This window comes from Thermocrinis albus DSM 14484, from assembly GCF_000025605.1.
Classification (GTDB): domain Bacteria; phylum Aquificota; class Aquificia; order Aquificales; family Aquificaceae; genus Thermocrinis; species Thermocrinis albus.
Genome location: NC_013894.1, coordinates 1,005,021 through 1,116,795, shown reverse-complemented (window position 1 = coordinate 1,116,795; position 111,775 = coordinate 1,005,021). Strand labels below are relative to the sequence as shown.

The window sequence follows — 111,775 nt, the reverse complement described above, 5'->3', positions numbered from 1 at the left end:
CCTTAAAGCCGTTGAACTCTCCTACCCAGGAGAGCGATGGGGTATTAGCTATACATTAAATTAATTCAGTAATGTTTTTGTGTCAACCCTTTCGGGGCGGGCTGTATCCCCGCATCACAGATACTGGGTTTTAGCCCGCAAGTTTTTCTATAACTCATCAGCGTTTTCTGTAAAATCTCAGGAGCTTTCCATCCCGTGCGTCCACCACCGCACTACCCTCCGTTCCTCTGACTCTGTAATAACACTCACCGTGTCTGTTTTTGGAAAGGTGGACACTTTTAACTTCTCCTACATACTGTCTGGCATACCTGATGGCATCTTCTGCAGATATAACACCCGTGCACGTATCAGATGCTAAAGCGTAACCAACTATCAACATCCCCAACATCCAGCTCATCATATTACACCCTCCTTGGAAATTTATAAAAAATTTTACACACCCTTCACAAAATTAAGAACATAAACTCAGAGAAGGAGGTGGTAAAAGGGATGATTTCCAGAAGAGAACTTTTGCTTATGGGACTTTTATCTCCTTTCGTAAGTTATACAGGATGGTCTTACCAAGGTGCGAGAGGCCTTTATGTGGCAGATGTGGTGCAAAAGGGAGACAAACTGGTTTACCAGTTGGTGGTAAGAAAAGGTAAAGTACGTGTAGGAGACCAATGGGGTGAGTTCTTCCTACCAGGTGGAACTGTACCCGGCCCCTTACTGCGCCTCAAGGAGGGTATGTGGGCTCACATAGTGATTTACAACGAAACTGACGAACCCATCAGTGTTCACTGGCACGGTATCATCCTACCTAACTCCATGGACGGTGTACCCTACCTTACAGCACCCCCCATACCACCAGGTGGTAGTTTTAAGGTAGAGTTTCCAGTCCAACAGTATGGGACATACTTCTACCACAGCCACGTAGGTTTGCAAGAACAGGCGGGATTCTACGGACCTCTCATCATTGACCCTGCGGAGAGAGAACCCTTTAGTTACAAAAGAGAGTACGTGGTGGTACTTTCCGACTGGACACCCCTTAGTCCCCACAAGGTGATGGCGCTTCTTAAAAAGCAGTCCAACTACTTCCAGAATAACAGACTCACCCTTATGGATCTCTTGAAGGACGCCCAACAGAGGGGACTGTGGGAAGCTCTTGCCTTCCGTCTCATGTGGGCCCGTATGAGAATGTCCCCCACCGACATACTGGACGTTACTGGAAGTACATACACCTATCTCATGAACGGACATACACCTCAGGAGAACTGGACAGCCATCTTTAAACCCGGTGAACGCATCAGGTTACGTTTCATAAATGCTTCCGCCATGACCTACTTTGACGTGAGAATTCCCGGTCTCAGTATGAAGGTGGTGGCAGCAGACGGACTTTATGTGGAACCTGTAGAGGTGGACGAGATAAGGATAGGGGTAGCGGAGCGTTACGATGTCATCGTAGAACCCAAAGAAGAGAAGGCCTACACCATAATAGCTGAAGCTATGGACAGGAGTGGCTATGCGAGGGGAACCTTGGCACCCAGACCTGGTATGACGGGACCCCTACCCCCTACCAGGACACCTCCTGTCCGAACATCCCATTCTCACGAGCATCATCACCACCACCATCACATGGACCCTTGTCAGGACTGTCCAGTCCACAAAGGCCCGTACCCCTTCGGTCCTACTGCCGATATGGTGGTGCAAAACCCAGTCTGTATGCTGGATCAGGTAGGTGTGGGGTTGGAGGACGCTGAGCATCGTGTTTTAACCTACCAACAGCTCCGTAGCCTTCAACGGAAGGATTTTCTCACTAAGGATCCGGACCGTGTGCTGGAAGTACACCTTACAGGCAACATGGAGAAGTTCATCTGGAGAATGTGGGTGTACGATGGGAAAAGCTGGAGTTGGGACCCGACCCATTTCATAAAGGTGCGTCGTGGGGAGTTGGTAAGGATAGTGTTTGTTAATCACACCATGATGGACCATCCTGTACACCTCCACGGCATGTTCATGTATCTGCGTAACGGTTACGATGAATACGCACCAGCCAAAGACACCATCAACATAAAATCCGGTGAAAAGGTGTGTGTGGATGTCCTCGCCGACGCTCCAGGATACTGGGCATTCCACTGTCATCTTCTGTATCACATGCACACCGGCATGATGAGAGTTTTGGAGGTAGTAGGATGAGAAACATCTTCTTAGGTGTGGCGATAGGTTCTACGGTGATGGCTCAGGAGGTAAGCGAAGAACTGCGCCAAGCCCTCATGCCCTCCCATCTTTACGGAAAACTTCTCCTGGACAGACTGGAGTACCTTCCTTCCAAGAAAACTTTCCGGTACGATGCTGAGTTCTGGTACGGAGGAGATTTCCACAGAGTATACATAGAGACTGAGGGAAACCACTCCCTCAAGAGAGGGGATGGTGAGATAAAGAGAGCGGACATCTACATAGGCAAACTGGTAACACCTTTCTGGACCATGAGGCTGGGAGCGGGCGCGGAGGGAGAGTACCGTCATCCTTTCAGAAAGTATGTGGTGGTGGGGGTGGAAGGTTTGGCTCCTTACTGGTTTGAAGTGGACGCCAACATGAAGGTGGACACAGAAGGAAGAACATCTCTGCACATGAAGACCTACGTAGACCTTCTGATAACTCAAAAGTTGGTTCTTCAACCAAGAGTGGAGGGAGCTTATTATCTCAGAGACATCCCTAAGGTGAGCAGACCAGCGGGATTGAGTAGACTGGAGGCAGGTTTAAGACTTCGCTACGAGTTTAGAAGGGAGTTAGCTCCTTACATAGGTCTTCAGTACAGTATGGAAAAAGGAAAAGAGGGTAAGAAAGAGGGGACCCACTTCCTCTTAGGTCTTAGGATGTGGTTCTGACCTATGCTATAATTTTCTGAGGAGGTAAAGCTATGGCAGGTCTCACTTACGAGGAAGCACTTCAACTTTTGAGGGAGCAGATAAAGGATCTGGAAGAGACTGTAAAGATGGAAGAGGTAGGAGTTGTTTACTACGTAGGTGACGGTGTGGCCAGAGCTTACGGTCTTGACAACGTGATGGCCAACGAGGTGGTGGAATTTGAGGGGGGTACCTTAGGTCTCGCCTTCAACCTGGAAGAAGACAACGTAGGTATCATAGTGTTGGGGAGTGAAAGCGGTATAAGGGAAGGTTCGTTAGTGCGTAGAACGGGTAGGATCCTGGACGCGCCTGTAGGTGAAGGTCTTATAGGTAGGGTTATAGATCCTCTCGGCAACCCTTTGGACGGTAAAGGTCCCATAAAGTACGAGTACAGATCACCTGTTGAAAAGATAGCACCCGGTGTGGTGAAAAGGAAGTCGGTTCACGAGCCTCTTCAAACGGGTATAAAGGCCATAGACGCCATGATACCCATAGGAAGAGGACAGAGGGAGCTCATCATCGGAGACAGGTCAACAGGCAAAACCACCATATGTATAGACACTATCCTGAACCAGAAGGACACGGATGTTTACTGCATTTACGTGGCCATAGGTCAGAAGCGTTCCACAACAGCCCGTATCATAGAGCTTCTGGAAAAGCACGGTGCTATGGAGTATACCTGCGTTGTGGTGGCTTCTGCCACTGATCCCGCCTCACTGCAGTACTTGGCACCTTTCGTAGGATGTACCATAGGTGAGTACTTTAGAGACAACGGTAAGCATGCTCTGGTTATATACGACGACCTATCCAAACACGCCGAAGCATACAGACAGCTGTCTCTTCTCATGAGAAGACCTCCCGGAAGAGAGGCCTATCCGGGTGATGTCTTTTACCTTCACTCTCGCCTCTTGGAAAGAGCAGCAAAACTGAACGACGAACTGGGAGCAGGTTCTCTGACGGCGTTACCTATAATAGAGACAAAGGCCGGGGACGTGGCCGCTTACATTCCCACCAACGTTATATCCATAACAGACGGGCAGATATATCTGGAACCTGACCTCTTCAACAAAGGTATAAGGCCTGCCATCAACGTGGGTCTATCGGTTTCTCGTGTGGGAGGTGCGGCCCAGATAAAGGCCATGAAGCAGGTGGCGGGTACTCTGAGACTGGACCTGGCCCAGTTCAGGGAACTGGAGGCTTTCGTGCAGTTCGCTTCCGAGCTGGATACAGCCACTCAAAAGATCATCAACAGGGGTCTGCGCTTAGTGGAACTCCTTAAACAGGAGCCTTACAGTCCTATACCTGTTGAGAAGCAGATAGTGGCCATATACGCAGGTACCAACGGATACCTGGACGATCTGCCGGTAGAGGCTGTGAGAAAGTTTGAAAGGGAACTTTACGCCTACCTGGATAAAGAGAAACCCGATATCCTTAAAGATATACGTGAAAAGAAGGCCTTAGATGACGATCTTAAGAAGAGAATAGATGACGCCCTCAAAGAGTTTAAGTCCCGTTTCATACCTTGAAAGTATACGTAGGGTGTAGTGGTTACTACTATAAGGACTGGGTGGGTGTTTTTTACCCGCCCCGCCTCAGAAGAGATGAGTGGATCAAGTATTACGCCAAACACTTCGTGGTTCTTGAGTTGAACGCCACCTTCTACGGCTTTCCTGACAGAGGAAGTATAAAGTCCATGCTGTCACGCGTTAAGGATCTCAGGTTTTCGGTGAAGGTAAATCGTCTCTTCACTCACACGAGAAACTACACCCAAGAAGACGTTAAAAAGTTCCTCTATGGTATAGAACCCATCTTGGAAGAAGACAGACTCATAGCCCTCCTCTTTCAGTTTCCCCATACCTTCGGTTACTCCCAGGAAAACCTGGAGTACATAAGAAGATTAGGCAGATACTTCTCCGAGGTGGAGAAGGTTGTAGAGGTAAGAAGCAGGAGTTTCGACAGAAAGGACTTCTTTAACTTCCTGGAAGAGGAAGGTTTCTCTATAGTCAACGCGGATGCTCCCATGTCGGATCGTTATCTGGTAGGTCCGTGGGTCGGTGTGGGAGCCATCAACTACGTAAGACTCCACGGTAGAGATCCTCAACATCCCTACCAGTATCTTTACACCCTTGAGGAGCTAAAGAAGATAAAAAACAAGATAAAAAAGCTGGGAGATAGGGAAACTTACATCTTCTTTAACAACACTGACAGGGCCAAGGCGGTTTTTAACGCCTTCCAAATGAAGATGCTATGGGGTATGGAGGTAAACATACCACAGCATATGGAGAGATTTTACAGAGAAAAAGAGTGGGAAGGAACATAGAGCTTTTATACTCTTATAAAAAACTCTTATAGCTTCTCCCACAAGGGGTGCTATACTATACCTGTAAAACTTAAGGGAGGTGTGACATGAAGAAAGTTCTCACACTGGGGGCTCTCCTCTTTACAGCGGGAGTTTCTTTTGCCACCAACGGAGACAACCTTATAGGCGTGTCTCCTGCCTCTAGAGGTATGGGTGGTATAGGTGTGGGTATGCCTGTAGGACCCACCGACAGCATTTTCAGAAACCCCGCGTGGATGAGCTATTATAAAGGCTTTAATCTCAGCTTCGGTGGAATACTCTTCATGCCTACTGTTAAAGCAAAGAGCAACGTAACACCTTTGGGACCCTGGAATCCACCTGCGGAAGCCACTAGCCAGGCCAAGTTCTTTGTAGTACCAGAGGTAGGTATAGTTCACCAAATTAATGACAGACTCACCTTCGGTATAGGAGCCTTCGGTGTATCTGGTATGGGAACAGATTACAGAAATAAGGATCCACAATTTAGCAACATGCACACCACCTTCCAGTTTATGAGAGTAATACCGGCCCTTGCCTACAAGGTGAACGATGCTGTTGCCATAGCCGCTGGTGTAGATCTGGCTTACGGATCTCTGGACATGGGAGCTAAGATGTGTGACCAAAGTAAACCCCCCAACTGTTGGAATGCAGGAGGTGGGCAGTCACAAACTTACGGTATAGGCTTTCAACTGGGTTTGGCTTATAACATGGGAGACTTTCTCTTTGCAGGTATAACTTACCAAAGCCCTATAAGCATGACCTACAAGAGGGTTTTTGATAGCAACAATGATGGCAGGTTTGAAGACTTTAAGCTAACACAACCGCAGGAGTTGGCTTTTGGTGTAGGTATAAAACCCATGCAAAACCTTAAGGTAGGCATGGACGTACGCTGGATAAACTGGAAGAACGCCGACGGCTACAAACACTTCCAGTGGAAAGACCAGTGGGTTATAGCCATAGGTGGTGAGTACAGGCCCATTCCCAAGCTGGCTCTGAGGGCAGGATACAACTACGGCAAGTCCCCCATAAGAGGTGGAGCCAAGGACAGTAGTAACTTCAAAAATAACATACCTAACTTTGATTCCCCCTTCAGTGATTTCAATATAGCCTACTTTAACCTGGTGGGATTTCCCGCCATCACGGAGCATCACATAACTTTAGGTTTAGGTTATGAGTTTACCAAGACCTTCAGTGTAGACCTCGCTTACAAGCATGCCTTCAACAAGAAGGTGCGTGCCACCGGTGCTAATGGTTTGGTGGTGGAAGGTCAAAACGCTCAGGACGCTATCACAGTAGGTCTTAACTGGAAGTTTTAAAGGGTAAGGCGGGCTTTGCCCGCCTATATTTTTTCTCTGTGAGGTGGATAGAGCTTAGGAGAAGTAAGATAAAAGTTTACGGTCAAAAAAACAGGCTTGCCTTCAAGGGACTGGATGAGGAGCACACTCTGTTTCTGCATGGGCTTTTGACCAACGACGTGAAGGGTATGCCACCCTTCAGTGTGAGTTACCATCTTATGCTGCGTCAAAACGGTGCACCCATCAGGGAGTTCTTCCTATACAAGCTTCAGGATCATTATCTTCTTGATACACCTGATCCTGCTAAGCAGGTCATAGAAGATTTGGAAAAGAGGAAACTTTCTCTGAAAGTGTATCTGGAAGATCTCACACCCAACTACAGGCACATCTTCTTACTGGGTGAGGACAGTAAGGATTTCGTGGAAAAAGTCTGGGGGAACGCACCGCAGGAAGGAAGGCTTATCGTTGAAGGCTCTGTCATAATAGCCCACAACTCTGTGCGCTTCCGTGAGACAGGTTATGACTTGATAGGAGAACTAAGTGATCTTGAACTTCCTGAGTCTCTGATGATGACAACGGAAGAAGCCGAAAACCTTCGCATAAGGCGGTGTATACCTGCCGTAGGTAAGGAGTTGAGGGAAGGTTTCTCTCCTTTGGAAGCCGGTGTCCTCAGATACGCCATAAGTCTTAACAAAGGTTGTTATGTGGGTCAGGAGGCCATAGCCCGTGTGTACTACAGAGGTAGAACACCTAGAACTTTAGTTCTTCTGCAGGCAGAGGGGCTAAGAGAGGGAGAAAAACTCTTCGACGGCGATAAACAGGTAGGAACGGTAACTTCTGTAGGTTCCGAAGGGTACGCTCTTGGTTACGTACTGAGGGTGCATGCCCAAAAGGAAAAGGTCCTTTACACTCCTGAAGGTACAGCTGTAAAATTGATAAAAGTATGCGAGGAGGTGGTTCCATGAGAAACTGGCTGGTTGGTTTAGCCCTTTTAGGGTCTGCCTTTGCCCAACCTAAAGTAGAGGTGAGGGATGCGTGGGTGAGGGCGGTGCCACCCGTATCCAAGGTCAGTGCTGCTTACATGGTGCTTAAAAACAACGGAGACAAACCTGAAAAACTTCTATCCGCCTCCAGCTCCGTGGCACATCACGTAGAGCTTCACGAAACCCAAGACGGTAAAATGAGAAGGGTCAAGTTCATAGAAATCCCTCCGGGTTCCCAGGTGGAGTTAAAACCTGGTGGGTACCACATAATGCTGATAGGTCTTAAAAAACCTCTGAAAGAAGGGGAAAAAGTAAGCATCACCTTACACTTTGAATCGGGGAAACTCACAGTGGAGGCACCCGTAAAGAAGTCGGAGGATACGGAAGAACACCATCACCACTAAGCATTCCAAAATAGTACGTTCTGCAATTGGATGCAAGATGAGATATATCATTCTTTAAGGGTGTATGCATATGGTAAAATACCAATATAACAACATAACGGAGGTAGTAAGATGGCTGTACATAAGCTTCAACCTAAGGATCATCTAAAGCCTTCCGGACTCAAGGGCATATCCAACGAGCAGATAGAACCCCACTTTGAGGCTCACTACAAAGGTTACGTGACTAAGTATAACGAGATACAGGAGAAGTTAGCAGACCTAAACTTCTCCGACCGTTCCAAGGCTAACCAAAACTACTCTGAGTACAGAGAGCTAAAGGTAGAAGAGACCTTCAACTACATGGGAGTTGTCCTACACGAGCTGTACTTTGGACACTTAGGTGCTAAAGGACAGCCATCTGAAGCCCTCAAGAAGAAGGTGGAGGAAGATTTCGGCTCCTGGGATGCCTGTGTTCAGGAAATTAAGGCCGCAGGTACAGCCTTCAGAGGATGGGCCATACTGGGACTGGACATCTTTTCCGGAAGACTGGTGGTCAACGGTCTTGACGCTCACAACGTCTACAATCTCACCGGACTCATACCCCTCATAGTGCTCGATACTTATGAACACGCCTATTATGTAGACTACAAAAACAAAAGACCTCCTTACATAGACGCTTTCCTGGAGAACATAAACTGGGATGTGGTCAACGAGCGCTTTGATAAGGCTATGAAAGCTTACGAGATACTGAAAGGTTTGGTATGACACCAACTGCGGGCCTTCGGCCCGCGTTAAAATTCTCTCAATGAAAGAGACACGAATAGTAAGGTACATAAAGAGTCTCATAAGAAACCATCGTTACATGACAACGGAGGACATAATGCTCCTCTTGGAGAAGTACTACAACCTTCCTATATCTACGCCCTCCGTTTACTATAAATACAAGGCTGTTATAAGGAAGTGCCGACAGGCTGTCTACAGAGAAAGGAGGAGGAAGAGAAGGAATGGAGTTTGATTTAGTGATCGTGGGAGCCGGTAGTGGAGGTTATGAGGCCGGCCTTTACGCCCACAGAAGGGGTATGAAGGTGGCCTTCGTGGAGCTCTCTCCGGAAACGGTGGGTGGCAACTGTCTCAACAGGGGTTGTATTCCCTCCAAGTACATGAGATACGGCGCTTACATGATAGAGAGATTCTCTCACATGTCTCGTTACGGCATACTACCTAAAGGTTTTCACCTCAGTATGCCACATCTGAAAGAAGGTAGGGACAACGTGGTAAGAACCATAAGGGAGAACTTTAAAAAGTTTGCCCAGCATCTTGGCATACCCATCTTCTACGGGAAAGGTTTCCTAAAGGATCCCAACACAGTGGTGGTGGAAGGTGCAGACATAACCCTAAGATCCAGGTTTGTGCTTCTGGCTACAGGATCTTCTACCGTATCGGTAGGGGGTATGGTGGCGGACGGACGGTACATCCACGATACTGACACCATATGGAATCTTGAAGAATTTCCCAAGAGAGTGGTTATAGTAGGTGGAGGTGCGGTTGGCGTAGAGTTCGCCTACATATTCAGAATGTACGGAGCGGATGTTACCCTTACGGAACTTAAGGATAGACTCCTACCCATGGCAGGCATACCGGAAGAGTCTTCGAGATTCCTCGCCAGGAAGCTTAAAAAGCTGGGCATAGATATAAAGCTTAAAACAACTGTAAATCATTATGAGAAGACAGAGGAAGGTTTGAAGGTGAGTTTTACGGACGGTACCCAACTTACCACCGATATAATCCTGCTGGCTGTGGGTAGAAAGCCCAACACGGAGGGTTTTAAGGAGACAGGTATAGAAATGGACGAGAGAGGGTTCGTGGTGGTGGATAAGCACTGTAGAACTAATCTACCCAGTGTGTATGCCTGTGGCGATATCACATCACCTCTCATGTTGGCCCATAAGGCTATGTACGAAGGTAAGGTAGCCGTAAGCCACATGCTGGGTGATGAAGGGTGGGAAAAGAACGACACCCTCATGCCCAAGATCATCTACAGTGCTTACGAGGTAGCTTCTGTGGGTTTAACGGAGGACGAAGCGGAGGACGAAGGTTACCATGTACGGGTGGGTGTTGTGTCCTTCGTTACCAACCCCAAAGCTATGGATGATGGAGAAAACGAAGGCTTTGTGAGAGTGGTGGTGGAAGAGAGAACTAAAAGAATCTTAGGTTGTCATATACTGGGTCCCAACGCTGGAGAGCTTTTACACCAAGTGATACATGCCATGAAGGCAGGATTAGGAGCTGATTTTATGTCCAGATCTGTGTACTCTCACCCGTCCTTGTCGGAAGCCATAGGACAGGCCAGCATGGAGGTTCACTTTGGTCCCATCACGTGGACCAAAAGATCCTAAAAAAGTTCTTTAAGTCTGTCATCTACGTACACTATCCCTTCCTCAAGATTTACATCTCCTACAAGTTCTTTTACAAAAGGTATGTAACCTCTACCTCTGTCTATTTCCAAGAGAAAGTAGGATCTTCCTTCTATTACTCCCGTTACCTTCCCCAGTCTGTGGCCCGATGTAGTTACCACCTGCAGACCTTCCAGTTCAAAGAAGTAGAACTCATCCTTTCCCTTAGGAGGAACCATACCACGAGGTAGGTAGATGTAAGCTCCCACCAACTTCTCCGCCTCTTCCTTTATATCTATGCCTTTGAGTTTCAACACCACGGAACCTCTGTTGTGGGATCTTACTTTTTCCACTTCAAAGGGCACGTAGGGTCCGTTCTTGCGCTTAAAGAAGACCTTCTGTATCTTCTTCCACCGGGAGGCGGGCAGATAAGCATCTACCTTCAACTCACCTTTCAGACCGAAACTGTCCTTCACCCTACCTATGATTACGAACTGATCTACCTCATGCTCCTTCATCATTCTTTAGCATAGAATTTTACATAAGGAGGTGATGAGGATGCCTACAAGAGAGGAGATTGAGGCTGTACTGGATGAGATAAGGCCAGCTTTGAGGTTTGACGGGGGCGATGTAGAGTTGGTGGATGTTTTGGAAGATGGCACCGTTCTAGTACGTATGATAGGTGCCTGCGCGGGGTGTGGTATGTCAGTGCTCACCCTGAAGGCAGGTATAGAGAGGGCCCTCAAGAGCAGGTTTCCCGACATAAAGGAGGTTAAGGACGTTAACTTGGATATTCCCACCACCTTCGGGTTCTAATTGTGATATAATGAAGATCCGTTATGGATAAGGTGAGCTGGACCCACGTTCAGTACGGTGTGTTAAGTATGGCTTTAGTGCTGGGTCTGCTGGCCTTAGCGGGCAGGCCCGGTGTGAGACCTACACCTCTTCAAGCGGTGTGGGAAGGTTACCTGAGGTTCGTCAGGAAAATGGTGATGGAGAACATGGGGCACGAAGGTCTAAGGTACGTGCCTCTGATAGCTTCCATAGGTCTTTTCGTTTTCTTCTCCAATCTTTTAGGTATGGTACCTGGTTTGGAAGCCCCCACCGCCAACGTGAACACTAACCTGGCCCTAGCCCTCATAGTTTTCTTCTTTTACAACTTGGAAGGTTTCAGGTTGCACGGTGTCGGTTACCTCAAGCATTTCATGGGACCTAACGTATACCTCGCACCCATCTTCTTTCTCATAGAGGTGGTGTCTCATCTAGCGAGACCTATAACTCTCACCCTCAGGCTGTTCGCCAACATGAAGGGGGGAGCCATGTTACTCCTTGTTTTGGTGAGTCTCGTTATTAAGAACCCCGTCATAATGGCCCTCTCCCCCATAGCCCTTTTGTTTATAATAGCCATAAAGTTTTTGGCAGTTTTCATACAGGCCTATATCTTCATGATACTCTCCACCGTGTATATGGCGGGTGCGGTGGAGCACGGAGAGCACTGAGAGATGAAATCCCATAGAGGAGGTGTGATATGAGAAAGGCTATGGCTCTACTGAGTGTTCTGATGCCTGTTTTGGCAATGGCGGCTGAACCGGCGCAGGGTGAGACCCTCAAGCAAGGCCTGATGTACCTAGGTGCAGGTCTGGCGATAGGTCTCGCGGCCTTAGGTACCGGTATAGGTATGGGACATGCGGTGAGGGGCACTCAGGAAGGTATAGCAAGAAACCCCACCGTAGGTGGTAGGTTGCAGACGGTTATGTTCATAGGTCTGGCCTTTATCGAAACTCTCGCTCTTTACGCTCTGCTGGTAGCTATAATACTCCTCTTTGTCAAGTGAGGAGTCACGATGGCCACCAAGAGGAACGTCACTCATATATCCAACTTAAAGAGGAAACGTAAGAGTGGTTTTTTGGCTAGAATGTCCTCCAAGAGTGGCAGAAAGATAATAAAGCGTAGAAGGAAGAAGGGAAGACACAGGTTGGCGCCTTGAAGAAGTTTGTAGTGACCTTTCTGAGGGTGTGGCAGAGGTTTGTATCTCCTCTGTACCCTCCCTCCTGCCGTTTTTACCCTACCTGCTCCCAGTATGCTATAATGGCCGTGGAGAAGTATGGTCCCTTCAAGGGTACCATAAAGGCGGTATGGAGGGTGCTCCGTTGTAATCCTTTCTCGCGAGGAGGTGTGGATTACCCCTGATGGATAAAAAGGACATTGATACCAAGAGGCTCTTCATCTTTCTGCTGGTTATAACCTTTGCTCTGTTCGCTTACCAAACTTATCTCCTATTGTTCAGACCATCTACTCCACCCCAGGAGAAACCTAAGCAAGTACAAAAAGATGAATCCGTTCCTCAGCTCATGTTGGGTAGCTTTCGCGAAGCCCAGAAACCCTCTGAAACCCTTTCCTACCGGCTGGGGGACTTCAGTATTAAGATCTCACCTCAGGGTGGTAAGGTGGTAAGCTGGGTGGATGAAAAGTACGGGAAAGATTTGGTGACATCTACCGAAAAGAAACTGGGTGTGTATCCTCTGGAGATCTTTACGGGAGATCCCCAAAAGGACGTAGAGCTTAACTTCTCTCCTTACCAGGTTCAAGGCTCCGACAGAGAGATCAGTATGACGCTGCAGGGCAATGGTTGGTTCGTAAGAAAGAGACTGGTGTACGATGGAGAAAGGATAAAGCTTTACATAGAGGAGCAGGGTCTTGGGCCTATCTGGGTAAACGTAGGAACACCCTTAGAGGAGGACTCTTTCTACACGCACGTAGGTCCTGTTTTGGAGCAAGATGGTAGTGTGAAAAGGATAGATATCAAAGATGTTGAGGGTAGGCAGTCCATAAAGGGAGATATAAAGTTTGCGGGTGTGGAAAGTAGATACTACTTTAAGGGCTTGGTGGGTAACATCCCTCAAGTAGTTATATACAGACTGGAGGGGGATCACTCTCTCGTAGTGGTTCGCTACTCACAACCTCTTATCCTCTATATGGGGGCCAAGGACTACGGCAGGTTGAGGGTGTTAGGTCTCTCGGAAGTTTTAGACTACGGAACTCTCAGGATCATAGTAAAACCACTGTTTGTCTTCATGTACTGGATATACGAACACCTCCATTCGTGGGTTTTCTCCATACTGGTTCTCACTCTTTTGGTAAGACTGATAGTCTTCCCACTCACCTACAAAAGCACTGTTTCCATGATGAGGCTTTCGGAACTGGCTCCTAAGATGCAGGAGCTGAGGGAGAAGTACAAAGATGATCCTGTAAAGTTTCAGGAAGAGCTTATGAAGTTGTACGCGGAGGCTGGGTTTAATCCCATGTCGGGATGCCTTCCCATACTTTTGCAGATACCTATCTTCTTTGCCCTCTACAAAGTGCTCACCATAACGGCAGAGTTACAGCTTGCCTCTTTTCTGTGGATACCCAGCTTAGCTCAAAAGGATCCTTACTATCTCCTACCTATCCTCATGGGTGTCACCATGATAGCTCAGCAATGGGTGAGCCCTGCACCTGACAAAAGTCAGAATTTGATGATGTACGTTACCAGTGTTGTGTTTACCTTCTTGTTTGCCAGTTTTCCATCAGGTCTCGTGCTTTACTGGACTTTCAACAACATCCTTAACATAGTCCAAAGTTACGTAATAAAGAGGTTTCTCCTCAAGGAGGAACCTAAGAGGGGCAAAAGGGGTAAGAAGAGATGAGGGTCTTGGTAACGGGTGGAGCTGGTTTCATAGGCTCCAACGTAGCGAAGGCTGTAGAGAGGGCTTATCCAGAGGCACGGGTTACGGTACTGGACAACTTCTCCTCGGGTCATTTTAAAAACCTGTGGGGATTCGGCGGAGATGTGATAACAGGGGATGTAACAGATCTCTCCCTGTGGGAGTATCTGAAGAAGAACTTTAGGTTTGAAGTGGTCTTTCATAAAGCTGCCATAACGGACACCACCGTTATGGATCAGGCCCTCGTCATGAGAACTAACGCTGACAGTCTTAGGTACATACTGGATGCCTGTTCCTACTGGGGAGCTAAGCTCATCTACGCTTCTTCGGCAGCCGTTTATGGTAAGACCACACCCCCTATGAAGGAGGGAAAAGGGGAGATACCACAGAACGTTTACGGCTTTTCCAAACTCATCATGGACAGAATAGCGCTCAGATACTTGCAGACACAGACAGACATAAAGGTGGTGGGTTTTAGGTACTTTAACGTTTACGGACCAGGAGAGTCCTTTAAGGGAAAGGCAGCCAGCATGGTATACCAGTTATATCTACAGATGAAGGAGGGAAGAAGGCCCAGGCTGTTTAAGTGGGGTGAGCAAAAGAGGGACTTCGTGTACATAGAAGATGTGGTGAAGGCCAACCTCTTGGCCCTCGAAAAGGATGTTTCGGGAGTCTTCAACATAGCCACAGGGAAGGCAAGGAGTTTTAACGATATAGTTGGCATACTCAACGGCCTTCTTGGAACAAATCTTGAGCCTGACTACTTTGACTGTCCTTACGACTTTTATCAGGAGCACACGGAAGCGGATATAAGTCTCGCCAGAGAGATCCTCGGCTATGAGCCTATGTTTAGCCTAGAGGATGGGATAGAGGATTACGTTAAAAGGTTAGAATCGGGTATAATATATTAAGCATCCGGGGTAGCTCAACCGGCAGAGCGGGTGGCTGTTAACCACCTGGTTGGGGGTTCGAGTCCCTCCCCCGGAGTTTTCTCAGCATGATAGAGATAAAAGGTACAACCCTTCCCGTAGTCATTGTCAGAATACAGGAGGGCGCAGATCACAGGGAGGTTTTAGAAAGGTTAAGGGATATAACCAACAGTCGCCTTATGGAGGGTGCTTACTTCCTGGTGGATACATCGGACGGTGATCTTCTTAGGAAGGTGGAGGAGTTTCTCCTGGAAAAAAAGCTCAGGAATGTGCGTAAACTCTCTCAGGAGAACAAACCGGGCACGTGGGGAAGGTTGTTGGTGATAAGAAAGCATCTTCGCTCGGGACAGAGGATAGAACACAACGGTGATGTTCTGGTGCTAGGGGATGTCAACAGGGACGCACAGGTCATAGCAACAGGTAACATAATAGTGATGGGGAAACTGAGAGGCATCGCTTTCGCAGGCGCCTTAGGAGACGAAAGTGCTGTTGTAGTGGCTCAGCAGATGGAACCTCAGCAGATAAGGATAGGAAGAAAACTGGCCATAACCAGCGATGAGGATAGAAGGTCTCCCGGTTATCCTGAGATGGCTAAGGTGGAGGATGGTACAATAGTTCTGGAGAGGGTGTGAGATGACAAAAGTGTTTGTGGTGACTTCCGGTAAAGGAGGTGTGGGTAAGACCACACTGACGGCTAACATTTCCGTAGCTCTTGCCAAGCTAGGTAAAAAAGTGCTGGATATAGACGCTGACATAGGTTTGAGGAACTTAGATATGATACTGGGGCTTGAGAACAGGATCGTGTACGATGTGTTGGATGTTCTGGAAGGAAGGGTTGAGTTCAGCAAGGCTCTTGTTAAGGACAAAAGGGGCCTGAATCTCTGGCTCTTGCCGGCAAACCAGACCAAGAACAAGGATGCTGTAGATCCTGAGAGATGGGTGAAGATGGTAGAGGAGGTTAAAAGCTCCGGACAGTATGACTATATCTTCATAGATTCTCCCGCGGGGATAGAGAGAGGCTTCCAGATAGCTTCGTTACCGGCAGACGCTGCTCTGGTAGTGGTGAACCCTGAGGTTTCTTCCGTGAGAGATGCTGATCGTATCATAGGTATGTTGGAGAACATGGGGAAAAACGAGTACTATTTGGTGGTCAATAGAATAAGGTGGGATGCTGTGAAGAAGGGACAGATGCTTTCCGTGGAGGACGTGGTAGATATACTGAAAGCTCCCCTCATAGGTGTTGTACCGGAAGAGCCCAAACTGGTGGACTTTACCAACAGAGGTGAGCCCATAGTACTGGAGGATTCTTATCCGGCCTCAAAGGCCATACTGGATATAGCGAGGAGGTTGCTGGGTGAGGAAGTGCCCATGGTTTACCATGGTCAAAAGAGGAGCATAATAGAGAGGATATTTGGGGGAGGGGCATGATCTTTGATTTTCTGATAGGAAGGAGAAAGAGTAAGGACGACGCTAAGAGGAGACTCACGATGGTACTGGCTTACGAAAGGAGGGGTCTGCCTCCCAACTTCGCCGATATGTTGAAGGATGACCTCGTAACCGTCTTCTCCAAGTACTCCCTTTTTGACGTTAGTAAAATAGAAGTAGATATAAAGAGGGAAAAGGAGGGTTTTGACGAACTTTGGATAAGCATACCCTTCAAACACTGAGATGAGAAGGAAGATCTTACTTCTTGATATGGACGGAGTTCTGGTGAAGGACAAAGCCCTTAATCCTTTTCCTGACACATTGCCCTTTTTGGACTTCCTGCGTTCCGAAGGCATACCCTTTCGGGTTGTTTCCAACAACTCCACACGGCCACCTTCCACCCTTCTGGAGGACCTCAGTAAGAAGGGGATAAACCTCAAGGAGGACGAACTGATAACACCCCTAAAGATACTGCCTGTATACCTAAGGGAGCTACACTGCAGCAGGCTCTTGGTGATAGGTTCTCCCTTACTGGCAGAGTTTCTTGTAGAGGAAGGTTTTCAAGTAGTGGAGGATCAAAAAGTAGATGCGGTTGTGATAGGGCAAGACAGGAACATTAACTTTACCAAGTTGAAGCTGGCTACCTCGGCGGTCTTCCTAGAATCTGCCAAGATAGTGCCCGTCAATCATAGCAGGATAGTGAGAGACGACGATGGTCTTTATTTTCCGGGTGCAGGTTCGTTGGCTCATATGTTGGCACACGCCTGCGGATACTCACAACCTATACCCAACTTAGGTAAACCTTCCGAAGAGTTCATGAGGCTGGCTCTCAGTGGTATGGAGGGGGATGAGGTGTACTTGGTAAGCGATGACCTTTACACTGATCTGGTAGGTGCGAAGGAACAGGGAATAAAAACCATCTTTATAACCACCGGCAAGTACTCTAAGGAGGAGCTTACAAAGGCCAACTTTGAACCTCACTACGTTGTAGATTCTCTGACAGAACTCATGGAGCTCTTAAAAACTTTATGAGTATGCCCATGAAAGACCACATGTCTCTTGGTACAGTCACTCTGGGTATACGGTACATGTCCGTATCTTCTTTCACATAAGCCTTCTCTGTGGTGAGAGCGGCCTTTAGGTACTTTTTACAAAGAGCTACCAACTGCTGGTTGTACTCACCGAAGGGATAAGCTCCTACAGAGATAACGGTATCCAACCATCCGGATAGGTCCTCAATAGCTTTCTCCACTTCGTGCACCTTTCTCCTTTCGAAACTTTCCTCTTCCTCCCACTCTATGAGACTACTAAAATGGGAATAAAGTTCTCTTCTTAGGAGACTCTCCCAGTCCCTCCTTTGGAAGAACTTCTCAGGAAGGCTTTTTATCATCTCCTTTACTTCTCTCTTCAGTCTTCCTTCTCTGGTGACAAGATTGGAAGAGAGGGGGAAGAGGGGGAAACCCTTTCTCGGCTTCTCTCCATAAGAGAGGGCCAGTGACCAGTGACCTTTACCCGTGAAGAAACCAAGAAGCCTTTCCTCTGAAAAAGTTTTCACATGACTCACCGAGTGCCATCCGAACTCAAAAACATCCCTCATGGCCCTAAGTTCTCCCACCGTAAGGAACTGTTCTTTCTGTCCATCTTCCACAAACTTCTTGTTGGCCATAAACATATTGTCCCCAGAAAAAAGCTCCCTAAAGGATACCCTCCCTTCCCAGTAATCCAGTAAGGTTTTTCTTTTACTTTCCGTGGGTTGTATGCGGGAAGTGGCCACAAAGAGGGTAGCTCTCAGCCCATGTTTCTTAAGAAGGGGATAAGCGTACACATAGTTGTCGGCATACCCATCGTCAAAGGTTATCACCACACATTTTCTGTCGGGCATGACACCTCTGTGAAGGTACTCCAAAGCTTCTTCCAAGCTTAAGACACGGTAAGTTTTCTTTAGTATGCTGAGCTGAAGATCAAAGGTTTTCCACCAGAGATCAGAAGAGGGATACTTCATCAGTTTGTGATACAGGAGAATGAGGATCATGGTAGAGCCTTATATTTTAACTTCATGCAGGCGGTAGTATCGCGGCATGTAGATACTCTACTAACCTTGTTGAGAGAGGAAGACAGAGAGTACGTATCACAGGTGGTAGAGTATATTCAGGAGAAGCACGCCGGTCAAAAAAGAGCGTCGGGAGAACCTTACGTGATTCATCCCCTTCAGGTGGCCATCATTTTAGCTAAACTGGGGCTAGACAGGGACACGGTGGTGGCAGGTCTTCTCCATGACATCCTGGAAGATACATCTACCACCTATCAGGAACTCAAGGAGCGCTTCGGTAAAAGGGTAGCGGACATCGTGGAAGGTGTCACCAAACTAGGTAAGGTACAGTTTAAAGATGTTAAAACGGAGAAAGCGGAGAACTACCGAAAGTTGCTTCTGGCCATGGCCAAAGACATAAGGGTCATACTGGTGAAACTGGCCGACCGACTGCACAATATGAAGACCTTGGGTCACCTACCGCGAGAGAAACAGATTCGTATAGCCAAGGAGACTATGGAGATATACGTACCTATAGCCAACAGGTTGGGCATATGGAGTATAAAGACAGAGCTGGAGGATCTGTGTTTTATGTTTTTATACCCTGCCGAGTACGAGAGGGTGAAGAGTTTTGTAAAGGCCAACAGGGAACAACTTAAGGATTACCTTCGCAAACACTTCATACCGGTCCTCAAAACTCACTTAGAGCATCACGGTCTGCAGGCGGAGATAACTTACAGACCCAAGCATCTGTACGGTATATGGCAGAAAACCATCAGAAAAGGTATTCGTCTGGAGGATGTTCACGACATACTGGGAGTCAGAGTCATCGTCAACACTGTTCCCGAGTGTTATCTGGTTTTAGGGATACTTCATAACATCTTTAAGCCTGTGCCTGGCAAATTTGACGACTACATATCACTACCTAAACCCAACCTGTATCAGTCCCTTCATACCACTGTAATTGGCCCGAAGGGTAAGATGGTGGAGGTACAGATAAGAACGTGGGAGATGCACGAAAGGGCGGAGAAAGGTGTGGCTGCTCACTGGGCTTACAAGGAAGGTAAGACACCCCACGACCAGTCAGTGTATGCTTGGCTCAAAAGTCTGGTGGAGAGCATACAGGGCAGTACAAACCCTTCGGACCTTCTTGAGAACATAAGGTTGGAGCTCTTTTCGGAAGAAGTCTTCGTCTTCACACCTAAAGGGGACCTTCTGGTTCTTCCTAAGGGATCCACACCCGTGGACTTTGCCTATCACATCCACACGGACATAGGGCATCACTGCGCAGGAGCTAAGGTAAACGGCAGAATCGTCTCCCTTGACTACAAACTCCAGAACGGTGACGTAGTGGAAATCATAACCAGTCCCCAGAAGAAACCCAGTCCAGAGTGGTTGAAGTTCGTAGTAACATCACGGGCCAGAAACAAGATAAAGGCTTTTCTAAGAGAGCAGCAGAAGGAAGCTACCTTGGCGGAGGGAAGACAGGTACTGGAAAGTTTGGCTCGCAAGCTGAATATGGGCAAAGATCAGCTGTTGGCACTTTTGAAAGAAAAACTAAAGGTTTCCGAGGAGGATACTCTCCTACTGATGGGTAGTGGTAAGCTCACTCGTGAGAGGATCCTCCATCTTTTGGGTTATAAGAAACAGGAGGAGAAACACAGCGACGCTAGATCTTCTCCTGTTCTCAGTTTAGAGGGTTTGGGAAAGGTGATGTATCAGATAGCTGTGTGTTGTTCTCCTCTGCCGGGGGAGGAGGTGTACGGTGTCATTTCAAAGGGGAAGGGACTGGTGGTACACTCAGCCCAGTGCCCCAATCTTCAGTATATGGCTCTGAAGGCTCCGGAGCGTGTCATGAAACTGGAGTGGCCTTCTTCAGAAGGGAAACATCCCGTGCGCCTACGTCTCAGTGTAAAGGACAGGGTGGGGATACTGGCAGAGGTAACATCCGCCATGGCAAAGGTAGGTGCCAACATAACAGAAGCTCGTACCAGAAGTCTCAGCACTGGTAATGCTCTTATGGAGTTTACGGTAGAACTCAGAGATTATCAGCACCTTCTCACCCTTCAGAAGGCTCTTATGGAAGTAGAAGGTGTAGAGTGGGTACAACGCCTCTTTACCTGACTACCTCCAGAACCCTCATACTTATGTCCAGCCAGCGAGCAGAGTGGGTTATGTAACCACTGGAGATGTAATGGATACCCTCAATGGCGTACAGATCTATGTTTTGGGGGGTTATGTTACCTGAAACCTCCACCGTAAGCCTACCTTTCAGTATCTTCACAGCCTCCTTCACATCTTCAGGTGAGAAGTTATCAAGAAGTACCATGTTAACACCATCACATTCTAGAACCTCTCTGAGCTCTTCCAGATTTTCCACCTCCACCTCCACCACATAGGTTGGGCCTATCTTTTCCCTTACTCTCCTGACCGCCTCCTTCACACCTCCCGCTAAGAGTTTGTGGTTGTCCTTTATAAGGACCATGTGCTGAAGATCCATACGATGGTTCACACCTCCGCCTACTCTTACCGCATACTTCTCCAGATACCTCATGCCAGGTGTGGTTTTTCGCGTATCCAACAACCTTATCCCCTTTTTTTCCAGTCTCTTGGCCATCTCCCTTGTGAGGGTCGCTACACCACTGAGGCGTTGCAGTATGTTGAGGGCTACCCTCTCTCCCGTAAGTATGGTATCTGCCTCACCTTCTATCTCAAGGAGCACATCTCCCTTCTTTATCTCGGTGCCTTCTTCCATCTTTCTCAGGACCCTTACTTCTCCCAAAAGCTGAAACACCCTTATGGCAAAGGGTATACCCGCTACCACGCCTCCCTCCTTGGCCAGCATCACCGCTCTTACCTTCTCTCCCCCAAAGATGGATTGGGTGGTCACATCACCCCACCCTACATCTTCCTCCAGATAAGACAGTAAAAGATCATCCACCTTCTTCCACCACACGACCGTCCCTCAGTCTTACGATTCTATCAAAGTAAGGGATAAGATCCACGTTGTGGGTTGCTACCAGAAGGGTCATGCCCTCTTCCTTGAGATTCACGAGAAGTTCCATAACTTTCCTCCCCTCTTCTATACCCAAATTGCCGGTAGGTTCATCGGCCAAGAGCACGTCAGGCTGAAGTATAAGGGCTCTGGCTATGGCGGTGCGTTGCTGTTCTCCACCAGAGAGCTCAGAAGGTCTGTGATGAAGCCTGTGGGAAAGTCCCAGTCGTTCCAAAAGTTTCTCCGCCTTCCTTACCGGATCCGGAACTCCTGCCAGTTGGCCTATCAGAGCCACGTTCTCCAAGGCGGTAAAGTCCTCAAGAAGATAAAAAAACTGAAAGATAAAGCCCACGTGTCTCTTTCTAAAGTCAGCTCGTTCATCCTCCTTCATAGAAGATACCTCCCTTCCCATAACCCATACCCTTCCTTCCGTGGGAAGATCCAGTCCTGCTATGATGTGTAGCAGCGTGCTTTTACCAGAGCCTGAAGGCCCCATGAGACCCACCATCTCACCCTTTTTTATTTTCAAACTCACACCTCTGAGAGCGTAAGTTCCGTTGGGATACTTCTTGTGAAGGTTCTCTATAAGTATGATCTCACTCACTCCTGAGAACCTCCACTATACTAAGGCGTGAGGCTCTGTAGGAAGGAAGTATACTGGATACTACAGACAGCATTAAACTTCCCAACAAAGTCCAGAGCACATCCCTCACCTCAAAGTAGGCTGGTACGTGGTCCATCATATACACATCCGCAGGTACCCTTATCAGCCGGTACTCGTTGATGAAGTAAGCACCAACCACCGACAGTAAGAGTCCAAGCACAGTACCGGTAGAACCTATCATAAGACCTTGTAGTATAAAGATTGCAAGTACCTGTCTGCTCTTCAGACCGTAGGTCCTTAAAACAGCTATGTCCTTCGTCTTCTCCTTTACCTTCATAAAGAGGAGGCTGGTTATGTTGAAGGAAGCCACCACCACCATAAGGAGGAGTACAAAGAACAAACCCACCTTTTCCAGTTGAAGAGCGTTAAAGAGAGGAGCATTAAGGTCCATCCATGACCTTACTATGGCATCGTCTTGCAGTATGTCTGATATGTTTCTCTTTATTTCGTCAGCTTTGTAAGGATCATAAAGGTACACTTCAAAACCACGCATCTGCCAATCGTCCCCAAAGAAACGCTGGGCCTCCTGTAACGGGAGTATCACAGTAAGATAATCCTGTTCGAAAGTACCTGTTTTAAAGATACCTGCCACCTCAAAGGTGGCCGTTTTAGGAAGAAACCCTAAGGGAGTCCTGATTCCCATAGGAGAAACGAGGACCACTTTATCACCTATCTTTACACCCAACACGTCTGCCACACCCTCACCCAACAACAGTCCCTTCTCCAGTTTTCCCTTTACCAAGAACTTCTCCATACTCCTTATATCCTCAGGTTCCATTCCCTTTACCGTGATAGACTGGATACGACCGTTGTAGGAAAGGAGAGCCTGGTACACCGTCACCAACTTCACACTTCTGACACCTTTCACCTTCTGTATAACTGATCTAACATCTCTCGCATCCTTTTCTGTCATAAGGCTTACCACTACATGGGGCGAACTTGCCAGAATCTTATCCTTAAGGGCGTGCTGAAAACCTGCGAAGACAGCCATGGTGAGGAGAACAGCCGAAACACCCAAGGCTACACCCAAAAGGGCAACACCGGATACCACGAGGGTGGAACCTCTGCTGGAAAGAAGGTATCTCAGAGCTATTACAAAAATGGTCCTCATAGTTTTCTCAAGTCTTCTAAGATCTCCCTCTGCCTTCTGAGGATATACTGTCTTAGTTTCCTTTTATCTTTCTCCTCCATCTCCAACCTAAAACCGAGTCTTACGTAGACACCTTCCTGATGGCTCAGTATGTTTCTGAGCTCACCCAATCCCCTGATGGTATCACTGTGAGGAAGGTAAAGCTCCAGATAAACCTCCTTGTGAAGACTGTGGGGAGGGGTTAAGTCGGTCAGTAACCTCTCCGCTTCTTCTTTAGTGAGCAGAACACCCACACCTACTTCGCTTATGTCCACAACCTTAGCCCTCACGAATTCGGTCTCATGTACCCAGAAATTCACGTAGATGGGTTCCCTATCAGAGGGTTCTACCCTCACGAACTCTCGGAGAACAAAGGGGGGAGGTGGTGCTATACCTAACACCTCAACAACGAGCTCATCCCTTATGTTACTGAAGACAGAAGCCTCTATATACACCTCCTTCAGTTTCATATACACGGAGGGTGAGGAGAATATGTGACGAAACCTGCAGTCTTTCATATCCAGGCTCACAAACCTCTCCTCAGGAGACACCCACTTGATGGTCATCCTGACCCTTACAGGCACACCTTTCCATTGGGATAGCAGTTCTACACTTCCGCCTTCTCTCAGTTCCCCTATAAGATCATAGAGGTTCATGGATAGAATTTTAGCTTAGCTCCAAGAAACTCACACTCTCCACATGATAAGTTTGAGGAAAGTTGTCCACAAGCCTGATAACCTTAAGACTATAGCCACCTTTGGACAGGACCTTCAGATCCCTGGCCAGCGTGGAAGGGTTACAGGAAACGTACACGATGTTCTTAGGTTTGTTGGAGAGTATTAGTTGGGTTTCTCCTTCTGAGAGTCCCTCTCTTGGAGGATCCACCACCAAAAGATCTATCACCTCACCTGCCAAGTTCTTTAGGGTATCTACAGCTCTTTCGTGGACAAACACCACCTTGTCTACACTGTTTATCCTAGCACTGTACTGGGCATCTCTCACCGCCACTTGGTTTACGTCGGAGGCGTAGAGAAACTCGGCTCGCTGAGAGAGGGGTAGACTGAAAAAGCCTATGCCACAGTGTATCTCTACAGCTTTCCTTACTCTCTGCACCTTCTCCAGAACTGCGTTAACAAATTCCTCGTACAGAGTGTAGTTGACCTGAAGGAAGGAATCGGCACTCACTCTGTACCGGTAAGGACCCACCTGTATGAAGGTAAAGTCCCTTCCCAAAAAGTACCTTCTCACTGGTGTGTCCCGTAGCATCGTGTAGTTCCCTACTCCCACCACCTGAGGTGGTATATAAAGCTCCTTCAGTTTTCTCAGACGGTCCTTATCAATGGGTGACACAGTCACCAGTTTGAGAAGAAACTCTTTCTCCCACGGTGAGTAAAGAACATGAATCTCTCTCAAGTCCTTTACTTGTCTGCTGAGTTCCCGCAGGGTCGGTATTATCTGGTTTATGTCTCTGTGCACCAAGAGGCACTCCTCTATGTCCACCAATTGGTGGGTTCCCCATGCGAAGAAACCCACCTTTCCATCCTCCACCTTGAACTGCACCCTTAGCCTGTAGTGAAACTCGCTGCCGGAAACCACAGGAGGACCCAGGTTCACTGACTGAAGTTTTCCTATTCTCTTCAGATTATCCAGAAGAATGTCGTTTTTGGCCTCCAGCTGAGCAGAGTAGTCCATATGCTGTATCTGACACCCACCGCAGTGGGTATAGTACCTACAGGGAGGGTTCCTCCGCGTACCGGAAGGTATGATCACCTTTTCCACAGTAGCTTCTGAGTAATCCCTCTTCTCCCTTATGATCTGAGCCCTCACCACCTCACCGGGAGCAGCGTACCTAACCAGATACACCCTTCCATCCTCTCCCGTAGCAAAACCGTACCCGCCGTAAACCAGTTTTTGAATCTTGAGTTCTTGAACTCCTTTCATGTCATCTTGGTAAGTTTTTCAAAATCCTCCTCTGAATAAACATCTATGCGCCAACCGGTTATCTTACTGGCAAGTCGGACGTTAACCCCACCTTTTCCTATGGCCAAAGACAGTTTCTCCTTCGGTACAGCCACCTCAGCCCTCTTTTCTTCTGGGAACAGTCTAACGGCACTGACAGGTGCCGGTGCCAGACTACGTTTAATGAGCTCCTCTACACTATCACTCTTTTTTATCACGTCTATACGCTCACCGGAGAGCTCCTCCGTTATGGGAGCTATCTTGGAACCTCTTACACCCACCACCACCCCCACAGGGTCCATTCTGGAGTCGGTGGAGCTCACCAACACCTTAGCCCTCTCACCCGGTTCGCGAGCTATAGCCTCCACCTTGATGTATCCCTCCTTTATCTCCGGTACCTCTGCCTCAAGGAGTTTTTTTAAAAAGCGCGGGTGGGTACGTGAAAGGATTATCTCGTACTTTCCTCGCCTTTTTCTCACTTCCAGTAAAAGAGCCCTCAATCTATCTCCCACTTTGTAATGTTCCTTAGGTATCTGTTCCTTCTTGGGAAGAACTCCCATCACCTTTCCAAGATCCACCAAAAGATCCCCATCCTCCTGAACCTTTCTCACTATCCCCACCACTATCTCACCCTCCAACTCCACAAACTCCAAGTAACTACGCTCTTCCTCGGCTCTCTCCAGCTCCTTCAAAAACTCCTCCTTGGCGGCGTAAGCTGCTATCCTGTCCATATCCGCCGGTTCTATATCTATGGGTAACTTAATAGTCTGATCTTTACTCCTACGCACCAGGTAAGCTTTTATGTGATCGTCCTCCAGCTGTACTTCCACATCCTCTCTGATCTTCTGAGACTTCTTGACGGCCAGTGCTATGGAGTTTCTGAGAGCTCTCTCTACGAGCCACTCGGGTAGATTCTTCTCTTTGGCCACCTGTTCTATCAGTCTTCTTAGGTTCTTTACCATTCTTCCATCTCCAGATTGGCCCTAGCTACGTGGCTGAGAGGTACGTGAAGTATGTTCCTCGAATCCTTTTCCTCCAGCTTCAGCACCCCCTCCGTGACACCCCTTATGTACCCCTTTATCTCCCTGCGTCCCTCCACCGGCTGGCGCAGTATAACACGCACGAGTCTTCCTTCAAAGAACTCAAAGTGTTCCGGCTTGGTGAGTTCTCTGTTTAGACCAGGCGATGAGACTTCCAGCATGTAGGAGAAAGGGATTATATCCTCCACGTCCAGAAGTGCGCTCACCTTCCTACTGACCTCCTCACAATCCCCTATGGTGATTCCCCCCTCTTTGTCCAGTATTATCCTCAGTACCCACCCCCTCTCCGGTTTGAATTCCACATCAAACAGTCTGTAACCCATCTTCTTTACCAGAGGCGTTACCAGCTCCTTTACTCTCTCCACTATAGCTTTTTCGTTTATCTGCATGGATAAAATTATACTTCGTGGGATACAGAGAAGGGTGGGTCTTACTGGCCTTTGTGGTAGTCCTTTCTGCGATACTTCTACCTGTACCAGCTTTTCTGTTGGATCTCCTCCTTACGCTGAGTATAAGCTTTTCTCTCACTGTGTTGGTCCTCACTACCTTCATAAAGAACCCTTTGGAACTTTCAACGTTCCCCTCTCTTCTCCTCATGGGAACACTCCTACGGTTATCCCTCAACGTAGCTGCCGCTAGGAGGATACTTTTACATGGTCATGAAGGTACACACGCGGCGGGACATATCATAGAAGGTTTCGGAAGATTCGTAGTAGGTGGAGATGTGGTGGTAGGTATGATCGTATTTTTCATCTTCATAATTATCAACTTTGTAGTGATCACCAGAGGAGCTGAGAGGATATCCGAAGTGGCTGCCAGGTTCACTCTCGACGCCCTACCTGGAAAACAGATGAGCATAGATGCGGATCTCAACGCAGGGATAATAACCGAGGAAGAGGCAAAGAAGAGGAGAGAACAGTTAGAGACAGAATCGGCCTTTTACGGTGCTATGGACGGTGCCAGTAAGTTTATAAGGGGTGATGCCATCGCAGCTCTTATCATACTCTTCCTCAGTATAGTGGGGGGGCTTTTGATAGGTATACTGGGTAAAGGTATGCCCTTCGTGGAGGCTGTATCCACCTACACGCTGTTGACAGTAGGTGAAGGCTTGGCCAGTCAGATACCGGCTCTTCTCCTGTCAACGGCAGCTGGCATAATAGTTACCAAATCCTCTTCTCAAGACCAACTTAGTAGATCTATCGTCAGTGAGTTTTCAAAAGAACCTCGTGTCTTCCTTTTCTCCGCAGGTCTTCTCGCCTTCGTAGGTCTTCTACCGGGTCTTCCCAAGCCCCCATTCCTCTTCATGGTGGTTCTCCTCTTTGGCCTTTACTATGCCCTCAGAAGATCCCTTAAGGAACAGGAGTTGAAAGAACTGGAAAAAGTGTTTGCTCAGCAGAGAACTTTACAGGAACAGAGAGAGGAGATCGTACCTCAGCCTGAAACCATCTCCTTCGAGGTGGGGTATGGCCTCATCGTGTATGTGGATGAGGCCCAGGGTGGTGAAATTCCAGAGAGGATAAAAACTATAAGAAAACAGATAGCTCAGGAGATGGGTGTCATCATACCTCTCGTACATATAAGGGACAATCTCAGACTTAGACCACACCAGTACCGTATTCTAATAAGGGGTGTGGAGATAGACTCGTATGAAGTGGTTCCCGGGAAGTATCTGGCAATAGATATGGGTGGGGCAAAGGGGGAGCTGGAAGGACGCCTGACACAGGATCCAGCTTTTAAACTCAAAGCTTACTGGATAGATCCTGAAGACAAGGACGAGGCACAGAGGATGGGATACGTAGTGGTTGACTTACCTACTGTGATAACGACACACCTCTCCGAAACCATAAAGCGGAATCTCCATGAGATATTAGGTAGAGCAGAGGTTATGGACTTGGTGGAGAATGTTTCCAGAAGATATCCTAAGGCCCTTCAGGGACTGGTACCCGATGTGGTACCTATGTCAGTCCTGCACAGAGTGTTACAGAACCTCCTGAGGGAAGGAATACCCATTAACGATCTTATTACCATAGTGGAGACATTGGCGGACTATATAGATCAGACGAAGGATCCAGACCTTTTGACAGAGTACGTAAGGCAGAGGATGGCTAAGAGGATCACCAAACTTTACACCACCGATGGTACACTTTACGCCCTTGTGCTCTCTCCAAAACTTGAGACAAAACTCGTGGTATTCCTTCAGGAGGGTAAAGAAGAGGACTTTTTGGATACGGTGATTAACGTTATATACCCCAAGATCTCTTCCCAACTCTCCCACTTTGTACCTCACCATGCAAAGCCTCTCCTCATTACACCTACACCTGTTAGGAGACAGATCAAGAGGGTTTTGGAAGCATACCTACCCCATCTGGTGGTACTCTCTTACAACGAACTGGATAGACAGGTAAACCTAAAGGTATTGGGAGTTATAGATGAAGATTAAAAAGTTCATGGCGGAATCTTTGCAGAAAGCTGTGGAAGAAGTGAGGGCCATTTATGGACCCGATGCCGTGATTCTCTCCACCCGTATAGTGAAGAAGAGGATCATACCCTTCTTGCCTTTTCCGAGAAGGTCGTTCCTTGAGGTTACAGTAGGATTACCCGATACGGAGGATTTTGCTTACCAACTCAAAAAGCAGGAGGATGTGTACGCGGAACTGGAAAAACTCAAGGAAACTTTGAAGGAAGTGCTTCAAACAATGAAAAGACCACAGGTAGAGGAGGAAAAGAACACATCACAGGAAGAGTACTCCATGAGGGCAACCCAGATCATGAAGAAACTTCTGGAGAGAGGTGTTGCACGAGATGTGGCAAAGGCTATAATGGAAGCCGCCTGTGGGTATGACTACGAAATCAGGAAACTGGATCTCAAAGGTGAAGTTCTGGAGTCTCTAACGGAGGGTATAGAGAGGAACGTACCTATGATAAAGGAACCCATGGAGAGGTGGAAGGATTTTAGGGTGATTGCTCTTCTAGGGCCTACGGGTGTAGGGAAGACAACAACCCTAGCAAAGCTGGCTTATGTGTTGAAGAAGAGCGGTAAGAGGATAGGAGTAATAACCGTAGATAGTTACAGGGTAGGTGCTCGGGAACAACTGAGGACTTATGCTCATCTTATGGAAATACCCTTCCGTATCGCTGATACACCCCAGAAGCTAAGAGAGTGCGTGGGAGAGCTGTCCTCTATGGATCTTCTGTTGGTGGATACAGCCGGTAGAAGTCAGTATGATGAGATGAGGATAAGAGAGCTCGCCACCTTCTTCCACCGTCTACCTACAGTGGAACTTTACCTAACTCTGAGCGCCAATACCGATGAGAGGATAATGTATGAAGCTGTAGAGCATTTCAGCTTTCTTCCTTTGGAGGGGCTAGTGTTCACCAAAGTAGATGAGACCGCTTACTTTGGAAACATAATTAACGTAGCCTTTAGAACAAAACTACCTATACTTTGCTTCACCAACGGACAACGTGTACCAGAAGACATCGTGTTGGCTAACGGTCGATTTCTGGCTCAACTTTTACTGGAGGTCAATCATGGAAGGTCAGGCCCAGCACCTGAGGGTGGTTGAAGGTAAGGAAAGATACGTTCCTTACCTGGCTGTAGCCAGTGGGAAGGGAGGTGTAGGCAAGACTCTACTGAGCATTAACATAGGTAGTATTCTGAGGAAGCAGGGCAAAAGAGTGCTTCTCATAGACGGTGACCTTGGACTCAGCAACATCCACCTTATGTTGGGTATCGCACCACCCAAGAACCTGTATCACTTCTTCAGAGGCGAGGCAAGCCTGGATGAGATCTCTATACCTATAGAGGAGGGGCTCCATTTTATCTCCAGTGGAAGCGGTGTAAGGGAACTAGTGAACTTACCGGAAAAACAACTGAGAAACCTCATACTGCTCCTTCAGGAGTACGCAGAGAAAAACTACGACATTGTGGTATTTGATACACCACCTGGCATACACAACGACACACTTTCCATAGTATCCTCTTCCCACTTCCCTATAGTGATAACGACACCTGAACCTACCGCCGTTGCTGATGCATACGGACTTATAAAGGTGCTGAGCTTAGAGTGTGGTGTTAAGAACTTCTATCTTATAGTTAATAAGGTGAGCCACGAGGACGAAGCGAGGCGTGTTTACGAAAGTATAAACACTGTATGCCAGAAGTTTACACCTGCTCAGGTGATGTACCTAGGAGGTATAAGATACAGCCCAAAGCTCATAAGAAGCATAGTGCAGCAGAACCCCTTTCATCAGGAGTTGACAAGGGAACTATCCTTAGCTCTCAGCAGGTTACCTATAGGCGTTGTTCCCCATAGACTTTCTTTCTGGGAAAAACTTCTATCCAAGTTGAGGAGAGGTTGAATTATATTTATCTCCCATGTATCTGAAGCTGAGGATAAGGAGAGAGGACAGAGAGAAAGGTGTGCGCTATGAAACTTATCACGTTAAGTACGAGGAAGGTATGACCTTCTTAGAAGCGCTCCAGCGTATAAAGGAAGAGCAAGACCCTACCCTTACCTTCAGACACTTCTGCAGGGCGGGAATATGCGGCACATGTACTATCTACATAAACGGGTATCCCAAGCTGGCATGTAAAGAACAGGTACTTCCTTATGTCATCACCCAGAGGGAAGTCATAGTAGAACCACTGAAGAACTTCAGGGTCATAAAGGATCTGGCAGTAGACATAGATCCAGCCATCAGAAAGTTGAGAGATATAGGAGCCTGGATAGAGGAGAGAAAAGAAGAACCGAGGATAGAGCAGGAGAGAAGCAGAAAGATAGAAGAGGCCTCTGACTGTATCCTGTGTTTTGCGTGCCAGTCCTACTGTCCCCAGACCTTGGAAGAAAGGTACGCGGGTCCTCTCTTTTTTGCCAAGATCTTCCGTTTCCTGATGGATCCAAGAGACAGAAAGCCACAGCTGAGATTAAAACAGGCTGTGGAAGAAGGATACCTCTATCACTGTCTTTCTTGTAACAAATGCAACAACGTGTGTCCAAAGGAAGTACAACCTGCTACTCTGATAAGGGAACTTATGATTTATAATACAGAAGCATGATAAGAGTAGAGGTAGTAACACCTAAGGGTATAGTTTTTTCCAACGACGTGACGTCGGTGAACATTCCCACCGTAGAGGGAGAGATAGGAGTTTTGGAAAAACACATGTATCTGATGACGCTCCTCAAACCGGGACTTCTGTACTTTGACGGCAAGCAGGAGAACGGCTTTGCTGTGACCTATGGATTTGTGGACGTAACGCCTACCAAGGTGATAGTGCTGGCAGAGGAGGCCTACCCAATAGGCTCCATAGACCCAGGAAGGGAAAAGGAACTCTTTGATGAAGCGGTGAAAAAGCTGGCCACAGCCACCACAGTGGAGGAGTACGAGGAATACCTCAGACAGATGGAGAGGGCAAGAACTCTGTTGGAGCTCGTGGAGAGATTTGGAAACCTTTAAGGAGTTTGAGTTCTTCAGAGGTAAGGTAAAGTTTCGTCAACCCAGACGGCACAGACTCTCCATAATAGAGATTCTCTTCGTCGCTCATCTCAGAGGTATAAAGAGAACTTCTACTGTGGTGGACCTTGGGGCAGGTTTCGGTGCTCTCAGTGTACTGACAGCTCTCAGGTACTCCTGTCATGTGCTGGCCGTAGAGAGGGACTCCCTCATGTTGGAGCTTTTAAGGTACAACGTTAAGGTAAACCAACTGCAGGATAAGGTGAGCGTAGTGGAGGGAGATGTGAGAGATGTGGAACATTTTTTAAAGAGATATACAGCAGATGCTGTTATAGTTAATCCACCCTTCTATCCTGCTCACTGGGGATCAAAGGACGGTGGATACCATTTTGAGATGGATACAAAACTGGAGGATTTTATAAAAGCTTCCAGCTATTTACTAAAGGATGGAGGACACTTGAATATACTTATTCCGTCTTTTAGATTTTTAGAGGCTGTAGAAAATATGAAAAGATACAACATAGCACCCGTACATGTTATGTTTTTTTATCCGAAACTGAGCAAAAACGCACGTCTTGTACGCATACACGGAAGAAAAAACATGAGATCTCAGATGATAATAGAAAAACCACTTATTATCAACACCGAGGACGGATCTTACGAAAGGGATGTAGCTCTCACCCTTGATAGTTTCTTCATGGTATAATAACCTTTTATGAGACTACCAGAGAAGCTGGTGGAAAGAATAGCGGACAGAATAGTGAAGGAGCTCACAGAGGAGAGAATAATAGAGCCAGAGGACCCGTATACTTTTAAGAAGAAGATTATAGCAGTTTTTAAAAAAGCGGAAGAAGAGGAAAAACTCCTGGACGAAAAGACCAAGGAAATACTTAGAGAAAAGCTGTCTCTTTTGGAAGAAACCAGCTTAGATTACAGAACCGCCTACAGGGTTGTAAGAGCAAAACTGGCAGAGGAGATGAACATCCACACCAACAGAAGGGAACGCATGAACCAAGTGGCCAACGCTATAAAGGATCTCATTATGGAAGACGAAACGGTGGAAATTTACGAAGATCCCCACGTGATAAGAGGGAAGATAAGGAACATTCTTATGGAGGCTGTAAAGGAAGAAGAGGAGATAGATAGGGAGGTGAGGGAAAGGATAAAAGCTTACTCCAAGAAGATAGTGGAAGGGACCCCCGAGTGGAACCATCTGTACAGACGTATATACGAGGACGCTCTCAGAAAGAGAGGCCTCCTTTAGGGAAGGTAAGCTATAGGGTTCTGCCTTATACCGTACTTGAGAACCTCGTAATGGAGGTGTGTTCCAAAAGCCCTTCCCGTGGAACCTACTTTCCCTATCACCTGACCTTTCACCACTCTCTCCCCGTAATCCACCAGTATGGAGGAAAGGTGAGCGTAAAGGGTAACGAAACCATAGCCATGGTATACTATCACCGTTTTTCCGTAACCCTTGAGCCAACCTGCGAATATGACTCTTCCATCTGCAGACACACTCACAGGTGCACCGTATGGTGCCGATATATCAACACCTGTGTGAAACTCTCTCGAACCACCTATGGTACGCCATCCGTAGTCGGATGTTATTATACCCACCACAGGCCATATGTCTGGCCTTGCCATCTCCACAGTTTTGACATTAGCCAACTCCTGCATGGCCTCGGAAAGGGAGATCTCCTTCTCCACTATATCCCTCACCTTCTGGGTGTCCATATCCTCCTCTACCTTGAGGTTTATGTCTTTGTCGGGGGGTATGGGAAAGGGATCCTCCGACGGGCCACCCACACCCAAGGAGTTAACCACAGGCACCGTATTACTCACACCACCCAACAACAGCAGCACTGCTAACATCTTTCTCATCCCTCTTCCTCCTTACCCAGCAAGGTGCCGGGCTATTTGTAACGCGCCCTTTATGGGTGTCCAGAGACCCGGCAGGCGCCATTTGAACACCCCCTACCTCTATTATACCTTGCCACAGCAGTTAGGTTTTTTTATAATATTAATCTTGGAGATGGGTGCGTAGCTCAATGGCAGAGCGGGCGGCTCATAACCGCCCGGTTGGGGGTTCGAGTCCTCCCGCACCCACTTTTAAGACACCCACCTTCTCAGAAGGTCTCCCCAGAAGACAAAGAAAGCTATCCTCACACCCCTTGCTATAAGGCTTGCCAGAAGAAATCTCCAAAGAGGCATACCAAATATACCGGAAAGCCAGCAGACCAGTTTGTAAGGTTCTCCTATCAACACTGCCCAAAAGCCGTATCTGTTAAAGAGAGCTTCTCCCTTCAAAAACCTCTTCTCTCCCAAAAGTTTCCTCACAAAACCCTCTCCCACATAGCGCGCCAAAAAGTAAGCCACCAATGCACCCAAAACGTTTCCTACAAGGGCCACCAAACCGGCCACATAAGGATCCAGCTTAAAGAGGGGCGCAGCTGTTATAAAAGGAAAAGGTGGAACAGGTTGGAGTACGGATTCTGTGAAGGATAGGATAAAGAGAGCTGTGTATCCATAATGTTGAACCCACTCTTCCGCTTGTTTCTTAAGTTCCGGGAAAAACACCTCCAGCACTAAAAGATCACCTCCATTCCGTCATAGGCGGATACGGTGCGAATACCCGTACTTTCTTCCACCTCAGAAGCTATCGCTTGAGGGTCCATGTTTTTGAGAATTTCGTAACCGAAGTGAGTGAGCACGGCCAACTTAGGCCGAACACTCCCTATGATCTTTTTAGCATCCTCCACACTTAGATGTTCTACATACTTACTCTTTTTGTAGAGGGTGGTGTTGATGATGGTAACATCCACGTTTTTGGGATACATATCCAGCATCTTATCTTCGTAAAGGGCACACGAAACATAAAGAACCCTGTTATCAAACAGAAGGGCGTAGGTTTCTACTCCGTGATGACGGTGTTTCATAACAGCTCTGATACTTATGCCGGCATGTTTTATCTCTGTACCTTCCTCCAGCACGTACTCAGCTCCCACACGTTCTTTCCTGATGTAGGGTAAAACCACTCTGTCCTCTCCCTCTAAAGCAGTTCTTGGTGCTACCAGAACCACCCTCCTGTTTTTGCCTCCTTCGGAGGCTGCCTCTATCACTACGTTAACATCAGCGGAGTGATCTAAGTGAAGGTGTGAAAGGACTACGATGTCTATGTTTCTTGGGTCTAAGCCCATCTGGTGTAAATAGACGAAGGCCCCTGGTCCAGGATCCACGTGAATCCACACACCCCTTAACTGAAGGAGGAAACCACCGGAACGACGTAAAAACCGAAATACGCTACCTCTACCACCCGCTGTTCCCAGAAATAGAACCCTATCCTTCAAGCAGTATAGACCCGCTGGGACAAGCTTCTGCTACCCACACCACTTTTTCCAAAAAAGGAGGGATGACCTCCCTCATGATCACTAAAGGATAGCCATCCCCCCTGTTTGCAAACACCTCAGGTGCCTCCTCGTAGCATAGCTGACAGCATGTACAAGTATCTATATCCACCAAGATTCTCAAACTTCCTCCGTTATTATAGAGCCGCTTGGACATTCGTCGGTTACCTCCTTAACCTCCTGTTCCAGTTCAGGAGGAACCAACATCCATCCGTCGGGGCCTGGATTCACTACCTCCGCTATGCCGTCTCCTCTGTTCTTGTAAACTTCCGGTACCCTATCGTAGCAGAGCTCACAGGAAGTGCAGGTGTCCGGATCTACTTTAGTTCTTAGTGCCATAATTCCACCTCCTTAAAGGGATTTATTGAAGGGTTATAATATAACCCACATAGGCGATTTAGTATATCCTAAATCATAACTCCACCCAGTACTTCCGCCACCGTTTTGCCTATGAAAGCGGGGTTCTCTATGACGTGAACACCGGCCTCCCTTAGAGCCTCCATTTTGGCCTGAGCTGTTCCTTTACCACCGCTTATAATGGCTCCTGCGTGTCCCATCCTCCTACCGGGGGGAGCCGTTATACCCGCTATGTAAGCAAAAACAGGTTTCTTGACGTAACTGGCTATGTACTCGGCAGCCTCCTCCTCAGCAGTACCACCTATCTCCCCTATCATCAGTATAGCTTGTGTCTCAGGATCTTCATTGAAGAGAGCTATAACGTCCTTATGGGACAACCCGTGTACCGGATCACCTCCTATCCCTACCGCAGTAGACTGACCTATACCCATCTTGGTGAGTTGATAGGCAGCTTCGTAGGTTAACGTACCGCTCCTGGAAACTATGCCTACACTACCTCTCGTAAATATATGACCTGGCATTATCCCTACTTTTGCCTCTCCGGGAGTTATGACACCTGGGCAGTTGGGACCTATAAGTTTGGCATTGGGGTAGTTCTTAAGCATGTAATGCTTCACCATAAGCATGTCCCTTACCGGAATACCTTCCGTTATACACACCACCAACTCTATACCAGCGTCCAAAGCTTCCACTATGGCATCTGCCGCGAAGGCAGGTGGTACAAATATGAGAGAACAGTTGGCCTGCGTCTCCTTTACAGCTTCATCCACCGTGTTGAAAACAGGGATGTCCTCCACCTTTTGGCCACCCTTACCGGGCGTGACACCCGCCACCACCTGAGTGCCGTAAGCCTTACACTGGAGGGCGTGAAAGGATCCCTCCTTACCTGTTATACCTTGCACCACAACCCTTGTGTTTTTATTCACCAGTATAGCCATGCCAAACCCCCGCGCAGAAAATTATAACCTCCTTTTTCTCAATCTTGTGGCTGGTCTCTTCCTCAACTGGGAAAGGTCCTTAGGAGTCTCTTCCTCCAGGTCCTCTTTTTTGATACTAAGAGCTTTGACGGCATCCCAAAACACCCTTTCGTCAGATATCCTACCTCTTCTTATCTCAGCAGGTACGAGATGAAGATCCTCTTTTTGTATAGCCTCCAGTATCTGGGCAGCGTAAGGAGATAAGTTGAGCTCCTCAAGAGGCACGTTGGTGAAGTTGTACCTCAGTATTCCGGTAAGTAGGATCTTTTCGTGGAAGGTCAGCTTTTTTTCTTCCTCTTCTCTCTCTCCTCTCACACGTGGAACCTTTTCACTAAGGAGGGATACCGGCATACCCGTCAGTTTTGCCAACGTAAGGAGGATCTCACCCCTCTTTACGGGATCTCTTACGAAACCGCTCAGATAAAGGAGAGTCTCTAAAGAGTTTCTGTCATTCTTTGCCTTGCTTAAGAGATCCTCCAGAATATCTGGGAGGGATTCCAGCTCTCTGTGCAGATCTGTTTTCTTCACGTAAGTGTCGGGATCCTCACCCTCCGGTAGGTAAAGGACCTTCACCGAAAGGTTTTCGGAAAGGAGATGAGGAACAGCTCTACGAACAGCTTGCCTTCCTGCAGAGTCTCCATCAAAGATAAGAATCACTTCGTCCGCGTAGGATGCTATGAGGTGTGCTTGCTGACTGGTGAGGGAGGTACCCAAGGGTGCCACCGTTTCCTTAAAACCCGCCTGGTGCATACTGATGACATCAAAGTAACCTTCCACCAATATGACCCTTCTACGCTCCTTTATGAACTCCTTTCCTTCGTAAAAACCAAACAAGATGTTCCTCTTCTGGAAATGTTCCTTCTCCGGGGAGTTAAGATACTTAGGTTTCTCGTCGGTGAGAGTCCTTCCCCCAAAGGCCACCACGTTGCCTCTGTGATCCCTTATGGGTATGATGAGTCTTCCCGCAAACATATCCCTGCAAGATCCATCCGCAAGGCGAAGGATGTTACCTGATCGCTCGTAAACTTCCAAAAGTCCCGCCTCTTTCAGGAACTGGCACAGCTGGTGAGAAGTAGGAGAGTAACCTAGTTCAAACCGCTGGATACTTCTTCCCGACAGGCCTCTGCCGTAGAGGTACTCCAAAGCTTGTTGGTTTTCCTTCAACCTCTCATGATAAAACTGGGATGCTTGCCGGAGGGCCTCCAGTAGTGCGTCATCGTGACGTTGGGATGGAAGTTTCAAAGGTATTTTGTACTTTCTGGCAAGTTCCATGAGGGCTTCTGTGTAGCTTACACCTTCGTAGAGAGCCACAAACTTTACCGCATCACCTCCTACACCGCACCCAAAACACTTCCATATACCCTTTGAAGGGGATACGTACAGAGATGGGGTATCATCCGGATGAAAAGGACATCTACCGGCGTAGTTACTACCTACCCTCTTAAGATCTATATAAGAGGAAATGACATCCACTATGTCCAGTTTGCTTACTACGGATCTTAGATCCACGGTACATTTAAATATAAAGCACCGGATAAGTCTCCTTTCTGAGGGACTCTCTCATCAGGCGAAAGGAGGCGTAGAAGAGAAAGATCTCGGTGAGAGCAAAACTTACCAACTTTAGAAGGGAAAAGGAAGGGTGAAGAAACCTCACCAGAAGTCCTCCCATCATCTCTGTAAAGGAGAATAGAAAAGCCACAACCGACAGGAGTATAAGGTTCCTTCTCTTCGTACCTGTAAAGACAAGAAGATGAAGGATCACGAAGAGGTAAAGGGGCACCGCCAGGATGTGGGGGTAGAGGATCTTGGTGAGACCTTCCAGGGTTTTAGGTCTACTGAAAACAGTGGGGTCTCCCAGGTAGTAGGTTTGTACCGAAGATGGACTTATACCCATCTTGCTAGTAAAGAGAGCTAGATTTACCAAAGCGTTCATAAGGATACTGAAAGAGAACATTAGGAGGAGCTTTTTTATCTTCCGTGGTTGAGGTTTTCCTTCATCCTTCCGAAAAAACAAGAAAAAAAGTACCATACCTACAAGGGATCCGCTGGCTGTCTGGTAAGCCACAAAGGAGATTACCTTGAGGATCAAATAGGTGGGTCCAAAAGTGTAGATTATAAGATCGGAGAAGACGTACAGGAAAGCTGTGATGAAGGACAAAGAGAGGATAGGTATCTTAAGTTTCTCCAGGGAAGGGGAGAGGAGTAGGATACTACCTAAAACCAGCAAAAACATACTGTGTAAAAAAAGTTCTATATGCACAGTTTCCAGAAGCTGGGAGAGAGGGATCTTTTCAGGAAACTGGGAGTCTGTGAAAAAGTATCTAAAGAGAGTCTCTTGGGAAAAGCCGTACTTGGTGTAAAAGTAAAACCACGATGTGATCCAAAAGAGGGTTGCCAGAAGGGAAAAGCTTGCCAGCATGAAGAAGAGGGGTTTGTTGTTCCTTACACCCGACGTTACAAAGAACCTCATCGTCTTCCTCCGAACAGTACCTGCCACATGGCCAACACTTTGCGGGCGTTGTCAGTGATAGCTCGGCTGGTGAGAGTGGCTCCCGTCATGTTGGGCACGTCCCTTCTGAGTCTCAGAGAATCGCCGCTCAGGGTTTTTCCCTTAAAGAGAGCTAACCATCTTTCGTCGGGCATGTACTCAATAGGTTCATTGAAGGCGAGAACCTCCACCACATCTAGTCTACCATCGGGTGTTACTGTGTAGAGAACTACTTCCGGATGGGTTCTCACAACATGAGTATCCACGTAACCATACGCTATCACTTTAGAGTCCCTTCTCACTATGTACCAGGAGACTAGTCTTTCCTTTGGATGTAGTCCCGAGAGTTTCTTTACCTCCTCCATCTGCTGAGGACTCAAGATTATGTTCTTAACCTCCACCTGTGCTCCCGGGTAAATGCTTCTGAGGACATCCTCCGGCTTTTTAAACTCTCTCCCGACAGCCAGTATCATTAAGAGCAGCAACAGTATCAGCATGCTACAACCCCTTTAATTTTAGCACTCCCTCCCCCATTCGCCATGAGTAAGAGCATCATCTTATAAAGAGGAGAGTTTTTATAACGCTCCATATGCCGCTCTCCTTTACGCCGGTACTATCTACCTTGTCCAGCTTCTCTAAGGAATTACCGCCGCTGGATATACCGAAGGGACCATCGAACACATCCCTACCAAATCGGAAAGCCTGGGCCCTCACCACCCTGTAATACTGCTTGTCTATCCCGAGCGCTCTTTGAGGTGAAGGAAGGAAAAGATCAGGTTTTATGTAGCCATTACCGTCTAAGTAGTTGATGAGGGCAGGATTTGTAATGATGTTGTCCTGAGGAGAGAGAAGGAAGGATATCTTCTCCGGATCTTTACTTATCTTGTTGAGAATCTCCTTGTTGCTTCTGAAATGATCACCACCTGCTGTCATAGAGAAATAAAGCTGGTACTCTCCCGTTACGTAACTTATCAGAGCTCCCAGTTTGTCTCCCCAATAACCTTCCAAACTGGAGTAGTTCCAGTCCTTTATGCTGCGATCTGTTAAGTTGTAGTCCTGTTCCTTCCACCCTGCTGCTCCTGGTACCTTTCTCCAGAAGGTGAAGGTGGCATCCACCGTACCACCTATACCACCGTGACACGACACACAGAACTTCATCTCCTCAGCGGTTTGAGGTCTTAAGCGTCCATCTTTGTCCTCTATGAACCCAGCCATGAGCCAGTTCTTGCTGAGGTTTAAAACTTTCCCTTTGTCCCAGAAGAAGCTTCCTTCTTCTTCTTCTCCTCCTCCAGGTGAAGAACCTGCGTAAGCCAGCTTTTTCATATAACGCATCTCCCTTATCCGAACGGACTTAAAGGAAATGGGGTTATCTGGGTCAAGATAGTAAAGGGGATGGGCAAACTCAGTTCCTGGCGGATACTGGTACGTGACTACCTTCACATGAGAAGCGTCTCCTTCGTAGTAGGAGGGCATAGTGAAGGATCCTAACTCTGTACCTTCACAGATATCACCGGGTTTTACACCTTTGACGGCACACTCCACTATAGCAAGGTTCTTCTTATAGGTTTCTCTGTCCCACTGTCCGTTCTTCTTCCGGAAAGGCTCAGCCAGTCTGATGAGGGTAGAGTCTATCCTGCCGTTGGTGGGGAAAAAGCCGGGGAAGGGTTTCCACTTAAACACACGCCATCCGGTATCACCCACAAAGCCTTCTCCATCTACGTTGATAAGCTGGTAAGTGCCGTTCTTATAGGTGTAAAGGGGTGGTACGTCCGGAAAATACTCAAGGTCTCCTCTCCCTCTGTTCTGGTAGGCAAGCCCCCAGTTATCCTCCCTTATATAGCTCATTATCTCCTGATCTGAGGGAACCGGTATGCCTGCCAGTGTCAAATCTGGCCTTATGGCGTTGAGCCAAGGGTTCCCTATCCTCTTTATACTCTCGGGAAAGCTGTAAGAGAACTGAAGATGAAAATCTTCCACCTCGTTGGCATAGGGTGTGTTGGCTGTAGTATGACAAACATAGCAGGGGTTAGCCACAGCCTTCCCATAGCGTACTATACCCGTGTCGGTATAACACTCAAGGGGTATGTTGGGTTCTGGATTAACCACAGATGTCTCGTCTTCTGATTTTACACCTCCACCACACGAAGCTACCAGAATAAGACCTAACGCTACCCACCTTTTCATGCTACCACCCCCTTAGAACATCCAAGTGAGGGCAGCTCTGTAAAGATCCTTATCCTCTTTGTTGGGAGAATAAAGAACCTTGGCGTAGTCTGCCTTTAGAGCTATCAAGGGATGCGGTTTGTAAGATAGTCCAAAGTTGAGTACCTGTACTTTGTGACCGTCTGGTTTTGTAAAACCTTGAGGTACGTTGGCGTGAGTGTTGTAGTTTTCGTACATACCGAACAAGTAAAGTTCCTGCCCATCAATCTTTAGAAGCCTAAAGATATCGTAGGCCACTTGTGTGTAAAAGCCATAAAACTTTTTGGGGAAACTGACACATTGGGAGGGATCTAAGTTACAGAGAGGATTGTCGGTGATGACCTCTGATATCTTTTTTGCACCGCTAACTGTACCATAAACCCCCACAAAACGCACGTCAAAGCCCGCATACTGCCACCAAAGATGAGGAGAAAGTAGGCTCAGCGTTCCCAGTTTGTGACCCTTTTCATCCTGAACACCACCTGTATAGACACTGGCACCCACCTTAAGGTTGTAAGGAAGAAGGTAGTCCAATCTTCCCACAAAGGCTATCTGGTCAGAAGCTGCTTTAAATCCTTTTTGTCTGAAGCCTTTTAACAGTTCTCCCTTCTTCACCTTCTCTCCTGCCTCTTCGTTTGCCCTCATTCCGTTAAGAAGGTAAGCTCTGTACTCTAAAGCCCCCCACTTACCGTACATTCCGAAACCCAACTCCCTCCATGTGGTAGGTATGATGTTCCTCTCCAGGAAAGGTCTGTCCACGGTAGGAAAGGTAGGTGGTTCGTGATACTCGTTTATGATACCTACAGGTACCAACAGGAGTCCTCCCCTCAACCCCAATTTTTCGTTAACGTTGTAATCCAAAAAGGCAAACTCTACGTTGACCTCACCACTCTTCTCACCACCTTCCACAAAAGCATGCTCCCACTCTATCTCAGAGTTCAGTTTCAGTTTCTCGTTGAAGGCGTATCCAAAGTAAAGGATCAGTCTCTTGGCATCCACTTCGTTTCTTGGTCTCCTGTCTGGGTCGTGAACGAAGTGGATCTCTCCGTACCCACCTATAGACACTCCCTTAGGGTTGAAGAGAGCTTTTGAAGCTGCAGGCCCGAGGCCATAGTAAGATCTCATCTCAAGAGTAGGCATAGCTATTTCGAGCCTAAGCTTTCTTATTTCGTCCTTAAGAACTTCTGTCTCCCTTTGTTCCTCTTTGAGTTTCTGAATCTCTCTCTGTAGCTCCCTGATACGCTCTTCCAACTCCCTTATCCTGTCTTCGGTGGACTGAGCAAAGGCAAGGCCTGTCATAAGGGCTGTCAGCAGCAGAGCTCTTCTCATGATGATCACCTCCTATTGAGATTAGATCTCTATATATTTTGGCAGATATTAAGACTAAGTGTCAATATGATCCTCCTCATAGCGGTCCATCAGCTTCTTTATCTCCCTCTCTAAGGCACATACCCCGTGACCTTTACAGAAGATACATCTTTCGCCAGCGTATCGCTTTGCCAGCTTGACCATGTTGTGACCTACGAGGGATGTAAATACTAAGACCCAGTCCGCACATGCCAACGCACTGTCTATGTTATTCTGTGTCTCTTTATTAATGAACTCTATCTGCAAGCCATAGCGCCTTGCTATGTTGGATACATGAACCTTTAACCTGTCATGACCTCCTAAAACCACCACCTTCATGATACACCTCCCGGGATGATTATAGCATATTGATATCGGATCTCAATATGATATATCTCACACCTCGCCCGTGGATTATCTTTAATAAGGTATGGAAGGGAAGAGCTGTCCTCTGTGTGGTGGGACCGGTTTTGTGAGCAAAGGCAAGGTGGTGGAGTTATGTTCCTGCCGCTTTCAGAACCTGGATTGGTTTAGACTGATGGGTATTCCCAAGAGATTCTTTGATGCGGAACTGGACAACTATGTACCTACTACCGAAAAACAAAAGACAGCCCTCTCCATTTGTAAACTTTATGCTGTAAACTTTGATGCTTCCAAAGGTGAGGGACTTGTACTGGTAGGAGCTTCTCAGATGGGAAAAACTCACCTGGCGGTGGGTATTTTGAAAACCGTTTACAGGCTTAAGCAGATAAAAGGCCTTTTCTTTGATACTAAGGACCTCTTCTTCCGTCTGGGACTCCTACGGGATAGTGAGCAAAGATACCAGAGATTACTTTTGGCTCTTCTGGAGCGCCCGCTCCTCGTATTGGATGATCTGGGAAGCGAAATGCTTTCCGACTGGCGTGCAGAAGTTCTTTCCCACATTATCACGTACAGATACAACCACCTTAAGAGTACCATCATCACCACATCGTATCCCCTCAGGAGAATAGGAGCAGAGGGTCTGAGCCTGGAGGAACGTCTTTCTGAGGGTGTTGTAGCCAAAATATTACAGTCCAGTGTAGAGGTGAGGCTTTCGTGAGTTCCTTAGAGTGTATCCATTAACTCCTCCTTCAACTTTTCTATGGCCTGTTCTTTTATCTGGGATATCCGTGCACTGGACACACCCAGAAGCTTTGCCACCGTCTTTGCTGGAAGTTCTTCGTAAAAGAGGAGCTGTAGCACCAGCTTCTCTCTGTAGCTGAGCTTCTCTATAGCCTCCAACAAACGTCTCCTTCGTTCCTCTCTCAGTACTTTTTCTTCAGGACCATCTTCGGCAGCTGCTAGTAATTCCTCATAGCTCCTCCCCTCCCTAAACAACGCGTCCAAACTGAGAATCTGAGCGAAGGCCGCCCTCTGAACATCCTCGTAGATTTTGTCAGGAGTTTCCCCCAAGGCCTCTCCTATTTCCTCATCGGTAGGATCCCTTCCCAGTTGTTGTCTCAGCTCCTCCATCTTTCTTCTTATGAGCTTCTCCCTCTCTCTCACACGTCTGCTACACAGATGGAGACTACGCAGGTAATCGTACATCGCCCCCTTGACCCTCATGTAGAGATACGTTGATGGATTCTTGGTGGGATCAATGCGTGATAATGATTCCATGACGGCCAGTATACCGTATCCTATGAGATCGTTTATATCTACAGAGGGGGGTAGGTGCCTGTGGATCTTCTTAGCGACACTTTTGACCAACGGCAAGTACTTGAGAACATCTTCATCCTTCACAGGCTGGACATAGGGGTTGTCCATGGTTTAATATTTTATTATCCATCCATCGGGCGTAGCTCAAAGGAAGGGGTTCAATGCAGGGACAAGGAGCGGAAGTTTTTTGAGGAGTTAAAAAAAACGTCTTTGTAGGAGAAAAGATAGAAGGTGAATCGGGATACATTATCCCAGACCATTCTTTCTTGAAGACCTGAGCCTTAGACAGCTCTTTAATAGAAAATTGTTGACAGGACTTAATATTTATGAATATTTATGATAATTTTAATTAAAATGGGAAGGAGTAAAGAGAGGAGGAGTGCCATGAAGACAATATTTTTAAGCTTAATATTGTTAATGGGTGTGGTTAGTATTTCTGTTGCGGGCGACTGGGGCAACATGAGGCCTTACAAAGACATTTGGGGAAACAGCTACAAATACCCAGAGAACCTATACAAAGATACAGACGGAGATGGTGTAATAAACATGTATGATTATAACGACAGAAACCCACGCATCCAGACCCCTTATCAGTATGATCCTTACCGATATGACTACGGGCCAAGAAGATATTACAAAAGAGGGTGGTAAATATTATCTTTAAAGGGGAAGTTAAAACATCAGGAGAAGGGTTTAGAAGTTAGCCCTTTTGAACGATTTATTAGCCAGTTCAGGGTCAAGGTTTTTAAGTATTTTATATTGCTCTAATGCAGAGCCTCTATCACTTAGAGCTAATACCATTTACAAAAACATAAGCAACTTCGCGCTCATACTGATCCATGTCTTTCACATCAAGTTTTACCTTTTTGCCACCAATTAACTCTTTTAAACTCAATCTTGCTTCTTCCCCATAAGCCTACCTTTTTTCAGGTGCATCAATCCTACTCATGCGGACCGAGATAGTGTCACCTTTGTGAACTTTGGTTTTATCCAAGCCATATAGGATATAAAGTGATGATATACTTTATAGTACAAAGGGGGGTAAGATGATGAAGAGGGTGTTTGTTTTAATTAGCTTGGCAGTAGCCATTTTAGTAACTGTGGGAAATGTATTTGCACAGGATAAAACATCTAATATACCAGAGCCTTCGTTAGGTCCTGAGTGGAAACTTATATTTACAGACTCTGATGGGTCAACGTTTTATGTTAATACAAGGAAGATAAATTACTTACCGGAAGGTATTGTTAAAGTATGGACTTTGAATGTTCTAAGGGGAGAATGGAGGGAGCGCTTTGTGAATAGTCTTAAGAAGGACCTCACTTCTGAAGGAAAGGATCCGAACAACGCTGAAAGACTTTGGTATAGCACTTTTTTTATACAAAATTAATTGTAGAACTCATCAATTTGCTTTACTGGAAATATCTTTTTATTCTTTTGAAAAAACAGTTTTATTTTCTAATTCTTCTCAATACGAAGAGTGGAGTAAGATTTCTCCTGGAAGCATAATAGAGGACATAGAAAAGTATGTATGCAAAGAGCGAGGGTCATACTAAGGGTGTCTAAGATGAGAAAGAGGTATAGCCATGAGGAAGAGGTTTTATTCAGCAGTTTTTATTTTTCTGAGTTTTATAAGCTTTTTGTATGCTGAGGATTACATTACACCTGAACAAGCGGGAAACTACATTGGAGAAGTTAAAACAGTCTGCGGTGTTGTTGCAAGTGCAAAGTATGCTTCTCACAGCAGGGGACAGCCTACATTTCTCAACCTTGACAGGCCTTACCCAAACCACATTTTCACTGTAGTAATCTGGGGCAAGGACAGACACAAATTCAGCCATCCACCAGAAAGCTACTACAAGGGAAAGAGAATATGTGTGGAAGGGCTTATTGATTCATACAGGGGAGTGCCTCAAATCGTGGTAAGAGATCCTTCGCAGATTAGAGTGAGATAGGTTTAAAAGGTTTTATCTGAACCATATAGGATATAAAGTGATGATATACTTTATAGTACAAATTTTGTAGGGGGTAAGATGATGAAGAGGGTGTTTGTTTTAATTAGCTTGGCAGTGGCCATTCTAGTAACTGTGGGAAATGTGTTTGCACAAGATGAACCACCCAAACCACCTATACCAGAGCCTTCATTAAGTCCTGACTGGAGCTTGGTAGTTACAGACTTTAATGCAACTCTTTATGTCAACACAAGGAGAATAAATCACTTACGGGAAGGTATTGTTGAAGCATGGACTTTGCTTGTTCCAAAAGGAGAATGGAGGAGGAACTGGGTAAATACTCTTAAGACGTTTCTCCTTCTTCAAGGAAATGATCCGAACAACGCTGAAAAACTCTGGTACATCACTTCTTTAGACAAGATTAATTGTAAAACCCATCAATATACCACAGAGAAATTTTTTGCTTATTCTTTCGGAAAAACAGTTTTATATTCTGCTCCTTCTCAATATAATGCGTGGAAAGATATCGTTCCTGGAAGCATAATGGAGGAAGTGGAAAAGCTTGTATGCGAAAAGCACAAAGATAAAAAGTGAGGGTCATACTAAGTGGGCCTAAGATGAGAAAGAAGTTGTTTATTTCCTCTTATTTGAACCATATAGTACAAGGGGGTAAGATGATGAAGAGGGTGTTTGTTTTAATTAGCTTGGCAATGGCCATCCTAGTAACTGTGGGGAATGTGTTTGCACAAGATGAACCACCCAAACCACCTATACCAGAGCCTTCATTAAGTCCTGACTGGAGCTTGGTAGTTACAGACTTTAATGCAACTCTTTATGTCAACACAAGGAGAATAAATCACTTACGGGAAGGTATTGTTGAAGCATGGACTTTGCTTGTTCCAAAAGGAGAATGGAGGAGGAACTGGGTAAATACTCTTAAGACGTTTCTCCTTCTTCAAGGAAATGATCCGAACAACGCTGAAAAACTCTGGTACATCACTTCTTTAGACAAGATTAATTGTAAAACCCATCAATATACCACAGAGAAATTTTTTGCTTATTCTTTCGGAAAAACAGTTTTATATTCTGCTCCTTCTCAATATAATGCATGGAAAGATATCGTTCCTGGAAGCATAATGGAGGAAGTGGAAAAGCTTGTATGCGAAAAGCACAAAGATGAACCACCCAAACCACCTATACCAGAGCCTTCGTTAGGTCCTGAGTGGAAGTTGGTAGCTACAAACCCTAGTGTAACTCTTTATGTCAACACAAGGAGGATAAATTACTTACCGGAAGGTATTGTTGAAGTATGGGCTTTGTTTGTTCCGAGGGGAGAATGGAGGAAGACCTTGGTAAATCGTCTTAAGAAGAACCTCACTTTTAAAGGAGAGGATCCGAATAACGCTGAAAGGCTTCGGTATGTCGTCGTATTATACAAAATTAATTGTAGAACTCGTCAATATGCTCGTTTGGAAGAGGTTGTTTATTCTTTCGAAAAAACAGTTTTATATTCTTATTCTTCTCAATACGAAAAGTGGGATAAAATCATCCCTGGAAGCTTCGCGGAGCGCATAGAAAAGTATGTGTGCAAAAAGCACAAAGAGAAAAAGTGAATGTTGTACTAAGGGTGTCTAAGATGAGAAAGAAACTGCTTATTTTCTCTTATACTTAGGCTGACTTTCTGGGGAGGTATAGCTATGAGGAAGAGGTTTTATTCAGCAGTTTTTATCTTTCTGAGTTTTGTAAGCTTTTTGTATGCTGAGGATTACATTACACCTGAACAAGCAGGAAACTACGTTGGAGAAGTTAAAACAGTCTGCGGTGTTGTTGCAAGTGCAAAGTATGCTTCTCACAGCAGGGGACAGCCTACATTTCTCAACCTTGACAGGCCTTACCCAAACCATATTTTCACTGTAGTAATCTGGGGTAAGGACAGACGCAAATTCAGCCATCCACCAGAAAGCTACTACAAGGGAAAGAGAATATGTGTGGAAGGGCTTATTGATTCATACAGGGGAGTGCCTCAGATCGTGGTAAGAGATCCTTTGCAGATTGCGGTTAAAAACTAACATAGATAGCACGCTTAAAGCCCCTTAACCAAAATTTAACAATACCTTCTTAAAGTTATACCCAGGAGGTATTGGAGATGGACATGATTTCTTACACCTTTTTAGATGAAGAACTGGAAAGACTTTCTACGATGCTGGAAAACTTCGTCAGGAACGTCGGTGTTGAGTTGTGTGTATTATGTGATGAAGGTGGAAGACTTATAACTTACGCGCCAAAGCTGGAGAACTTAAAACCTATTGCCCATAGGAGTGCTGTTATTTCTGCAGCGGTAAACGGAGCGATAGAATACTTAGAAAACTTTGTTGATAGTGGAAGATCCCTTTATGTGTCAGGGAAGACCAAGAGCGTGTACATGCTTAAATCAGAGCACTCCTTTATTCTGTTCGTTTCTTTCCTCAATAAAACACCCCTTGGTAGTGTGAAGCTTTTCAGCGAAAGACTCATGAGAGAGATCCATCCTATATTAGAAAGCGCACGCAATAGACAGATAACCAACCGTACTATAAGGTTTGAGGACATAGCCATATGAGAGAACTACGTATACTCTATCATGGTCTTGGTATGGCGGGCAAAACTACAAATTTAGAAAGACTCAAAGAAATTTACAAAGACAGGGTTTACGATAGAATCCATCAGCAAACTACCGAAGGAAGGACAGTTTATCTTGACATGCTCATGCTGAAGTTCCACACTAGTGTTCAAAGTTCGGACGTTATCGTTTCTTTATTTACCACCCCTGGGCAAAGGAGGTTTTCTATACTTAGACCTTGGCTTTTTGGATACACATCTTCCGTGGTGTTTGTCTTTGACTCTTCGAGGGACATACAAGAAAACATGGAAAGTTTTTATGAGATAAAGAATACTGTAAGTGTGAATAAAATAGTAGTACAGGCCAACAAAAGAGATGTGCCAAACGCGATTCCGTTGGAAGACATAAAAGAAGCCTTCAAGGGCATACCTGTAATTCCTGCGGTTGCAAAGGACGGTATTGGTGTACTGGAAACTCTAAGGGAAGCTATAAAGATCGCTTTAAGCGATGAGGAAGGAGTTGTCAGAACTTCTTAAAAAGTATAAACCCGCTTTTGGTCCAATACACAGAGAGGCGGTAAATCTAAGCTGGGTAATTGAGATACATAGTTCTTCCCTTCAAACAGGTTTTTATGTGTTTCAGTCCCTGGAACAAACACATTTCTTACCAACGGTTAACGGTGCCCTGTGGGGTAAGATCCCTGAGTACTTTGAAATGCTCAGTTTTTATAAATCCACAAGAAACTTTCTTATACATCACTTTCAACTATCCGTGTCTCCCGAAATACCTTTATGTAAAGAAGAGCCTATATGGATAAACCTAGAGAGCATAAGCTTTAATGTGAAAGAGTTTTTTAGGAAGCTAGAGGAATTTGCTATAACTGGGTTTGTGGAGGTAGAGGACAGAGTACAAAGAGAAAGAGGGTACATATTTCTACAGAACGGGCTGATTGTAGATGCGAGAACTGAGCAACACAAAGGTAGAGAGGCTATTAAACAAATAATCACCAACCTTTCTGAAAACGTATGTTTGATAAGTATCTACCAGTTGGAAGATATAGTACTGAGCTTTCTACTTTCCGATCCTAAGATGGTCTCTACATCGCAGAAATTAGAGGATGTACAGGACTTCTGTCAAGAACTGTCCAAGAGGCACATGGGACATTTAGTACTCTTAGTAAGTGTATCTATGCAGGATTACGGTTATAGGATGTTTATGGATGGCCATGTGATATATCAAAGCGCTTTTGACGAGGAAGCGTGTGTTTTTGAGGTTTACCTAATCAATCAAATAAAGCAGTTTGATATACTAAAGCCTGATGATTACATACAAGAAGGTAGCAAGATAAAAATTTTTAAGTCTAATGAGGAGTCTGACATAATCTACTTCTGTCCGGCTTGTTGGAGCGTTGTCTCAGAAAAGGACAACTTGTGCCCTAACTGTGGATATGACATTACTGATTTCCATAAGATGCCTTACGAGTATAAGCTTCTCATGGGTCTAGAACATCCGGTATTAGAAATGAGGATTAACGTTATACACACGGTTGGCATTAAAAACCTTGCATCTGCTTTACCTCAACTTGAGTATATGGCAAGTAAAGAATCAAACCCCATGCTTTTACTGGCTATAGTGGATGCTCTTGGTAAAATGTCCCATGTAGAAGCTTTGGAGCTTCTCAGGAAACTCTCTTATCATCCCTATCCCATAGTGCGTTCAAGGGCAAGATATATATTAGACAGAAAACTCATAAAAGAAAAGAAACTGTGATATGTTATAAATTATATATTTAGCGGGCGTAGCTCAGTGGTGGAGCGTCTGCTTCCCAAGCAGAAGGTCGCGGGTTCGATTCCCGTCGCCCGCTCTTTAGAGGTTCACACATGGCATATGCATCACCTTCTTACCTTCACCTGACAGACAGTGAGTGGAAGGAGAGAATAGAAAAGGCTATCAGTATGTTGGAAGAATGCAGGGTATGTCCTCATCAGTGCGGTGTAAACAGACTGAAAGGTGAGCTGGGCTACTGTAAGACGGGAAGGTACGCGGTGGTGGACTCCTTTTTCCCTCATCGTGGTGAGGAGAAACCCATAAGAGGAAGGCGTGGTTCTGGAACAGTGTTCTTCTCATACTGTAACATGAAGTGCGTTTACTGCCAAAATTATCCCATAAGCCAGCTGGGAGAGGGTAAAGAGGTCACTCCTCAGGAGCTGGCTGACGCTTTTCTTACCCTTCAGAAGTTGGGCTGTCATAATATCAACCTGGTAACACCCTCTCACGTAGTGCCTCAGATACTGGAAGCTCTGTACTTGGCGGTCAAGAGGGGATTGAGAATTCCGATAGTTTACAACACATCCTCTTACGACAGTGTTGAGTCCCTACAGTTGCTGGAAGGCATTGTGGACATATATTTGGCGGACCTTAAGTACGCTGACGATACAGTGGGCAAGAGATACTCAAAGGTAAAAGATTACTTCAGCGTGGCTTCCAGAGCTGTTGAGGAGATGTACAGACAAGTAGGTGATCTGGTGCTGGACGAGGAAGGTGTGGCGGTGAGGGGTGTGTTGATAAGACATCTGGTTCTACCGAATGACGTGGCGGGCACGCAGAGGGTTATGGAGTTTATAAGAAACCTCTCTCCCAGTATGGCGGTTAACGTCATGTCCCAGTACAGACCCTATTACAAGGCTTACCTGTATCCAGAAATAGCGAGACCTGTTACCGGTTACGAGATGAGAAAAGCACTGGATGCTGCCTCAGGTTTGAGGCTCATCCTGGAGTAAAAATTTGCAACCTGTTGCAGGCAGGATTCTTCATCTTCGCAATCTACTCTTCCCACTATTCTATAGGGATCGATGCGATAGCGTTTGTCATAATGCTCCTTCAGAAGTATCCTCACAAACTCCTCCACGTTATCTTTTTCCAGCAGATCCAGGGCAGTCCTTAACTTCTGTGGACCAAGATGTTTCTCCAATCTAAGAAGAGCATCACGAGCCATCTCCTTCCAGCCCTCGAAACGTGTATACTCCTCTATGATGTTTTTGATCCTCCTTTCCATGGAGGAGAGGAGCTCCAGCTTTGGAGCTTCTTCTTTCTTCCACCAAAGAGCATCCGGTAGATGTAAGTTTCCTATACAGCGACTCTCGTCTTCCACCAATATGACACCTTGTGGCATGCTCCTAAGTTCTTCGTAGATAAGAGCCTCAAACATCTTCTGGGACACCTTCCCCTCCATTCCTATATGTCCAAATACAGATCCTCTGTGCATCGCTAACCCTTCCAGATCTAATACAGGAAATCCTTCCTCCTTGAGTCTTCTCAGGATCTTTGTTTTGCCTACACCCGTTTTTCCAGTAATCACTAAAAACTGCCTGCCGTTAATCAAGCGTGGTAGATCTGAAAGAATGAACTGCCGGTACGCTCTGTAACCGCCCTTAAGTCTCAAGACCCTTATCCCTGCCTGTGCAAGAAACTTACACAGTTCTTGACTCCTCATACCACCTCTCCAGCAGTAAACCACCACGTTTTTATGTTTTTCCGAAAGCTCTTTGAAAGTGTTTACCAGAAGATCTAACTTTCGCACAGCTATGTTGTAACCAACCTCCATGGCCTTTTCCACGCCCTCCGTCCTATAGATAAAACCAATGAGGGCCTTCTCTTGGTCCTCGAAGAGGGGTATATTTATGGCACCAGGAATATGAGAATCTTGGAACTCCTGTGGACTTCTTATATCTACTAGCACTCTGTCTTCCAAAAGGTAAATCTGTGAGGCTTCCAACTCTACGGGCTTGAAAATCATTCTCATATGCTTTATATTATACCCCACTATGGTGACGGATGTGCAGGAGCGCCTTGACGAGTTTGTGAAGGCCTGCAAGAGTATAGGGTTGAAGATCACTCCCCAGAGACTGGCTGTTTACGAGGTGCTCCTGCGAAGGACAGACCACCCTACGGTGGAAGAGGTCTACGAGGAGGTGAGGAAACTGTATCCCTTCGTTTCTTTGGCTACCGTTTACCGTACAGTGGAAACATTAGAGGAGTTAGGTTTTATCAGTAAGGTTCCTTATTGGGGGGGATCTGCACGTTACGATGCCAACACATCCCACCACCACCATCTTATCTGTACCGTGTGTGGTGCCATAGCAGATGTAGACCTTAACATAAACTGGGAACCGCCCGCCTACATGAAAGGTTATCAGGTACATCGTTTTTCCATTAACATCTATGGAGTGTGTCCAAAATGTCAGAACAGCAAGACCTGAAGGTTTACTTACCCCACGAGGTGATAAGTCTTATAAAGGAAAAACTGCCCTCTTGGAGCTACGAGGAAGGTTATCTGGTAAAGGAGATATCCACCAAGAGTTGGAAAGAGACGGTGATGATCTTTAACGCGGTGGCTTACTTAGCGGAAGCTCTATGGCACCATCCGGACGTGGAGCTCTCCTTCCGTCGCGTTAAGATAAAACTCAAAACCCATGAACTTAACGGTATAACTGACAGGGACTTTGAGCTGGCTGGTCATATAGAAGATCTCCTACGCGTAAAAAAGGTGTTATAATATTAAAAAGGTAGGAGCCGTAGTTCAGCCCGGTCAGAACGCCGGCCTGTCAAGCCGGAGGTCGCGGGTTCAAGTCCCGTCGGCTCCGCCATTACTTTCTACTCAAGAAGAAGAAGACTACGTTCAGCAGGAGGGTTATAATCAGGCTCAACAGTATGGAGCTCACTATAGGTATGTAGAGGGTGAGTCCGTCCCGCTTTATGAGGATATCCCCCGGTAGTTTCCCCAGCCCAAAGGGTAGTTTCTCCATAAAGGTGATGAGAAGTCCTATCACCACCAGTAAAACACCCATGAAGATGAAAAGTTTGCCCACATCACCCATGGTATGCCCTCCTCCTTTCCCATAATATGAAAGCGATTATCTCGGCAACCGCTCTGTAGAACCTCGGAGGGATTTCTTCACCCACCTCTGCCCAACGGTACAGAGATCTCGCCAGTTCTTCTTTCCTCACGATAGGCACACCGTATTCTCTGGCCACATTGATAATTCTCTCAGCTATTTGTCCTACACCTTTGGCAAGAACTACCGGTGCTCTGTCACCACCGGATGGGTCATATCTGAGGGCTACAGCCACGTGGGTGGGATTTGTGATAACAACGGTGGCTTTGGGAACTTCCTTTATCATCCTTCCCTTAGCCAGTTGTCTCATGCGTTTACGTATAGCTCCTTTGACCATAGGGTTCCCTTCGTGCTGTTTGTACTCTTCCTTTACCTCCTGTTTGGTCATCCTTATCTTTCTTTCATAGTCCCATCTCCTGTATAAAAGATCTAAGGAAGCCATTATGATGGCCAAGGTGCCCAAGATGATGAAAAGTTTCAGGGTAAGACCCATGACGTCCAGAATACTTATATGTAGCGGAAGAAGCACGCTCTCCATCAATCTATAGATCTCCGTCCTTAAGAAGAGATAAACTGTAAAAAGCAGGATACCTATCTTCAGGGTGTTCTTGAAAAGTTCAAAGAGGGTGGTGAGAGACAACAACCTTTTGATACCCTCAACAGGGTTCAATCTCTCCCACCTGAAACGTAAGGGCTTAAGGGTAAAAACAACACCGAACTGACCTAAGTGAGCTAAGATCACCGTGAGGGTACTTAGCACCATGAGGGACAGTATGTAAGGCGAAACCTTTTCCACAAAAAACCGCAGTAAGGTGGGATGCTCTGTCACGGATAGCGTTGGCGCTGTGTAAAAGATGCTTAGCAAACTGTAGTAAAGCTGGGGTCCCACCAGGTATAGGGACACAGTGATAACCAACAGGCTAAGACTTGCAACAAGGTCCGTACTCTTGGCTACATGTCCCTCTTCCCTTAGCTTCCTCCTTCTGTAAGGTGTAGCTCTCTCTGTCCTGCTTTCCTCAGGCATGCTTCAACCCAGCATCTGAACGAATCTAATTATATTCTCCCTTACGTGATCCGCCACGAGATCTGTGATGAGAGGAAAGACCAGAAAGAGGATAATGTATCCCACCATAAGCTGCAGAGGCAAGCCTACCATGAAGACATTCACCTGAGGTATCAGACGGTTTATCAACGCAAGTCCTAGGTTGACAAGCAGTGTGGATATTACCAGAGGAAGGGCCACGCGAAAACCTAAGGAAAAACTCTCGTGGAAAAGTTTGACCATCTGTTGGGGGTCTAATGACCATAGGGGGAAGCTACCCACAGGTATGGTTTGGAAACTCTTGACGAGGGCCAGAAAGACCACCTCTGGACCACCTATCTGTAGAAATGTGACTGTTGTCAGTAAACTGAGGAATAAAGAGAAAAGAGACATCTGAGCTAACTGAGGTACAAAGAGGGTGGCGTAAGAAAGGCCTATACTGTAGCTGATGATCTCTCCAGCTGTCTGTGCAGCGTCAAACACAAGTCTCAGCACCAAACCCGCTACGAATCCTAGGAGAAATTCTTTCACAACGTACGTAAGAAGGGGTGCCTCTGGAGAAAGGGGTTGTGGGTCCGTGTACATAAAGATGGACAGAGAGAGCGCGGTGCTCAGGAAAACTTTAAAGGTTTGTGGAAGAAACTCTTTACCGAAGAAGGGTACGAGAAAGAGGAAGGCTGTCACTCTAATGTGGTACAACATGAAGGTGATAAGATGATCCGTTTTTAAAAGCTCTAACGGAACCACAGAGGTATGCTGGTGATAATGTCTTTGGTATAATCTATCAGCTTGGACATCATCCATCCACCTAGAAACAGGACTGTTATGTAGGCTGCCAGTATCTTAGGTATATAACTGAGGGTCATTTCCTGTATCTGAGTAGCTGCCTGCAGGAGACTCACCAAAAGCCCCACTAAAAATGTAACCAAAAGCACAGGTGCCGACAGAAGCAGCATGAGCTCAAGAGCCCTCTGTCCTACTGTCAAAACCATATCGGGACTCACTGGTAGCTCCTCACCAATGATAGTATAACCAGTTCCCACCCGTTTGCCAGCACAAAGAGCATGAGTTTGAAAGGCAGGGAGATAATCTGAGGGGGAACCATGAGTACCCCCATGGATATTAGGATGGAAGCAACAACCATGTCTACTATGAGGAAAGGAAGGTAGAGTAGAAAAACTATCTGGAAGGCTACGGAGATCTCACTTACCATAAAGGCAGGTATTAGGACGTGCATGGGAACATCCCTCACCTCCTCCCCTCTCTGTACAGTGGATGCTTTTAGAAATGCCTGCAGTGTTTCCCTTTTGGTGTTACGTAACATAAACTCCTTCATGATGGAGGAGGTCCGTTCTAAGAACTCCACGTCGGTTATCTGTTTGTTCAGCAGAGGCTGTAGAGCTTGTTGATTTATCTTATCCCACGTGGGTTTCATCACAAAGAAGGTAAGAAACATGGCCAAGGACACTATTACCTGATTGGGTGGAACAGTGGGAACACCGATGGCTTGCCTGAGTAATGACAACACAATAACTATTCTCACAAAGGCTGTCGTCATGATAAGTATGGAAGGCGCTAAGGATAGTACTGTCAGTAACAAGAGAATTCTTATGGAGTTATCCCAACTACCGGTGGAAACCTTGAGTTCTATGCCAGGACCTTGCTGTGCGAAAGCGAAGGAGAGGAAGACGCTAAGAAGCAGAAGTATCATCTCTGTAGAGTACCTCCGCATAGTGCTGAGTTACCAGTACCACCAGCAGCTTCCCCCTTATTTCCAGTTCCAAAAGTACAACGTCCTTGGCAAGGTGTAAGACTCTCACTACCTTAACGGTGGAACTCTGCCCTCTTCTTCCCAAACTCAGCCTTTCCAAAAGGGGAACTACGTAAGGCAGTATCAGCAGGATTAGTACCAGTACGATGGCAAGGGCCAGTAGCGACCTTAAAAGAGAGGTGAGCAGGTCACTCATGAGGTCTGTACCACGAACTCGGTAAAGTATATGTTTCTAATGCCACCTTCCACCAACACACTGTTAAGTCTCTTTATGAGCTCCAATCTCAAGGACTCCCTTCCCTCAGGTGTCTTTACAAAGGAGGATGTCTTGCTACTTATTACATCTATAACTGCATCCTTTATGATAGGTAGCCTTTTCTCCACTTCTTGCCTCACCTTTTCATCGGAAAGCTCTACGGTTATGGAGATACGTATGTAAGCGTCCCTGTCTTTATCTGCCAGATTGAGGGTGAAGGTACCCAGTTCCATCATAACACCTACTTGATCCTTAGGCGTCAGGGATTTATCTCTCCTGTCTTTGGAGTAGAGTAAAAGGTAAGCCCCCACCCCAGCTCCCGCTGTCACCAGCAGGATTACGGCGAGGATAAGAAAGAGTTTCCCCTTCTTACCTTTTTTTTCTTGGCCTGCCCCCTTTGCTTCCTCCGCCATGCGCTAAATTATACTATTTCCGAAGATTAGCCACCTGGCCCAGCATATCGTCGGCAGCCATTATACCCTTGCTGTTGAACTCAAAAGCCCTCTGGGCTATGATGAGGTTCACCATTTCTTCCACAATGTTCACGTTGGAGGATTCCAAGTATCCCTGTAGAAGTGTACCGAGTCCCTGGTTGCCAGGATTGTCCACAATAGGTTCTCCGGAAGCGTCTGTCTGTATGAAAAGGTTGTTGCCTATTCTTCTTAAACCTGCTGGGTTCACAAATTTGGCAAGTTCTATCCTTCCTATCTCCTCCACCGTCGTGGCCCCCTGCCTTAGGACACTCACAGTACCATCTGGCCCTATACTCACACTTATAGCATCTGCTGGTACTGTTATTTCTGGATCCAGCGGATACCCATCGGGATTAACTATTCTGCCGTCCGCATCTAACCGAAACTGACCGTTACGGGTATAGGCTATTGTGCCATCTGGAAGCACCACCTTAAAAAAACCGTCACCCTGTATGGCCAAGTCTAACTGGTTGCCCGTTTGGAAGAGATTACCTTGGGTGAATATTCCGTAAGTGTCCGATATGTAGACACCTAGGCCTATTTGAAAGCCAGATGGAGCGCGTGTCGTTGGAGATGTGGGTGCTCCGGGATCTCTCACAGTTTGGTAGAGGAGGTCCTGAAAAGTGGGGCGCATCTTCTTGAAACCTACTGTGTTTACATTAGCCATATTGTGGGAAATTACATCTAGGTTTGTCTGTTGTGCCGACATACCAGACGCCGATGTCCAAAGGGCTCTGAACATTTCTTACCCCTCCACTTATATTATATAGAGAATGGAGAAAAAGGTAAACATCAGTCTCCTCCTTGAGAGTTTCCATCAGTTGGAGAAAGCTTACGCAGATCTGAAAAAGAACCTCTCCGTAAGTGTGGAGGAGTTTCTCAGCAACCCATTACTTCAGGACAAGGTGCGTGTGGACTTTAATCTAGCCTTCGAAAGCTCCATGAGGCCTTGCAGACACCTTTCTGTCCTCTATGGTCTTAAGACCTCTTCCAAAGACTGCCTTGTTAAGTTGGCCGAGTATATAGGTATGCAGAACTTGGAAAACCTTAAAGCCATCACCGATTTTTACTTTCGTTACAGGGACCTGAAAGAACCTGTAGACCCCAAGGAGCTCTACAGTTTTCTAAAAGAGAACCTGGATGTCTTCAAAGAATACGCCAGGTGGGTGGTGGAACACGTTAAAAAAACCACCGGAAACGTGCTGCTCATAGACTTTGATCTCCTTAACGAAAAAGCCAAGTACCTTAAGGATTCCATAAGGAAGATAGAGTTTGTTTTGTCCCAAGGAAGGGTGGAGTTTGCGAAAAGGCCTATGTATTATGACAGAGCTAGGTATTTTTATACAGTAGCTTACGACTCTCTCTTTGAGATATGTAAGCACTTAGCTCCCAAGTGGGGAGTAAAGAAGTTCGGTGATGACTGTCTCATCAAGTTGGTACAGATAGGAGTTATACCCCCGGAGTATGAGGAGAAAATCCAGAAACTTACGCGACTGAGGAACCGCCTTTTGAATACATGGGAGATAAGTCCCGATGAACTATACCAGGAGTTGGCCGATACCAAAGACACTATGGAACCTATCCTCAAACATATATCTTCTGCATTACGCAAACTCTTAGAGGAGAAAAGGACTGTGGGTAAAGAACCATGAAGGTGGTTCTGTGGGACAGAAATCTCATAACCGCCCAGAGAATAAGATCCCTTCTTGCGGAAAGAGGTGTTGAGGTTAAGGTCTTAAGTAGTTACCAAGCTGTTGAGGACTTTCTGAAAGAAGTGGGTGATGCGGCGGTTTTTGTCAATCTGGAGGCTCTTACGCAAGAGGATGCTCTGATAAACATAAAAAGAACCTACCCTCACGTGAAACTGGTGGGTTACTGTGGCCACAAAAACGTAAGTCTTCAGGAGAAGGCAAAGAGCATGGGTGTGGACTTGGTGGTACCCAACAGTGTGATAACGATGCAACCCTACGAGGTTCTCAAAAAGGTTTTACCCGGCATCTGGCTATAAATTATCATCTTATGGTGAGTGTTTCTACGGAAGGACTATATTACTCTCTGAAGGATTATCTGAAGGAGAGGTTCGGTAGAAGGGTTCAGAAGATAACGGTGGCTTTACCTTTCACGTGTCCCAACATTGATGGGACAAAGGCAACGGGAGGCTGCACTTACTGCTTCGCCGGTACTCGCCCTGCTCATCTGTCTCCTTCTGTTCCTCTGAAAGAACAGATAGAGGAAGGGATAAAACGTGCCAGAGAGAGGTATGGTAAAAACCTTTACTTTTTCATATACTACCAGTCTTACTCCAACACTTACGGAGATAAAGAATACCTGAAGAAGGTTTATGATACAGCCCTTGAGTTTGATGAGGTGGTGGGTATAGATGTAGGCACCAGACCTGACTGTGCACCCGAGTGGGTCTTGGATCTTCTGGAAAGCTATACCGAGAAGGGTCTTGAGGTATGGGTAGAGTACGGTCTGCAGTCGGCCAACTTCTCTACCCTTAAGTTCATCAACAGGGCTCACGGAGTCTCTGACTTTGTGGACGCTGTGCTCAGAACCAAGAAAAGGAACCTAAAGGTGTGCGCTCATGTTATACTAGGGCTTCCCCACGAGGACAGGGAAGATATGATAGAGACCGCTAAGCTGGTGGCCAGTTTACCCATAGACGGCATTAAAATACATCCCCTCCATGTGATAAAGGGTACCAAGATGGCAGAGCAGTATATGAGGGGAGAGTTCCGTGTTCTAAGCTTGGAAGAGTACGCTTCTGTTGCTGCAGATGTTATAGAGTTGTTGCCTCCTAACATGGTGATTCACAGGGTGACGGGAGAAGTAGAGGAGGATAGGCTGATAGCTCCTGATTACTGTACTTACAGGAAGAAGACCGAGGTTATATCGGCCATACTGCAAGAACTAAAGAGACGAGGTAGTTATCAGGGTTGCAAAACACCCTTCAACAGATGAGAAAGGAACACTGGGCACTGATCTCGCTGGTGGTTAACCTACTCCAGGCTTTGGTGAAACTGGTGGTAGGTGTTTGGACAGGTAGTCTGTCTCTTATTGGTGAGGCTGTTCATTCCGCCGCCGACTCTATGGCATCTGTCATAGCCTATATCACTGTCAAGTTCTCAGAGCATAAAAGTGAACGTTTTCCTTACGGTCTTTACAGACTTGAGAACTTAGGTTCCATAGCTATAGCCTTTTTTCTCCTATTGGCCTCTTACGAAATAATGGGTAGAGCTATAAGCGGTTCTGTGAAGGTGAAGGAAGATACGGCACTGGCTGGTCTCAGTGTTGCTCTGCTTTCCATGGTATCCTCCCTCACTCTGTCTCTCCTTGAGAGAAGGGCCGCAAAGAAGCTTAACTCACCTACCTTGATGGCTGACTCTTACCACACTCTCACCGACTTCTTTGGTTCTTCGTTGGTTTTCTTAAGTTTTTTGGGGCTGATGTTGGGATTTCAGTGGGACAGATACTTCGCTGGGGGTGTTGCCCTCCTCATAGCCTACACAGGACTTTCTATTCTCAAAAAGGAGGTATCTATACTCTTGGACGTATCCGCCGATGAAGAAACTTTGGAGAGAATAAGGTCCGTTATCAACTCCTTTCCTCAGGTAAAAGAGATAAAACATCTCTTTGTGAGGGCCTCAGGAGGAAGGTTGTTCATGGACCTTACCATAAAGGTGGAAGGTAAGGACTTTTACGAGATACACCATCTTATAGACACCATAGAGGAGAAACTAAGGAAAGCAATACCCCAGTTGGAGATGGCCTTTATACACTACGAACCGGCTACAGATACACCCAAAGTGGCGGTGTTGATGAACGGACAGAAACAGGTGGCCCCCAGTTTTAGAGAAGCTCGCTACCTGCTTCTTTTTTCCAAAGACAGTAAGGAACTTCTCCCATTACCCCAGAAGGAGGAGGATATAGCCCGGCTGGTGGTGGATAGGAACATATCCATACTAATAAGCGGCCATCATCCGGAGGATCCACATGCTAAGACCATACTGGGATCCAAAGGTGTGTTTGTTTGGGAAACCTGTGAGAAGAACCCTTACAGAGCTGTGTCAGAAGTTGTGTATAATTTAGGCAATGTCCAGAATCCTATTAAAGAAGGGCAGGGTTGTTGATCCTTCTCAAGGGTTGGACGAAACCTTGGATGTGCTCATAGACAAAGGAAAGATAAAGGCGTTAGGTAAGGATCTTTTTGAAACAGAGTGTCTTGTACTCCATGTGGAAGGTTGCGTGGTGGCACCTGCCTTCGTGGACATACACGTCCATATGAGGGATCCAGGACAAACTTACAAGGAGGATATAGAAACGGCCTGCAGATCGGCGGTGGCAGGTGGGTTCACCACTTTGGTATGTATGCCCAACACAGAACCTCCCATAGACAACCCTCATGTTGCTCGTTACGTGATACAGAAAGGTGAGAAGATAGGTCTGTGTAACGTATTACCAGCAGGCGCCATCACCAAAGGAAGAAAGGGGAAAGAGCTTACAGATTTTTATGCCCTCAAGATGGCGGGATGTGTGGCTCTTACCGACGATGGTAGTCCCTTAACTGACTCCCTCCTCATGAAGAGAGCTCTGCAGTTGGCAAAACAGCTCGGTCTTCTTGTTATGAACCACTGTGAGGATGACAAACTGGCATACGGTTCCATCAACGAAGGGAGTATAAGCGATCTTTTGGGTCTTTCGGTGAGACCTGTGGAGGCGGAGGATATTCTGGTGGCCCGTGACTGTATCCTCTCCTATAGAACCGGTTGTCCCGTACACATTCAACACGTGAGCAGTGCTCTCAGCGTGGAGATAATAAGGTTCTTTAAGAAACTGGGTGCACCCGTGTCCTGCGAAGTAAATCCCTACCATCTTCTTTTTACGGAAAAAGAGATCCTCTCTTCAGGTGCAGACGCTAAAGTGAACCCACCCCTTAGGAGAGAGGAAGATCGCGCAGCGTTGTTGGAAGCGGTGGCAGATGGTACCATAGACTGTATAGCAACAGATCACGCTCCTCACCACACCTCCGAAAAAGAACTGGTGAGTTTCGCATTACCAGGAATGATAGGACTTCAGACAGCATTACCCATAGCCTTATCTTTGGTGAGGGAAGGGCACATAACTATGCAGAGGATGGTGGAACTTATGTCTTGCAACCCGGCACGACTGTTGGGTATAGAAGGTGGAAGCTTGAGACCTGGCTCGGAGGCCAACGTGGTGGTCTTTGATCCAGAAAGGGAGTGGACCCTTGATCAACATACCAACCTCTCCAGATCCAAGAACACCCCCCTTTGGGGAAAAAAGCTGAAGGGTAAGGTTCTTTACACCATATACAGAGGTAAGGTGGTTTACAGTGATGTTTGAGCGCGTAGCCATAATAGGTTTTGGTTTCATGGGCGGTTCTCTGGCCATGGCCATCAGAGATGTGTACTCTTGCCGTATTATGGGTATAGACAGAAGCCACCAAGCCCTGCAAACTGCCAAAAAAATGGGACTTTTGGAAGAAGGAAGCACCCAGATAGAGGATATAGCATCCTTTGATCCTCAGCTAGTGGTTCTGGCCACGCCTGTAAGAGCTTATTACGAGATAGCCCCCAGACTTGTTCATGTAGTGTCTCCTCAGTGTGTAATTACCGATATAGGAAGTGTGAAGGGAAGGTTGGTCTTCTTCTTGGAGGATGTTTTAGGTCCACGTTTTGTAGGTGGACATCCCATAGCAGGTACAGAAAAATCCGGTGTGGAGAACAGTGTGAGGGGTCTTTTTAAAGATAAAAAGGTGGTGATAACACCTACACCTAACACCTCTCAGGAGAGTCTCCGTTGGGTGGAACAGTTGTGGAAAGGGATAGGGTCCCATGTGGAGTTTATGGATCCTTATCTTCACGATCTTATCTTCGGTGCGGTTTCCCATCTTCCTCATGCTGTAGCCTTTGCTCTCGTAAAGGCTGTTCTGCGGATGAGTCAAGAAGAAAAGGTGGACATGCTTCTGTACGCCGGCGCAGGTTTTAAGGATTTTACGCGTATCGCTGCCTCTGACCCCACCATGTGGAGAGACATATTTACCGAAAACAAAGAGTACCTACTGAAAGCCCTCACTGTTTTTAAAGACTCCTTGGAGGATCTACGTAAGATGATAGAGGAGGAAAAGTGGGAGGATCTATTCCTATACCTCCAAGAGGCCAGGGAAGGTAGGTTGAGACTTTACTGATTGTGTTATGATTTGAGTATGCGTATAGTTTTTGCATCACCGGACAGAGAAACATGGGTGGGAAGACACATAGTTAGTTTGGTGCGTTCCTTGAGGGAGAGTGGTGCTGAGCTTTTGGAGATTCACCTTCAGGACGGTGACCTATCAGAGAAGGTACAGCAGATACAGGAGTTCTCACCTCATTTCTACGTGGATATAAACGGTACAGGTTCCATAGTGGGTCTTCAGGATGACAAAAAAGTTCCCCTCTGTGATCTTTTGGGGTTTGTTCACGTTTCCTTTTTCCTGGATGAGCCCCTCGTTTACTTCCCTCCTTTACTGGATCTTAAAAACGCCAACAACTTCCTACCTATAGTGACGGATCTTAAGTACGCGGACACTCTTCGCTTCTTGGGAGTGGAGAGGTTCCCCACCTACATGACACCTTTCGTGGACAGCTCTTCCTTTCCGCCTCCGAAGGAAGACAGAGACATAGATCTCCTTTTCTTAGGACCGGTGATAGATCCCTCTCTCATAGCGTCTGAGATTTCCCAGAGCTATCCGGAGGAGTTCCTTCCCATCTTTTATGAGGTGGGAGAGTTCCTCTTCAGAAATCCAGAAGCCCATATACTTTTTGCCCATGACTACATCCTCTCCATGTTTACCCCAGAGCTTCAAGAAAAATACACCCTTTGGAGATCTGAGAAACCTGAAGAGGCACTGAGATTCCTAAATCAAATACTGGTGTACGCTACCCAGAGGAAGAGATGGTACATCCTGAGCTTCTTAGAGGGTGTGGATCTAAAGGTGGTGGGCCTGGTAGAGGGAGAGCTCCCCGAAGGACACACCCAGATAGAGACCACGTCGTGGGATGTTTTCTTGGATGTTCTTGGAAGGTCCCGTATGGCCATAGCGGTTTTTCCTCACAGCGTACCCACCGGTATAGGTTTCACACCCCTTGAAATAGGCATGATGGGATGTGCGCCCGTGTTGGATTACAGATCCACACTACCCGGTTTCTTGGTACCCGGTGAGGAGGTCATAACTTACTACCCCATGGACAGGGCAGACATAGAGGAGAAGGTCCTTTATTACCTTGATCATCCGGAAGAGGCGGAAGAGATTGGTCAGAGGGCCAGGAAAAAAGTTTTGGAGGCCTTCGGCATGGAGAGAAGAGCCGAGTTTTTAAGGGACATGTTCTCTAGCATACTGGAGCAAGCTCAAAACCAGTCTCGCTGAATGTTTCCGGGTTTTGGGACTCTTCTGAACGCATCCCTCGTATTGGTGGGTTCTTCCTTAGGGCTTATCTTCTCCCGTTACGTTCCGGAAAGGATCAGGGAGTCGGTCTTTATGGGTATAGGTATCTTCACCATCCTGATAGGTATAAGGTTCGTAACAGAGAACAAGCCGGACCTTCTCAAAGTCTTTGCATCCCTCATCGTAGGCTCCCTCTTAGGACACATCTTACATCTTGAGGAACACCTCAGTAAGCTCACAGGAGAGGACAAAAGCCTACTGAGGGCCTTCATTTCCTCTTCCCTCCTCTTCACGGTAGGTCCGATGACTTTGACGGGGTGCATACTGGAAGCTACAAGAGGTGATAGCTCCCTTCTCATTACCAAATCCCTCATGGATGGCTTTTCCTCCATCCTCTTAGCCACCTCTATGGGAAGAGGTGTGGCCCTCTCTTCTGGATTTATACTCCTCTTTCAAGGTGGTGTCACCGCGCTAGCTTACTTTTTGGGACACATCCTGCAGCCGCAGAGTATAGCCAACACCCTCTGCGTAGGTGGTGTTCTCATGGTGGTGGTAGGACTGAGGATGTTGGAGGTTCCACTTAGAGTCAGTACCGTTAACCTGCTTCCCTCCTTGATACTTTCCCTTTTCCTTTAGAAGTATCCTCCGGAAGATACCCCCTTCAGCTTTATCTCTAAGTCGGCCGGCTTTGTAGCATATGCAAGAGCTGTCTTAACATCTATCAATCCTTGACGAACCAGTTGTTCAAGGTGTTGATCAAAGGTCTGGGTACCGTAAACACTCCTGCCCTTTTCCAGAAGCGTGGGTATCTCATCCAGTTTGTCGGGATTTTGTATGCACTCTTTTATGGAAGGCGTGTTTATAAGTACCTCCACTGCAGGTACCACCCCTGTTCCGTCTGCCTTCGGAAGAAGTCGCTGAGAGAAAACCGCCACCAAAGTCTCTGACAGGAGTAATCTTACTTGTTGTCTTGACTCTAAAGGGAACATACTTATGAGCCTATTTATGGTCTCCTTCGCATCTAGGGTGTGAAGTGTGGAGAGAACCAAATGGCCTGTTTCTGCTGCCTGTAGGGCTGTTATGGCGGTTTCTGAGTCTCTTATCTCTCCCACCATGATGACATCAGGGTCTTCACGGAGAGCAGCCCTCAACCCTGTGGCAAAGGAGGAGGTGTCAATACTCACCTCCCTCTGTACTATGTAAGCTTTGCCATCCCTGAAGAGATACTCTATGGGATCCTCTATAGTCACTATCACACAGTCTCTCGTTTGGTTTATTATCTCTATGAGAGACGCCAGTGTGGTGGACTTACCTGAACCTGTGGGACCTGTAACCAAAATAAGTCCCTTTGTGTTCTCCAGAATAACCTTCTTCATAACCTGCGGCAGGTTCAGACTTTCGAAAGCCGGCACTTGAAAGGGCACGGTTCTAAAGGCCATACCTACACTACCCCGCTGCCTAAAGATATTGACCCTAAAACGAGCAACTCCTGGTATGGAGTAAGAGGTGTCCGTTTCTCCCATTCTCTCAAACTCTTCCAGTTTTTTCCTGTTTTTGGCCAAAATCTCCGACAGGAGATCTAACATAACCTTATCGTCCAAAGGAGGAAGAGTATCCAGCCTAACGAGCCTCTTCTTTATGCGGAACACAGGTGGACTTCCCACCTTTAGGTGAATATCGGAGGCACCCACTTGCACAGCCTTTTCCAATAGCTGCTTCAGCATACTAAATATTATCTCATTTTTTCCATAAACTCTTTTATAGCTTTCTCCAAACCGAAGAGTACGGCGTTGGATACTATAGAGTGGCCCACGTTTAGCTCCTCCACCACATCCTTAAGGTAGGCCACCAGCTGTGTTACGTTCTGATAGGTAAGACCGTGGCCAGCGTATACTCTGAGACCCAGACTCTTTGCCAACATTCCCGCCTCCCGTAGTCTTTTTAGTTCTTCCTGAGCTTCAGCAAACCTGTGTTGGTTCCACAGTTCCGCGTACCTTCCTGTATGAAGCTCCACCGCATCCGCACCCACTCGGTGAGATGCCCTTATCTGCTCTTCCTGAGGTTCTACAAAAAGGGATATCTCTATGCCCGCCTCCTTCAGCTCTTTTAGGTAATCCCTTAAGAAACTCTCTAACTTTACTACGTCCAGTCCACCTTCGGTGGTGATCTCCTGTCTCCTTTCGGGAACAAGAGTGCATCTGTCCGGTCTCACCCTTAGGGCTATCATCTTCATCTCCTCGGTGGGAGCCATCTCCAGATTCACAGGTAGTATCACCAACTTCTTTATCAACTCCAGATCTTCGTCTTGGATGTGTCTTCTGTCTTCCCTCAGGTGGAGGGTTATCTGGTGCGCACCCGCTTGTTGAGCTATGAGGGCAGCCAACACGGGACTAGGTTCAAAGGTTCTCCTGGCCTGTCGCAGTGTGGCCACGTGATCTATATTGACCCCTAGTCTCATCTCAGAAATGAGCGTCGCACGTCTGTTGGTACTCTATAAGTTCCTTTATAGTGGCCTTCTCACTGCAAAGAGGACAGGAAGGATCCTTCCTGAGCTTCACCTTCCTAAAATCCATAGAAAGGGCGTCCATTATGAGAAGCTTACCTACGAGGGGTTCACCTATACCTAAGAGCAGTTTTATAGCCTCCGTTGCCTGTATGCACCCCATTATCCCACCTATGGAACCCAGTATACCTGCTTCCTGACAGGAGGGCACAAGGCCTGGAGGTGGCGGCTCTGGGTACAGACACCTGTAACAGGGGGAGTTTTCCCTATCGCGGAAATCAAACACCGTTATCTGTCCTTCAAACCTCAGCATAGCCGCCGACACAAGGGGTTTACCCATGAAGTAACAAGCGTCGTTTATCAGAAACCGAGTGGGAAAGTTGTCTGTCCCATCCAGTACCACGTCATAATCCTTTATTATCTCCATAATGTTGTTTTTGTTGATCATGGTGTTGTAGGTAATGACCTTCACGTCCGGATTGAGGGCCTCCACCGTCCTTTTGGCAGACTCCACCTTGGGTATACCTACCCTGTCGGTGGTGTGAAGTATCTGCCTCTGCAGGTTGGAAAAATCCACCACGTCAAAGTCCACTATGCCTATAGTGCCCACACCGGCGGCGGCCAAGTAGAATATGGCGGGAGATCCTAGACCACCTGCCCCTATAACCAGTACCTTGGAGGAGAGGAGCTTCTCTTGACCCTTTCCTCCTACCTCAGGTAGTATTATGTGACGTGCGTAACGCTTTATCTGTTCTTCCGTGAGCCTGAACATGCTATTAATTATAAGCTCGTTCCCTGGTAGGAGTAATGTCTAAGAAGAAAACGCGCTATGTCGGGTCTTATCATCTCTTCCGGAGGTAGTTCTCCTTCCGCCAACATCTTCCTTATTTTGGTCATGCTAACGTAGATCCTCTCTTCCTCACTGTGACCACAACTTTTGGAAGAAGCCATACCCTCACATTTCCTACAGTAGAACACATCTGACACCTTGATCACCTCTATACCTATGGAGGAAGGAAGCCGGTCAAAGATACGGTGAGCGTCGTAGGGCCCGTAAAAATTACCTACTCCAGCATGATCCCTTCCTACCACAAAGTGGGTACACCCAAAGTTTTTTCTCACAATGGCGTGAAACACCGCCTCCCTTGGACCTGCGTATCTCATGGCTGTAGCCAACCCTGCCAGCAGCACCCTATCTACGGGATAGTAAGTGTTTATAAGAAGTTGGTAAGCTTTAATAACAGTAAGGGAATCAAAATCGTCAGACTTCTTCCAACCGAGTACCGGGTTTATGAACAGACCGTCTGCTATCTCCAAGCCTAGCCTTTGCAAATACTCATGCCCCCTGTGTGGTGCATTTCTTGTTTGGAACCCCACCACTGTTTTCCATCCTCTGTACTGGAAGATCTTCCTGGTTTCTGCAGGTTCCAACAACCACACGGAGTAGGGATTCTCCATTTTTTCCACCAGCCATATCTCTCCTCCTACTGCCCATTCACCTCTGGAGAGGAATTTGTTCACACCAGGATGCTCTGTGCTGTCGGTTCCCCACACAGCCTTCGCTATAGTCAAAAGATCCAGAGTATATATATCCTTCACCTCCAGTATGGCTCTGACCTTACCACGAAAGGTGAGCGCCACCCTGTCCCCTTTCTGAAACTGAGGTCTTTGAGGAAGTTGAAGAAGTATGGGTATGGTCCACACGAGACCATCCGGTAACGTCATGTTGTGGGCCACACTTTCCAGTTCCTCCTTTGTCATAAAACCCTTTAAAGGGGAGAAAACACCGGTGGCTATGTTTTCCACGTCGAGGGCTGTGTCCATGTCCATCTCCAGTCTCGGAAAGCGGGAAGCCTCTTCTAGCACACGCTCCCTTTCTCTTTCCGGAATAACTCTGTTCACCAGATGACCACCGTAGGGTTCTGCCGCCATCTCTCTACCTCCTTTCCCAGTGTGTTTATTAGATCCACCACTTTACCCACCACCAGCAACGCAGGAGGTTCCACAGGTGGTGGATCACTGGCCAACCTACCTAAACTGGTCACCACAACCCTCTGCCTGGATGTGCATCCCCTCTCCACAAAGGCCACGGGCTCTTCAGCATCCCTCCCCAACTCCAACAGCTTCCTACCTATCTCCTGCCTCTTACCCACACCCATCACCACCACCAGAGTGTCCACGTATTTGCTCAGCTCCCACCTCACACCGTAACAACCTTCCCCCTCGTGCCCAGTCACCACTCCAAAGGAGGAAGAAACACCCCTCATGGTGAGGGGTATCCCTACGTACGTAGGTACACCAGTCACCGAACTGACACCAGGAACCACCTCAAACTCAACACCCTTTTGAGCAAGATAGAGCGCTTCCTCCGCACCCCTTCCAAACACGAAAGGATCCCCTCCCTTCAGTCTCACCACCCTTCTGTAAACTTTAGAAAGTTCCACCAACATCCTGTTGATACTGTCCTGTGGTGTGTGTTTACCCTCTTCCTTCCCTACGTAGATAATCTCACAGTCGGGTCTCGCCAACTGGAGTATGTCCTCACTGACCAATCTGTCGTAGAGGATAACATCCGCTTCCTTTATTATCCTCACAGCCTTTAAGGTAAGAAGTTCCACATCTCCAGGTCCTGCTCCCACTATGTAGACTTTACCCATCATCTCAAACCCCTCTGTATGAGGTTCACGGCAACTATGAGAAGTAGTAGTGATATGATTACCCTTAGAGGCTTGGGGTTTACGGTCCTTGCTAAATGAGTTCCAAGAAACACTCCAGCAAGACCACCTAAGGACATGGGAAGAAAAACTCCCAAATCTGTATGACCTTGTAAAAAGTGAGAGGTACCACCCACAAAAGAACAAGCCAGACCAAAGGCTATATCCACACCAACCGCTCTTGCAGGGCTCAGGTTTGTAAAGTACAAGAGCAGTACCATACCCAAGGCTCCAGCACCGGCAGACGTGAAACCAACTTCAAGGCCTATTAGGAAGCAGGCAACAGGCAGAAGATATCTATATCTAGTTAAGTCCAAGCGCTTACCTTTCCAAATCATAAGGAGATTTAGAAGGATGGAGAAGATCACCGTTATACCTATCACCAGAAGGAGGATCTTCTTTAATCTTGAGGGGTCATGGAACAGTGTGAGAAGAAGAGAACCCAAGAGTGTACCAGGAACTCCTCCCACAAGCATAAGGAGAAGGGTTTTATAATCCAAATTTTTGTAGACGGCATGAGCAAGCACTGCCGGGAACTTCACCACTGTTGAGAAGGCCAAAGCAGAACCAACAGCTTTTGCAGGATCTAAGCCAAGCAAGATGAGAAGAGGTGCAGTAAGAGTACCAGCACCCACACCTGTCAATCCTATGGCAAAAGCTATGAAGAATCCAAAGATAGCAAACTCAAACATGGTAGCCACCTCCTGGCTTAACGGGTAATGAGAAGTTTAGTTGGGTGGCCAGTTGACTTACCTCCTCTATCAGTTTTTTCATACCCTCCGAGTGTACCTTAGAGCTTTCCTCCTTTGGAAGGGATAGAAAGTAGGGATACTCTTCTATTACTGCAACCCACAGGTAGTTTTCAAATTCCTTAAACATGGCTTGCTTTCCATTAAACTTCCCCTCCTTCCAACCCCTCAATGTGAGTTCTTTTATTAAGCCTTCCACACTCACTTTCTCAAGAACCCTTATAGCCATGCTTGTCCTCCCTTATCAGTTTGTCGGCTATCTTCTCAAAGCCTCCGGTCTCTATACTGCAGTGCATACCACACTCTTTTGGAGCGTCCTTTTCCCACCACCATCTACCAGCTCTCGGATCTTCAAAGGGGGCTACTGGTCTCGTGCACGGCTCACAACCTATGCTTCTGTAACCTCTAGAATAGAGCTGGTTGTAGGGTACAGAGTTTTCTCTGATGTACTGCCATACCTCCCTCTCTGTCCAATCGGCTAATGGGTTGACCTTTACGATCTGGCCATGGTCATGGTCAACTTCTAGCTTCATGATGTTATGCCTACTGGCCCATTGCTCTCTTCTGAGACCTGTAACCCATCCGTCCACCTGAGACAGAGCCCTCAGCAGGGGTTTTACCTTTCTTACATAACAGCACAGGTGTCTTAGCTCTACGGAGCGATAGAAGAGATTAACGCCGTGTTCTTTCACCATTTTCTCCACATCGGACGGTTCTGGAAAGTAGACCTCAATCCTTACACCATATCTTTCGTATACTTCCTCCATCAACCGGTAGGTTTCTTCGTGTAATCTACCTGTATCCACGGTGAACACACGTACTGCCGGATTTATTCTCCACGCCATATCCAACAAGACCATATCCTCCACCTGTCCACTCCATGCTATGTAAAGTCTGGGATGGAGATTTTCTATGGCCCAGCGCAGTACATCATGGGCTGTTTTGTCCTCAAACTCTATGGCCAGTTCGTGAACTTCAGTTTCATCAAGCGGCGGTGCGCCACCAGCTAAAGCAGGGTACAGCATGATCTCATCCCCTTCCCTAACGGTAGTGTTCAGACCGTCAGGTAAGAAGGCGATGTCTTCATCGTTCAGAAACACTTTCACAAAGGGTTTGAGTTTACCGTTCTCATCCAGAAGTCTTCCCCTGAAACCTTCCAGTTCTGTCTCTAGGTGGCGCAAGATCTCCCTTAAGGTACCAGGAGGCAGCTCTATCTCAGATAAGCCACCGGAAAAACGCGTGAGGGGACCAAATATCCTGACCCTAACTTTCCCCTCGTCCTGCCGTGCTTTATTTTCTCCCTTCATGATCTCTATAAGCTCCTCGTCGGTGTAACTGTTGATAAACTCGTGGAAAGAGGAAAGTCCCGATCTCTTATAGGCCGCTACAAGGTTCTTTATAAACACCTTCAGGTCCACAAAAGGAACCTTTTTAAGTACTATCTTGCCTATGCTCGCTTCTTTACCGTAACCTCCCCTCAGTACCAAGTTGTAGGTGGTTTCCACAGAACCGTCCGGTTGCCTCAGATGAGTGGCCTGAAGTCCTATGTCATTCAACCAGTGATGGGCACACGCGTGGGGACAACCATCTACGCCTATTGTCAGGCCTTCCAACTTACCTAGCTCTCCTTCCAGATACTGAAGAAGTTCTATTAGCGCTTCCTTTGCAGCTCCCACCGAGTAGTTGCAGAAAGGATCACTGGTACATGCCACAGAAACACTCCTGGTTTCACCAGAATCCATGTCGAAGCCTATCTCCTTCAGTTTTTCCAGGACGGTCCCTAAGTGATTTTCCGCTACGTTAAGTAAAAGAAGATTCTGTCTCTGGGTTATTCTAACGGAAAGGTCCAATCTCTCCGTCAGTTCTGCTAGCCTAAGTAACTGGTCCCCCCTCACCCTCCCCGCCAGCACAGGAACACCCACGTAGTAAAAACCTTCTTCCTTCTGTTTTCTGATACCTGTATGAAAGAAACGGGCTACGGGCCTGGGCTCCTCCGTCAGGGGCTCTGGTACAAAGGATAGTCTTTTGAGGAGTTCCTCTTTAAACCTTTCGACACCAAGCCTGTCCACAAAATACTTTATCCGTGCTTTCACAAAAGATTTCCTGTTCTCAGGATCCTGACTCCACATACTGACAACCGCTTCGGCCACCTCACCTACCTTATCTGGTGGGATAAAAATTCCCAGTTTTCTGGCTATTCTAGGTGTGGAGGATAGTCCTCCACCAACCCATACAGCAAAGCCAAATTCCCTATCCTTTACAGTTCCTACAAAAGCAAGATCGTGCATCTCTGGCATGCTGCAATGGTAAGGACACGCCGTTACTGTTATTTTGAACTTCCTGGGAAGGTTAAAGTGTTCTCTACGGGAAGGATCATGGAAGATACTCTCCAATGTGTGTAGAATAGGTCTCACGTCTTCTAACTCCTCCCTCTGATGTCCGGCCACTGGGCAACACGTTATGTTGCGAACAGTATCTCCACAGGCTCCCACGGGGAAAAGACCCACTTCCTTTAATGTCTCCAGCACCTCAGGTAGATGTTCGAGACGTATGTAATGGAGCTGAAGATCTTGTCTCATGGTAAGTTCAGCGTAGTTGTTAAAGCTAGTGGCAAGTTCTCCCAAAACCCTCAACTGGGAAGGCGTGAGAATCCCTCCAGGTATTCTAACTCTCAGCAGAAAGTAGCCTACACGAGGTTTGTCATGATAAAGCCCGTACCACTGAAGTCTGACAAGATCCTCTTCGGGTACACCTTCGTACCCCTTCTCTATCATTCTGGGAAGCTCCTCTAGGATGTCCAGAGGATGTTTCTCCATTTTCAAAGCCTCCCTAGGGTTCTTCTCCAGTACTTCCCTACTTACCATAACCGTCCACCTCCACAACTATTACATGCAAGGTACATGCCACATAAAAGAAGTGAGGAAAGTGGCGCAGTTTCATACTTTAGCCTAACAACCTTTTGTCTATTTGGTATACATTGTGTATATTTAATGATCATGAAGGTCCTTCTCTGTACCAGAGACAAGACACTGTGTCTGAACGGTGTGCACCGAGTGGAGGAACCACCGGAGGATCTAGAAGGTTATGTGATCCTTCTGGATGTAGATACGGTGGGCCTTTCCCCTCTTGCGGACCTCAGAGAAAACAATGTTCTCGTAGCCATTACCGCCAACAGCATACCTGGTTATGTAATGAAACTTATAAGTCTTGGATTCTACGATGTATTGAGAAAACCGGTGAGGGAGGATAAGTGGAAGGAGTTGTACGCAAAGCTGGAGGAAGAGTTCAGACATAGGGAAAGAGTTATACCTTTCAGACCAGAGGATACCTACCTCCACGGTGAGTTATGTGAGGAGCTTTGTTCCATAGCTGGTAGCACAGAAGGTGTTATGGGAAGTGTGTTACGCATACTGGGGAAGGCAGCATCCGTCGATGTGCCTGTCCTTATCACGGGCGAGTCTGGAACAGGTAAGGAATCTTTTGCTAGGGCTCTCTGGAAGCTGTCCAGCAGGTGGAGGGGACCCTTTGTAGCGGTTAACTGTGCTGCTATACCTCATGAGCTCTTTGAGGCGGAGCTCTTTGGATACGAAAAGGGAGCTTTTACCGGTGCCACGAGTTCCAAGAGAGGCTTAATGGAGGAGGCAGAAAAAGGGATACTCTTTCTGGACGAGGTGGGAGAGCTTCCCCTATCTCTACAGTCAAAGCTGCTGAGGGTTTTGCAGGACAGGAAGATACGTAGACTTGGTAGCAACAGAGAGATACCCGTCAACTTCAGGTTAGTGTGTGCCACTAACAGAGACCTGAAGGACATGGTAAAACAGGGTCTATTCAGAGAAGACCTCTACTACAGAATCAGTGTTATACATATACACATACCACCCCTCAGGGAAAGGAGATCGGAAATACCCATGCTCCTCAACTACATACTCAGTAAGGTATGCAAGGAGCTGGGTAAAAGGATAGAAGGCTATACAGAAGACTTTCTGAGAACCGTACTGGAACATCCGTGGCCTGGCAACGTAAGGGAGTTGGAAAATGCTATAAGGAAAGCTGTCACTGTATGCTACGGTTCCATACTCACGTCCAAGCACCTGGATCTTCCATCAGTGGAAAGTCCATCTCACAATATACTGACTATAGTGGAGGAAGAAGTGAGGCGAAGGATAAGGGCAGGAGAGAGGAACATCTACAACCGCTTGATGGAAATGATGGCCAGAGTTATGGCAAAAACAGCTTACGAAGAGCTCCGCTCTCAGGTAAAGGCTGCTGAGGTTTTAGGTATCACCAGGACTACCCTAAGGAAGCTTATAAGTTAAACTTATACCTCTATAAGAAAAATGATTTGACATTCACCATTATCATAGGTCAGAATATTGAATGAACGATCAATATAGGAGGTGGACCGATGGAGACCTTCTACGAGGCTCTAAAGCGGCACGGCGTAAGCCGGAGGGATTTCTTAAAGTTTGCCACCACCATAACAGGTATCATGGGACTGGCCCCCACCATGGTGCCGGAGGTGGTGAGAGCCTTAGAGACAAGACCCCGTACACCTGTCCTGTGGCTTCACGGGCTTGAGTGTACCTGCTGTTCAGAATCTTTCATAAGATCCTCCACGCCTCTAGCTTCGGACGTAGTTCTCACCATGATATCCCTCGAGTACGATGACACGCTATCTGCCGCCGCTGGAGATGCCATCGAGAAGCACAGGGAAGAGATAATGAAAAAGTACTGGGGTAAGTACATACTGGCCGTTGAAGGGAACCCACCCCTCGGTGAGGATGGTATGTACTGTATAGTGGGTGGAAGACCCTTTTTGGAAGTTTTGAAGGAAACTGCTGAAGGTGCTATGGCCGTTATAGCTTGGGGATCTTGTGCCAGCTGGGGATGTGTACAGGCAGCGAAACCAAACCCCACCACCGCTGTGCCCATAGATAAGGTAATAAAGGACAAACCTATCATCAAGGTACCTGGATGCCCTCCCATTGCGGAAGTGATGACGGGTGTTATAATGCACATAGCCCTTTTCGGAAGCATACCTCCCTTAGATGCTCAAGGAAGACCCAAGCAGTACTACGGTAATAGGATTCACGACACGTGTTACAGGAGAGCCTTCTTCAATGCAGGTCAGTTTGTGGAAAGATTTGACGATGAAGGAGCAAAGAAAGGGTGGTGTCTCTACAAGGTAGGGTGCAGAGGACCGACCACCTACAACTCTTGTGGTAACATAAGATGGTACAACGGTTTGTCCTACCCCATTCAAGCAGGTCACGGTTGTATAGGGTGTGCTGAGGATAACTTCTGGGACAACGGTCCCTTCTACCAAAGACTGACCACTATACCTGTACCATCGGTAGAAGCCAACGCTGATAAAGTAGGTGTAGCTGTGGCTACTGCCGCAGCAGCAGGTGCTGTACTGCATGGTGTTGTTTCTAAGATAAGAAACAAAGATAAAGAAGGAGGTGAGTGATCATGGCGAGAGTGGTGGTGGACCCAGTAACCAGAATCGAAGGCCATTTAAGGATCGAGTTGATAGTGGACGAAAAGAGTGGAAAAGTGTTGGATGCTGTATCTTCTGGAACTATGTGGCGCGGTATAGAACTCATAGTGCGTAACAGAGACCCAAGAGACGTATGGGCCTTCACCCAAAGGATCTGTGGTGTGTGTACTTCCATACACGCTCTCGCATCGGTACGTTGTGTGGAGGACGCTCTCGATATCCAGATACCCAAGAATGCCAATTACATAAGGAACATCATGTACGGATCCCTGCAAGTACACGACCACTTGGTACACTTCTATCACCTACACGCCCTCGACTGGGTTTCACCTTTAGAGGCTCTGAAAGCTGATCCTGTTCAAACAGCAGTTTTACAAAATCAACTTTTGGAAAAATACGGTGCCATAACGGAGCTCATGCCCGACTTTATGGGGCACAGGGCCTATCCTAAAAAATTTCCTAAAGCCACGCCTGGCTATTACAGAACGTTCCAAGAGAGGATAAAGAAAGTAGTAGAGAGTGGCCAGCTAGGTATATTTGCAGCACACTGGTGGGATCACCCTGACTACAAACTGTTGCCTCCCGAAGTTCACCTGATGGCGGTAGCTCACTACCTTAACATGTTGGACGTGCAGAGAGAATTCTTTATACCTCAGGTGGTCTTTGGCGGTAAGAACCCGCACCCCCATTACCTTGTAGGTGGTATGACCTGTTCCATATCCTTTGAGGATATGAACGCTCCCATAAACGCTGAAAGACTGGCGGTGGTGGAGGACTCAATCTATACTCAGATAGAAGCTGTCAACTACTTCTACCTCATTGATCTTTTGGCTATAGGACACCTGTACGTTCAAAAAGGCCAAACATACGGTGGTGGACTGGCCAAGAAGAGGGTAATAGGGTACGGGGAGTTTCCAGATGAACCTTACAGAAATATAAAGGGTGGGGACTATCACGCCAAGATTCTGTACCACTCTAATGGTGTGGTAGAAGACTTCGCGGAGGGTGTAGAAAAGGCTAAATACTATCCTATGGTAGGTAAGGACTTTACCAACCCTGAAGTGATACAGGAGTTTGTGGCCCACTCTTGGTACAAGTATCCTGACGAGACGAAAGGGCTTCATCCTTGGGATGGTATAACAGAACCTAACTATACGGGACCAAAAGAAGGAACTAAGACCCAGTGGAAGTACCTTGACGAAAAAGGAAAATACTCATGGATAAAATCTCCCAGATGGCGCGGAAAGCCCTGCGAGGTTGGCCCGCTTGCCCGTTATATAGTTATCTACACCGCTGTGAAACAGGGTCATATAAAACCCTCATGGATGGATGAGATGGTGGTAAGACAGATAGATCTTGTTTCTAAGGTTCTCGGTCTTCCACCTCATGTATGGCTTCCCACCACCGTAGGAAGAACAGCGGCGAGAGGTCTGGAGGCTCAGGTAGGTGCTGCCGCCAACCTCTACTTCTTTAAGAAACTGGTAGACAACATAAAGGCAGGAGACACAGCGGTTGCCAACATGGAAAAGTGGGATCCTTCCACGTGGCCCAAGGAGGCCAAGGGCGTAGGTATAACTGAAGCTCCCCGTGGATCACTAGGTCACTGGTGTGTTATCAAGGACGGTAAAATAGCCAACTATCAATGTGTCGTTCCTACCACATGGAACGGTAGTCCAAGGGATCCTATGGGAGGACAAGGAGCCTTCGAAGAGTGTATGAAAGACACACCCGTTAAGGTAGTAGACAAGCCCCTGGAAGTTCTAAGAGGTATACACTCCTTTGACCCATGCCTTGCGTGTTCCACACACCTGTACGATACTGAGGGTAGGGAGATCCTAAAGGTAAAGGTTTTGTAAGGAGGTCTTATCATGAAGAAGATATACATATTCAGCCCTTCCCTAAGGGTGTGGCACTGGGTTAACGCCCTTGCCATCACCCTCCTCTTTTTAACAGGTTTGTACATAGGTAATCCCTTCTTCGTTGGATCTCAAGGTCTTGAGGCTACCTATGCCTACGGACAACGCCTCACTATGGATCTTCTCAGAATGGTCCATTTCGCTGCCGGTTATGTGCTGTTGGTAGGTCTTCTGTTTCGGTTCTTCATAGCCTTCTTCAGAAAGGGAGACAGACTGTTTCTTCCCAAACTGAGAGGAGATTTCTGGAAAGGTATATGGGACATGCTCCTCTACTATCTCTTCATAAAACCCCAGCATCCTCTGTACGTAAGGAATCCTCTTGCAAGGGTGGTTTACCTGTTGGTGTACCTGCTTCTTATCTTTATGGTTCTCACGGGATTCGCCATGTACGGTATGTCTAACCCTGGAGGTTTCTGGTCTAAGATAACCGGTTGGGTTATACCCATGTTGGGTGGCGAGTTTATGACACATATGTGGCATCATTGGTTTGCTTGGATAGTGATCTTCTTTGTTATACTGCACGTGTACATGGTGATCAGAGAGGACGCATTGAAGAAGAGTGGAGAAATCTCCTCTATGTTCAGTGGTGTGAAGTTTCTCAAAAAAGATCCTGTGGACGTGGAGGATGTCTCTTGAAGGTTATGGTACTCGGAGTGGGCAACATTCTTCTCTCGGATGAGGGATTAGGTGTGCATGCTGTCAACCAACTTAAAAGAAACTGTAGTTTCGGAGATGATCTACAACTGTTGGACGGTGGTACTTTGGGAATAGACTTGCTTTATTACATGGAGGGTGTGGATAAACTTCTGATAATAGACGCGGTGCTGGGTGGTGGTCCCCCCGGCACCTTATACCTTCTGAAGGATCATGAGGTGAAATCCCATTTCAGAAAGAAGGTCTCCGCTCATGAGGTGGGCGTACAGGAGGTCCTCGCACTGGCAGAACTCACAGGTAAAAAGCCGGCGGAGATAGTACTGATAGGTATGGAGCCCTTCTCTTTTGAGGTTTCAACAGATTTGTCAGATCCTGTAAAGGAAAAGATGCCTGAGCTTCTGATGGCTGTGATAGAACAACTGAAGAACTGGGGTGTGGAGGTTCGATGCCATGGTGACCATCACCTTGGATGAGCTCAAGAGTCTGTTAAGACAGAAAGGTGATATCTGTCTGTTTCTTACTTCCGAAGCTAGAAAAAGTAGGATAAAGGAGATATTTGATGTAGAGGTGGTAGCTCCCGAACTGGAGAAGGTTTTTACCAACTTTAGGTTCCTCCGTATTAACGTAGACGGTGTGGAAAAGGATATAGAGAATCTGTTGTCTGTTTCCTCAGTTCCCGCCCTCCTCATACTCAAGGATGGTGAGGTGATAAAGGTGTTAGTAGGTATAAAGGCCTGGAACGAATACATAGAGGAGTTCAAATCATGCTTATGAACGCACCCTATCTGCTGAAGGAGATACTGGATGCTTTAAAGGATCTGGTAGAAAAGGGGGAGGAGCACACCATATACATCAACAAGATACCTATAACGGAGGAGGACAGGATAGCCATACTAGACGTGCTGGGAGAAGGGCAGATCACCATAAGGATGGAGTCCACCACCTATCCTGTGGAGTGGAGAGAGACGGGAATAAGTGGTGTGTGGATAGGGGTTTTCTTTGACAGAGAGAAGAAACCTATACTAGAAACCATAGAGGTGACCACTTTCCCTAAGCTGGCCGCCGCTCAGAAGGAAGATATACTGGAATCTATAAGGAAACTGGAGGAGAGACTCAAAGCTATTCTTAAGGATCTCTAACGGTGTGAGGAGATAACTCCATAATTGTCCGCTTTTACTTCAGGGACTAAATTAATCTAAGATATGATCTTCCCAGATAGGGAGACGGCCGGTAAACTGTTGGGAGGTTATATAAAAGAGAACCTAAAGGATCCGAAAGACATCCTTGTATTGGGCATACCTAGGGGTGGGGTGGTAGTGGCCAAGGAGGTGGCAAAAGTCTTAGGTGCGGACATGAGTATCCTTCTGGTGAGAAAGTTGGGAGTACCGGAAAACCCGGAACTGGCCTTCGGCGCCATAGATCCTGATGGGAATATCTACTTAGACGAAGAGACAGTAAAGCATTTCCGCCTTTCGGAAGAGGATATAAAGAGAATAGCCAAGAAGGAACTGGAAAAGATAAGGGAGAGGGAGAGACTTTTCCTAAAGAACCGCACACCCAACTTCTCCGGAAAGACGGTCATCTTAGTGGACGATGGTATAGCTACGGGTATGACGGTAACCGCAGGAGCTGAGTATCTACGAAGAAAGGGTGCCGAGAAGGTGATAGTAGCTTCTCCTGTTTGTCCCAGAGACATCCTTCCTAAACTGATGAAACATGCAGAGGTGGTTCTGTGTTATCACGTATCTGATCAACATCCCTTTGCTGTAGGTATGTTCTACAGAGACTTCAGACAGGTAGAGGACGATGAGGTCATCAGGGTGTTGTCATAACCCTTTAAAATCTTATATTTTTACAAGTTTTGAGGTAGGAGGTAGGCGATGATAAACAGAGGCCTCATGAAAAAACTTATGAGCCTTGGCGAAAAAGGTTACGTAACTTACGATGAGCTGAACGAAGCTTTGGGTGATTCTCTCATGGACACCGAACTTTACGAAGAGATCATGGACTTTCTTCAGGAGAGGGGAATAAAGCTGGTGGAGTCTGAAGAAGATAGGGAAGAAAGAGACGAACACCTCATGGTCTCAGCGGACCACCTTCTCCAGTCTTCCAAGGACGGTGACCCGGTGAGACTTTACATGAGGGAGATGGGAAAGATTCCTCTCCTCACGAGAGAAGAGGAGATAAAGTATGCCAAGCAGATAGAGATGGGAAGAAAGATAATGAGAAGGGGGCTTTTGAGAACATCCTTCCTCATAGACAGGGTCCTGAAGGACTGGGCCAACGTGTGCAACGGCAAGCTCAGAGTACAAGACATAGTGGACACAGTGGACGACAGCAGAACGGTAGAAGAGTATGAAGAAAGCCACGAGCAGCTGGAGAGGTACTTCATGCAGAAAGGGTTAGAACTGGCGAAAGCTTACAAAGAAGCCCTTCAGTGGAGGGATCTGTACCTGCAGTACGGACTATCCGAGTATAAGAAGGAGTATCTGAAACGCCACGCCAGAATGAACAGAGTTCTTAAAGACATGAAACTCAAGTACTCGCGTTTTGAAAAGATAGCGGACGAGCTTCTCAACCTCTACAACAGGTATTCCAAGAGGATCAAGGAGTTGGAACAGAGGAAGAGCAAGTTGGAGTCTATCCATCCCAACATAGAAGAGTTGATAAGAGAGTATGACTTAAGACCGGATCTTCAGGAAAAGGCCGAAAAGGCGGGCTACGGCTTTGCCCGTTTCCAGATTTTGAGGAACGAGTACTTAGCGCTAAGAAAAGAGGTGGAGGAACTCAGAAGGGAGATGGGTATTCTTCCGGAGGAGATAGGCAGGGTCATACAGATAATAAAGGAGGGAAGGACGAAGGTAACGCAGGCAAAGCAGGTTATGGTGAAGTGTAACCTCAGACTGGTTGTTTCCATAGCCAAAAAGTATGTCAACAGGGGGCTGCACTTCCTGGATCTTATACAGGAGGGTAACATAGGTCTTATGAAGGCTGTGGACAAGTACGATTACAGGAAAGGTTATAAGTTCTCCACCTACGCCACCTGGTGGATACGTCAGGCCATAACCAGAGCCATAGCGGATCAGGCACGAACCATCAGGATACCTGTTCACATGATAGAGACCATAAACGATATAACAAAGGCTCACAAGAAGCTCACTCAGGAGTTAGGTAGGGAACCTACCGCGGAGGAAATAGCTAAGTATCTCGGCATACCTGTCGATAAAGCTAGAAAGGTGATGAGAATGGCCCAAGAGCCCATATCCTTGGAGACTCCCATAGGGGACGATGAGGATGCTCACCTGAAGGACTTCATAGAGGACAAAAGTGTCCCATCACCCGAAGAACAGGTCACCCGTAAACTCCTCAGAGAGCAACTTATAAAAGTTCTCAGTACCCTCGGTGAGAAGGAGAGAGAGATACTCATGTACAGGTATGGTCTTGTGGATGGTACCGAGTACACCCTGGAACAGATAGGGAGGATGTTTAACGTAACCCGTGAGAGGATAAGGCAGATAGAAACCAAGGCGATAAGGAAACTGAGACACCCGGCGAGATCCAAGTACCTGAAGGATTTTGAACTGTGATGAAGGCTATAGATACACAGGGTCTTCTCTCTTTACTGCAGGGAAAGGAGGATGCCCAGTATGTGGAGAGGGAACTCAGAAATGCGGAAAAGAGAAAGACAAAGATCTTCATATCCACTTACACGTTGCTGGAACTTGCCTACGTGCTGGAAAAAGTGTTGGGTGTTAGTAAAAAGGAGGTAGAGGAGATACTGAGAACATTGTTGGAGGATCCTGTGTTCAAGGTGGAGCACGAAACAGAGCTAGAAGAAGCTCTACGATTTTACAAAGATGGAATGGATCTTCTCGAAGCTCTCAAAGAAGCTCAGTATAAGAAGAACAGGATAAGTGAAAAGATAGGGACCCCTCCTTAGAGGGGTTTCCCCTCTATCACATCCCCACTATCTCCACCCGGCTTCTTACCTGCCTCCTGATAAAGATAGCTACCCACCTTACCCGCTACGCTCAGAACCTTTTCCGTAACTCTCCTCACTTCTTCTATCTGTTGGGAGGACTCTATGGCCTTTCTGGCTTCCGTAATGACCGCTTCAGCTTCCGATACAAGATCAGAAGGTAGTTTATCCCTGCTTTCCCTCAACACCTTCTCCAAGTGGTAGACGTGCTGGTCCAGTTGGTTCTTGGCTTCTATGAGCTCCTTCTTCTTTCTGTCCTCCTCTTCGTGCATCTGAGCTTCCCTTATGATCCTCTCGATCTCTTCTTGGGTGAGTCCAGAGGAAGGTTGAATTCTCATGGACTGTTCTTTTCCTGTAGCCAGATCTTTAGCTGTCACGTGCAGTATCCCGTCCACGTCTATGTCAAAACACACCTCTATCTTGGGTACTCCTCTGGGGGCTGGAGGTATGCCCGTGAGGTAGAACCTACCCAGTGACTTGTTGTCCTTCGCCAAAGGTCTTTCTCCCTGAAGAACGTGGATCTCTACCTCAGTTTGGTAATCGGCAGCTGTGGTAAAGATCTCACACTTCCTGTAAGGAATGGGAGTGTTTCTGGGTATGAGAACCGTCATCACACCTCCGTAAGTCTCCACTCCGAGGGAAAGAGGTGTGACGTCCACCAGCAGGATCTCCTTCACCTGTCCGGACACTATACCCGCCTGTATGGCTGCACCTACCGCCACTACCTCGTCAGGGTTGACACCTTTGTGGGGTTCCTTTCCAAAGAACTCCCTGATTCTCTGCTGCACCAAGGGTATACGGGTGGAACCACCCACCAGCACCACTTCATCTATGTCCTGAGGTCTCAGCTTGGCATCTTCCAGAGCCCTCTTGACCACCTCCATAGTTCTGTCTATGAGGTCCTGTATCATAGCCTCCAATCTGGCTCTGGTGAGAGTCTTCTGTAGGTGTAGGGGCTGGTTGGTGGATGGATCTATGGTGATGAAGGGTAGGTTTATCTCTGTCTCCATTTTGAAGGAAAGTTCCTTCTTGGCCTGTTCAGCTGCATCCTTCAACCTTTGGAGAGCCGTCCTATCCTTGCGTAGATCTATACCTGTATCCTTCTTAAACTCCTCTATGAGCCACTCCATTATCCTCTCGTCTATGTTGGCTCCACCGAGATGGGTGTCTCCAGCAGTGGCTTTCACCTCTATGACGCCCTCACCTCCCTCCAGTATGGACACGTCAAAGGTACCACCACCGAAGTCATAAACCAGTATCCTCACGTCCGACTTTTTGTCAAGACCGTAAGCCAGAGCTGCCGCCGTTGGCTCGTTGAGGATACGTACCACTTCCAGTCCTGCTATTCTTCCCGCATCCTTCGTAGCCTGACGCTGTCTTTCGTTAAAGTAGGCAGGTACAGTTATCACGGCCTTTGTTATCTTCTCTCCCAGATAAGCTTCCGCAGCCTCTTTAAGTTTCTTAAGGACCTGAGCGCCAACCTCCTCAGGTCTCACCAACCTACCCGCGTTAGGTACATCAAAGGCGGCATCTCCCTTCTCGTCAGCCACCACCTTGTAAGACACCCTTTTGGCCTCTTCTTTAACCTCCTCAAACTTCCTACCTATGAACCTCTTTGATTCGTATATAGTGTTTTCGGGATCCAAAATAGCTCTGCGTTTGGCTGGTTCACCTACCAGAATCTCCTTCTCCTTGGTCCAAGAGACCACGGAAGGTGTAAGACGGGAACCCTCTTGATTGGGTATCACAACAGGTTCATCTCCCATCATCACCGCCACCACAGAGTTGGTGGTTCCCAAGTCTATGCCTATCACCTTTTCTGCCATGGCAACACCTCCTTCCTTCCTCTATAATGTAAAACTTTAGTGAAACTTTGTCAAGTTTTTTGATACTTACTTAGATATAGCGCAGTATGGTGAGGTCCTTCTGGTCTGCCACAATTCTCATAAGGGCCTCATAGGCTATCCTGTAGCGTGTGTATTCCAGAACACTCTGCGGGAGATCCGCATCCTCAAGATCAGACTTGCGTGCCTGAAGGATATCCATACTGTTCTCCTGAAGATCCTGCATGTTTCTAACCACCGCCAGTACTGACCCCACCTTCGCCCTCCAAGCGCTTACGGTGCTATAGGACCTTTCTATTAGGAAAAGGTCAGATTCGTCGGGATATAATCCGGAACTTAATTTGTCGGCTACCCTCTTCACAGCTTGCAGGACATTGGTGTCCTGAAAGCCTACGGAGAGTTCTCCAGTAGCGGAGAGGGTAAGCTTCGAAGATGGGTCCTTGCTGTATATAAGTAAGGAGTAGCTGCCGTCTGGATTTTGGGAGACCAAAGCTCCCAGCAAGTTCCCATAACTGGCGTTCATATAGCTTGCGAGCTCTTCAATACTCTGTGGTTGGTTCTGTGCCCCGTAACTGATGTTTACCGTAGTTGCACCAACAGTTATAGTTATTGTACCTGAGGAGGTGAAGCTCTGTGTGGGTGATAAGTACGTTGCCTTTGAAAGGGTGCTCGATGTATAAAACACTTCCCCTCCACTCAGTACAGTGGGGATACTGGTGCTGTCGGAGATCCACACTTGGAAGTCCTGAGGTGAGGCTACGTAGTCAAGAGTAGTCTCATCAAAAGGTCTGCGTTCCAGGTCCGTACCAGAAAAAACAAACACTTGTCCCAGTTTATCGTTGGCTCTGTCGAGAAGGGCCTTCAATGTAGCGTACATACCATCAGCTGTGGCCTTCAGTTCCTGAGGCGTTAAAGTGGCACTGTTCTTAGCCCTTACCACATTAGAGTAGGCACCCTTAAGAAGATCCTCCATCTTGCCTAAGGTAAAGTCTGTGTAAGCTAGGTAGGTATCCGAAAAGAGTCTGTTTTTCGAGTACTGGGACAGTTGAGCTACCTCCTTCTTGAGACTTATGACGTTAAAGGTTACGTTGGGTTCATCGGATATACTCCTCACCTTTCTACCTGTAGATACTTCCAGTATCTTGTCCTCCAGTTGCCTTCTGACCTTCGCTTCCTGTTCCTTTAGCAAGGAAAATATAAAGTAGTCTGGTACTCTCATGGCTAACACCTCACACCATATTCAAAGTTGTCCTTAGGAGATCATCCATAGCGCTGACAGTTTTAGCAAGTGCCTCATAACTTCTCTGCAACTGCATTATCTCCATGAATTCCTGATCTATGGAAACACCCTGTAACTCACTGAGTCTCGCATTTAAGGAGTCTAACAGGGCTTTTTCTATCTCGTGTTGCTTTTTGAGAGTGTTCTGTGTGGAGGATATGTCGGATACAAGCTTTTGGTAAAGATCCTTCAAGTCCTCCCACCAACGGGAGGATAGAGAGAAGAACCGGTCCGCAACAGAGTAATCTAGGTTACCCATTAAGGAGGGGAGCTGAGGGTTTACACCACCGTCCTGCAGTCCCGTACCTGTGAATACCTTCACACCTATGTTACCGTTAGAGTCAGTTATCTGGTAGGAAGGATCTGAGGAGACTATGCGGAGTGTGTAGGTACCATCGGGCTCTTGTACAACCGATGCGGTAAAACCCGCGTTTTGGGCATTAATAATGTTGGCTATGTCCTGTAAAGTGTCGGATGGTTGGTAGCTTACTGTGACAGAGGAAACTCCTACAAGAGTTATACTACCACTCTCACCTATAGGATCGCCGGGACTGTTTTTGACGGTAGTCCAGTAATACTGGTCGGAGCCCTTTATAACAGGTAACTTTACTCTGCTTATGAGTCTCTTAGCTACGTTGTCTAAACCCTGTAAGTAAAGGTCCAGATCTTTGAGAAACTCAACGGCTCCTTTTATCCTTCCTCCGTTGATATGCCCTGTCACATCCACTGTGGAGCCATCCTTCGAGTTCCAAAACACCTTTCTGCTAGAAGCATCGTACGTGATAGTCCAGCTTCTACCCTCTTCCACTAGAAGGAAACCACCCGCCATCTCCACTCTGACCCTGCCTATGTCATCCTCCTGAACCCTCACGTTGATAAGTTCTGATAACTCTCTCAGAAGCCTATCTCTTTCATCCAGTAAATTCTTGTAATCCTTACCGCTGGAGTAAGTTCTTGCGTATGTGGTGAGTATATCTCTGTTTATCTGTGCTAGTTTCTGTGTAAGTTCGTTTACTCGCCCTACGTACCGTTGAAGATTGTAGACAGTGCTGTTGAATACTCTGTCCATATCGCCCTTTCTGTCCCTGATATATCCCATCAGGGTGTTGGCTTGCCTCACCAGATCTGCCCTCGCCCCCACGTTGGTGGGATCTTTCATAAGATCCTGAAAGGCTCGGAAGAAGTTGTTTATATACTCTGCCCCACCTACTCCACCTGTGAACTCCTGAAACAGATCTTCCACTGCTTCGCCCTTCTTTATTCTCTCCTCAAGGTAATTTACCACCGAAAGCCTGTTGTTCCTCTCGGATAAAAGATAGAAGTTTCTCACCCTCTCCACATCCTCCAGTTTTATGCCTACTGGAGCGAAACTCTCTATGCGCGGGTTTTCTTGGGCGTAATCCGGATTGGAGGCGTTAAGCACATTTCTGTTTCTGATTTCGATGGCCTTCCTTAGAATCTGAAGACCTTGGGATACTATACCGAACGTCGCTCCCAGCATGTTTCACCCTCCACTAAGAGTATAATCGGATCTACTCTCTCCTCTTTTACTCAAAGAGAAGAACTCTCAGTAAATGCTTAGGGATCCCCTCCTTCTCTACATTGAGCTCATAAGGTATGCCCGTAAGTTGTTTCTCCAGATGATGGTCTGGTGGTTCTAACTCTATGTATCTGACTACACCGTCCACAATCTCCGCATATACCTTTACGGAAGAACCCTCTATCTGTACCTCCTTACTCCTTATGTACACGCCCTCCCTTATCTTTACCACATTATGCTTTCTACCCGTCTCTTCCCAAAGGGTTTCTTCTGAAGTAAGCTCTCTCTCCAGCTGATGGGCCAGATCCAAAGCTTCCTGAGGAACCTCCGTAGGTTCCAGATCCCACTCTCTGGAGAATTCCTCCACCAGCAGGGAGGCTATGTCTTCAAAGGTGTAATCTGTGCCTGTTTCTCTCTTCAACCAGGACATGTTTTCCAGAAGCTTCTCCCTCACTTTATCCTTATGAACCACCGCCAGTAGTCTGGCCATAATATCTACATTAAAATCCACCAAAATGTTCCCTGCAAACACAAAACACTTTCCTACATCCCCCGCTCCTTGTCCACTTATCTTACGTTGAGAACCTTTCACCACAATATCGTTAATAGGCCTGTACTCTACATCAACCCCTAAACGCCTGTATGCCCTTACTACGGGACTGGAGAGTTTTTTATAAGCATCCTCTACTTTGAAAGGAACGTCTCTTTTCTCTAACACCATCTGGTAAAACACCTGTCCCGGTCCGAGAAGTACGGTGCCTCCACCTATCTCCCTCCTTATAATGGGTATTTTGAGATTCCTGCACTCTCTTAGGTCTACTATCTGAGGAAGATAGTCAAAGTAGCCAAGACATAGAAAAAGATCCTCAGGTTCCACCAGTATTACACCTGTGTAACCGAGGCGTGCCATGGCATGCATCAACGTTATAGGCAAGAATCCCCTTTTTCTTCCCAAGAGGTACAACTTTATAGACATCAGATCCAGTTACTTACTCCGTACGTAAGATCATGGTAGATGGAGAGAAGCGCTTTGGCACCATCTCCCGCAGCTGTTACTATCTGCTTGGCGAATATGTTGGTACAGTCCCCCGCAGCGTAAATCCCAAGCTCTGAAGTTCTGTTGTTACAATCCACCAGTATCTCACCCCTGCTGTTGGTAAGGACACCCAAGCGTGACGCCAGTTCTGTGTTAGGCTCTAACCCTATCTCTACAAACACTCCTTCCACTTCCAACTGGCGCACGTTACCTGAAGAAAGATCCTCCAGTATCACACTCCTTACACCTTTCGTGTCTCCCCTTATCTCCAACACACGGTGTCTAAGAAGGGGTGTCACTTTAGGGTTTGTCAGAACTTTTTCTCTCAGAACCTCGTCAGCTCTGAAGCTATCGGATATCTCTGTCAGATACACTTTGCTGGCGTACTGGAGAAGCTGGTCTGCAGCCTCGAAACCTGAGTTGCCTCCTCCCACCACCAGTACTCTGCTGTCCTTAAAGAAAGGAGCATCACAGGTATAGCAGTAAGATACGCCACGACCTACGTACTCTGCCTCTCCTGGAACGTTAAGTCTACGGTGTTCTGACCCTGTACACAGCAAAACAGTTTTGGTGGTGAAGGTTTTACCTGAAAGGGTTATCACCTGGAATCCACTCTCCAACTTTTTTATATCCACCACTTGGTCCAGAATGGGCTGTATTCCTAAACGCTCCATCTGCTGTATCATCCTTTCCACAAGGGACACACCGTCCACCATGGCGTAGCCTAGGTAGTTTTCTATGTTGCCGGCTTTCATAACCTGTCCACCTATGTCTCTGGTGACCAGTAAAAAGTTCATCTTCTTACGTGCAGCGTATATAGAGGCAGAAATACCAGCAGGACCACCCCCTATTATGACAACCTGCATCATATGTCTATTTTGGCAAACTTCTTTCTACCCTCTTCAAACACGTCTCCACCGTATATGTCATTGGCTACCACCACCGGAAAGTCCTCCACGTAAAGCCTCCTTATGGCCTCAGTACCCAGATCCTCATAAGCTATAAGCTCCGAAGATTTTATACACTTGGCCAGAAGAGTTGCTACGCCACCCACAGCAGCAAAGTAAACGGCTCTATACTGCTTAAGAAGCTCCTTAACATGAGGAGATCTGTAACCTTTGCCTATCATACCCTTGAGGCCTAACTTAAGGAGAGGCTCTACATATTTATCCATACGTATGGAAGTGGTAGGACCCGCAGACCCTATCACCTGACCCGGCTTAGGGGGTGTTGGACCCACGTAGTATATGATTTGTCCACGTAGATCAAAGGGTGGAGCTTCACCTCTTTCTATGGCTTCCACCATCCTCTTGTGGGCTGCATCTCTGGCTGTGTATATGTAACCTGTTATCAGCACTTTATCTCCCGCCTTTAGACTCTCCACTACAGATTCCGTAAGGGGTGTGGTGATCCTCTTCTCCATGTTAATATCATACTTCACTTAAAAAAAATCTGAGGTATTATAAGAGCGTAACCTTTATGTTGCCAATGAGCCAGCTCCGTTATGGCAGAGGGTACCAACGTAACGAAGGGATAAAAGTCTTCTTCCTTGAGGTTATAAAGCTGCCTTGCGGCCATAGCACACACAAAAAACTTGACACCGTACTGACTTAAACTCTCCATCCTCTCCACTACGTCCCTGTACTTCTCCCTGTTTCTTTTGACGAAGGCTTCCAGTTCTCGACCGTGGGATATAACCACTATGTCTATATCCTCAAGAGGGTAGTTGTAGGGTGGGTTAGTGAGGACATAAACTATGTTGGATACCCAACCAAGGGCAGGTCTTATCTTCTCAGGGTGATCAAAATAAAACTCCACCACCACACGGAAAGGCTTTGCATACTCTGTCTGAACATAGAGGGCCTTTTCCTTAGAGAAAGAGGCGACCAGAAACATCAGTAGAGCTAACACTACCCTTGCCATCTCACTTCACCAGGTAGTACTTCTCTTCGTACTCACCTCTTGCACTTCTGACACCATGTGGAGAGTACACTCCCATGATACCTCCTTTTTTGGATACCTCCCTTATACCGGTTGGTGGGACATGTCCCTCTATCCACCTACCACCCATCACCATAGTATGACAGGATCTTGCATTGAGAGGTATCCCCAAGGTGTTCTTTATCTTATCCAGTTGCTGGGCGTCTACCGCTACCCTTTTAACCACAAAACCATCCCTTTCCAGCTTTTTAAAGTAAGAGCTACAGCAACCACATCCGGGATTGTAGTAGGCTGTGATGGAAGTTGCCGCCATCACCGTTAATGGGAGTAAGAGTATAGCTATATATTTCATAGTTCTATAATATATGCCATGCAAGCTGTTGTTTTAGAGAACTTCGGCGGACCTGAGAATCTCAGATACGTAGATGACTTCCCCACACCTTCCGTTGGCGAAGATGAAGTCCTTATTAGGGTAAAGGCGGTGGCCTTAAACCACCTGGACGTGTGGGTGAGGATGGGGGCCCTTGCCGTTAAGCCGTCCCTCCCCCATATTCTTGGCTCGGATGTAAGCGGCATCGTAGAAAAGGTGGGATCTCTTGTGAGAAACGTAAAAGAGGGTGACGAGGTGATAGTGGCACCGGGGATTTCCTGCGGCGTATGTCATGAGTGTCAGAGTGGCAGAGACAACCTCTGTAAGGAGTACGACATCTTAGGCCTGAGAAGTAAAGGAGGGTATGCTCAGTACGTAAAGGTACACGCCAGAAATGTCATACGTAAACCTGCAAATCTGAGCTTTGTGGAAGCCGCCAGCTACCCTCTTACTTTTCTCACCGTGTGGAATGCTCTCGTTGGTAAAGGTAAGATAGGTCCCCACAGCAGGGTGCTAATATGGGCAGGTTCCTCCGGTGTGGGAGTAGCCGCTATACAGCTGGCTAAACTTATGGGTGCTTTTGTAATAACTACCGCAGGAAACTCTGAAAAGGCCAAAAGATGCAGAGAGTTGGGTGCCGATATGGTTATAGATCACTACACTGAAGATGTTCCCAAAAGAGTGAGGGAGATGTTCAAAGAAGGGGTGGACATTGTGGTGGACCACGTGGGAGAAAAGACCTTTTGGAAGAGTGTGGAGTGTTTAAAAAAAGGAGGGAAGCTGGTGTTCTTTGGTACCACTACTGGATCTTACGCTCACATAGATATCAGATACCTCTTCGTTAGGGAGATAGAACTCTTAGGTGTTTATATGGGACCGCGAGCTGATCTTTACAAGATCACTGAACTCTTTGAGAGGGGTCTCCTGAAACCGGTGGTGGACAGAGTCTTTCCTCTACAGGAAGCCCCAGAAGCCCATCGTTATCTGGAGAAATCCCTTCATTTTGGGAAGGTGGTCCTTAAGGTGGACTGAAGGAGAACTTGGGAGGCCTCCACTTTCCCTTTACCGAATAAGATATCTCGTATTTATTAACCCGTCAAAAATCCCAACATCTGCTAAAATTTTACATCTATCCATGATACCCATAAAGGATGTGAACCCAAGCAGAACTGTTCCCTTCGTCAACCTGACCCTGATAGCTCTGTGTGTTCTTGTGTGGTTTCATCAGGTGAGTTTAGACGAAGAGGATTTTAACCTTTATATATATCAATACGGCCTTGTTCCCGGAGAGATTTTTGCAAGACCTTACACCCTCCTTACCCATATGTTCTTACATGGTAGCTGGCTTCATATTCTGGGCAACATGTGGTTCCTATGGATTTTTGGAGATAACGTGGAAGACAGGTTGGGGCGTATCAGGTACCTGATTCTTTACTTCACCTCAGGTATAGGTGCTGCCTTGCTGCAGACATTGGTAAGCTTTTTGATGGGTGGCACAGATGTGCCTATGGTGGGAGCCAGTGGAGCTATAAGTGGTGTTTTAGGAGCATACCTCTTTCTGTTTCCCCATGCACGCATACTGGCGTTGGTGCCTATCTTCATCTTTCTCACCTTTGTGGAACTACCCGCTGTGTTCTTCATAGGGATGTGGGTCTTTATACAGATAATCAACGGTCTTCTTACACTGCCCCTTGCAGGTTACGGAGGTGTGGCCTGGTTCGCCCACATAGGTGGTTTCTTTGTAGGTTACAGAGTTGCCAAACTTATGGTTAAAAGGTATAATTACCTTTAAGCATGATACTGAGACTCATTTCTGTATTCTTGTTACTCCTGTTGGACTTTGTCTTGATAGAACACCATCACAAAGATGGTAAACTTCACAATGACTGTAACCTGTGCGTTATTCAGCAGACACACCAACAAAACGACACCACCTCTGAGATTCTTGAGCCGAAGGAAGTAATTTTCTTCATTTTCGAAATAGAGAAGTTCTCGGAAAAGGAACCTGCCTCTCCTTTCGAAACATTCCTCTATAGCAGGGCACCTCCTTACATCTCATAGATTTCCAACTTCATCATCCCCAAAAAAAAGTAAGGAGGTGTACCATGAGAAAGATTGTACTTTTGTTGAGTCTTTTATCCTTTGCTTATGCTGAGGAAAATTTAGAAGATTTGAAAAGACAACTACAAGAGCTTCAAAAAAAGATAGACCAGTTAGAGAAAGGCGGTAGGCCGCAGGAGACCGCCAAACCTTTTGAGCCAGCAGACAGAAGCCTTCAGTTAAAACTTAAGTATTCGGATTCTCTAAGGGTCTACGCACCCTTCAGTCAGAGAGCTTTCTTACCTAACATATCCCTTATAGTGCAAGGAAGTTATATCAACAGAAACGTGTCGGACAAAACTTACCAGGATCTTCTATTCGGCCACAGTCACGCCGACCATAGTCATGGAATTTCTGAAAGAGGTTTCAACCTGGATTATGCAGAACTTTACTTCTATGCTCCTGTAGATCCTTACTTTGATCTGTACGCTGTTATTCCCTTTACAGAGGATGGTGCTGAGGTAGAAGAAGCCTACTTTGTAACCAGAGGTCTACCTTACGGCTTTCAGTTAAAGGCCGGTAAGTTTAGGTCTTCCTTCGGTAGGCTGAACGTCTTTCATCCTCACATGTGGGATTTTACAGATCTTCCTCTACCCTACCTTCGCTTTTTGGGAGAGGAAGGTTACTCTGACAAAGGCGTTCAGGTTACGTGGCTGGCACCAACTCCCTTCTATCTCCTTATTGGAGGAGAAGCTCTCCAGGGAGAACAAGGACCTACCTTTAACAGAAAGTTTGTGTACACAGGCTTTGTTAAAACTTCCTTTGATGTAGGTAATCTTTCGGTACTGGCGGGTACATCTGCCATGACGGACAGGTATGATACGAGGCTTTATGGAGCCGATCTCACAGCGCGCTACGGTATAGACTCCTACCGTTACGTAGCACTGCAGGCAGAGTATCTTTACAGAGACAAACAGGAGAAGGATAAAGGCGCCTACGCTCAGCTAGTGTGGAGGTTCCACAATCGGTGGAGGACAGGCATCAGATACGAGTTTGTAGATCAGCACAAAACCAGTTATGGTTACGCCTGGATGTTAGAGTTTAATCCTACCGAGTTTTCTCGCTTCAGGCTACAGCTGGGGCAGAGAAAACTCTTCGGTGAGGAAACTTCCAAGAGGGTAAACGAAGTGTCTTTAATCTTTCAGATGGCCATAGGTGCCCATGGTGCTCATCCCTTTTAAGGAGGAACAGCCATGAGATTATTAGCGCTTCTGTTTTTGATATCTTTCAGCTTTGCCCAGCTTAAGGTGGTTGTTACCTACCCTTGGATAGGTTATCTGGTGAGGGAGATAGGTGGTAATAGCGTAAAGGTACATGTCATAGCCAAAAGCTGGGAGGACCCTCACTTTGTGGTACCTAAACCTTCTCACCTTGTACATATGCGGAACGCAAACCTCCTGATAGTACAAGGTGCATCCTTAGAGGTGGGTTTTCTCCCACCTCTCCTTCAACAGTCAGCCAACCCCCACATTCAACCCGGAAGATCAGGTTTTCTGGATCTATCTATGTTTGTGAATCTTATAGAAAGGCCAACTTATGTATCCAGAGCTATGGGAGATGTTCATCCGGAGGGGAATCCTCACTACCAGTTGGATCCTGACAACATACCTACACTGGCAAAGGTGATGGCGGAGAAACTCTGTCAACTAGACGAAGGAAACTGTACTTCTTATAAGCGAAATCTCACAAACTTCCTGAGTATGTGGGAGCGCAAGAGTAAAGAGTGGAACACCGTTATGGCCAACATGAAGGGTACAAAGGTAGTATCCTATCACAAACTTTACGATTACTTTCTGAGAAGGTATAACATGATACTGGTGGGTACTTTGGAACCTCTACCGGGTATACCTCCAAATCCCCGGCATTTAGAGAACCTTATAGAAACCATGAAGAGGGAGGGTGTTAAGTGCATACTGCAGGATGTCTATCACGATCGTAAGGTGGCTCAATGGGTGTCCTCCAAAACAGGTGTGCCGGTGATAGTGCTCCCCCACGATGGAGATGATCTTGTAAAACTCTTTGATACTATAACGGCTGAGGTGCAAAGATGCAGATAACGGACATAATTCTGTCTGCTCTCTTTCTTTCTGTGGTGCTTTTGGGCATACACTCTTACTTAGGGTTCCGGGTTATAAAAAAGGGTATCATCTTTGCAGACATAGCCATAGCTCAGTGGGCAGCGTTGGGAGTTTCTTTATCCCTCCTACTGGGTAAAGGAGATCTTTCTTGGTTCTTCTCCCTCCTCTTTGCCCTTCTTTCCTCTTTTTTCGTCTACCTAGCGGAGAAAAAGGGTGTTCTGCAGGAAGCCTTCATAGGTGTTCTGTACGCCATGGGCTCTTCGTGGGTGGTACTGCTTCTGTCCCGTAGTCCGTCCGGTAACGAAGATTTTATGAGACTTGTAGCTTCAGATATTCTCTTTGTCACCCATAGAGAGGTATTACAGGCAGCGCTACTCTACACAGTTATAGGGATTCTCTTCTATTTTGCCAGATTGCTAAAACCTAGATGGGAAAATCTTACCTTCTATCTACTGTTTGGTGTAACGGTGAGTAGTTCTGTAAAGCTGGTGGGTGTACTGGTGGTCTTTGCCCTCCTGTTGGCCCCCCCTTTGGTAAGCCTTCTCTTGAAGAGAGGTCTTGTCTTCGCATGGGTGTACGGTTCTGTTGTTAACACGGTGGGGGTTCTCATCTCCTACTATAAGGATCTTCCCACAGGGTTCACCATAGTAGGGCTGCATACTCTCTTAGCGGTCCTCCTTTTCTTAAGTCCACTGTCTCCCAAAGACCTCTAAAGGTATGTTGGGTTCTGGATTTACGTCTAAGGGTGCCACCACCCCTCTCTTGTACCTCTCCATACCTGCTCTCGCTATCATGACGGCGTTGTCAGTACACAGGTACAGGGATGGTATGTAGAGTTTCACTTTCATTTCCTCAGAGAGTTTACGGAAACGCTCCCTGAGCTCTGAGTTAGCGGAGACACCTCCTGCCACTACGAGATTTTTCACACCTGTGTGTCTGATAGCTCTCTTTGTCTTTTCTTCCAACACATCCACCACCGCCTTCTGAAAAGATGCTGCTATGTCTTCCTTTCTGTAAGAACCTGTCTTTACCAGATTCTTTACAGCGGTTTTGAGACCGCTGAAGGACATGTTAAAGCTTTCATCGTCCAACATAGGCCTGGGTAGAGAAATTATGGGCTCTCCTGTGCGCGCCAACTTGTCTATGATGGGGCCACCAGGGTATCCGAGACCCAAAAGTCGGGCCACCTTATCGTAACTCTCACCTACCGCATCATCCAGGGTCCCACCTAGAAAGATATACTTACCAAAGTCCTCCACCAAGTAAAGATCCGTGTGACCCCCAGAAACCACCAGAGCCAAAAAAGGGTAATCTACCTTGGTTTCCACAAAGACGGAGTATATGTGTCCTTCAAGATGGTGTACTGGTACAAGAGGCTTGTTGTACAGAAAAGCCACAGCTTTGGCAAAGGCAACACCTACCACCAAGGACATTATAAGACCAGGTGTCAGTGTAAAAGAAACGAAGTCTATCTTACTGAGGTCAAAACCCGTTTGTGAAAGAAGCCTCTCCAGAAGAGGTATTATGTTGCGGGTGTGTTCACGGGCCGACAGCTCAGGCACAACACCCCCAAAGGGAGCATGCACCTGTGCCTGAGACAGAACCACTTGACCTATAACACCTTCCTCCGAGTAGAGGGCCAAAGAAGTCTCATCGCAGGAAGTTTCCACACCAAGTGTCACCATGACGCCACTTTCCTAAAAGCGCCACCGCTTCTTATTATCTCTATGGCTTTGCTGAGTTGAGGATCCAACTCGGGTATCAGTATAAGACCGCTCTTACCTTCCATTCTCTTGCGTCTTATGGCCTCCTGGAGTTTCTCCTCCTGTTTTTCGTCCATAGGTACCTCTACGTCGGGTGTTATCCCCTTCTTGTTGATGAGTCTTCCCATGGGTGTATAGTAGTAGGCCACAGTGAGCTTTATGGCAGAACCATCCTCCAGAGGTATTATGTTCTGAACAGAGGCCTTACCAAAACTCCTCTCTCCCACCAGGATAGCTCTCTTGTAGTCCTGAAGGGCACCGGCAACTATCTCTGAGGCGCTTGCGGATCCTCTGTTTATGAGCACCACCAAGGGCATGTCTTCCGGTAGAACAGGTTTTCTTTTTACAAAGTACCTACTGGTTTCTCCGTTACGTGCTTTGGTATAAACGATGAGCTTCCCCTCTGGTAACAGGAGACTGGCCACGTTCACCGCTTCATTCAAAAGACCTCCAGGATCATTTCTAAGATCCAGCACTATTCCCTTAACCCTCTGGTTCAGTAGTTCTCTCAGAGCCTTCTCCAGCCTCGCACCTGTACCGTCGGTAAACTGAGAGAGGCGTACGTAACCCACATCACCCAAAGTGGTCCACTTTACGCTCTCTATCCTAATGATGGCGCGTTCTAGTTCTACCTTTATGGGCTTGTCGGCTCCCTTTCTCAGTATGGTGAGAGTTACCTTGGTACCGGGTTTTCCTCTTATCCTCTGAACCACATCCATGAGAGTCATGTTGGAGGTATCTTCACCGTTTATCTCCAGTATTATGTCTCCCGGCCTTATGCCCGCTCTGTACGCTGGAGTACCCTCTATAGGAGATATGACGGTAGGCCTTCCCTTCTCCATACCTATCTCTATACCTACACCGCCAAACTCCCCCTCCGTTTCCTGCATAAACTCCTCATACTGCTTAGGTGTGAAAAAGGCAGAGAAAGGATCCAAGGACTTTGTCATACCACTCAAAGCTCCGTATATGAGATCCTTAGTACTTACAGGCTCCACATAATGCTCCTTTATTATTTTAAGAACGTCCGTGAAAAGACGTAGATATCTGTAGTCATCTTCCCTTCTATCCTGATAGGCACCAGCCATACCTATCAGGAGGCCCGACACAAAGGTTATGAAGAGAAGCACCACAAATCTGAACCTTCTCATACCTTACCTCCTTTATAAAAATAAGCGCTCAGGAGAGCACCCAACACTGCGGAGAAATCCTCCTTACCCATTCCCATAGCTTTGGCAAAACCGTAAGCCTCCTTTATGTTCTGCACACTAAAGGAAAAGACACCAAGCTCTTTTATAAGATCCTGAGCGTAGTGGAGATCCTTGTGGATAAGATCTACAGAGAAGTGAGTAGAGAAGTCCTCTCTAAGGAGTTTTTCCCTCTTTACATCCAGTATGTAAGATTTGCCTGCACCGTCATTCAGTACGTCTATAACCAGCTGTCTGTCAAAACCGGCTTTTTCGGCTATGGCTATGGCCTCTGCCAGCACCTCCATTATCCCACCCAGCACTATGTTGTTGATAAGCTTAAGCTGAGTAGCCTTACCTGCCTCGCCCACGTAGTATATCTTTCTACAGAACCTCTCCAGTATGGGTCTCACCTCCCGAAGCTTCTCCTCATCACCTCCCACCAACATCACCAACTCACCTCTCTGAGCAGGTACAACACTGCCCAGTACAGGAGCATCTAAGTAAAAACCCCCTCTGCCTTTTATCTCTCTGTAAGCTAATGGAGGAAAGGCGAAGTGATTGGTGGTCATATCCACCACCACTTTACCCTTAACACCACCCTCTATGAGTCCCCCTTTACCAAGTATCACTTCCTCGGAAGCCGCACTGTCAAACACTATCATTAACACTACATCTACCTGTTTTATGAGATCTGCCGGACTCTCCGCTACCGGAACGCCCAGATCAGCAGCCTTCTCACGGGTTCTATTCCAAACTATCAGAGGTACACCCTGGTCCAGAAGCCTTCTGGCTATGGTTTTCCCCAAACTACCCAATCCTATAAAACCTACCCTCATACCAGCACCTCAGAAGAGACTGGTAAGTTCCCTGTTTATCTCTTCCCACTCTTCTTGGGAGAAGCTTACATAAAGTCTCTCGTTATCGTTACTTATCTGTACGTTGCCGTTGAAGAAGCTCCTCACCAAACTCTCCAACCTCTCCCTCTTATGAAGAGGTACGCTGAGGGTGTATGTCCTTCCGGAAAACTGCCCATCTTCATCCTTCTCCAAGTAAACGTCTATCCATAGATCGCCCATCTCGTAAGATAGCATAAAACCAACAGGTTCGGCAAGACCCAACAAGCGGGAGATTTGAAGAACGTGGTGTGTGATCTCTTCCATAGTACTTAATATAATACTTCAAACAGGATAACCTCACACCCCCAGATAAGGAGTGCTTATATAGATATAAGTAAATACTTATAAGTTAATGCCTTTAGCTCTCTTAAATTTAAAAAACCATGGACTTTCTCAGAAGGCTTATGGGTCTGAAGAAGGACGAAACTCCTGTTTACAAAATAGACTCGCCTGTAGGTGAGCTAAGGCTCTGGGTGGAGGACACGCTGGAGAAGGATCCAGATGCCCGTATGGAGGAGTTCTGGATAGAGAGTATGGACGTATCGGAAGACGCTTACTGGCTTTTGGTAGGTAGAAGACACGGTATGTTCCAGTTGTACGACTGGACTGGGAAACTACACCGCCTTCCTTCCAGACCACCCGCACAGGTGGTCTCCAAGGTGCTGTTCAGAGGTAGGTATCTCGCCCTTCTGACGCCCCCATACCTTGTGGTGTACTTCATGGAAGATCCCAAAAACCCTCCTGCGTGGAAGAGTTTCCGTTTCTCTCAGGAAGGCTTCAGACCATCCTTCGGACTGGACATAAGAAATAATCTTCTAGCTTTCGGTACAGTAGGTAGTAGGGTTTACGTGATAGACCTGGGGTCAGACATCAACTTTCAGACAGTGGATTTCAGATACAGTATATCTTACTCAGGGATTGGGGATCTCAGGGAGATTCGGTTCATTGATAACAACAGGATCTACCTCTCGGGAACGGAGGGAGGAGCCATATACCACCTTAACGGTAGTCAGGAAAAAGTTTTTCCGTATAGATCGGGAGGCGCGGTGGCTTTACAGAACCAAAGACTTTATCTGGCAGAAGGGAACACAGTGGTGGTTTTGGATACGGTTAGCGGAAGTGTGCTCCAGACAGGATATGTGGACATGAAGGTATCCCAGATGGATTTGGATCCCGAAGGTAACTTTCTCTTTCTTGCAGATGCAGAGCAAAACCGTATGGGTATACTGGACGCAAAAACTCTCAGCACTCTAACGGTCCTGGAGGGGTTCGGTTACTCGGTAGTTAGGGTATCCCCGGACGGAAGCGTGTACACCTGTAGGAAGGAAGAAACAGAAGAAAGAACTTTTTACTATCTTACCAAGCTCTCCTCCAACATACTGGATTTTGTGTACCCTCAGGAAAGACAGCGACAAGTCATAAAAAATGCGGAGGATCTTTACAGGGAGTTTCAGAAGAAGTTAAAGAGAGCAAAAAGGCAGGAAGAGATAGAGACTATAGAGGAGTTTAAGCAACTTCTGTCTATAGACATACCTCTCGGGAAGGTACGGCAGATGATTACCAAAGCCCAGGAGGAGATGAGGGAGAAACTCCTTCAGATCTTTCTTCAAGAGATGAGGGAAAAACTACAGAATGGCACCGTAGACAAGGAAGATGTGAAACTCTTAGAGGAAAGAATTAAAACCGCGGAGAGGGAAGAAGACATCAGAAGACTGGAGCAACTCAAAGAAGAAGTTTTAACCTACATGCGAACATCCATGGAACAGAGGCTGGAGGAACTCAGAAAACTTCTAGCTCAGATAGAGGTTAGAGATATCACGGAAATGGAAGCCCTTGAGGAGGTTAAGTCCTTCAGGGAGTTTATGACCAAGTTGGTAAGTGACCTTCAGCATAAGGCACAGGAGGAGCTCACGCGTCTCCTGCAGGAGAGATTGGTGGAGTATAGGTTGAAAAGGTTCAGGATACAAATTACTCCCGACAAGGTGATGCTGGGAAAAGAGGAGTTTCCCAAGTTCTCAGGCGAAAGGCGAAGGCTTCACTGGAGACTGGTGGTAGAAGACAGGTTAGTGTGGGAGGGTAAGACTCTCGTTAAGATAGCTTTCCAGCGTGAGGATGGTGTTGTGGTGGAACCTAAGCGTTATCCTGCCATATTATCCCAAGAGGAACTCAGACACCCTCCCAGATGGCTCAGTAACTATCTTAGACATCTCCGTGGGCTTTGTTCCCACCAAGAGTACAGAAGACCTGTAGTGGTGGCCTACGAGGAAACTCCTTGGTTTGTGGAAAACCTAGAGCGTTTTACCTCTCTGGTGAAGGACCAACTGGCCTTCGGCGAGGGCATCCTCATACTGGAAGGTGATGCAGGTACTGGTAAAAACTTCCTAGTGGAGGTTTTTTCTGCCCTTACAGGCAGACCCCTTTACATAATACCCTGTAACTCTAAGCTGGAGAAGGAAGATCTCACTTTTACGTATGAGTTTGATGCCAGAAGGGGTACAAGAAGGGTATATTCGGAACTGGTAAAAGCTCTTCAGACACCGGGTGCCGTTATATACCTGGATGAGATCAACACGCTTCCGCCCTCTTTAGTAAAGCTTTTTAACCCCCTCTTTGATTACAGAAGGTACCTGGCTTTACCTACGGGAGAAGTCATAAAGGCAAGAAGAGATGTTATTCTGGTAGGGGGAATGAACCCACAGCATTACCTTGGGGTTTCAGAACTACCGCAGGACATAAAATCGCGGGCAGATGTGCTTTACATAGACTATCCTCCCTTTGAGGACGGGAGAGGTTTTTACTATCCCGACGAGGCCATAATACTGAAGGATTACGTGCCTCATCTTTCAGAACTCAACACGGAAGAGTTCAGCTATCTATGGTACCTGGTGGTGAACGGTGTGGCCACAGAGAGGGCAAAGGCTGTCTGGTCTAAGGAAAGAGAAAAAAGAATACTTCTTCTATGGGAGCTTCTCAAGATAGCCAACGCCATAAGAAACGCCTACCGCCAGTACCAGACACAACAGTCGGAAGAACCCGTGGAGTTGGTGTTCTCCATAAGGGACACAGTGAGATGCGCAAGAAGACTGGAAAGATACCAAGATGCAAAGAGAGTGGTTATAGAGACAGTTCTGCCTAAGGCAGGATCTCCCTTAGAGAGGGAGGTGATACGGAGCATAATAGAGTCTATTCAGTAGACCACTTTACCGCAGGTGGGACAGATCACTTTTTCTCCCCTGATAACCTTAGAGTAAAGGGAAGAGGGAAGCTTGGTACCACAGTAGCTACAGGTACCGAAGGTATCCACCTTAACCATCACAGGCAGTCCCACCTTCTCCTTCAGTTTCTGGTACTCTTCCAGTATATCGGGGGGTACCTTTTGACAGAAAGCGATAAACTCCTCGTAAGACTCCTGATATTTTTTCTCCAATCTTCTTATGTCATCCTCCAGTTCTCCCAGCGCTTCTTCCAACTGTGTTTTTCTCTTCACTCTGGTAGGTTCCTTCAGTTTCTGCTCTATGTGGGTTTTCTGTCTTTTCAGTTCCTGAAGGCGTTGTCTGCCCTTTATTATGCAGTCCTCGTTCTTGGCCTTTTCCTTAAGAAGTGCTCTATACTCTTCGGCTTTTCTCACCTTTTTAAGCCTTTCTTCTGATCTTTTCAAATTTTCCTCACACTCTCTGAGTTTTTCTTCCTGATGTCTTATGCTATCTATGGCTTCGTTCAACTCTGCTATTATCTGCCTCTCTTCTTGAAGCACTTCATCTATCTGTCTTAGATAATCATCTCTCTGGCTTTTTAACTTTTCCAAAAGTTTTCTAAGACGCTGCAGCTCCTCCTCCCTCCTCTGTAGTTCAAGAACTGTGTCCCACATACCTTAACACTTCGGCACACCTTTTGCATAGCTCTCCTTCCATCTCCTCCTGAGGGTAATAGAGCCAACAGCGGGGGCATTTGACACCCTCTACCCTCTGAGCACCTACCCACAGACCCTGTAGTTCCTCAGAGGCATGTCTGTACTTACCACCTTCCTCCAAACTCACACTACTTACGCTGAAGAAGAACTTAAGATTCTCCCGATACTTGGCAAGGATGCTCAGGACATCTTCCCTTCCCCACACGAAGAGGTGTACCTCGTAAGGATGATTCACCTCCTTCTGTCTACGGGCGAGCTCTATGGCCGACATGGCGTCATCCCTCACCTTTAGGATTACGTCAAAGTCCTTGAGGAGTTCCTCGTCCACCCAAGCAGGATCAGGTTCTGGCATCCTGTAAAGAAAGACGCTGTCAGGTAGAGAGGGATCTATCTTTCTGACATGGTCCCACACTTCCTCTGCCGTAAAACTGAGGAAAGGAGCCACACCTGTGGTGAGGGCTATGAGAAGCTGGTAGAGGACCGTTTGAGCGGATCTCCTCTCCCAAGAGTCAGGAGCATACACGTAAAGCCTATCCTTGAGAACATCCAGATAAAAGCTGGACAGCTCCACACTACAGAAGTTCCTGATAAGATGGAAAACCCTGTGGAAGGTATACTCCTGATAATAGAGGTGCATCTTTTCCAAGACCTTTTGAAGATAAGACACCATCCATCTGTCCAATGGGTGAAGATTTTGGTACTCCACCGTATTCTGGATGGTAAAGTCGTAAAGGTTACCTAAAAGGAAACGGAGGGTGTTCCTTATCTTCTTGTAGTCCTCCGCCAGTCTCTGGAGGATGCCTTTACCGAGCCTTATATCTTCCGTGTAGTCTTCCGAAACAACCCACAACCTGAGTATATCTGCACCGTACTCCTTTAGAACTTCCTGAGGCGAAACCACATTACCCAGAGACTTGGACATTTTTCTACCCTGCTCATCCACAGTAAAGCCGTGAGTTAACACAGATCGGTAGGGAGCATGTCCGTAGGAGGCCACAGATTCCAAAAGCGACGCCTGAAACCATCCCCTATGTTGGTCAGATCCTTCCAGGTACATATCAGCTTTATCTATACCCCTTCTTCTCAGTACAAAGGCGTGGGATGACCCTGAATCAAACCAAACATCCAGAATGTCCTCCTCCTTCAGAAACTCATCACCACCACAAGCAGGACATCTATAACCTTGGGGAAGTAGATCCTCCACCGGCAAAGTGAACCACACATCGGCACCTGTGGGTGAGTTCTCCACCAGCTGCGCCACCTTTTCGAAAAGCCATTGATCTTTTATCACATATCCACAGTTCTTACAGTAAAGAACCGTTATGGGAACACCCCAGTAACGTTGACGGGATATACACCAGTCTGGTCTGTTTTCCACCATACTGAAGATCCTGTTCTTTCCTTGAGGAGGTATCCATCTCACCTTATGGATCTCCTCAAGACAGAGCTCCCTGAGAGTTTTCCCTCCTTCCACCGGAGCGGATAAGTTGACGAACCACTGATCCGTTGCCCTAAAGATTACGGGATTCTTACAGCGCCAACAGTGGGGATAAGAGTGAACGATCTTCTCCTCGTGAAGAAGTAGACCTCTCTTACGAAGATCCTCCAGTATAAGTTGGTTAGCTTCAAAGACTCTCACACCCTGTAGGAAGGAGGGCGCATCTTGGGTAAATCTTCCCTCGTCATCCACCGGTGAGAAAGGTTCTATACCGTAGCGGAGACCCACCGTATAGTCCTCTCTTCCATGTCCAGGTGCCATGTGAACGATACCTGTACCTGCTGACAGCTCCACAAACTCGGAAGGGTATACCTTCTGAGGTTCCTGGTGGTAGGGGGGTATGTATTCCATGTGCAGTAGATCCTTTCCTGTAACCCTCTTAATGACTTGGCCCTCTTTTCCCAACTTTTCCTTTAAGGATTCCAGTAATTCCTCAGCCACGATGTAGATCTTTTCATCTACCTTCCAGAAGATGTAGCGGTAGTTCTCTCCCACCATAACGCCTCTGTTGGCAGGGAGGGTCCACGGTGTGGTGGTCCACACTACAAGATAGAGGTTGGGGGAGTTCTTTACGGGAAACTTTACGTATACGCTGGGATCTTCCTTCTGGTAGTACTCCACCTCCGCTTCGGCTTCAGCTGTTTTGTCGTAGATGCACCAGTAAACAGGCTTCTTACTTCTCACAACAAGTCCTTTACTGAAGAGTCTTCCCAGCTCCCTTATCTCCTGTGCCTGGTAAAGGGGATCCATGGTGAGGTAAGGGTTATCCCAGTCACTCAAAACACCGAGTCTCACAAACTCTTCCTTCTGTATCTGCACGAATCTTTCTGCGTATTCCCTGCATAGTCTTCTAAACTCCACCTTAGGTAAATCTTCTTTTCTTATCTTCTTGGCCTTCAGTTCTTTCTCCACCTGTTGCTCTATGGGGAGTCCATGACAGTCCCAACCGGGCACGTAATCTACACGATAGCCTTTCAGTAGCCAGTACTTGTTGATGACATCCTTAAGGATTTTGTTGAGGGCGTGTCCTATGTGGATGTGGCCGTTGGCGTAAGGTGGTCCATCGTGTAGCACAAAGGTAGGACAGTCCTTCCTGGCTTCCCTTAACCGTTGGTAGAGATCTTTCCACTTCTGTAGTATATGGGGTTCTTTTTGGGGAAGGCTGGCCTTCATAGGAAACTCAGTTCTTGGTAAGTTGAGGGTATCTCTGTAATCCCTCATAGGGATTAGAATTATAGCATGGACAGATACATACTGACAGCGGTGTTACTTCTCTTCTGTATGGGTTACTCGGTGGTTTTGTCGGTAAATCTTATTCCCTTCCTTCCGGAGAACTACTCTAAGTTTTCCATCTACAAGCGGCCTCTACTGCAACTAGCTTCTTTTCTGGTTGGGCTTGCACTGGCTCGCTGGCTGAGTTTTCAAAATTACAGAGTTCTCTTGAGGAAGGAATGGCTTTACAGCCTCGTAGGTGTCTCCACCCTTTCCCTAATAGCTGTACTGGTGAAAAAATGGGCAACGGGTAAAGCAGTGGAGAGGTGGCTGATAGGTGGTAGTCTACAACCCCTTGAGTTGGTGAAGGTGTCTCTCATTCTCTTTGTGTCAGGCTACATAGCCATAAAGGGCTCTTTAAGAAAGAACTCTTACATGATCTGGGTAGCTTCCATAGTTCTGCTTCAGGCTTTTCTGGTATCTTTACAACCCGATAAAGGTGGTGCCGTTTTTCTTTTGGTGTTGGCTCTCACCATCATGTACGTAGGGGGTATACCTTTCCAGGTGTACATTCCCTTCTCTGTAGTATCTGCGGTCTTTGTGCTCTTTTTGTTAAACGCCGGGTATGTTTCGGAGAGAATCAATGCCTGGAAGGATCCCTTCGTAGATGCTGAGGATACAGGTTATCAGATCCTACAGTCTCTGTATGCTTTCGCCAGAGGAGGTCTGTGGGGTGTGGGCATAGGTAGAGGTCTTCAGGGGAGGGGAAGCCTTCCAGAGGCAGACACCGACTATGCTCTTTCTGTTATAGGCGAAGAGTGGGGGTTTGTGGGTGTTACGTTGGTAACTTCTCTCTACGCTCTTTTAGTCTTTAGGCTCCTTTACCTCTCCCTAAAGGTCAATGAACCCTTCGGTAGGCTTATCCTTTTAGGTGCCGGTGTTAACTTCGCCCTGTCCTTCCTTTGGAACGGTGGGATGGCTATGAATCTTTTACCTCCCAAAGGTATAGCCCTACCTTTTGTCAGTTACGGTGTGTCCAACCTACTGGGTTCCATGATACTGTTAGGCCTGTGCTTTTCCGTCATAAGAGAGTACGAAAGATACAGGACTTTATCCCAACTTACGTCCTTTAAACACGCGTAACTACCTGTCTTACACCTCTTTGGGTTAGGTGAGCATGGAGAACAGCTCAGTTGGGGTGTGACATAGGTGCCTATCAAAGGATAAAAACCGTAAGCTGGAGATGTGGATGTATATACGGTGATGGCAGGAACACCTAAAGCATTGGCCACATGAACAGCGGAAGAGTCGCAGGATATGACCAGCTCTGCGCCCTTCAGAACAGCCATGAACTCTCGCAGACCCGTTTTGCCCACCAGGTTTATCCCCACCCTGTCAAAAACAGAGGCCCTGGCTCTGTCCTTCTCTGCTCCTGTGATCACTACAGGAATATCCAAACTCTTTGCCAGTTTTACCCAGTTTTGCAGGTCCCACTCCTTTAAGGGAAACTGGGAAAAGGGAGATAAAACCACGTACCGCTGAGGTAGCCGGTAAAGTTTTCTTACCCTTTGTACTTCTTCCTCCCTCACAAAGAGGAGGGGAAGTCTGTCCTCCTCCTTAGGTACTATTCCTATGGGTTTTAGAAGTGTAAGATTTCTCTCTACTTCGTGCATGTGCCACGAGTGTTTTACCAGGTGGGTGTAAAGGAAGGGCAGTTCAGACTTGTCGAAACCTACGCGAACCGGTATACGAGAAAAGAAGAGGATGAGAGCCGTCCTCATGGATCTGTGAGGCGTTATGGCTACATGATGACCTTCCAGAACTTCCAGCATAGAGAAGGAGGATCTGAGACCTTTGTCAAAGGGGATGATATTTACGTTATAACCCTCCAGAAGGGGGACACAAAAGGGTCTACCCACAAAAGTTACTTCCAACTTATGTCTTAAAAGAGAGCGAAGGAGGGGGGTGGTGAGTACCACGTCCCCCAGGTAGGCTGTCTGCCACAGGACTACCTTCATTTAACGGGAGATATGCTGGCTATTTTCCAACCTTTCTCATCCTTTATAACGATGAAGGAGAAGAGTTTGTCTATGTCCTGTCTGTCAGTTATTCTTACAAGCACCTCCACATGTTTGTCGTCTATGGGTCTGGTTTCCACCACCTTGACTTTTTTGATGTTCTCTCCCATGGAGGAAAGGGCACAGGCCAGAAGTTCTGACGGTTTCATCTCGGTGAGCTGTACCGGCAGTTTAACCTCCTGCACGAGGGCATCTCTGAAGGGTGGATACAGAAGTTTTACAGCATCTTTACCTTCCCCATCCTTCACGAGATCCACAAACTCAGCCACAGTACCTTTCGCCTCCTTCTCAGGACTGCCTGAGCAGGATCTTATAACCAATATGGCCAACAAAACGAGGCCAGCAGCCAGCAGTACCTTTTTCATGGTGTTACCTCCTCCATGAGATACTGGTGTATGGAAAGTGCCGCCTTACGGCCGTGAGCAAGGGCTCTTACTACAGTATCACCTCCGTTGACTACATCTCCTCCTGCAAAAAGGCCAGGTATGTTGGTTCTGAACTGATCGTCCACCTTCACAGTTCCCCACTGGGTCAGTGCCAGTTCCTTCATATCCTCGTAAGCTACAGGATTAGCCTTCTGCCCTATGGCCAATATCACAGAATCACACTCTATCACGTGCTCGGAGTCAGGTACAGGAACTGGTCTGGGTCTTCCAGTTTCGTCAGGTTCGCCCAACGTCATCTTCACACATTTTATGCCGATTACTTTACCCTCTTCATCTCCCAAGATCTCCACAGGCTGGGTCAACCAGTGGATCACAGCTCCCTCCTCCTGTATGTGGTCCCACTCTTCATCTCTTGCTGAGGACGTCTCTCTGGTTCTTCTGTAGACTACGTGAGTTTCCACTCCCAAACGTAGAGCTGTTATGGCACAGTCCACTGCTGTGAAACCTCCTCCCACCACCACTGTCTTTCTTCCCAGTTTCACGGGCGTGGGTACTTGAGGAAACATATGGGCACCCATTAAACCAACTCGCATCAGAACCTCTATAGCGGAGTAAACACCCTTCAGGTGATCCCCCTTTATTCCCAAAGATCCTCTGCCTGCCCCTACACCCAGAAAAACAGCGTGGTAAGAAGACAAGAGCTCCCTCAGGCTTAAAGTCCTTCCTATTACGTATCCAAAGAAGAAACGCACTCCCAATTTCTCCAGTTTGCCCATCTCCCAACTGAGAACCTCTCTGGGCAGCCGCGCCGCAGGAATACCGTAGGCCATAACACCACCGGCAGTAGGGAGAGCCTCGTAAACATCTACATGGTGTCCCAGTTTAGCCAGCTGATAGGCACACGCCAAACCTGCCGGACCTGCACCTACCACGGCCACCCTCTTCCCTGTAGGGTTTGCCCTCTCTTCACTGACCTCTACACCTGAGATGCGTACGAAATCTCCCACAAATTTCTCCAGAGCGCCTATACTCACCGGAAGACCCTTGTTCCTCCTTCCCTTAACGGTATCGTAGTAGAGTATACAGGCACCTTCGCACTGCTTTTCCTGAGGGCACACTCTACCACATACAGAAGGAAAGGGGTTAGAGAGCGTTATCACCCTGTAAGCACCGATAAGGTCACCTTCTGTTATCTTCCTTATGAACCCCGGTATATCTACTCCTATGGGGCAGGCTTTGATACACCGCTGATGGGCATCTCTGCAAAAGAGACACCTCTGGGCTTCGTCCAGAGCAAGACTCACCGAAAAACCAAGAGCGTATTCTCGGAAGGTTTTGGATCTCTGGTGGGGTGGGAGAAGGGGCTCGGGGTTTCTATCTGTGTAGCGGATCTTTTTCATGGTTGTATAATTATTTTAGTATCCTTTCAAGGAGGTATCAAGTCATGAGAAGAGCTCTTCTTTTGGGAGCTGTATCGGTCGCACTCCTGGCCTCATGCCAGCAAAAACCTGCAGAGCAGCAGCAGCCTACGGGCGAGCAGCAGCAACCTGCACAACCAGCGCAACCAGCACAACCTGCACAACCTCCGGCAGCTGGTGAGCAACAGCAACAACAGCAGCAAAAGCCTGCTGAAGAAAAGAAAGAGCAGTCTGCTGCCCCTGCTAAAGACATGAAGGCCCTAGCCCAGGCTAAAGGCTGCTTTGCCTGTCACGATATAAACACCAAGAAGGTGGGTCCTGCTTGGAAGGACGTAGCTAAGAAGTTTGCCGGCGATCCTAAGGCGGTGGACGAGTTGGCCAAGAGGATCAAGAACGGTAGTTCCGGCGTGTGGGGATCCGTACCCATGCCTCCCCAAAACGTGACGGACCAGGAGGCTAAGGATCTGGCCCAGTGGATCCTCTCCCTCAAGTGAGGGAAAGAGGGGCACTTTCGTGCCCCTTCTTAACTTACAGCTTTTAACACCTTTTCGAGGTCTTCTACCTTCTCTACGTTAAAGATCCTCACCTTATCTACCGTCTGTTGTATTAGTTTAGAAAGGACGTTTTTGGGACCTATCTCCACGAAAGTATCCACACCCATGTTCTGCACCATATAAACTACACTTTGGAACCAACGCACCGGTGAGAACATCTGTCTGTAGAGATTCTCCCTAATTTCGTGGGCCATGGTGTGTTCCTTCGCTGTATAGTTCTGAACCAGAGGTATGGATATGTTCTTTATGGGAGTTTGGGCCAGTTTGAGGCGAAAGGCATCCGCAGCACTCTTCATTAGAGAACAGTGAGACGGAACAGATACCTTAAGGGGTATCACCTTCCCACCCATCTGTCTGCATATCTCCGCTGCCTTCTCCACAGCTTTTTTCTCCCCCGCTATAACGGTCTGTTTGGGAGAGTTGTAGTTGGCAGGTTCCACTACTCCCTCGTCACCCGCCATCCTGCAGGCCTCTTCCACCTTTTCGGGAGGTAGTTGCAGTATGGCGTACATAGCTCCCCTGTCTGGTGGAACGGCCTCCTGCATGTACTTACCCCTCAGGTGAGCAAGCCTGACAGCCTCAAAAAGCTCCACACCTCCAGCTACTACCAGAGCCGTATACTCCCCTAAGGAATGTCCGGCCACCACTTGGGGAGGGGGAAATCCCATATCCCGCATGACTCGGTATATGGCCACAGATACTGTAAGAATAGCAGGCTGTGTATGAATGGTCCTGCCTAGCTCCTCTTCAGGGCCTTTGAAGATAATGTCGGTGAGGTTGTAACGTAGCGCTGTTTCAGCAGAGTGAAAAACATCGGCTGCCGTATGAAACTCCTTGTAAAAATCGTAACCCATTCCCACGTACTGAGAACCTTGACCGGGAAAGACGTAAGCTATTTTACCCATCCTTCATACCCCCGTTCTTCTTAGGTTTTAAACTCTTTTTAAGAAGATCTACCAGCTTCCTCCGTACCAAACGGTGAAACTGTTCCGCCTTCATATGCGTAAGAAGTTCTATCACCTCGTCCACATGACGTACCGCGTATATATGAAACAATCCTTTATCCACAGCCTCTATCAGTTCATCTTCCAAAACAAGGTCGTCCACATTAGCCTCAGGCAGCACCACGCCCTGTGTTCCCGTAAGACCCATGAGTTTACACACTTTATAAAAGCCCTCCACCTTCTCCTTTATACCTCCCACCGGTTGCACGTTACCCCTCTGATCTACAGAGCCAGTGATGGCTATGTCCTGTCTTACTGGAACCTCCGCTATAGCGGAGAGGATGGCAACCAACTCGGCCACCGATGCACTGTCTCCCTCCACCTCCTCATAAGACTGTTCAAAAGTGATGTTACAGGTTAGGTGAAGAGGTATGTCTCTACCATAGGTGTTCCCTATATAACCACTGAGGATGAGTACACCCTTGGAATGTATGGGACCGCTTAGTTCCACCTCTCTCTCTATGTTAATGATCCCCTTCTCACCCATGTAAACGGAGGCTGTTATCCGCGTAGGCTTTCCAAAACTTATATCTCCCAGATCGTAAACACTGAGCCCGTTCACCTGGCCTACCTTACTCCCCTCTATATCTATGAAAAGTTTTCCCTCTTTTATAGCCTTCTGGATCTTTTCCTCCAACAGGTTGGACCTGTACACCTTCTCCCGATAGGCTCTCTTCACATGCTCACCCCTTATAAAAGGGCTGTCTCCGGAAAAGATCTGAGCCTCCCTCAGTAAATCCACCAGAGGCCCCATAACCACACTCATCTTCTTCCTGTTACCGGCCAGTTTTATAGCATAACGCGCCAGTTCCTCAAGTCCGTCAGCAGATACATGTTTGAGTCCCTCCTTCTCCACCACCTTCCTTATAACTTGAGGAAAGAGACGAAGTTTTTCCTCACTGAGATCTACCACCGGATCAAACTCGGCTTTTACTTTAAACAACCTTCCAAACTCAGGATCGTACAGGGAAAGAAGATGATACGTTAGTGGATCTCCTATCAGAGCCACCTTTAAGGTAGCTGGCGTAGGTTCTGGAGTTATACCTACATAAGGTACGAGCATATCTTCCAAGGGGTAACCCTGCATGTGGATCTTTCCGTGCATGATGACCTTCTTAAAAGCATCCCACAGAAAGGGATTCTTCAAAAGATCCAGCACGCGCACCACCA

129 protein-coding genes, 4 tRNA genes and 1 pseudogene (1 of these 134 running past the window's edge) are annotated in these 111,775 nt (G+C 47.0%); 74 read left to right on the top strand and 60 right to left on the bottom strand.

The window, feature by feature from the left end:
* Positions 1–157: 157 nt before the first annotated feature.
* Positions 158–400, bottom strand: coding sequence for a PepSY domain-containing protein (locus tag THAL_RS06120; protein ID WP_012992238.1), 243 nt, complete (start codon positions 398–400; stop codon positions 158–160).
* A gap of 89 nt (positions 401–489) precedes the next feature.
* On the opposite strand from THAL_RS06120, the gene THAL_RS06115 reads away from it, so the two are divergent.
* From THAL_RS06115 to lpdA, 10 genes are all read left to right on the top strand, one after another.
* Positions 490–2,175 (top strand): multicopper oxidase domain-containing protein, encoded by a 1,686-nt coding sequence (locus THAL_RS06115; protein ID WP_012992237.1) that lies wholly within the window; start codon positions 490–492, stop codon positions 2,173–2,175.
* Positions 2,172–2,867, top strand: coding sequence for a copper resistance protein B (locus THAL_RS06110; RefSeq protein WP_012992236.1), 696 nt, complete (start codon positions 2,172–2,174; stop codon positions 2,865–2,867). Before THAL_RS06115 ends, THAL_RS06110 begins: the two co-directional genes overlap by 4 nt.
* 32 nt (positions 2,868–2,899) lie before the next feature.
* Positions 2,900–4,411, top strand: coding sequence for a F0F1 ATP synthase subunit alpha (gene atpA / locus THAL_RS06105; protein ID WP_012992235.1), 1,512 nt, complete (start codon positions 2,900–2,902; stop codon positions 4,409–4,411).
* Positions 4,408–5,205 (top strand): DUF72 domain-containing protein, encoded by a 798-nt coding sequence (locus THAL_RS06100; protein WP_012992234.1) that lies wholly within the window; start codon positions 4,408–4,410, stop codon positions 5,203–5,205. Before atpA ends, THAL_RS06100 begins: the two co-directional genes overlap by 4 nt.
* An 86-nt stretch (positions 5,206–5,291) precedes the next feature.
* Positions 5,292–6,539 carry an OmpP1/FadL family transporter gene (locus THAL_RS06095; RefSeq protein WP_012992233.1) on the top strand — a complete coding sequence of 416 codons (1,248 nt, stop codon included), beginning with the start codon at positions 5,292–5,294 and terminating at the stop codon, positions 6,537–6,539.
* A gap of 38 nt (positions 6,540–6,577) precedes the next feature.
* Positions 6,578–7,483, top strand: a complete 906-nt coding sequence (gene ygfZ / locus THAL_RS06090; RefSeq protein ID WP_012992232.1) for a CAF17-like 4Fe-4S cluster assembly/insertion protein YgfZ — start codon at positions 6,578–6,580, stop codon at positions 7,481–7,483.
* Positions 7,480–7,905, top strand: a complete 426-nt coding sequence (locus THAL_RS06085; RefSeq protein WP_012992231.1) for a copper chaperone PCu(A)C — start codon at positions 7,480–7,482, stop codon at positions 7,903–7,905. Before ygfZ ends, THAL_RS06085 begins: the two co-directional genes overlap by 4 nt.
* A gap of 111 nt (positions 7,906–8,016) precedes the next feature.
* Entirely contained in the window at positions 8,017–8,649 is a 633-nt protein-coding gene (locus tag THAL_RS06080) for a superoxide dismutase (protein WP_012992230.1), read from the top strand.
* 40 nt (positions 8,650–8,689) lie between these two features.
* The gene (locus THAL_RS06075) at positions 8,690–8,899 is read left to right on the top strand and encodes a hypothetical protein (protein WP_012992229.1); all 210 of its coding nucleotides are present in this window, start codon (positions 8,690–8,692) and stop codon (positions 8,897–8,899) included.
* Entirely contained in the window at positions 8,889–10,280 is a 1,392-nt protein-coding gene (gene lpdA / locus THAL_RS06070; protein WP_012992228.1) for a dihydrolipoyl dehydrogenase, read from the top strand. The genes THAL_RS06075 and lpdA overlap by 11 nt, the downstream gene beginning before the upstream one ends.
* Here lpdA and rimM read toward each other — a convergent pair.
* On the bottom strand, positions 10,277–10,798 hold the full coding sequence (gene rimM, locus THAL_RS06065; protein WP_012992227.1) for a ribosome maturation factor RimM: 522 nt from the start codon (positions 10,796–10,798) through the stop codon (positions 10,277–10,279). The genes lpdA and rimM overlap by 4 nt on opposite strands.
* 31 nt (positions 10,799–10,829) lie before the next feature.
* Between rimM and THAL_RS06060 the strand changes: the two genes are divergently transcribed.
* The 12 genes from THAL_RS06060 (at position 10,830) to THAL_RS06005 (ending at position 17,367) form a co-directional block, all read left to right on the top strand.
* A complete protein-coding gene (locus THAL_RS06060) occupies positions 10,830–11,093 on the top strand; it encodes a NifU family protein (protein WP_041434112.1) in 264 nt (87 codons plus the stop codon).
* Positions 11,094–11,116: 23 nt separating this feature from the next.
* On the top strand, positions 11,117–11,776 hold the full coding sequence (atpB, locus tag THAL_RS06055) for a F0F1 ATP synthase subunit A (RefSeq protein WP_012992225.1): 660 nt from the start codon (positions 11,117–11,119) through the stop codon (positions 11,774–11,776).
* Between the two features lie 29 nt (positions 11,777–11,805).
* Entirely contained in the window at positions 11,806–12,111 is a 306-nt protein-coding gene (gene atpE, locus THAL_RS06050; protein WP_012992224.1) for an ATP synthase F0 subunit C, read from the top strand.
* Positions 12,112–12,120: 9 nt separating this feature from the next.
* Positions 12,121–12,264, top strand: a complete 144-nt coding sequence (gene rpmH / locus THAL_RS06045) for a 50S ribosomal protein L34 (RefSeq protein WP_012992223.1) — start codon at positions 12,121–12,123, stop codon at positions 12,262–12,264.
* On the top strand, positions 12,261–12,467 hold the full coding sequence (yidD, locus tag THAL_RS06040; RefSeq protein WP_012992222.1) for a membrane protein insertion efficiency factor YidD: 207 nt from the start codon (positions 12,261–12,263) through the stop codon (positions 12,465–12,467). The genes rpmH and yidD overlap by 4 nt, the downstream gene beginning before the upstream one ends.
* Positions 12,467–13,963 (top strand): membrane protein insertase YidC, encoded by a 1,497-nt coding sequence (yidC, locus tag THAL_RS06035; protein ID WP_012992221.1) that lies wholly within the window; start codon positions 12,467–12,469, stop codon positions 13,961–13,963. The genes yidD and yidC overlap by 1 nt, the downstream gene beginning before the upstream one ends.
* The gene (rfaD, locus tag THAL_RS06030) at positions 13,960–14,892 is read left to right on the top strand and encodes an ADP-glyceromanno-heptose 6-epimerase (protein ID WP_012992220.1); all 933 of its coding nucleotides are present in this window, start codon (positions 13,960–13,962) and stop codon (positions 14,890–14,892) included. Before yidC ends, rfaD begins: the two co-directional genes overlap by 4 nt.
* Before the next feature lie 3 nt (positions 14,893–14,895).
* Positions 14,896–14,968, top strand: a tRNA-Asn gene (locus tag THAL_RS06025).
* 10 nt (positions 14,969–14,978) lie between these two features.
* On the top strand, positions 14,979–15,542 hold the full coding sequence (gene minC, locus THAL_RS06020; protein WP_012992219.1) for a septum site-determining protein MinC: 564 nt from the start codon (positions 14,979–14,981) through the stop codon (positions 15,540–15,542).
* A 1-nt stretch (position 15,543) separates the two neighbouring features.
* The gene (gene minD / locus THAL_RS06015) at positions 15,544–16,338 is read left to right on the top strand and encodes a septum site-determining protein MinD (RefSeq protein ID WP_012992218.1); all 795 of its coding nucleotides are present in this window, start codon (positions 15,544–15,546) and stop codon (positions 16,336–16,338) included.
* Positions 16,335–16,577 carry a cell division topological specificity factor MinE gene (gene minE / locus THAL_RS06010; RefSeq protein ID WP_012992217.1) on the top strand — a complete coding sequence of 81 codons (243 nt, stop codon included), beginning with the start codon at positions 16,335–16,337 and terminating at the stop codon, positions 16,575–16,577. The genes minD and minE overlap by 4 nt, the downstream gene beginning before the upstream one ends.
* A gap of 1 nt (position 16,578) precedes the next feature.
* Entirely contained in the window at positions 16,579–17,367 is a 789-nt protein-coding gene (locus THAL_RS06005) for an HAD-IIA family hydrolase (protein WP_012992216.1), read from the top strand.
* Here THAL_RS06005 and THAL_RS06000 read toward each other — a convergent pair.
* Positions 17,342–18,367 carry a polysaccharide deacetylase family protein gene (locus tag THAL_RS06000; protein ID WP_012992215.1) on the bottom strand — a complete coding sequence of 342 codons (1,026 nt, stop codon included), beginning with the start codon at positions 18,365–18,367 and terminating at the stop codon, positions 17,342–17,344. The two genes, THAL_RS06005 and THAL_RS06000, sit on opposite strands and share 26 nt — an antisense overlap.
* Before the next feature lie 24 nt (positions 18,368–18,391).
* Between THAL_RS06000 and THAL_RS05995 the strand changes: the two genes are divergently transcribed.
* Positions 18,392–20,488, top strand: coding sequence for a RelA/SpoT family protein (locus THAL_RS05995; protein WP_012992214.1), 2,097 nt, complete (start codon positions 18,392–18,394; stop codon positions 20,486–20,488).
* Here THAL_RS05995 and nadC read toward each other — a convergent pair.
* The 7 genes from nadC to THAL_RS05960 are packed head-to-tail and all read right to left on the bottom strand — an operon-like array spanning position 20,481 to position 26,540.
* The gene (gene nadC, locus THAL_RS05990) at positions 20,481–21,320 is read right to left on the bottom strand and encodes a carboxylating nicotinate-nucleotide diphosphorylase (protein ID WP_012992213.1); all 840 of its coding nucleotides are present in this window, start codon (positions 21,318–21,320) and stop codon (positions 20,481–20,483) included. The two genes, THAL_RS05995 and nadC, sit on opposite strands and share 8 nt — an antisense overlap.
* Complete coding sequence (locus THAL_RS05985; protein ID WP_012992212.1) at positions 21,298–21,963, bottom strand: ABC transporter ATP-binding protein; 666 nt, start codon at positions 21,961–21,963, stop codon at positions 21,298–21,300. The genes nadC and THAL_RS05985 overlap by 23 nt, the downstream gene beginning before the upstream one ends.
* Positions 21,956–23,134: an ABC transporter permease gene (locus THAL_RS05980; RefSeq protein WP_012992211.1), complete on the bottom strand. Its 1,179-nt coding sequence runs from the start codon at positions 23,132–23,134 to the stop codon at positions 21,956–21,958. The genes THAL_RS05985 and THAL_RS05980 overlap by 8 nt, the downstream gene beginning before the upstream one ends.
* Positions 23,131–23,808 carry a PilZ domain-containing protein gene (locus THAL_RS05975; RefSeq protein ID WP_012992210.1) on the bottom strand — a complete coding sequence of 226 codons (678 nt, stop codon included), beginning with the start codon at positions 23,806–23,808 and terminating at the stop codon, positions 23,131–23,133. The genes THAL_RS05980 and THAL_RS05975 overlap by 4 nt, the downstream gene beginning before the upstream one ends.
* A 10-nt stretch (positions 23,809–23,818) precedes the next feature.
* Complete coding sequence (locus THAL_RS05970) at positions 23,819–25,093, bottom strand: class I SAM-dependent RNA methyltransferase (protein ID WP_012992209.1); 1,275 nt, start codon at positions 25,091–25,093, stop codon at positions 23,819–23,821.
* Positions 25,090–26,073: a transcription termination factor NusA gene (gene nusA, locus THAL_RS05965; RefSeq protein WP_012992208.1), complete on the bottom strand. Its 984-nt coding sequence runs from the start codon at positions 26,071–26,073 to the stop codon at positions 25,090–25,092. The genes THAL_RS05970 and nusA overlap by 4 nt, the downstream gene beginning before the upstream one ends.
* Positions 26,067–26,540 (bottom strand): ribosome maturation factor RimP, encoded by a 474-nt coding sequence (locus THAL_RS05960; protein WP_012992207.1) that lies wholly within the window; start codon positions 26,538–26,540, stop codon positions 26,067–26,069. Before THAL_RS05960 ends, nusA begins: the two co-directional genes overlap by 7 nt.
* Before the next feature lie 17 nt (positions 26,541–26,557).
* Between THAL_RS05960 and flhA the strand changes: the two genes are divergently transcribed.
* The 7 genes from flhA to THAL_RS05925 are packed head-to-tail and all read left to right on the top strand — an operon-like array spanning position 26,558 to position 32,869.
* Positions 26,558–28,591 carry a flagellar biosynthesis protein FlhA gene (flhA, locus tag THAL_RS05955; RefSeq protein ID WP_012992206.1) on the top strand — a complete coding sequence of 678 codons (2,034 nt, stop codon included), beginning with the start codon at positions 26,558–26,560 and terminating at the stop codon, positions 28,589–28,591.
* The gene (locus tag THAL_RS05950) at positions 28,581–29,717 is read left to right on the top strand and encodes a flagellar biosynthesis protein FlhF (RefSeq protein WP_012992205.1); all 1,137 of its coding nucleotides are present in this window, start codon (positions 28,581–28,583) and stop codon (positions 29,715–29,717) included. The genes flhA and THAL_RS05950 overlap by 11 nt, the downstream gene beginning before the upstream one ends.
* A complete protein-coding gene (locus THAL_RS05945) occupies positions 29,683–30,513 on the top strand; it encodes a MinD/ParA family protein (RefSeq protein ID WP_012992204.1) in 831 nt (276 codons plus the stop codon). The genes THAL_RS05950 and THAL_RS05945 overlap by 35 nt, the downstream gene beginning before the upstream one ends.
* Positions 30,514–30,529: 16 nt before the next feature.
* On the top strand, positions 30,530–31,210 hold the full coding sequence (locus tag THAL_RS05940; RefSeq protein ID WP_012992203.1) for a succinate dehydrogenase/fumarate reductase iron-sulfur subunit: 681 nt from the start codon (positions 30,530–30,532) through the stop codon (positions 31,208–31,210).
* Positions 31,207–31,608: an ATP synthase F1 subunit epsilon gene (gene atpC / locus THAL_RS05935; protein ID WP_012992202.1), complete on the top strand. Its 402-nt coding sequence runs from the start codon at positions 31,207–31,209 to the stop codon at positions 31,606–31,608. The genes THAL_RS05940 and atpC overlap by 4 nt, the downstream gene beginning before the upstream one ends.
* Complete coding sequence (locus THAL_RS05930) at positions 31,595–32,311, top strand: tRNA1(Val) (adenine(37)-N6)-methyltransferase (protein WP_012992201.1); 717 nt, start codon at positions 31,595–31,597, stop codon at positions 32,309–32,311. The genes atpC and THAL_RS05930 overlap by 14 nt, the downstream gene beginning before the upstream one ends.
* Positions 32,312–32,320: 9 nt before the next feature.
* Positions 32,321–32,869, top strand: coding sequence for a DUF507 family protein (locus THAL_RS05925; RefSeq protein WP_012992200.1), 549 nt, complete (start codon positions 32,321–32,323; stop codon positions 32,867–32,869).
* On the opposite strand, the gene THAL_RS05920 is transcribed toward THAL_RS05925, so the two are convergent.
* Positions 32,866–33,486, bottom strand: coding sequence for a M23 family metallopeptidase (locus THAL_RS05920; RefSeq protein ID WP_012992199.1), 621 nt, complete (start codon positions 33,484–33,486; stop codon positions 32,866–32,868). The two genes, THAL_RS05925 and THAL_RS05920, sit on opposite strands and share 4 nt — an antisense overlap.
* Positions 33,487–33,639: 153 nt before the next feature.
* On the opposite strand from THAL_RS05920, the gene THAL_RS05915 reads away from it, so the two are divergent.
* Positions 33,640–33,711 (top strand) — tRNA-Ile (locus THAL_RS05915).
* A 3-nt stretch (positions 33,712–33,714) separates the two neighbouring features.
* On the opposite strand, the gene THAL_RS05910 is transcribed toward THAL_RS05915, so the two are convergent.
* The 11 genes from THAL_RS05910 to THAL_RS05860 all read right to left on the bottom strand — a co-directional run bounded on the left by THAL_RS05910 (position 33,715) and on the right by THAL_RS05860 (position 42,719).
* Positions 33,715–34,191, bottom strand: a complete 477-nt coding sequence (locus tag THAL_RS05910) for a YqaA family protein (RefSeq protein ID WP_012992198.1) — start codon at positions 34,189–34,191, stop codon at positions 33,715–33,717.
* Positions 34,191–34,952, bottom strand: a complete 762-nt coding sequence (locus tag THAL_RS05905) for an MBL fold metallo-hydrolase (RefSeq protein WP_012992197.1) — start codon at positions 34,950–34,952, stop codon at positions 34,191–34,193. Before THAL_RS05905 ends, THAL_RS05910 begins: the two co-directional genes overlap by 1 nt.
* On the bottom strand, positions 34,942–35,133 hold the full coding sequence (locus THAL_RS05900) for a ferredoxin (RefSeq protein ID WP_012992196.1): 192 nt from the start codon (positions 35,131–35,133) through the stop codon (positions 34,942–34,944). The genes THAL_RS05905 and THAL_RS05900 overlap by 11 nt, the downstream gene beginning before the upstream one ends.
* Entirely contained in the window at positions 35,130–35,348 is a 219-nt protein-coding gene (locus THAL_RS05895; protein ID WP_012992195.1) for a ferredoxin, read from the bottom strand. Before THAL_RS05895 ends, THAL_RS05900 begins: the two co-directional genes overlap by 4 nt.
* A 68-nt stretch (positions 35,349–35,416) precedes the next feature.
* Positions 35,417–36,304, bottom strand: a complete 888-nt coding sequence (sucD, locus tag THAL_RS05890) for a succinate--CoA ligase subunit alpha (RefSeq protein ID WP_012992194.1) — start codon at positions 36,302–36,304, stop codon at positions 35,417–35,419.
* 21 nt (positions 36,305–36,325) lie between these two features.
* A complete protein-coding gene (dnaG, locus tag THAL_RS05885) occupies positions 36,326–37,852 on the bottom strand; it encodes a DNA primase (RefSeq protein WP_012992193.1) in 1,527 nt (508 codons plus the stop codon).
* 7 nt (positions 37,853–37,859) lie between these two features.
* Entirely contained in the window at positions 37,860–38,813 is a 954-nt protein-coding gene (locus THAL_RS05880; RefSeq protein WP_012992192.1) for a hypothetical protein, read from the bottom strand.
* Positions 38,810–39,328 carry an FMN-binding protein gene (locus tag THAL_RS05875; RefSeq protein ID WP_012992191.1) on the bottom strand — a complete coding sequence of 173 codons (519 nt, stop codon included), beginning with the start codon at positions 39,326–39,328 and terminating at the stop codon, positions 38,810–38,812. Before THAL_RS05875 ends, THAL_RS05880 begins: the two co-directional genes overlap by 4 nt.
* Positions 39,329–39,383: 55 nt before the next feature.
* The gene (locus THAL_RS05870) at positions 39,384–41,015 is read right to left on the bottom strand and encodes a hypothetical protein (RefSeq protein WP_012992190.1); all 1,632 of its coding nucleotides are present in this window, start codon (positions 41,013–41,015) and stop codon (positions 39,384–39,386) included.
* Positions 41,016–41,027: 12 nt separating this feature from the next.
* Entirely contained in the window at positions 41,028–42,362 is a 1,335-nt protein-coding gene (locus tag THAL_RS05865; RefSeq protein ID WP_012992189.1) for a bZIP transcription factor, read from the bottom strand.
* Between the two features lie 54 nt (positions 42,363–42,416).
* Positions 42,417–42,719 (bottom strand): DUF2325 domain-containing protein, encoded by a 303-nt coding sequence (locus tag THAL_RS05860; RefSeq protein ID WP_012992188.1) that lies wholly within the window; start codon positions 42,717–42,719, stop codon positions 42,417–42,419.
* A 91-nt stretch (positions 42,720–42,810) separates the two neighbouring features.
* On the opposite strand from THAL_RS05860, the gene THAL_RS05855 reads away from it, so the two are divergent.
* Positions 42,811–43,461, top strand: a complete 651-nt coding sequence (locus tag THAL_RS05855; protein WP_012992187.1) for an ATP-binding protein — start codon at positions 42,811–42,813, stop codon at positions 43,459–43,461.
* Between the two features lie 5 nt (positions 43,462–43,466).
* On the opposite strand, the gene THAL_RS05850 is transcribed toward THAL_RS05855, so the two are convergent.
* A complete protein-coding gene (locus THAL_RS05850; RefSeq protein WP_012992186.1) occupies positions 43,467–44,168 on the bottom strand; it encodes a sigma-70 family RNA polymerase sigma factor in 702 nt (233 codons plus the stop codon).
* A 246-nt stretch (positions 44,169–44,414) separates the two neighbouring features.
* Here THAL_RS05850 and THAL_RS05845 point away from each other — a divergent pair, with 246 nt between their 5' ends.
* Entirely contained in the window at positions 44,415–44,711 is a 297-nt protein-coding gene (locus THAL_RS05845) for a hypothetical protein (protein ID WP_012992185.1), read from the top strand.
* Positions 44,712–44,841: 130 nt separating this feature from the next.
* On the opposite strand, the pseudogene THAL_RS08575 reads toward THAL_RS05845, so the two are convergent.
* Positions 44,842–44,964 (bottom strand): annotated as a pseudogene (locus THAL_RS08575) (thermonuclease family protein); the annotation flags it as partial.
* 142 nt (positions 44,965–45,106) lie between these two features.
* Here THAL_RS08575 and THAL_RS05840 point away from each other — a divergent pair.
* From THAL_RS05840 to THAL_RS05790, 11 genes are all read left to right on the top strand, one after another.
* Positions 45,107–45,448, top strand: a complete 342-nt coding sequence (locus tag THAL_RS05840; protein ID WP_012992184.1) for a hypothetical protein — start codon at positions 45,107–45,109, stop codon at positions 45,446–45,448.
* A complete protein-coding gene (locus THAL_RS08570) occupies positions 45,360–45,614 on the top strand; it encodes a surface-adhesin E family protein (RefSeq protein ID WP_425598188.1) in 255 nt (84 codons plus the stop codon). Before THAL_RS05840 ends, THAL_RS08570 begins: the two co-directional genes overlap by 89 nt.
* Positions 45,615–45,644: 30 nt before the next feature.
* The gene (locus THAL_RS05835; protein WP_012992183.1) at positions 45,645–46,013 is read left to right on the top strand and encodes a DNA-binding protein; all 369 of its coding nucleotides are present in this window, start codon (positions 45,645–45,647) and stop codon (positions 46,011–46,013) included.
* 78 nt (positions 46,014–46,091) lie between these two features.
* Entirely contained in the window at positions 46,092–46,604 is a 513-nt protein-coding gene (locus THAL_RS05830) for a surface-adhesin E family protein (protein ID WP_148209099.1), read from the top strand.
* 80 nt (positions 46,605–46,684) lie between these two features.
* On the top strand, positions 46,685–47,623 hold the full coding sequence (locus THAL_RS05825) for a surface-adhesin E family protein (RefSeq protein WP_169301984.1): 939 nt from the start codon (positions 46,685–46,687) through the stop codon (positions 47,621–47,623).
* An 84-nt stretch (positions 47,624–47,707) separates the two neighbouring features.
* On the top strand, positions 47,708–48,079 hold the full coding sequence (locus THAL_RS05820; protein ID WP_012992180.1) for a DNA-binding protein: 372 nt from the start codon (positions 47,708–47,710) through the stop codon (positions 48,077–48,079).
* 77 nt (positions 48,080–48,156) lie between these two features.
* A complete protein-coding gene (locus THAL_RS05815; RefSeq protein WP_012992179.1) occupies positions 48,157–48,609 on the top strand; it encodes a hypothetical protein in 453 nt (150 codons plus the stop codon).
* Entirely contained in the window at positions 48,606–49,145 is a 540-nt protein-coding gene (locus THAL_RS05810) for a GTP-binding protein (RefSeq protein ID WP_012992178.1), read from the top strand. Before THAL_RS05815 ends, THAL_RS05810 begins: the two co-directional genes overlap by 4 nt.
* Entirely contained in the window at positions 49,117–50,379 is a 1,263-nt protein-coding gene (locus tag THAL_RS08475; RefSeq protein WP_012992177.1) for a HEAT repeat domain-containing protein, read from the top strand. Before THAL_RS05810 ends, THAL_RS08475 begins: the two co-directional genes overlap by 29 nt.
* 22 nt (positions 50,380–50,401) lie before the next feature.
* A tRNA-Gly gene (locus THAL_RS05795) sits at positions 50,402–50,473 on the top strand.
* Positions 50,474–50,489: 16 nt separating this feature from the next.
* On the top strand, positions 50,490–51,389 hold the full coding sequence (locus THAL_RS05790; RefSeq protein ID WP_012992176.1) for a radical SAM protein: 900 nt from the start codon (positions 50,490–50,492) through the stop codon (positions 51,387–51,389).
* Here the strand turns inward: THAL_RS05790 and mnmH are convergent.
* Complete coding sequence (gene mnmH / locus THAL_RS05785) at positions 51,332–52,411, bottom strand: tRNA 2-selenouridine(34) synthase MnmH (RefSeq protein ID WP_012992175.1); 1,080 nt, start codon at positions 52,409–52,411, stop codon at positions 51,332–51,334. The genes THAL_RS05790 and mnmH overlap by 58 nt on opposite strands.
* 22 nt (positions 52,412–52,433) lie before the next feature.
* Between mnmH and THAL_RS05780 the strand changes: the two genes are divergently transcribed.
* The 3 genes from THAL_RS05780 (at position 52,434) to THAL_RS05770 (ending at position 53,255) form a co-directional block, all read left to right on the top strand.
* A complete protein-coding gene (locus THAL_RS05780) occupies positions 52,434–52,868 on the top strand; it encodes a Fur family transcriptional regulator (protein WP_012992174.1) in 435 nt (144 codons plus the stop codon).
* Entirely contained in the window at positions 52,847–53,164 is a 318-nt protein-coding gene (locus THAL_RS05775) for a 4a-hydroxytetrahydrobiopterin dehydratase (protein ID WP_012992173.1), read from the top strand. Before THAL_RS05780 ends, THAL_RS05775 begins: the two co-directional genes overlap by 22 nt.
* A 13-nt stretch (positions 53,165–53,177) precedes the next feature.
* A tRNA-Asp gene (locus tag THAL_RS05770) sits at positions 53,178–53,255 on the top strand.
* On the opposite strand, the gene THAL_RS05765 is transcribed toward THAL_RS05770, so the two are convergent.
* The 8 genes from THAL_RS05765 to flgG are packed head-to-tail and all read right to left on the bottom strand — an operon-like array spanning position 53,256 to position 57,788.
* Positions 53,256–53,486 (bottom strand): DUF2905 domain-containing protein, encoded by a 231-nt coding sequence (locus THAL_RS05765; protein WP_012992172.1) that lies wholly within the window; start codon positions 53,484–53,486, stop codon positions 53,256–53,258.
* Positions 53,479–54,528, bottom strand: coding sequence for a flagellar biosynthesis protein FlhB (gene flhB, locus THAL_RS05760; protein ID WP_012992171.1), 1,050 nt, complete (start codon positions 54,526–54,528; stop codon positions 53,479–53,481). Before flhB ends, THAL_RS05765 begins: the two co-directional genes overlap by 8 nt.
* Before the next feature lie 3 nt (positions 54,529–54,531).
* The gene (fliR, locus tag THAL_RS05755; protein WP_052293045.1) at positions 54,532–55,248 is read right to left on the bottom strand and encodes a flagellar biosynthetic protein FliR; all 717 of its coding nucleotides are present in this window, start codon (positions 55,246–55,248) and stop codon (positions 54,532–54,534) included.
* A gap of 32 nt (positions 55,249–55,280) precedes the next feature.
* Positions 55,281–55,538: a flagellar biosynthesis protein FliQ gene (fliQ, locus tag THAL_RS05750; protein WP_012992169.1), complete on the bottom strand. Its 258-nt coding sequence runs from the start codon at positions 55,536–55,538 to the stop codon at positions 55,281–55,283.
* Positions 55,539–55,546: 8 nt separating this feature from the next.
* A complete protein-coding gene (gene fliP / locus THAL_RS05745; protein ID WP_012992168.1) occupies positions 55,547–56,257 on the bottom strand; it encodes a flagellar type III secretion system pore protein FliP in 711 nt (236 codons plus the stop codon).
* Entirely contained in the window at positions 56,238–56,513 is a 276-nt protein-coding gene (locus THAL_RS05740) for a hypothetical protein (protein WP_012992167.1), read from the bottom strand. The genes fliP and THAL_RS05740 overlap by 20 nt, the downstream gene beginning before the upstream one ends.
* Complete coding sequence (locus THAL_RS05735; RefSeq protein WP_012992166.1) at positions 56,510–56,986, bottom strand: flagellar basal body-associated FliL family protein; 477 nt, start codon at positions 56,984–56,986, stop codon at positions 56,510–56,512. The genes THAL_RS05740 and THAL_RS05735 overlap by 4 nt, the downstream gene beginning before the upstream one ends.
* Before the next feature lie 13 nt (positions 56,987–56,999).
* The gene (flgG, locus tag THAL_RS05730) at positions 57,000–57,788 is read right to left on the bottom strand and encodes a flagellar basal-body rod protein FlgG (protein ID WP_012992165.1); all 789 of its coding nucleotides are present in this window, start codon (positions 57,786–57,788) and stop codon (positions 57,000–57,002) included.
* 31 nt (positions 57,789–57,819) lie between these two features.
* Here flgG and THAL_RS05725 point away from each other — a divergent pair, with 31 nt between their 5' ends.
* From THAL_RS05725 to THAL_RS05690, 8 genes are read left to right on the top strand one after another with little or no spacing between them, the layout of a single operon-like run.
* Positions 57,820–58,698 carry a DUF86 domain-containing protein gene (locus THAL_RS05725; RefSeq protein WP_012992164.1) on the top strand — a complete coding sequence of 293 codons (879 nt, stop codon included), beginning with the start codon at positions 57,820–57,822 and terminating at the stop codon, positions 58,696–58,698.
* Positions 58,695–59,054, top strand: coding sequence for a hypothetical protein (locus THAL_RS05720; protein WP_012992163.1), 360 nt, complete (start codon positions 58,695–58,697; stop codon positions 59,052–59,054). Before THAL_RS05725 ends, THAL_RS05720 begins: the two co-directional genes overlap by 4 nt.
* An 11-nt stretch (positions 59,055–59,065) precedes the next feature.
* Positions 59,066–60,010: a tRNA modification radical SAM protein MnmL/YtqA gene (gene mnmL / locus THAL_RS05715; protein ID WP_012992162.1), complete on the top strand. Its 945-nt coding sequence runs from the start codon at positions 59,066–59,068 to the stop codon at positions 60,008–60,010.
* Complete coding sequence (locus THAL_RS05710; RefSeq protein WP_012992161.1) at positions 60,007–61,179, top strand: cation diffusion facilitator family transporter; 1,173 nt, start codon at positions 60,007–60,009, stop codon at positions 61,177–61,179. Before mnmL ends, THAL_RS05710 begins: the two co-directional genes overlap by 4 nt.
* Positions 61,142–62,413, top strand: a complete 1,272-nt coding sequence (locus tag THAL_RS05705) for a dihydroorotase (protein ID WP_012992160.1) — start codon at positions 61,142–61,144, stop codon at positions 62,411–62,413. The genes THAL_RS05710 and THAL_RS05705 overlap by 38 nt, the downstream gene beginning before the upstream one ends.
* Positions 62,406–63,257 (top strand): prephenate dehydrogenase, encoded by an 852-nt coding sequence (locus THAL_RS05700; RefSeq protein ID WP_012992159.1) that lies wholly within the window; start codon positions 62,406–62,408, stop codon positions 63,255–63,257. The genes THAL_RS05705 and THAL_RS05700 overlap by 8 nt, the downstream gene beginning before the upstream one ends.
* Before the next feature lie 18 nt (positions 63,258–63,275).
* Entirely contained in the window at positions 63,276–64,475 is a 1,200-nt protein-coding gene (locus THAL_RS05695; RefSeq protein ID WP_012992158.1) for a glycosyltransferase, read from the top strand.
* Positions 64,476–65,129: a DUF554 domain-containing protein gene (locus THAL_RS05690; RefSeq protein ID WP_012992157.1), complete on the top strand. Its 654-nt coding sequence runs from the start codon at positions 64,476–64,478 to the stop codon at positions 65,127–65,129.
* Here the strand turns inward: THAL_RS05690 and THAL_RS05685 are convergent.
* The 8 genes from THAL_RS05685 to THAL_RS05650 are packed head-to-tail and all read right to left on the bottom strand — an operon-like array spanning position 65,126 to position 73,323.
* Entirely contained in the window at positions 65,126–66,217 is a 1,092-nt protein-coding gene (locus THAL_RS05685) for a type IV pilus twitching motility protein PilT (RefSeq protein WP_012992156.1), read from the bottom strand. The genes THAL_RS05690 and THAL_RS05685 overlap by 4 nt on opposite strands.
* An 8-nt stretch (positions 66,218–66,225) precedes the next feature.
* On the bottom strand, positions 66,226–66,951 hold the full coding sequence (gene pdxJ / locus THAL_RS05680; RefSeq protein ID WP_012992155.1) for a pyridoxine 5'-phosphate synthase: 726 nt from the start codon (positions 66,949–66,951) through the stop codon (positions 66,226–66,228).
* A gap of 1 nt (position 66,952) precedes the next feature.
* Positions 66,953–67,768: a molybdopterin-synthase adenylyltransferase MoeB gene (gene moeB, locus THAL_RS05675; RefSeq protein WP_012992154.1), complete on the bottom strand. Its 816-nt coding sequence runs from the start codon at positions 67,766–67,768 to the stop codon at positions 66,953–66,955.
* Between the two features lie 8 nt (positions 67,769–67,776).
* Positions 67,777–68,928: a sulfate adenylyltransferase gene (gene sat, locus THAL_RS05670; RefSeq protein WP_012992153.1), complete on the bottom strand. Its 1,152-nt coding sequence runs from the start codon at positions 68,926–68,928 to the stop codon at positions 67,777–67,779.
* Positions 68,895–69,653 carry a uroporphyrinogen-III C-methyltransferase gene (gene cobA / locus THAL_RS05665; protein ID WP_041434230.1) on the bottom strand — a complete coding sequence of 253 codons (759 nt, stop codon included), beginning with the start codon at positions 69,651–69,653 and terminating at the stop codon, positions 68,895–68,897. The genes sat and cobA overlap by 34 nt, the downstream gene beginning before the upstream one ends.
* A complete protein-coding gene (locus tag THAL_RS05660; protein ID WP_012992151.1) occupies positions 69,653–70,402 on the bottom strand; it encodes a sulfite exporter TauE/SafE family protein in 750 nt (249 codons plus the stop codon). Before THAL_RS05660 ends, cobA begins: the two co-directional genes overlap by 1 nt.
* Positions 70,395–70,688 (bottom strand): hypothetical protein, encoded by a 294-nt coding sequence (locus THAL_RS05655; RefSeq protein WP_012992150.1) that lies wholly within the window; start codon positions 70,686–70,688, stop codon positions 70,395–70,397. The genes THAL_RS05660 and THAL_RS05655 overlap by 8 nt, the downstream gene beginning before the upstream one ends.
* Positions 70,669–73,323: a phosphoadenylyl-sulfate reductase gene (locus tag THAL_RS05650; protein ID WP_012992149.1), complete on the bottom strand. Its 2,655-nt coding sequence runs from the start codon at positions 73,321–73,323 to the stop codon at positions 70,669–70,671. The genes THAL_RS05655 and THAL_RS05650 overlap by 20 nt, the downstream gene beginning before the upstream one ends.
* 132 nt (positions 73,324–73,455) lie before the next feature.
* Here THAL_RS05650 and THAL_RS05645 point away from each other — a divergent pair, with 132 nt between their 5' ends.
* The 10 genes from THAL_RS05645 to THAL_RS05600 all read left to right on the top strand — a co-directional run bounded on the left by THAL_RS05645 (position 73,456) and on the right by THAL_RS05600 (position 82,469).
* Positions 73,456–74,775 (top strand): sigma-54-dependent transcriptional regulator, encoded by a 1,320-nt coding sequence (locus THAL_RS05645; protein ID WP_012992148.1) that lies wholly within the window; start codon positions 73,456–73,458, stop codon positions 74,773–74,775.
* A gap of 89 nt (positions 74,776–74,864) precedes the next feature.
* Positions 74,865–75,929, top strand: a complete 1,065-nt coding sequence (locus THAL_RS05640; RefSeq protein WP_012992147.1) for a hydrogenase small subunit — start codon at positions 74,865–74,867, stop codon at positions 75,927–75,929.
* Positions 75,930–75,931: 2 nt separating this feature from the next.
* Complete coding sequence (locus THAL_RS05635; protein WP_012992146.1) at positions 75,932–77,815, top strand: nickel-dependent hydrogenase large subunit; 1,884 nt, start codon at positions 75,932–75,934, stop codon at positions 77,813–77,815.
* A gap of 12 nt (positions 77,816–77,827) precedes the next feature.
* A complete protein-coding gene (gene cybH, locus THAL_RS05630) occupies positions 77,828–78,511 on the top strand; it encodes a Ni/Fe-hydrogenase, b-type cytochrome subunit (protein WP_012992145.1) in 684 nt (227 codons plus the stop codon).
* 5 nt (positions 78,512–78,516) lie between these two features.
* Entirely contained in the window at positions 78,517–79,002 is a 486-nt protein-coding gene (locus tag THAL_RS05625) for a HyaD/HybD family hydrogenase maturation endopeptidase (RefSeq protein WP_012992144.1), read from the top strand.
* Positions 78,980–79,303, top strand: coding sequence for a thioredoxin domain-containing protein (locus THAL_RS05620; protein ID WP_012992143.1), 324 nt, complete (start codon positions 78,980–78,982; stop codon positions 79,301–79,303). The genes THAL_RS05625 and THAL_RS05620 overlap by 23 nt, the downstream gene beginning before the upstream one ends.
* On the top strand, positions 79,294–79,668 hold the full coding sequence (locus THAL_RS05615; RefSeq protein WP_041434104.1) for a hydrogenase expression/formation protein: 375 nt from the start codon (positions 79,294–79,296) through the stop codon (positions 79,666–79,668). Before THAL_RS05620 ends, THAL_RS05615 begins: the two co-directional genes overlap by 10 nt.
* 63 nt (positions 79,669–79,731) lie before the next feature.
* Entirely contained in the window at positions 79,732–80,361 is a 630-nt protein-coding gene (locus THAL_RS05610) for a phosphoribosyltransferase (protein ID WP_012992141.1), read from the top strand.
* Between the two features lie 48 nt (positions 80,362–80,409).
* A complete protein-coding gene (gene rpoD / locus THAL_RS05605; RefSeq protein WP_012992140.1) occupies positions 80,410–82,116 on the top strand; it encodes an RNA polymerase sigma factor RpoD in 1,707 nt (568 codons plus the stop codon).
* Positions 82,116–82,469 (top strand): PIN domain-containing protein, encoded by a 354-nt coding sequence (locus THAL_RS05600; protein ID WP_012992139.1) that lies wholly within the window; start codon positions 82,116–82,118, stop codon positions 82,467–82,469. The genes rpoD and THAL_RS05600 overlap by 1 nt, the downstream gene beginning before the upstream one ends.
* Here THAL_RS05600 and dnaK read toward each other — a convergent pair.
* The 8 genes from dnaK to THAL_RS05560 form a co-directional block, all read right to left on the bottom strand.
* Positions 82,466–84,334: a molecular chaperone DnaK gene (dnaK, locus tag THAL_RS05595; protein WP_012992138.1), complete on the bottom strand. Its 1,869-nt coding sequence runs from the start codon at positions 84,332–84,334 to the stop codon at positions 82,466–82,468. The two genes, THAL_RS05600 and dnaK, sit on opposite strands and share 4 nt — an antisense overlap.
* 70 nt (positions 84,335–84,404) lie before the next feature.
* Positions 84,405–85,571 carry a flagellar hook-associated protein FlgL gene (gene flgL, locus THAL_RS05590; RefSeq protein ID WP_012992137.1) on the bottom strand — a complete coding sequence of 389 codons (1,167 nt, stop codon included), beginning with the start codon at positions 85,569–85,571 and terminating at the stop codon, positions 84,405–84,407.
* A gap of 10 nt (positions 85,572–85,581) precedes the next feature.
* Positions 85,582–87,132 (bottom strand): flagellar hook-associated protein FlgK, encoded by a 1,551-nt coding sequence (gene flgK / locus THAL_RS05585; RefSeq protein ID WP_012992136.1) that lies wholly within the window; start codon positions 87,130–87,132, stop codon positions 85,582–85,584.
* Positions 87,133–87,178: 46 nt separating this feature from the next.
* Positions 87,179–88,147, bottom strand: a complete 969-nt coding sequence (locus THAL_RS05580) for a lipoate--protein ligase family protein (RefSeq protein ID WP_012992135.1) — start codon at positions 88,145–88,147, stop codon at positions 87,179–87,181.
* Positions 88,147–89,076, bottom strand: a complete 930-nt coding sequence (locus THAL_RS05575; RefSeq protein ID WP_012992134.1) for an NAD(P)/FAD-dependent oxidoreductase — start codon at positions 89,074–89,076, stop codon at positions 88,147–88,149. Before THAL_RS05575 ends, THAL_RS05580 begins: the two co-directional genes overlap by 1 nt.
* Positions 89,073–89,630 carry a Fe-S-containing hydro-lyase gene (locus tag THAL_RS05570; RefSeq protein ID WP_012992133.1) on the bottom strand — a complete coding sequence of 186 codons (558 nt, stop codon included), beginning with the start codon at positions 89,628–89,630 and terminating at the stop codon, positions 89,073–89,075. The genes THAL_RS05575 and THAL_RS05570 overlap by 4 nt, the downstream gene beginning before the upstream one ends.
* A 14-nt stretch (positions 89,631–89,644) precedes the next feature.
* Complete coding sequence (locus tag THAL_RS05565) at positions 89,645–90,130, bottom strand: DsrE family protein (protein ID WP_012992132.1); 486 nt, start codon at positions 90,128–90,130, stop codon at positions 89,645–89,647.
* Position 90,131: 1 nt separating this feature from the next.
* A complete protein-coding gene (locus THAL_RS05560) occupies positions 90,132–90,500 on the bottom strand; it encodes a DUF411 domain-containing protein (protein WP_012992131.1) in 369 nt (122 codons plus the stop codon).
* Positions 90,501–90,518: 18 nt separating this feature from the next.
* Between THAL_RS05560 and THAL_RS05555 the strand changes: the two genes are divergently transcribed.
* From THAL_RS05555 to THAL_RS05530, 6 genes are all read left to right on the top strand, one after another.
* Positions 90,519–91,550, top strand: a complete 1,032-nt coding sequence (locus THAL_RS05555; RefSeq protein WP_012992130.1) for a zinc-binding dehydrogenase — start codon at positions 90,519–90,521, stop codon at positions 91,548–91,550.
* 103 nt (positions 91,551–91,653) lie between these two features.
* Positions 91,654–92,310 (top strand): rhomboid family intramembrane serine protease, encoded by a 657-nt coding sequence (locus THAL_RS05550; protein ID WP_012992129.1) that lies wholly within the window; start codon positions 91,654–91,656, stop codon positions 92,308–92,310.
* A gap of 2 nt (positions 92,311–92,312) precedes the next feature.
* A complete protein-coding gene (locus tag THAL_RS05545) occupies positions 92,313–92,579 on the top strand; it encodes a hypothetical protein (RefSeq protein WP_012992128.1) in 267 nt (88 codons plus the stop codon).
* 44 nt (positions 92,580–92,623) lie between these two features.
* Positions 92,624–93,799 (top strand): porin family protein, encoded by a 1,176-nt coding sequence (locus THAL_RS05540; protein WP_012992127.1) that lies wholly within the window; start codon positions 92,624–92,626, stop codon positions 93,797–93,799.
* Between the two features lie 12 nt (positions 93,800–93,811).
* Positions 93,812–94,675, top strand: coding sequence for a metal ABC transporter substrate-binding protein (locus THAL_RS05535; RefSeq protein ID WP_012992126.1), 864 nt, complete (start codon positions 93,812–93,814; stop codon positions 94,673–94,675).
* On the top strand, positions 94,666–95,409 hold the full coding sequence (locus THAL_RS05530) for a metal ABC transporter permease (protein ID WP_012992125.1): 744 nt from the start codon (positions 94,666–94,668) through the stop codon (positions 95,407–95,409). The genes THAL_RS05535 and THAL_RS05530 overlap by 10 nt, the downstream gene beginning before the upstream one ends.
* Here THAL_RS05530 and tsaD read toward each other — a convergent pair.
* The 4 genes from tsaD to THAL_RS05510 are packed head-to-tail and all read right to left on the bottom strand — an operon-like array spanning position 95,380 to position 98,809.
* Positions 95,380–96,381 (bottom strand): tRNA (adenosine(37)-N6)-threonylcarbamoyltransferase complex transferase subunit TsaD, encoded by a 1,002-nt coding sequence (tsaD, locus tag THAL_RS05525; RefSeq protein ID WP_012992124.1) that lies wholly within the window; start codon positions 96,379–96,381, stop codon positions 95,380–95,382. The two genes, THAL_RS05530 and tsaD, sit on opposite strands and share 30 nt — an antisense overlap.
* On the bottom strand, positions 96,375–97,610 hold the full coding sequence (locus THAL_RS05520) for a S41 family peptidase (RefSeq protein WP_012992123.1): 1,236 nt from the start codon (positions 97,608–97,610) through the stop codon (positions 96,375–96,377). Before THAL_RS05520 ends, tsaD begins: the two co-directional genes overlap by 7 nt.
* Positions 97,607–98,485, bottom strand: a complete 879-nt coding sequence (locus tag THAL_RS05515; protein ID WP_012992122.1) for an NAD(P)-dependent oxidoreductase — start codon at positions 98,483–98,485, stop codon at positions 97,607–97,609. Before THAL_RS05515 ends, THAL_RS05520 begins: the two co-directional genes overlap by 4 nt.
* Before the next feature lie 9 nt (positions 98,486–98,494).
* Positions 98,495–98,809: a hypothetical protein gene (locus tag THAL_RS05510; RefSeq protein WP_012992121.1), complete on the bottom strand. Its 315-nt coding sequence runs from the start codon at positions 98,807–98,809 to the stop codon at positions 98,495–98,497.
* Between the two features lie 119 nt (positions 98,810–98,928).
* On the opposite strand from THAL_RS05510, the gene THAL_RS05505 reads away from it, so the two are divergent.
* A complete protein-coding gene (locus THAL_RS05505; RefSeq protein WP_012992120.1) occupies positions 98,929–101,739 on the top strand; it encodes an AAA family ATPase in 2,811 nt (936 codons plus the stop codon).
* Here THAL_RS05505 and THAL_RS05500 read toward each other — a convergent pair.
* Positions 101,733–102,413, bottom strand: a complete 681-nt coding sequence (locus THAL_RS05500; protein ID WP_012992119.1) for a zinc ribbon domain-containing protein — start codon at positions 102,411–102,413, stop codon at positions 101,733–101,735. The two genes, THAL_RS05505 and THAL_RS05500, sit on opposite strands and share 7 nt — an antisense overlap.
* On the bottom strand, positions 102,394–105,174 hold the full coding sequence (gene ileS, locus THAL_RS05495; protein ID WP_012992118.1) for an isoleucine--tRNA ligase: 2,781 nt from the start codon (positions 105,172–105,174) through the stop codon (positions 102,394–102,396). The genes THAL_RS05500 and ileS overlap by 20 nt, the downstream gene beginning before the upstream one ends.
* An 18-nt stretch (positions 105,175–105,192) precedes the next feature.
* Here ileS and THAL_RS05490 point away from each other — a divergent pair, with 18 nt between their 5' ends.
* Complete coding sequence (locus THAL_RS05490) at positions 105,193–106,308, top strand: FtsW/RodA/SpoVE family cell cycle protein (protein ID WP_012992117.1); 1,116 nt, start codon at positions 105,193–105,195, stop codon at positions 106,306–106,308.
* Here THAL_RS05490 and THAL_RS08315 read toward each other — a convergent pair.
* Genes THAL_RS08315 through gltA form a run of 3 tightly spaced genes read right to left on the bottom strand, consistent with a single transcriptional unit; the run spans position 106,191 to position 109,029 of the window.
* Positions 106,191–107,183 (bottom strand): glycosyltransferase family 9 protein, encoded by a 993-nt coding sequence (locus THAL_RS08315; RefSeq protein WP_012992116.1) that lies wholly within the window; start codon positions 107,181–107,183, stop codon positions 106,191–106,193. The two genes, THAL_RS05490 and THAL_RS08315, sit on opposite strands and share 118 nt — an antisense overlap.
* The gene (locus THAL_RS05485) at positions 107,180–107,608 is read right to left on the bottom strand and encodes a DUF4878 domain-containing protein (protein ID WP_012992115.1); all 429 of its coding nucleotides are present in this window, start codon (positions 107,606–107,608) and stop codon (positions 107,180–107,182) included. Before THAL_RS05485 ends, THAL_RS08315 begins: the two co-directional genes overlap by 4 nt.
* Positions 107,605–109,029, bottom strand: a complete 1,425-nt coding sequence (gltA, locus tag THAL_RS05480) for an NADPH-dependent glutamate synthase (protein ID WP_012992114.1) — start codon at positions 109,027–109,029, stop codon at positions 107,605–107,607. The genes THAL_RS05485 and gltA overlap by 4 nt, the downstream gene beginning before the upstream one ends.
* 269 nt (positions 109,030–109,298) lie before the next feature.
* On the opposite strand from gltA, the gene THAL_RS08470 reads away from it, so the two are divergent.
* Positions 109,299–109,541 (top strand): c-type cytochrome, encoded by a 243-nt coding sequence (locus THAL_RS08470; protein WP_245522256.1) that lies wholly within the window; start codon positions 109,299–109,301, stop codon positions 109,539–109,541.
* A 29-nt stretch (positions 109,542–109,570) separates the two neighbouring features.
* On the opposite strand, the gene fabD is transcribed toward THAL_RS08470, so the two are convergent.
* Both fabD and THAL_RS05465 read right to left on the bottom strand, forming a co-directional pair.
* Positions 109,571–110,506 carry an ACP S-malonyltransferase gene (gene fabD / locus THAL_RS05470; RefSeq protein ID WP_012992112.1) on the bottom strand — a complete coding sequence of 312 codons (936 nt, stop codon included), beginning with the start codon at positions 110,504–110,506 and terminating at the stop codon, positions 109,571–109,573.
* Positions 110,499–111,775 carry the 3' portion of a Lon protease family protein gene (locus tag THAL_RS05465; protein WP_012992111.1) on the bottom strand. Its footprint extends 1,066 nt past the window's final position, so the window shows 1,277 of its 2,343 coding nt (coding positions 1,067–2,343); its start codon lies off the right edge, out of view; its stop codon occupies positions 110,499–110,501. Before THAL_RS05465 ends, fabD begins: the two co-directional genes overlap by 8 nt.

Coding starts and splice junctions, on each gene's coding strand:
- moeB (WP_012992154.1), bottom strand. CDS start 67,768: ATGTTCAGGCTCACGGAAGAACAGATAAAGCGTTACGCACGTCACATA.
- THAL_RS05850 (WP_012992186.1), bottom strand. CDS start 44,168: ATGGACAACCCCTATGTCCAGCCTGTGAAGGATGAAGATGTTCTCAAG.
- THAL_RS05555 (WP_012992130.1), top strand. CDS start 90,519: ATGCAAGCTGTTGTTTTAGAGAACTTCGGCGGACCTGAGAATCTCAGA.
- fliQ (WP_012992169.1), bottom strand. CDS start 55,538: ATGGTTTTGACAGTAGGACAGAGGGCTCTTGAGCTCATGCTGCTTCTG.
- THAL_RS05545 (WP_012992128.1), top strand. CDS start 92,313: ATGATACTGAGACTCATTTCTGTATTCTTGTTACTCCTGTTGGACTTT.
- rimM (WP_012992227.1), bottom strand. CDS start 10,798: ATGATGAAGGAGCATGAGGTAGATCAGTTCGTAATCATAGGTAGGGTG.
- minD (WP_012992218.1), top strand. CDS start 15,544: ATGACAAAAGTGTTTGTGGTGACTTCCGGTAAAGGAGGTGTGGGTAAG.
- THAL_RS05635 (WP_012992146.1), top strand. CDS start 75,932: ATGGCGAGAGTGGTGGTGGACCCAGTAACCAGAATCGAAGGCCATTTA.
- THAL_RS06110 (WP_012992236.1), top strand. CDS start 2,172: ATGAGAAACATCTTCTTAGGTGTGGCGATAGGTTCTACGGTGATGGCT.
- THAL_RS05860 (WP_012992188.1), bottom strand. CDS start 42,719: ATGAAGGTGGTGGTTTTAGGAGGTCATGACAGGTTAAAGGTTCATGTA.
- THAL_RS05650 (WP_012992149.1), bottom strand. CDS start 73,323: ATGGTAAGTAGGGAAGTACTGGAGAAGAACCCTAGGGAGGCTTTGAAA.
- THAL_RS05920 (WP_012992199.1), bottom strand. CDS start 33,486: ATGAGAAAGATGTTAGCAGTGCTGCTGTTGTTGGGTGGTGTGAGTAAT.
- THAL_RS05565 (WP_012992132.1), bottom strand. CDS start 90,130: ATGGCAAGGGTAGTGTTAGCTCTACTGATGTTTCTGGTCGCCTCTTTC.
- THAL_RS05970 (WP_012992209.1), bottom strand. CDS start 25,093: ATGAAAGGAGTTCAAGAACTCAAGATTCAAAAACTGGTTTACGGCGGG.
- THAL_RS05705 (WP_012992160.1), top strand. CDS start 61,142: ATGTCCAGAATCCTATTAAAGAAGGGCAGGGTTGTTGATCCTTCTCAA.
- THAL_RS05835 (WP_012992183.1), top strand. CDS start 45,645: ATGAGGAAGAGGTTTTATTCAGCAGTTTTTATTTTTCTGAGTTTTATA.
- THAL_RS05660 (WP_012992151.1), bottom strand. CDS start 70,402: ATGTTTGAGTTTGCTATCTTTGGATTCTTCATAGCTTTTGCCATAGGA.
- THAL_RS05980 (WP_012992211.1), bottom strand. CDS start 23,134: ATGAGGACCATTTTTGTAATAGCTCTGAGATACCTTCTTTCCAGCAGA.
- THAL_RS05690 (WP_012992157.1), top strand. CDS start 64,476: ATGTTTCCGGGTTTTGGGACTCTTCTGAACGCATCCCTCGTATTGGTG.
- atpA (WP_012992235.1), top strand. CDS start 2,900: ATGGCAGGTCTCACTTACGAGGAAGCACTTCAACTTTTGAGGGAGCAG.
- THAL_RS05960 (WP_012992207.1), bottom strand. CDS start 26,540: ATGCAGATAAACGAAAAAGCTATAGTGGAGAGAGTAAAGGAGCTGGTA.
- tsaD (WP_012992124.1), bottom strand. CDS start 96,381: ATGGTGACACTTGGTGTGGAAACTTCCTGCGATGAGACTTCTTTGGCC.
- atpC (WP_012992202.1), top strand. CDS start 31,207: ATGATAAGAGTAGAGGTAGTAACACCTAAGGGTATAGTTTTTTCCAAC.
- THAL_RS05625 (WP_012992144.1), top strand. CDS start 78,517: ATGGTACTCGGAGTGGGCAACATTCTTCTCTCGGATGAGGGATTAGGT.
- THAL_RS06080 (WP_012992230.1), top strand. CDS start 8,017: ATGGCTGTACATAAGCTTCAACCTAAGGATCATCTAAAGCCTTCCGGA.
- pdxJ (WP_012992155.1), bottom strand. CDS start 66,951: ATGAGACTAGGGGTCAATATAGATCACGTGGCCACACTGCGACAGGCC.
- mnmL (WP_012992162.1), top strand. CDS start 59,066: ATGGTGAGTGTTTCTACGGAAGGACTATATTACTCTCTGAAGGATTAT.
- rpoD (WP_012992140.1), top strand. CDS start 80,410: ATGATAAACAGAGGCCTCATGAAAAAACTTATGAGCCTTGGCGAAAAA.
- THAL_RS08475 (WP_012992177.1), top strand. CDS start 49,117: ATGAGGAAGGAGTTGTCAGAACTTCTTAAAAAGTATAAACCCGCTTTT.
- THAL_RS05685 (WP_012992156.1), bottom strand. CDS start 66,217: ATGCTGAAGCAGCTATTGGAAAAGGCTGTGCAAGTGGGTGCCTCCGAT.
- THAL_RS05810 (WP_012992178.1), top strand. CDS start 48,606: ATGAGAGAACTACGTATACTCTATCATGGTCTTGGTATGGCGGGCAAA.
- THAL_RS06005 (WP_012992216.1), top strand. CDS start 16,579: ATGAGAAGGAAGATCTTACTTCTTGATATGGACGGAGTTCTGGTGAAG.
- THAL_RS05640 (WP_012992147.1), top strand. CDS start 74,865: ATGGAGACCTTCTACGAGGCTCTAAAGCGGCACGGCGTAAGCCGGAGG.
- THAL_RS05765 (WP_012992172.1), bottom strand. CDS start 53,486: ATGGGTGATGTGGGCAAACTTTTCATCTTCATGGGTGTTTTACTGGTG.
- THAL_RS05995 (WP_012992214.1), top strand. CDS start 18,392: ATGCAGGCGGTAGTATCGCGGCATGTAGATACTCTACTAACCTTGTTG.
- flgK (WP_012992136.1), bottom strand. CDS start 87,132: ATGCTGGGAGCGACGTTCGGTATAGTATCCCAAGGTCTTCAGATTCTA.
- THAL_RS05535 (WP_012992126.1), top strand. CDS start 93,812: ATGAGATTATTAGCGCTTCTGTTTTTGATATCTTTCAGCTTTGCCCAG.
- THAL_RS06115 (WP_012992237.1), top strand. CDS start 490: ATGATTTCCAGAAGAGAACTTTTGCTTATGGGACTTTTATCTCCTTTC.
- THAL_RS05645 (WP_012992148.1), top strand. CDS start 73,456: ATGAAGGTCCTTCTCTGTACCAGAGACAAGACACTGTGTCTGAACGGT.
- THAL_RS05880 (WP_012992192.1), bottom strand. CDS start 38,813: ATGAGGTTCTTTGTAACGTCGGGTGTAAGGAACAACAAACCCCTCTTC.
- rfaD (WP_012992220.1), top strand. CDS start 13,960: ATGAGGGTCTTGGTAACGGGTGGAGCTGGTTTCATAGGCTCCAACGTA.
- THAL_RS05975 (WP_012992210.1), bottom strand. CDS start 23,808: ATGAACCTCTATGATCTTATAGGGGAACTGAGAGAAGGCGGAAGTGTA.
- THAL_RS05490 (WP_012992117.1), top strand. CDS start 105,193: ATGGACAGATACATACTGACAGCGGTGTTACTTCTCTTCTGTATGGGT.
- flhB (WP_012992171.1), bottom strand. CDS start 54,528: ATGCCTGAGGAAAGCAGGACAGAGAGAGCTACACCTTACAGAAGGAGG.
- THAL_RS05950 (WP_012992205.1), top strand. CDS start 28,581: ATGAAGATTAAAAAGTTCATGGCGGAATCTTTGCAGAAAGCTGTGGAA.
- THAL_RS05570 (WP_012992133.1), bottom strand. CDS start 89,630: ATGGAGAAGAGGATCACCACACCCCTTACGGAATCTGTAGTGGAGAGT.
- THAL_RS05505 (WP_012992120.1), top strand. CDS start 98,929: ATGGACTTTCTCAGAAGGCTTATGGGTCTGAAGAAGGACGAAACTCCT.
- cybH (WP_012992145.1), top strand. CDS start 77,828: ATGAAGAAGATATACATATTCAGCCCTTCCCTAAGGGTGTGGCACTGG.
- ileS (WP_012992118.1), bottom strand. CDS start 105,174: ATGAGGGATTACAGAGATACCCTCAACTTACCAAGAACTGAGTTTCCT.
- THAL_RS05540 (WP_012992127.1), top strand. CDS start 92,624: ATGAGAAAGATTGTACTTTTGTTGAGTCTTTTATCCTTTGCTTATGCT.
- THAL_RS08315 (WP_012992116.1), bottom strand. CDS start 107,183: ATGAAGGTAGTCCTGTGGCAGACAGCCTACCTGGGGGACGTGGTACTC.
- THAL_RS06000 (WP_012992215.1), bottom strand. CDS start 18,367: ATGATCCTCATTCTCCTGTATCACAAACTGATGAAGTATCCCTCTTCT.
- THAL_RS05815 (WP_012992179.1), top strand. CDS start 48,157: ATGGACATGATTTCTTACACCTTTTTAGATGAAGAACTGGAAAGACTT.
- fliR (WP_052293045.1), bottom strand. CDS start 55,248: ATGTTGTACCACATTAGAGTGACAGCCTTCCTCTTTCTCGTACCCTTC.
- fabD (WP_012992112.1), bottom strand. CDS start 110,506: ATGGGTAAAATAGCTTACGTCTTTCCCGGTCAAGGTTCTCAGTACGTG.
- atpB (WP_012992225.1), top strand. CDS start 11,117: ATGGATAAGGTGAGCTGGACCCACGTTCAGTACGGTGTGTTAAGTATG.
- THAL_RS05825 (WP_169301984.1), top strand. CDS start 46,685: ATGATGAAGAGGGTGTTTGTTTTAATTAGCTTGGCAATGGCCATCCTA.
- THAL_RS05485 (WP_012992115.1), bottom strand. CDS start 107,608: ATGAAAAAGGTACTGCTGGCTGCTGGCCTCGTTTTGTTGGCCATATTG.
- mnmH (WP_012992175.1), bottom strand. CDS start 52,411: ATGAGAATGATTTTCAAGCCCGTAGAGTTGGAAGCCTCACAGATTTAC.
- fliP (WP_012992168.1), bottom strand. CDS start 56,257: ATGATACTTCTGCTTCTTAGCGTCTTCCTCTCCTTCGCTTTCGCACAG.
- THAL_RS05695 (WP_012992158.1), top strand. CDS start 63,276: ATGCGTATAGTTTTTGCATCACCGGACAGAGAAACATGGGTGGGAAGA.
- lpdA (WP_012992228.1), top strand. CDS start 8,889: ATGGAGTTTGATTTAGTGATCGTGGGAGCCGGTAGTGGAGGTTATGAG.
- THAL_RS06075 (WP_012992229.1), top strand. CDS start 8,690: ATGAAAGAGACACGAATAGTAAGGTACATAAAGAGTCTCATAAGAAAC.
- THAL_RS05655 (WP_012992150.1), bottom strand. CDS start 70,688: ATGGCTATAAGGGTTCTTGAGAAAGTGAGTGTGGAAGGCTTAATAAAA.
- THAL_RS05720 (WP_012992163.1), top strand. CDS start 58,695: ATGAAGGTGGTTCTGTGGGACAGAAATCTCATAACCGCCCAGAGAATA.
- THAL_RS05875 (WP_012992191.1), bottom strand. CDS start 39,328: ATGCTGATACTGTTGCTGCTCTTAATGATACTGGCTGTCGGGAGAGAG.
- THAL_RS05550 (WP_012992129.1), top strand. CDS start 91,654: ATGATACCCATAAAGGATGTGAACCCAAGCAGAACTGTTCCCTTCGTC.
- minE (WP_012992217.1), top strand. CDS start 16,335: ATGATCTTTGATTTTCTGATAGGAAGGAGAAAGAGTAAGGACGACGCT.
- THAL_RS05620 (WP_012992143.1), top strand. CDS start 78,980: ATGGTGACCATCACCTTGGATGAGCTCAAGAGTCTGTTAAGACAGAAA.
- THAL_RS05865 (WP_012992189.1), bottom strand. CDS start 42,362: ATGAGAAGAGCTCTGCTGCTGACAGCCCTTATGACAGGCCTTGCCTTT.
- atpE (WP_012992224.1), top strand. CDS start 11,806: ATGAGAAAGGCTATGGCTCTACTGAGTGTTCTGATGCCTGTTTTGGCA.
- nusA (WP_012992208.1), bottom strand. CDS start 26,073: ATGGTAAAGAACCTAAGAAGACTGATAGAACAGGTGGCCAAAGAGAAG.
- THAL_RS05895 (WP_012992195.1), bottom strand. CDS start 35,348: ATGGCACTAAGAACTAAAGTAGATCCGGACACCTGCACTTCCTGTGAG.
- THAL_RS05600 (WP_012992139.1), top strand. CDS start 82,116: ATGAAGGCTATAGATACACAGGGTCTTCTCTCTTTACTGCAGGGAAAG.
- THAL_RS05925 (WP_012992200.1), top strand. CDS start 32,321: ATGAGACTACCAGAGAAGCTGGTGGAAAGAATAGCGGACAGAATAGTG.
- THAL_RS05710 (WP_012992161.1), top strand. CDS start 60,007: ATGAGAAAGGAACACTGGGCACTGATCTCGCTGGTGGTTAACCTACTC.
- sucD (WP_012992194.1), bottom strand. CDS start 36,304: ATGGCTATACTGGTGAATAAAAACACAAGGGTTGTGGTGCAAGGTATA.
- dnaK (WP_012992138.1), bottom strand. CDS start 84,334: ATGGCAGAAAAGGTGATAGGCATAGACTTGGGAACCACCAACTCTGTG.
- THAL_RS05820 (WP_012992180.1), top strand. CDS start 47,708: ATGAGGAAGAGGTTTTATTCAGCAGTTTTTATCTTTCTGAGTTTTGTA.
- THAL_RS05520 (WP_012992123.1), bottom strand. CDS start 97,610: ATGAGAAGGTTCAGATTTGTGGTGCTTCTCTTCATAACCTTTGTGTCG.
- THAL_RS05530 (WP_012992125.1), top strand. CDS start 94,666: ATGCAGATAACGGACATAATTCTGTCTGCTCTCTTTCTTTCTGTGGTG.
- flgL (WP_012992137.1), bottom strand. CDS start 85,571: ATGAGAGTACCAGACTACTTTATATTTTCCTTGCTAAAGGAACAGGAA.
- THAL_RS05575 (WP_012992134.1), bottom strand. CDS start 89,076: ATGATGCAGGTTGTCATAATAGGGGGTGGTCCTGCTGGTATTTCTGCC.
- THAL_RS06120 (WP_012992238.1), bottom strand. CDS start 400: ATGATGAGCTGGATGTTGGGGATGTTGATAGTTGGTTACGCTTTAGCA.
- THAL_RS05560 (WP_012992131.1), bottom strand. CDS start 90,500: ATGAAATATATAGCTATACTCTTACTCCCATTAACGGTGATGGCGGCA.
- THAL_RS08470 (WP_245522256.1), top strand. CDS start 109,299: ATGAAGGCCCTAGCCCAGGCTAAAGGCTGCTTTGCCTGTCACGATATA.
- THAL_RS05775 (WP_012992173.1), top strand. CDS start 52,847: ATGTCAGAACAGCAAGACCTGAAGGTTTACTTACCCCACGAGGTGATA.
- cobA (WP_041434230.1), bottom strand. CDS start 69,653: ATGGGTAAAGTCTACATAGTGGGAGCAGGACCTGGAGATGTGGAACTT.
- THAL_RS05580 (WP_012992135.1), bottom strand. CDS start 88,147: ATGTCTATAAAGTTGTACCTCTTGGGAAGAAAAAGGGGATTCTTGCCT.
- THAL_RS05725 (WP_012992164.1), top strand. CDS start 57,820: ATGGAGAAAAAGGTAAACATCAGTCTCCTCCTTGAGAGTTTCCATCAG.
- THAL_RS05940 (WP_012992203.1), top strand. CDS start 30,530: ATGTATCTGAAGCTGAGGATAAGGAGAGAGGACAGAGAGAAAGGTGTG.
- THAL_RS05845 (WP_012992185.1), top strand. CDS start 44,415: ATGGGAAGGAGTAAAGAGAGGAGGAGTGCCATGAAGACAATATTTTTA.
- yidC (WP_012992221.1), top strand. CDS start 12,467: ATGGATAAAAAGGACATTGATACCAAGAGGCTCTTCATCTTTCTGCTG.
- THAL_RS05855 (WP_012992187.1), top strand. CDS start 42,811: ATGGAAGGGAAGAGCTGTCCTCTGTGTGGTGGGACCGGTTTTGTGAGC.
- THAL_RS05515 (WP_012992122.1), bottom strand. CDS start 98,485: ATGAGGGTAGGTTTTATAGGATTGGGTAGTTTGGGGAAAACCATAGCC.
- THAL_RS05500 (WP_012992119.1), bottom strand. CDS start 102,413: ATGTGGGACACAGTTCTTGAACTACAGAGGAGGGAGGAGGAGCTGCAG.
- THAL_RS05735 (WP_012992166.1), bottom strand. CDS start 56,986: ATGGCGGAGGAAGCAAAGGGGGCAGGCCAAGAAAAAAAAGGTAAGAAG.
- gltA (WP_012992114.1), bottom strand. CDS start 109,029: ATGAAAAAGATCCGCTACACAGATAGAAACCCCGAGCCCCTTCTCCCA.
- THAL_RS05615 (WP_041434104.1), top strand. CDS start 79,294: ATGCTTATGAACGCACCCTATCTGCTGAAGGAGATACTGGATGCTTTA.
- THAL_RS05610 (WP_012992141.1), top strand. CDS start 79,732: ATGATCTTCCCAGATAGGGAGACGGCCGGTAAACTGTTGGGAGGTTAT.
- THAL_RS05780 (WP_012992174.1), top strand. CDS start 52,434: ATGGTGACGGATGTGCAGGAGCGCCTTGACGAGTTTGTGAAGGCCTGC.
- THAL_RS06095 (WP_012992233.1), top strand. CDS start 5,292: ATGAAGAAAGTTCTCACACTGGGGGCTCTCCTCTTTACAGCGGGAGTT.
- THAL_RS05700 (WP_012992159.1), top strand. CDS start 62,406: ATGTTTGAGCGCGTAGCCATAATAGGTTTTGGTTTCATGGGCGGTTCT.
- flgG (WP_012992165.1), bottom strand. CDS start 57,788: ATGTTCAGAGCCCTTTGGACATCGGCGTCTGGTATGTCGGCACAACAG.
- THAL_RS05870 (WP_012992190.1), bottom strand. CDS start 41,015: ATGAAAAGGTGGGTAGCGTTAGGTCTTATTCTGGTAGCTTCGTGTGGT.
- THAL_RS06060 (WP_041434112.1), top strand. CDS start 10,830: ATGAGGATGCCTACAAGAGAGGAGATTGAGGCTGTACTGGATGAGATA.
- THAL_RS05510 (WP_012992121.1), bottom strand. CDS start 98,809: ATGGAAGAGATCACACACCACGTTCTTCAAATCTCCCGCTTGTTGGGT.
- THAL_RS05945 (WP_012992204.1), top strand. CDS start 29,683: ATGGAAGGTCAGGCCCAGCACCTGAGGGTGGTTGAAGGTAAGGAAAGA.
- THAL_RS05830 (WP_148209099.1), top strand. CDS start 46,092: ATGATGAAGAGGGTGTTTGTTTTAATTAGCTTGGCAGTGGCCATTCTA.
- sat (WP_012992153.1), bottom strand. CDS start 68,928: ATGGCGGCAGAACCCTACGGTGGTCATCTGGTGAACAGAGTTATTCCG.
- minC (WP_012992219.1), top strand. CDS start 14,979: ATGATAGAGATAAAAGGTACAACCCTTCCCGTAGTCATTGTCAGAATA.
- THAL_RS05790 (WP_012992176.1), top strand. CDS start 50,490: ATGGCATATGCATCACCTTCTTACCTTCACCTGACAGACAGTGAGTGG.
- rpmH (WP_012992223.1), top strand. CDS start 12,121: ATGGCCACCAAGAGGAACGTCACTCATATATCCAACTTAAAGAGGAAA.
- THAL_RS05740 (WP_012992167.1), bottom strand. CDS start 56,513: ATGAGTGACCTGCTCACCTCTCTTTTAAGGTCGCTACTGGCCCTTGCC.
- THAL_RS05840 (WP_012992184.1), top strand. CDS start 45,107: ATGATGAAGAGGGTGTTTGTTTTAATTAGCTTGGCAGTAGCCATTTTA.
- THAL_RS06085 (WP_012992231.1), top strand. CDS start 7,480: ATGAGAAACTGGCTGGTTGGTTTAGCCCTTTTAGGGTCTGCCTTTGCC.